Raw genomic sequence first — 89,447 nt, forward strand, 5'->3', positions numbered from 1 at the left:
CCAGCGCTGTTACTCTGTCCATGCGGAAACTCCGTTCTCCGAGGTGACGAGGTTGTAATTCAAGTCACTTTATGAACGGTTTTCCGCTTTTTTTATAGATCAATCCTTAACTTGATGCCTATGAGGTGGCGCTGCGCTGACCTACGGCTATTCTCTTCAACGCCTCCGGCGTAGGAACCCTTGCGGGGCTCAACAGTTCGTCACCTCGTCCACCACAGAAAAGCGTTCGCTAAATTCGCCACTTATCGATCACGCGTTGCTTACTCGCGACAGGCGGAGCCGTCGGTCGACTATGTAGCCAGACGACTCCGTTCGTCTGAGCGGAGCGGAGAGAGTGCGCTCGTTTCTCGCGACGGGCGGAGCCGTCGGTCGACTTTAATACTGGCGTGGGGTGACGCGGCCTTGGACTCGGCAGGGGAGTCCGTGGATTCGCAGGAAGCCTTCAGCGTCGTCTTGGTTGTAGGTACCGCCGCCTTCCATCGTGGCGATCTCTTCGTCGTAGAGGCTGTTGGGACTTTGACGGGAGGCGACCATGATGTTGCCCTTGTAGAGCTGCAACGTGACTTCGCCGGTGACGGGTTTCTGAGCTTCTTCGATGAACGCGAACAGCGCGTCCATTTTCGGGGTGTACCAGAATCCGTAGTAGACCATTTCGGCGACTTCGGGGGCGAGCCGATCGCGGAGGTGCATCAGGTCACGGTCCATCGTGAGCTGTTCCACATTCATCAATGCTTCGTACAGCACGGTCATGCCAGGTGATTCGTAGACGCCGCGGCTCTTCATGCCGACGAACCGGTTTTCGACCATGTCGATTCGGCCGACGCCGTTGCGGCCGGCGATCGTGTTGAGTTGTTCGACCATCTCGAGGGCTGAGACTTTGTTGCCATTAAGTGTCACGGGGGTACCGGATTCGAATCCGATCGTGACTTCTTCGGGTTTGTCGGGTGCTTCTTGCGGTGAGACGCCCATGCCGAACTCGACAATTTCGACGCCGTTGACGTCGAGCTCTTCGAGCTTGCCAGCTTCGTAGGAGATATGCAGGACGTTCTCGTCACTGCTGTAGGGCTTGGCTGTCGAGGCTTTGACGGGGATACGCTTGACGTCACAGTACTCGATCAGCTCGGTGCGGCCTGGAAAGGCGTCACGGAACGATTGGATGCGCCAGGGTGCGATCATCTCAATGTCGGGGTTGAGTGCTTCCGCGGCGAGTTGGAAGCGGCATTGGTCGTTGCCTTTCCCGGTGGCCCCGTGAGCGTAAGCGGTCGCGCCGACTTCGCGAGCGACTTCGAGGCAGACTTTGCTGATCAGCGGCCGGGCGATCGAAGTGCCCAGCAGGTAGATTTGTTCGTACTTGGCTTGCCATGCCAGAACGGGGAACGCGAAATCGCGGCAGAGTTCTTCGCGAACATCGACGAGCCGTGAGGATTTCGCACCGCAGTTGCGAGCCTTTTCCATGATCGCGTCGCGATCCTCACAAGGCTGGCCTAAGTCCACGTAAACACAGTGAACTTCGTAGCCTTGGTCTTGCAACCAACCGAGGATGACCGAGGTATCGAGTCCACCAGAATAGGCCAGCACGCAACTTTTCATATCGAATCAGCATCCATATGCGGGGTAAAATTGTCTATTGTAGGAGGAAGAGAGCATTTCACAACCGAATCGAAAAGGGGTCCTGCCCGAAAGGGACGCGATGCAAGCGGTGCAAGTCGATTGTGATGGCCCCCCCGCCCATTGACGACACGGTAGAGTACTACCGTTCGAGCTCGATTCCCCGCCTCCTTCTGCCCCATGTCAAATCGCCCATGAACTCCCCTGCCCCGCCGTCGCCAGCTCGCGAGAAAGAAGCCCCCTGCCCTACCCTGCTAGAAATGCTGGCGGCGGTCGCCGAAGGGACGATGGCGGTCGATCAAGCCGCCGATGAGTTGTCGGTCCAGATGGCTGCGACCGAAAACGTGGCTCCCCTGATCGATGGCATGGCGCCGATTCCGGGAGCCACTGTCGACATCGGACGGCGGGCTCGGTGTGGGTTTGGAGAAGTGATTTATGGCGAGGGCAAAAGCACGGAGTTGATGATCCGGATCGTCCAGACCCAGCTCGATGCGGGCGAGCATTGTTTGATCACGCGGATCGATTCGACGGCGGCAGCGCAGTTGCGACGGATCTTCCCCTGCACACACCACAACCCACTGGCTCGCACGCTACGGATCGCCGGAGAACCCAACCAGCTTACCTGCCCAGTCCGGGAGGCGGGCGTCGCCCACGTCGCCGTCGTTACCGCGGGCAGTACCGATGCCGCTGTGGCCGAAGAAGCGATCGAAACCCTTGCCTGGATGGGCGTCGCTGCGGATCGGATCGAAGACGTCGGCGTTGCTGGACCGCAGCGACTCTTGGCCGCCGTCCCCGAACTTCGCAAGGCCGCCGCGATCGTGGTGATCGCGGGCATGGAAGGAGCATTGCCACCGACCGTTGCCGGCCACGTGGCCGTGCCCGTCATCGCCGTGCCCACGAGCACAGGATACGGCGCCAACTTTGCCGGGTTAACGCCCTTGATGGGCATGCTGACTGCGTGCGCCCCCAATGTTGCCGTCGTGAACATTGATGCTGGTTTCAAAGGCGCCTATCTCGCAGGCTTGATCGCCGCAGGACTCAATGGACAAAGTAACCAGACGGCTGCGGCTGGCTGAAATGTAGCCAGACGGATACGGCTGGCTGAGCTGAGGGGAGAGTGCCGTTTCTAGGTAGGATGATAGAACGATATACCTCGCCTACCCGGCAAAACTCCATGCACGCTTAACAACAATCCACTCAAAGGCTGCACGGCGTTCTGGGTGGGAGAGAGTGCTCGTGCTCGCGACGGGCGGAGCCGTCGGTCGACTATGTAGCCAGACGGCTCCGCCCGTCTGAGCTGAGGGGAGAGTGCCGTTTCGGAGTAGGATGATTGAACGATATACCTCGCTTACCCGGCAAAACTCCGTGCACGCTTACCAACAATCCACTCAAAGGCTGTACGGCATTCGGGGTGGGAGAGAGTGCTCGTGCTCGCGACGGGCGGAGCCGTCGATCGACTATGTAGCCAGACGGCTCCGACCGTCTGAGCTGAGGGGAGAGTGCAGTTTCGGAGTAGGATGATTGAACGGTCATCCTCGCCTACCCGGCGAAGCTCCGTGCACGCTTACCAACAATCCACTCAAAGGCTGTACGGCATTCGGGGTGGGAGAGAGTGCTCGTGCTCGCGACGGGCGGAGCCGTCGATCGACTATGTAGCCAGACGGCTCCGACCGTCTGAGCTGAGGGGAGAGTGCCGTTTCGGAGTATGATGATTGAACGATATACCTCGCCTACCCGGCAAAGCTCCGTGGACGTTTACCAACAATCCACTCAAAAGCTGCACGGCATTCGGGGTGGGAGAGAATGCTCGTGCTCGCGACGGGCGGAGCCGTCGGTCGACTATGTAGCCAGACGGCTCCGACCGTCTGAGCTGAGGGGAGAGTGCCGTTTCTAAGTATGATGATTGAACGGTCATCCTCGCCTACCCGGCGAAGCTCCGTGCACGCTTAACAACAATCCACTCAAAGGCTGTACGGCATTCGGGGTGGGAGAGAGTGCTCGTGCTCGCGACGGGCGGAGCCGTCGGTCGACTATGTAGCCAGACGGCTCCGACCGTCTGAGCTGAGAGGAGAGTGCCGTTTCGGAGTATGATGATTGAACGATCTACCTCACCCACCCGGCGAAGCTCCATGCACGCTTACCAACAATCCACTCAAAGGCTGTGCGGCATTCTGGGTGGGAGAGAGTGCTCGTGCTCGCGACGGGCGGAGCCGTCGGTCGACTATGAAAAACACAACTGAATTCTCGCGGATCCAAGGCAGAAAAACCATGACAGTGTCCTCGCCCCCATTGCTATTGCCGTCACGTCAATCCGCTGACCACAAGGGCACCTTTGGTCGTGTGCTCCTGGTGGGTGGGTCGCGTGGGATGGCCGGTTCGATCGCGTTGTCCTCGATCGCGGCACTGCATGCTGGATCGGGATTGGTTGCCGCGGCGGTCCCCGATCGAGTTCTCGAAACGGTCGCTGGGTATCATCCCGCAATCATGACCACCGCCCTGCCCTGCCTCGACGGTCACTTTGCTGACGAGGCGTGGCCGGAACTTCGGGATTGGGTATCACGCCAGGATGCGATCGGTGTGGGCCCGGGAATGGGCACCGGTGAGGGCAGCACCACGATCGTCTCCGAGTTACTGAGACAACGAAAAACCCCGCTGGTCATCGACGCCGACGCCTTGAACATCATTGCTCGGCAGGAATTTTTTGACGATGAATCCTACGCGCGCGGCGACTCGGACGCGCCTGTGGTGCTGACGCCTCATCCAGGGGAACTGGGGCGATTGACGGGGGTATCGGCGAAGGATGAGCACGCGCAGTTGGACGCGGCCCAGCAGCTGGCGGCTCGATTGCGGATCACGATCGTGGTCAAAGGCGGTCCTACGCGTGTCGTCGATGGTTGTGCTGGCGAGCAGTCAGCGGGCGTCTACGTCAACGCAACTGGAAACCCTGGGATGGGGACGGCCGGTTGTGGCGACGTGCTGACTGGGGTGATCACCTCCCTGCTCGGCCAGGGATTGTCCGGCTGGGATGCCGCTCGGCTGGGCGTCTGGATACACGGCCGAGCTGGCGACGCCGCTGCGGCAGGCATTTCTCAAGCGGGCATGACGGCCTGGCATCTCGCCCAAACACTCGCCGGCGTGGCTGATGAAATGGTAGAGAGTAGCCAGACGGCTCCGTCCGTCTGAGCTGAGGCCCGAACCGAGCTAGGCAAGGTTCGGGGGATCAGGCTGGATTGGGATGTCCCGTTGCACGTTCGGCCCTCCCCGGCTATCTCGCTGAAGGCTCGATAACCGACCGTCCCATCTCCGCCGGGCGGGTGAAGTAAATCGTTTCTGCAGGCGAACTTGAAAGCAGCAGGAGCGTCTGAGCGGGAGTGCTCGTGCTCGCGACGGGCGGAGCCGTCGGTCGACTTTGTCCGCCAACAATCGGGTTTCCGCTGAGATTGACGATTCGCTAAGATGGCGGGGTTCCTCGTTCATCTATGCCAAAGCAGCATCCATTGATTTCCACCACGCCCCCCGCGATCTCCGTGACGGATCTGCGCAAGAGCTATCCGCTGCCGGGGGCGGGTTGGGGGTTTGGCAGCCAGACTGCCAAGCAGCATGTGGCGCTCGATGGGATTACCTTTGAACTTCGCCAGGGCGAGCGGTTAGCCTATCTCGGCCCCAATGGGGCGGGCAAAACCACGATGATCCGTTGTCTCTCGGGGCGGACCCAAGCGGACTCGGGCACGATCGAATTGATGGGCCAACGCGTTCAACGCAGCTCACCACGGCACATGCTCGGTCTCGTTCCCCAAGAGATTGCTTTGTATGTGGACCTCACGACGCGCGAGAATCTGTTTGCCTTTGGCCGCTTTTATGGGCTGCGCGGCTCGGAATTGCAGCGGCAAGTCGAGTGGGCTTTGCAATGGACGGGGCTGGCCGATCGCGGTGATGAATTGGTGGGAACCTTTTCAGGCGGCATGAAACGCCGCATCAATCTCGCCTGCGGTGTGCTGCACGAGCCCGAAGTGCTGTTGCTGGACGAGCCGAGTGTCGGCGTCGATCCGCAGAGCCGCGAGCGGATCTTTGTGATGCTCGACCAGCTCAGCGACCGAGGCACCTCAATCCTATTGACGACACACCATCTCGACGAAGCCGAATCGCAGTGCGACCGGATCGTGATCGCCGACCACGGACGCGTCGTTGCTGCGGGCACGTTCGAAGAACTGCTGCAACAAACGATTGGCATCGACCGTGTCGTCCGGATCCAGCTCGATCAACCGCTCCGCGGTGAGGGGAACGAGCCGTTTGCGACGACCGGTTTGGCGTTGACGGTGCGGCCGGGCGAATCGACAGTCACCGCGAAGGTGTCCGAGATCGCCGTCGGGCTGCCGCGGTTAATCGAAGCCGTCGGCGCAGCGGACTACTGCGTTGTGGATGTTGAGGTACAGAGCCCGACCTTGCATCACGTGTTTCTACACCTCACCGGTCGCGAACTACGGGACTGAACGATCTGTGATCTGGAAAGTAATCGAAATTCACGTCCGACGCCTCCGACACAACCGTGTCGAATGGTTGCTGACGTTCGTCGTGCCCATCGCGTTCTTCAGCGTTTTTGCTTGGATTTTCACGCACGGTGTGGGCACGACCCCCAAGGTCAAAGTGGCACTCGTCAACGCAGCGGACGTCCAGGCGGCGGACGTCCAGGCAGGCTCGGCCGACGATAGCGTACCGGCGAGCGAGGCTTTTCAACGGTGCCAGCAGGTTCTCGATCATCTCGCCGAGAGCGAGGGGCTGCGAGTCATGAAGGGGACTCCCCCAGCGACGGGCTTGGACCGAAAAGCAGCTGAGACGATGGTCCGACGTGGTGTAGCAACGATCGCCGTCGTCATCGACTGGGAGGGAAACCGATTCACCGCCGATTTACTCAATGACTCGTCCGACCAAGTCGCCAGCCAGGTGGTTTCGGCGTTGGTGACCCAGGCGATGATGGGTGATGCGATGCCAAGCGCAGCCGCCCCCATTTCGGCGAAAAATAACGAGCCGCCGACAGACACGCATACTCGCCAGGCCAATCCGGAATTCAGCCAATTTGTTCGCAAAGTCGCGGCGGAATCGGCTTCGCAGTCGCCCCCCGACGCATCCTTCACCGCGGCGCCAGCGTTTGCACCGCCCCAGATCGAGGTGGTGAACATTCTCGGGCAAGGGAAATCCAATCCCGTGATCAGTGTCTATGCGGCGGGAATCGCCGTGATGTTCTTGCTATTCAATGCGTCTACCGGCGGAGGTGTGTTGCTCGAAGAGCGGGAAAATCAAACGCTCGAACGGTTGTTGGCAACGCAGATGACGATGGACCAACTGTTGCTGGGAAAATGGTTTTACCTGACCCTGTTGGGCTGTGTTCAGGTCACCGTCATGTTTCTGTGGGCCCAGCTCGTGTTCGGGTTGGACCTGCTTGGGCATCTCGATGGGTTCGCCATCATGACGATGGCGACGGCCGCAGCGGCGGCATCTTTCGGACTCTTTTTAGCGACACTCTGCCGGACACGTGGGCAACTTGGCGGTCTATCGGTGATCGCCATCCTGACGATGAGCGCCCTGGGTGGCTCGATGGTGCCCCGCTACGTGATGAGCGAGTCCTTGCAGCGGGCGGGCTTGTGGACGTTCAATGCGTGGGCACTCGATGGCTACGACAAAGTCTTTTGGCGGGAGCTGCCCGTTGCCGAACTCGGTCCCCAACTCACCGTGTTGATGGCCGCCGCATTCGGGCTACTGGTGGCAGCACGGGTGCTGGCGATTCGCTGGGAAACCGCTTGACGGGAATCAACAGGGCGATGCCTGGGGGCGATCAGAGGACTGCTCCGTTGGGCGTCGTCATCAGCCCGTCGCCGTTCAGCCCGAGTATTTTTCGAGCAGTTTGGCGACGGCGGCTGGATCGTCGGCTTCCCGCAGCTCTTCGATTCTCTTTTCCGGGACCCCGATCTTCTCCAGATGGCTAGCCAGCCGTTTCCAGATCGTGGCCCGTTTCTTGCCTTCGCTGAGATACAGATCCGTGACCGCTTCGGAGGCCTTCTGCAGACCGATCACGTCGCGATTCTCGTAGTAATTGCGAATGATCTTTTCTTGATGCCGGGTGCGGTTCATTGTTGATTCAACTTCTCTTCAGCGCGGGCGGCGCGGAGTGCGGCGGCTTCACGTGGCAGCTTGAACTCCGGTCCCGCAGGGAAATACTGGACGTCGTCCTGTAAATAGTAGGGGCTCGGCAGCGTTTGACCATTCAGAGAAGTTTGGCAGCCTGTTGTGGCGGCCAGAATCGTCGTCAGGGTGGTCAGTGCCACAGCAGTGGTCACATTTCGTCGTAGATTCATGATATTTGTCATCGTGGTACGCCTTGTGCGCGATTCAGGTCCAGCCAATCGGTGGCACAATCGTTATCGGCGGCACAACCCGGCTAACTTCACATGATTCTCCGGAAATCGCATGTTTCTCGATCTGGCGCCGGCATGCTATCGTAGGTAAGTGTGGACGCCTCACAGACTCAACGTAGCTTGCTAACCAGGCTTTTGCCATGAACTACCCCACCATCGACCGACGCCGATTTCTGCACGCCCTGGCTGCGAGCGGCTGTGTTGCGGCCACTTCGGCCACCCCGGAGACGGCCCGAGCAGCGATCCCCAAGCCCAAATGGCGAGAGGCGATCAACAAGGGGCTGGAGTGGTTAGCCAGCAAGCAATCCTCGCGGGGACAGTGGAATACCACCGTTTACCCCACCGCCATGGCAGCGCTCTCGGGCACCGCATTGATCGCCAGTGGCAGCACGACAACGCAGGGCCCGTATGCTCGCCAGATCGCCAGAGCTGCGGACTTCATCATCAGCAAATCGCGGGGCAATGGTTTGATCGGTGACCCGCAAACCGATGCGAGGTACACCTACGGCCATGGGTTTGCGATGCTGTTTCTCTCGCAGGTGCTCGGTGAGGAGGGGTTGATCGATCGCCGGGAGGAGCTCGTCGATGTGCTCAGCCGGGCGGTCCAGTTCAGTGGCAATGCGCAAACCGCCGCTGGGGGGTGGGGCTACGTCTCTGCCAAAGAGGGAAACGATTTCGATGAAGGCAGCACGACGATCACGCAAGTCCAAGGACTGCGGGGATGCCGAAACGCTGGGATTCCGGTCAGTGGTGAAGTGATCGAGAAGGCAAAGGAATACATCTACCGCTGCCAAAACCCCGATGGTGGGATCAGCTACAGCAGCCGCCAGACCGGCAGCAGCCGGCCGGCAATCACCGCTGCCGCATTGGCCGCCCTCTACAACGCGGGCGATTACAGTAGCGAGCAGGTGCCCGAAATGCTCGCCTACAGCAAAGAGGCACTCCATGGGCTGGGGGACGCCGGAGCCGCGTTTGGCCATTGGCACTACACCTACCTGTATTATAGCCAGGTTGTCTACCGCCAAGGCGACGAAGAATGGTTCCCATTCCGCGACCGGCTGTACGATCGTATCTCCGTTGAGCAGCAGCCCGACGGGTCCTGGACGGGACCGATTCACCCGGTCTACATCACCGCATGCAACTTGACGATGTTGCAGCTCGATCGCGGTTTCCTGCCGATTTACCAGCGGTGATCCAGAGTTTTCTAAAAAATCATCTGACTTGACTTTTTTGACTCAAGTTTGCTAACCCCACAGTGAACGCCTTCTGTGCGTTAACAGATTGTCGAGAAATGGAGCCGGCACGCGTCCGCGTCCGGGGCTGTGATCCTCGGCAAGCTGTTTGAACTAATTCACTGTGGGAGCGTCTGTCGCGTTGCCACCCGTGTTCGGGTCTCAGGCCGTGATCATCACATGACGAAGCAAATCCTTGAGGGCGATCGCCCCGTCCACCACGACCATGCCACGCGAGGAAAACGCGCGCTCCCGCGACTCGCAAGACTTGTCTTGGCGATCGCTTGCGCCGCATCACCGGTCAGCGCCCAAGATGATTCGCAAACGACCGAGCGGCGGATACCAATCCGTCGCTATTCATCGCCTGCTGAGCCTGCCTCGCGAGTCCTGAAGGAAGACCCAGGAGTGCAACCGGGCCGTGTTACCAGTGTCGAGATCCGTGACGCGGACGGTGAGATCCGGGAATCGGAATTGGAGGATGGAGAGTATTTCATGGGGGCCGCCCCCATGCCCGTCCACGTGGGGCAATCCGTTTCTTCCAACATGGCATCATCGTCCACGCTGACGCTGAAATCCCCATTTGCCGATGCCCCTGAAGAGATCCAAGGACGCGAAATATACGAAGGCGCGGAAATCATCGAAGGCGAGGAGTACCCCGATCCCAATGTGATGTTTTACGAACCGGAACCTGGCTATGAAGGTGAACTGATGTTTGCCGAACCCATCGATGGTGGTTGCGCGGCCTGTGGCGAGAGCGTGACGGGCGTCTGTGATTCCTGCCGCTACGCCGACGACCATTACGGGCGCTATGACAAACGCGTCGAACACCTGGCGAGATTCCTGGCTCACCCCTTGGCCAATTTTTGGGCCCGCGCCGAGTACGCCAATATTTCACTCGACGGCCAAGGTGCCCCGCCCTTGCTGACGACGAGTGATCCGGGAACATCGATTGGAAACGCTGGGATCGTCGGGCTCGCAAGCACTCAAACACTCTATGGCGGAACCCAGATTGGAGACAGCACCCGTTCGGGAGGCCGTTTCGAGGTTGGACGCTACTTCGGGGCGTCAGGATTGGGTTTGTCTGGATCGATCCTGTTCGCAGACGACGAAAAGAACCACTACTCAGCCAATTCATCTACCTACGGTATTCTGGCACGTCCCTATGTCGATGTCTCTCCCGGTGGAATGGGCAGCGAAGCCGACCTGGTGGGTTACTCAGGCGAGTACTCAGGCAACGTCAATGTCCTGTCCACGACACAGTTCGCGGCAGGCGATGTGTTCCTGCGAGCCATGTTGGTCAGCCAAGCGGATCGGCAGCTCGAAAGCTTTGTGGGCTATACCTACCTGCAACTCGACGACGACCTGACGATTGGCGAATCCAAACGTATCACCGGCAGTAGCAGTGGGCTAGCGATTGGCACTTTGATCGATCGCAGCGACCATTTCGAGGCTAGCAACCGATTCAACGCAGCCGCATTCGGCGTCCGCAGCGAAACGAGGTGGGCACGCTGGTCGCTCGCGTCGATGCTGAAACTCGGCGTCGGTAGGACGAGCACTACCGTCACGGCACGGGGGCTGACCCGAACCACCGACGGATCGACCAGCATCCAGAATGGTGGATTGCTCGTCCAAGAGAGCAACTCGGGCTCCCGAGACTACAGCCAATTCGCCGTTTCACCTGAACTGCGGATTCTACTCAGTCGACAGCTACCATACGGTTGGAGCGCGTCGGTCGGCTACCACTTCCTCTATCTCAGCCGCGTGTTGCGGGCGGGCGAACAAATCGATCCGCTACTGAACCTAACTCAGCAGAACCCTGGCGTACTGCAAGGGTTGGCCGCTCCCCGCCGCCAAGTCTATTACAACGACCTGACGGCCAATGCGATTACGTTTGGCGTGATGCGGAATTTCTAGAAAGGTATTTGCCTCGACAAAGGCGGATGCCAAAAAAGGATCATCCGACGGAAGCGTGCGCGGAGCACAGCGGGAAGGTTTTTCTAGGCATGGATCTAGTATCCAATAATCTTACAAAAATGGGTGCCCGACGAACGAATGTCCGCCAGGGGCCGGCAACACCATTGGCGTACCATCGACCGAGATATCCCTTGCCAAGCCAGCACCTCTGCAGAGCTCGGCTCCGTTTCTCCCGGCAGCTCCAGTCTAACATCCACTATCACCTCCGACAAATCAATCATTGGATACTGGAGCCATGCCTCCAAAACCTCCAGCGCACGCTTCCGTCGGATGAGCCACAAAAAAGCGAAATTGCCTACTAAATTGGCTCACTCAATCGACAGCCAGTAGGGCCGGTTCTACCGGCCGTATCCACCGGGGGCCTCAACTCATTGGAGTGAAACAGGGCGATGAGTACCCGGACAATATTCGGTGCGTCGCCCGCACCAGGGATGGTCGGTGGGAACCGGTTGATTATTCACAAGTTTGCTCCCCCGTGTGCTTGTCACACGCCGAAGCGACGTTTTCAAATTAGAAAACCGCGGTATCGACGCACGTTCCCCTGTCAGCTTGTCTGACAGGAAACCAAGTCGATCAACTTTGCTGTCATGCGGGGCAAGCCCGCATGGGAGCGGGGTGAATGCTCCATGTTGATCTAATCACAAAACGGAGATTCCTGTCAGACAAGCTGACAGGGGATCCGGTTTTGTGGGGAATGGCCGGTGGGAACCGGCCCTACGTTCGCTGACTCGAACACGGTTCGGGTACACGCTACCAGATCTGGATCCGATTCTCCGGGGCAACGTAGAGTTCATCTCCTTCTTCAATCCCGAACGCTTCGTACCATTCGTCCATGTTACGCACGATGCCGTTGACCCGGTATTCACTCGGGCTATGAGGATCGGTGATCAAGCGTTTGCGAAGCTCTTGCTCGCGATACAGCCGTCGCCAAATCTGCGACCATCCCAAGAAGAAGCGTTGGTCGCCGGTCAGACCATCGATCACGGGTGCTTCTTTGCCATCGAGTGACAAGCGATAGGCAGCGTAGGAAACGGCGAGGCCGCCCAGGTCGCCGATGTTCTCACCCAGGGTGAGCTCCCCGTTAACGTTCATGTCTTCAAAAGGTTTGAACTCGTCGTATTGGGCACTCAATCCCGCGGCACGCTTTTCGAACGCTTCCCGGTCGGTCGGTGTCCACCAATTGCGCAGGTTGCCGTCGCCGTCGTACTTGCTGCCCTTGTCGTCGAAACCGTGGCTGAGCTCGTGACCGATAACCGCTCCGATGCCGCCATAGTTAACCGCATCGTCTGCGGCCATGTTGAAAAACGGTGGCTGCAGGATGGCCGCAGGGAAGACGATCTCGTTCATCGTGGGGTTGTAGTAGGCATTGATCGTCTGCGGCGTCATGTGCCATTCGTTGCGGTCGATTGGGCCTCCGAGCTTATCTAGATCACGATTGAATTCGAACTCGGCCGCCGCGATCATGTTGGTCGCCGGTGAGGCGTCGGTGATCGTCAGCTTGGAATAGTCCTTCCACTCATCGGGGTAGCCGATCTTGGTGGTGAACTTATCGAGTTTGACCTGGGCCTGTTTTTGCGTGCCCTTGCCCATCCACTCGCGGGTTTGGATTCGCTCCGCGAAAGCTGCCTTGAGGTTGTTGACCAATTCATTCATGCGGGCTTTCGCCTGCGGTTTAAAATGTTTCTCAACATAGAGCTGGCCCACGACTTCCCCGAGCACCGCACCGGTACCATCGACCGCTCGCTTCCACATCGGCTGCTGCTCGTCGGTGCCCGAGACCGCTTTGCCGTGGAATTCGAAGTGTCGCCTTTCCAGGTCCTCGGTGAGGGCCGAGGCGTAGGAGTCGATCACATGGAACGCGAGGTAGTTCTTCCACGCGTCCAGAGGAGTGTCGGTGATGACAGAATCGATCTCGGCAAAGAAGCTGGGCTGGCGCACAACGATCGCTGCTTGATCTTTGATCTCTGCCGCGGTAAGCATCCGGTCGACCGGGAACTGTTCAACCAACTCATCGAGTTCGGGCATCGTCTTGCGGTTGTAGGTCGCGTCAGGGTCGCGATTTTCCGTCTTGGTCCATTGCCGCTCGGCAATTTGTTTTTCGATTTCAAAGACCTGCTCGGCGGCCTCGGTGGCATTTTCGGTCCCCAGCGCCGTCAGCATATCTGCGATATAGGTTTTTAGCTCGCCGCGCAGTTCGTTGTAGCGAGGCTCGTCTTCGAGATAGTAGTCGCGATCGGGTAGCGTCAGGCCGGACTGGGTCAGGTAGACGATGTACTGGTCACTGTTCTTGGCGTCCACGCTGACGTAGGGGGCGAGGGGCCCGTAGACACCCTGCCGAACGAGACTGCCCATGGCGGCGGCGAGGTCTTCCTGGGATTCAATGCCTTGGGCGATCTCCAACAACGGCTTGATCGGTGCGACCCCAGCTTGATTGCGTTTCTGCACGTCAAGTACCGATTGGTACATGTCACCCACCTTTTGACTCGGTGTGCCCTTGTCGGCGTCTTCCTCGGCAGCCGCTTCGATCAGGCTGCGCACCTGTTCACGGGTCTCGTCATCGAGGACCGTGAAGATGCCGTAGTTGGATTTGTCCGCCGGAATCGGGGTCTCGGACAACCATTTCTCGTTGGCGTAAAGGTAAAAGTTTTCGCCCGGTTGGACGGATTCGCTGAACAGTGCCTGATCGATCCCGGAGACCTTTTCCGTCGCCGCAGCGTCTTTCGCGACGGTGTCCTCTGCGAACAATCGGTGCGTTGAGGTGAGACAATTCACACTCACGCCGACCAGCAGCGTACTGGCCGCGATCGTACGAATCGCACGAGGGGTGGATTGCAAGGTTCGTTTCATAGCTGCATCGCGATCGGGAAAGAGGTCGTGAAAACGGTTGAGAATTGATTTTGGGGCAATTCGGCTCCCCTGCCCAGAGGGCGATTGGCTTGTTACTCCGCGGCTTCCGGGGGCTGTCAATCGCGTGAGCCGAGACGTGTAAGCGGCCGGGTAGGCGGCGCTGCCCGGTGCCTCACGGCACTCGGCTCAAGACTGCGACGCCAACCTCGATTGAATCGTCAGCCCGTCATCGCACTCGGCTCCATGGGCGGGCGTCTACGAAATCAGGGGCAGGCAGGCAGACTCTTGCTCGGTACGATAGAAGGCTGGTTTCTGTTTCCTGTATCCATATTCAACGCTCGAACTCCCATGCCTCGCGCAGCCCTGAGAAAACCGAACCCCGATCTCGACCTGTCAAAATGGCTGAAAAAGCCGGAGGACTTGCCGCAGGAATTGTCCAGCCAAACGCTCTTTGGGAACGATCAACCTCTCGAGATCGAAGTAGGCAGCGGCAAGGGGTTATTCATTCAAACCGAGTCGCAGCGCCGGCCGGAGCACAACTTTTTTGGGATCGAGATCGCAGGCAAATACGCGGCCCACGCGGCAGCTCGCTTAGCACGACGGGATCGAGCCAACGCCATGATGCTCGCCGGCGACGCCGAGCCGCTCTTTGCCAGCCGCCCGCGTAGCTATGCTCAATCGCCAAGTGATGCAGGCGATCCTGCCAGTTCCGACGGGCGGGTGGTGCCTCGAATCGCAAGCGGCTCGCTCGAGGCCGTGCACGTCTATTTCCCCGACCCCTGGTGGAAAAAACGGCATCGCAAACGCCGAGTGCTCAGTGATGCCAACATCCGCGAGTTCAGCCGCACGCTCCGCACCGGGGGCCAGCTGCATTTCTGGACCGATGTGCTCGACTACTTTGAGCTCACCGTGGAACTGATCGCTGAGATCGCCCCCGAATTCGGTGTGCCCCTGCCAGAAGTGCAACGGGAATCGACTCATGACCTCGATTACCACACGCACTTTGAGCGACGGAGCCGGAAGTTTGGTATTCCGGTGTACCGAGTGTGTTACCGCAAACGCGACCGCTCGTAGAACAACACTCCATTTGCCTTTCGGCGTTAGCCGAATACCGCTTACTTCAGATGCCAAGCGATCTTGTTGACTCGACACGCGAGCGCGACGACGAACCCAGCGTCCCAAGAACTCGCCGCCTCCTGTCCACTACTAATTCGACGCTTGCTCGTCATGCGGCACGGCAAAACGCAGGAACGGCTAGCAAGAATGCTTCACAGCATTGGCAAACGCGGCCAAACGAGGTGGCATCCGGCCAATCGACTGAACAATGTTTTGCCTGCTTAATCGCTCGTCAGCTCGCCTGGATCGGGATCGCCTAGGTAGTCTTTGACGTAGAGCATCTGCACGATCACCATCACGGAGACCACCAGGGGCGCGGCCATCATGACTCCGAGGACGCCCACGAGCACGCCCATCGCGAGCTGCGCTGCGATGGTCAGGATCGGTGGCAGCGTGACCTCCCGTCGTTGGATCAGGGGGGTAATTAGGTAACTCTCAATGCCTTGTAGAATAACGTTGAAGATCGCCACATAGAGCGCTGTTTGTGGGCTCACGTTCCAGGCGAGCAAGATCTGTGGAATCGCCGCGAGCAGCGGCCCAAAATTAGGCAGAAACGTCAGCAAAGCTGCCAAGACGCCCAGTGTGAATGGCAGAGGTATATCAAGAAAGTAAAGTCCGATCGTTGTCAGCACACCGACGATCGACATCGACATCAGTCGACCGATGATCCAGTGCATGAGGGCTCGGTCGAGTTGGTTAAGGACTTCTCCAGCGCGATCGCGTGATCGCAGTGGCACGAGCTTCATCATCCCAGTCCGGTACAGTTGTGGCTCGTAGGCCGCGTAAAAACCAACGAACATCATCACGAACACGCCCGTGACTACAGCCCCGAGTGATTGCATCCCGCTGAGCACGCCCTGCCAGGCGGATGTCGCATGCTGAAACAAGGTGGATTGAAGATCAAATGATTCCGGGACGACTTTCTCCGCCAGCCCCGATTCGCTCGCGCGGTCCTGCGCATTCTCAATCGCACTCTGCAACTCAGACGCAAACTCATCTGCCCTTTCGGTTACAAGGGAGCCGAGGTAATAGATTCCCAGGCAAGTCAACAGCAAGAACGACACCACGGTGATCAGATAACTCGTTCGATAGGCCAGCGGAGATCGCTCCGTCAACCAGTTCGCAATGCCATGCAGGAACAGCCCAAAAAGCAACCCAGCAAAGATCAACAGCATCACATTTGCCGCTGGAATCAGCAGTCCCGCGACGGCCAGTATCAAGCCGAGAAGCAGGATTCCGAGTAGGAACAGTTGGAAATGATGAAGACGATGCGGCACGTGTGATTCAGTCAAAAGATGAAATAAAGTTCAATCGAGCAGGCTGTGCACGCGAGTGTTCGAAAACGCGCTATGGCCTGGAGGAAGCAGCGTTGGCAGCATTTTTCATGCCAGCTACGAGGCTGGCGTCGGTCCGCAAGCTACCGCGGCGGTTGAGGAGCGGCTTCGGGACGGTCCCCCCTGCCAATCGGCTCGACTCCAAACCACAACCGCTGAGCGTTGCGGAACGGGATACGAAGCTCAAAGTTTTCGAAGCACGCACCACCGGGGATGGGGGCGTCTGTTGCCCAGTAGGTCTGTCGTGCATTGACTGCGACCTCGGGCTGGACTCCAGCCTCCGTGCGCCAGAAATGCCTCGCCGCTTGGCCCTCGTAGCGCCAGTTCGCTGGCACCGCGGAAGAGTAATCCGCGTCTTCAGGATGGGCCAGGTCACTGGTTAGGCTGACGCGGTAGCCACCGCCGCCGGTCTGCTCTAGCTCCTTCGCTGGCCAGACACGCCAGGGCAAGAAATCCAATCGATCGAGTGGCTCGTCGGCCCAGAGTTCTGCTGCCTGCTCGACCTGGTGATCGGCGAGGTGCAGCTCACGCAGCAAACCGTAATTCCCCATCGTCGCCGAGAGAACACAGCTTGTCATCGTGGCGCTATCGGCAGCAGTAAAGATCACGATCTGGACTGCATGCGGTTGATCGCAGTGAAAGACAAGCTTCAAAATGGGGTGAGCGACATTTCGAAACGGCTCTGTATGCACGAACAAAGCCAGCGTCTCGGTGTCGGGATCGTGGACTCCCGTCGGAAGCATGGCTGCAGGCTCCCCGCTGCTCTCCGAGTTCGATGGAACGAACGTCAATCCACCCTGCCCCGGATGCAATCGGCTTTGCTCCAGTTCCGACTGCCCACGACCTGGCTGGCCGACCACGGAGGGCTCCACCGATAGAAAATTCACCATCCGCGGATACGCCTGACCGAGATACGGTGTGTAAATGCGAATCAATCCGTGCGGCCCGGGCGCCGGGGCCAATCCGATCCGCAGCCCGTCGCGATGCCCCCAGACGGGACGGTCGACCGGGACACCGTTACCGGGCCAGACAAAATCGTCGCTCCCAAACGCGGCTGGATTCGCCAATATCACCAGCAGAAAGCACCGGGCCATCGAGAGCATTAAGTTTCTCACCAAAGGTTGTACGTCGATTTGTGTTAGCCGGAATGTTTCGCGAATACGAGCCCTCACAGGCACCCCCAGGCGCGTCCATGGCCCCCGATTTTAGCACGAATCCCGACCGCGCGATTGCGAATCATGTTGCACGACGCCACACCTCGAAGAGCCGTGAACAACAAGTAGGGCCGGTTCCCACCGGCCACACCCTCCGCCCCCGCACCAAAAAAACCGTTGGCCGACGATTGACGCCCCTGCTGAACAAATCGACCATCCGACGCATGTGGCCGGTAGGAACCGGCCCTACGTGACCTAGCAGGAATCCTGACCGCGCGATCACGGAGCATGCTGCACGACGCCACACCTCGAAAAGCCGTGAACAATAAGTAGGGCCGGTTCCCACCGGCCACACCCTCCGCCCCCGCACCAAACAAACCGTCGGCCGACGATTGACGTCCCTGCTCTATGAATCGACCATCCGACGCATGTGGCCGGTAGGAACCGGCCCTACGTGACCTAGCAGGAATCCTGACCGCGCGATCGCGGAGCATGTTACACGACGCCACATCCCGAAAAGCCGTGAACATACAGTAGGGCCGGTTCCCACCGGCCGCACCCTCCGCCCCCGTACCAAACGAACCGTCGGCCGCCGATTGACGTCCCTGCTGAACACATCGACCATCCGACGCATGTGGCCGGTAGGAACCGGCCCTACGTGACCTAGCAGGAATCCTGACCGCGCGATCACGGAGTATGCTGCACGACGCCACACCTCGAAAAGCCGTGAACAAAAAGTAGGGCCGGTTCCCACCGGCCACACCCTCCGCCCCTGCACCAAACAAACCGTTGGCCGACGATTGAAGTCTCCGCTGAACACATCGACCATCCGACGCATGTGGCCGGTAAGAACCGGCCCTACGTGACTTAGCATGAATTCCGACCGCACGATCGCAGAGCATGCTGCACGACGCCACACCTCGAAAAGCTGTGAACATACAGTAGGGCCGGTTCCCACCGGCCACACCCTCCGCACCCGCACCAAACAAACCGTTGGCCGACGATTGACGTCCCTGCTGAACACATCGACCATCCGACGCATGTGGCCGGTAGGAACCGGCCCTACGTGACTACAATCCCCACCGCTTCACAAATGCTTTCCATGAATTGTATTCCACTTGTTCGAGTCCAACGCTGGGCAGGGGGATCGTGATGGCGCCCACGAAGGTCAACGACACACCGACGCTGTTTCCGATCGATTTTCCATCTGCAGAACCATTGCCGAATCCCATCCAAAGTTTAGAGTAAGGAGTCAAGCCCGGCCCAGCCGAAACGTTGACGTCAGCTAAGATCGCGTAGAATGGCGCCAGCGCCGCAGAACCAAGATCCTTGACCCACTGTGCACCAGGTACATCGACACTGATCGACCCTACTCCAAGTCCAACTTCGAACGGGGAGTAGCCAGCCCCTAAACCCGAGTAAGTGCCAATGTGAGCCAGAGCTGCTCCATAAGATTGCTGGTCTTCGCCGGTGCGTGTGTACGGAGACGAAGCCACAAGTGACGCACCGAAGTACACTCCTCCTGTCGCACCAATCGTGACAGAGTCAACGCCAGTTTTGGGGCCCCACGTCGCGCCGAAAGACAAGGATCCTGTCAGTCCCTGCCAGTTGACGGGATCGCCTCCGATCGCGTGTGCATGAATCTGCTGCAAACCGGCCAGTCCGATCATCGCCAGGGTGGAAACGATCGTTGTTTTGACCGTTTGTTCGGCGAGTGATGTTTGGCCGGTAGGATCGGTGAAACGTAGTGGATTGGAGTGGGAATAGACGTAGTCGTGACGTGACATGGGATCCAAGGACGAACCTTCCAACGGATCGATGCTCAAGAAACGCCCCGTTGATGAGTCGTAATCACGCGCTCGCAAATAAACCAAGTTGGTAACTGGATCGACAAATTCGCCAGCGAAGTGGACCGGCTGATCCACCGTCCGAGACGTTTGCGGATTTCCAAACGCGTCGTATCGGTACGCTTCGACCAGACCACCGTCGGGTCCGGTGATCATCGTCGTGCTATCAACCAAATCCTGGTGATAGAATCGAAGCTCAGACCCTTCACGATAGGCAACAGGGGCATCGCCATGAGCGTATTCGCGACGGCTCTCCCCCGCTGGGCTGTACTCCGCGATGATCTGCGGAATGCCTCCGACGACTTGCCACAGCATTCGCTGCTGATCGACCACCTGGCCAACTCCATCAGTCACGATACGTTCGGTTCGCAACCCATCTCCGCTGTATTGATAGCGAACCTGTTGTTGTTCGTTTCCATCGGAAAGCGTCACTTCCTGCAGGCGTCCACCCAAATCCCAATCGAACGTCGTTGACGCACCGGTTGCCTGTGATTGTTGCAGCAGTTGTCCATTGGCATCATACGAGTACGTGGTGATTTGGCTGCCCGCCAGCGATGTCGTCTCGGCAAGCAATCGATTGTTTTGGTCATACGAATAGCTGACCACCGAGTTGCCGGTTCGCTTTTCAATACGGTTTCCTGCCGCATCGTAGCGATAGGAGGTTACTTGAGTCTGACCGCCATCGATCGAAACGTGTTCTCGGGTCAGTCGATTCAGGCGGTCGTATTCGAACGAAGATTCGGTGGTTGTTCCAGACTGGGAGACGGTCTTGGAAAGAGTGTTTCCATCGGCATCATAGGCGTACTGGATAGCTAGCAGTTCCGAGCCGTCCGCGAGTGACGTCTGGGCTAACAATCGACCGACGGAGTCGTACGTTCGGTTCTCAATGATGCCGTTGTGGTAAGCGAGTTGAGTGATTCGCCCCAACGCATCATAGGAATAATCGATGAGCGTTTGGTCGCCGTCGACCACCGCGATTAACCGGTTCAGAGCATCGTATTGGTACGAGGTTGTCTGGAAAGCGGATGTCGTGGTGATCAAGTTACCGTTTTGATCGTAATCGTAAGCGACTGATTGCGAGTCGGCTTCCGTACGCTCAGTCAACAGACCACGCTCGTCATAGGTCCAGGTGGTTGTTCTTTCGTTTTGCTCGGAATCCTGGTCGATCACCCGAGTCATTCGCCCGAAGGAATCGTATTCGAAGCGAGTGTTTGATCCATCCGCGTAGGTCGTCATGATTCGTCTGCCGAGGGCATCGTAGTCATGGGTGGCCAGATTGTCCGCCAAGTCCGTCTGAGCAATCAGCAGCGAACTGGCGTCGTAGGTGAACTGTTGACGGTTGCCATCCGGGTAGATAGTCGCGACGCGTTGGGACAGCGCGTCATACTGGTGCTCAATTCGGTTCCCCAGAGCATCCTCTTCAATGACCAAGTTTCCGAACTCGTCGTATTCAAACTGGGTGACTCCGCCGTCGGCATCCACCACGGCAACGACCTGACCGACGGGGTTCAATTCAAATCGCGTCTCGTATCCGTTGGCGTCTGTTCGGGAAATCAGTTGGCCTTCGCTGTTATAGACATTTTGAACTTGCGTGCCATCGGCAAAAAGAGTCCTTGTCGGTTGGCTGGATATGTCGAACTCAAATTTCGTTTCGTTCCCCAGTGCATCCGCAATGACAGAAACATTTCCCAAGGAATCGTATTGGTAGCGAGTCTCGCCTCCCAGTGCGTCACGGACTAGAGTGCGTCGCCCCAGAACATCAAATTCGAATTCGGTCCGGTTGCCGTTAGGGTCGATCGAGGCAACTTGATTGCCAAGGGCGTCATACTCGTACCGCGTGGTCGGGTTGTCGGTATAGTCGTTGGGCGTGTCGTCTGGAGCGATCGTGGCAACCAGGTTGTTCACGGCATCGTACTGGTAGAGCGTTTCGGCACCATTCTGATCGACGGTTTTCACCACATTGTTGTTGGCATCGTATTCTTGACGCGTCGTCGATTGATCTGCGAATGTAAACGTCTCGGGAACGGGACGATCATGGTCGCTGATCTCGATTGTTCGGCCACTCTGGTTGGTCACGCTTTGGATGTTTCCGTTGGCATCGAGCGTTTGCGTGAAAGTTGATCCCAAGGCGTCTACCGAGCCGGTTACGCGGCCGTTGCGATCTCGAACGTCGGTGTGTACCAGAGTGACCGATTGTCCGTCGATCACCTGTTCGACGTGGCTTTCAACCCGCAGCCCATTGGCATCGTATTGAAAGATTCGCGTCAAACCATTGAGGTCCGTTTCACTGATTTGATTGCCCCGATCATCGAACGCATGATGGGTCTGATCTCCACGGGCGTTGGTCGTCAGAACGATGTTGCCATCGTCATCGACTTGCTGGGCGAGGACTTGGCCTTGTCCATCGGACGCACTGATCAGATTGCCACGATCGTCGTAGGTCGCGGTGACGGTCTGGCCGGTCGGCCCGGTCGATTGCAACTGGTTGCCCAATGAGTCATAGGTGTACGAGATGATTTGCCCCGTAGCATCACGTACCCGGGTTACATTGCCCGCTGAGTCATAGGTGTACTCGCTGCGGTTCCCCAACGCGTCGATTTCCGCAATGCGATTGCCGGTGGAATCGTATTCGTACTCCGTGCGGTGACCGAGTGCATTGGTTAGCGAGGTAACCGAGCCAAAGTTGTTGTACTCCAGGAACTCTGGGTTGCCGTTTCCATCGACAATGCGTTCTTGAGAGTTTTCGAGGTCGTGGACCAAACTGATTTGGATTCCGTTAACATTGACGAGACTCGTCAAACGACCGTCATCACCGTAGATGGCCTTGGCGCCCACGCGTCCAAGAGGATCCACGACTTCGTCGAGATAGTGCTCACGAGAGTTTTCGCTCAATATTTGCAGATAGCGATAGGTCGTCTGATTGCCTTCCCGATCGATCGATTGGGAAAGCTCTCCAGCTGAGTTGTACTCGTAGCGGGATTGATTTCCATCCAGATCGTTTATCGCGACCACTCTCTCTTGAGAGTCACGATGGATATCGATCTGAACACCTGCTTGACCAAGGATCCCTGTTTCAGTGAACCGGACTTGATTTCCGTTGCGATCTGTAGCCGATTGCAGCTTTCCACTGGAACCGTCGATCCGGTAAGCGATTCCATCCTGCGTCGTCAGCACATACGCTCCCCCAAAGTCAGGACTCACTGGGTTGTACGGGATGCCGCCGGGGGCGTGGAGTTCGCCTTGCTCGTTGACGAGGAGGTATTGGCTGACGCCGGTGGAGAGTTGTGATGTCACGCCCGGATCAGGTGTGAACCTTGGGCGAGCGAGAACCAGATTGTTGTCGCCGAATCCCGGTAAGACGCGGATCTCGGGGTTGAAGGTGAAGCCCTGGCGGCCTTCCCCCGGGACGTTCAGGTAAACCTTCACTCCAGGACGCAGCGCACTGTAGATGCCGATGTCTTCGAGACCGGATTCCGGCAAACCAACTCGTAGGTCGGTGTCGCGGTACTCGAGCCTCCAACCGTAACCGAAGTCGCCTTCTCGGTCGGCTTGCAGGGTGTCGTAGATCCGCGTGATCTCGATGGGGATGCCCGCGACAGGGATCACCATGTCGGTGAACGACAACTGGAAGTTGCCTAGTTTCAGTTCTCCCGCTAGGCCAACGCTGTGCTCAGCAATGTTGACCGCACCTGTCGTGGCGGCGACTTCGAGGCGGATGATGTACTGATCGTTCAGCAGCAGACTGGTGTCCCACACACCCAGTTCGCCATCGGTGACGGCGGTGTTACTGGAAGCAAATTCGGTGAATGTCAATTCATCGAATCGACGGTACAGTAGTTTGTAGGCTGCGAAATCTTCGTCGGCGGCGGTTCCTACGATCGAGACCATGCCGGTGACGGCGGAGTCTTGAGTGGGCGTGGTGATCTCGGCAGTCGGCAGGTCTTCGTTGGTGCCGCCAACCTCGCCGCTGAAGTTATAGCCGAACGAAATCGTCTTGGTCGTCACGTTGCCGCTCAAGTCGGTCGCCGTGGCGGTCGCGTTGATCGTCTCGTAGGTCCAGTCTTCAAACGTGAACGTGGCAATACCAGCGGCGCTAAGTGGGATGTCATGGCCGTTGGCTGACAATGTCAACGAGGCCACCGCAACGTCGTCGACCGCGCGAGCGTAGACTGTAAACGGCCCCTCCCAGTACCGGACGTTCTGGTTCGCGGCGATTGGGCGTTCGGACAGACTGATGCGTGGTGCAACGGTGTCCTCGACCACCGCCAATGTGAATGACTGGGTCGACTCGCCACCGCGTACATCAACGACTCGAACGCTGAAGTCGTGCGAGCCGATCAGCGCTACCGAAGTCGCCCAGCGGATGCGACCAAAGACATCAATTGCTGCGCCCTCGGGTGCTTCGGTCAGCTCGTATCGCAAGACATCCACGTCCGCATCGCTGGCGAGAACATCGTAGCTGAACACATTGCGAGCCGTGACTTCGATCGGTGCGGTGCTGTTGATGACCGGTGCTTGATTCGCCGCGATCACATCGAACTGGAACGATTCGATCGCACTGGCACCACCGGCATCGGTCGCGACCAGGGTGATCACGGTTTGACCGATGTCGCTGACCTCCGGTGTCCACGTCGCTACCCCGGTCGCGGCATCAATTGTCAGCCCGGCGGGCCCCTGCCCGACCGAATAGGTCAGCGGAGCGTCTTCGGGATCGGTTGCGTCGATTGCGTACGAATAGATTTCACCGACCGCGCCAAAGCGAGGTGAAGAACTGTTGATCGTAGGCGGCAAGTTGGGCACCCCGTCGCTGACCAGAACAACGAAGGCTTGCGTCGACGCGCCGCCGATGCCGTCACTGACTTGAATCACCACATCTTGTTCGCCCGTTTGATCGGCGGCAGGTGTCCAGGAAACCTCGCCGGTCGTTTCAACGATCGTCATGCCCGCCGGGGCCGCCAACAACGAATACGTCAGCGGGTCGTTTTCCCGGTCAATGGCATCAACCGAGTGCAAGAACGCAGCGCCAACACTGGCTTCCGTCGGAGGAACGCTGACAATTCGTGGCGGGCCGCCAAACCGGCTCACTTTCAACTGGAAGGCCTGTTCGTCTGTGGCTCCCGATGGATCACTGACTTGGATCAGAACATTCGACTCGCCCAGTTGATCGGCGGACGGCGTCCAGCGAATGGTCCCAAGAGACGGATGAACGCTCATCCCAACGGGAGCTTCCAACAGTGTGAAGGCAAAAATGTCGCGGTCCGCATCGGCGACCAACACGTCATACTCGAAGGTTTGCCCGAGTGAGACCGAAGTAACGGGAGTGGATTCGATGACTGGAACCGCGTTGACCGCAAAGCCCACCACTTCGATGTCCAGCGAAACGGTCTCCGTGGCATCGTCGGCTGTGGTGGCCGTCAGCTCAACAATCTGATCGCCGAGTTGACTTGCTGTGGGCGTCCAATGGATGGTGCCATCGGCGTCGATCGATAAACCCGTTGGCCCTGATGCGATTGACCACGTGACAGGGCGTCCAATTTGATCAACGGCTGAGATACGACTGAGGTAACCCGTTGCCACCGTCGCGGTCAATCGCGGAAGCGTCATATTGAGAGGCAGAATAGTGGGCGTCGTGTCGAGTACATCGACGGTCCACGTCGCCGTGGTGGTGGATCCGGAGCCGTCGCTGACTTCGACGGTGAAGTCCTTTTGGCCGACAGCGCTAGCCGCGGGTGTCCAATCGAGTCGCCCCGAATCGGTGTCGATGGTTGCCCCGGCGGGCGACTGCGTCAGTGCGTAAGTTAACTCCGTGGTTTCGGCGTCTTGAGCGATGATGTCATGAGCATAGGCGAAGCCGGCGTAGGCCTCGGTTGGCGCAGGGAACTGAGAGGCATCACCCAGCGGCTGATTGAGGATGACCGGCGGCGTATTGGGCGCGGTCACATTAAGATAAAAATCATGAAGCGAAATCGACCCGGATGCGTTTGTCGCACGGAGGATAACGAGGTGCTCGCCGACTTGGTTGATCGATGGCCGCCATGCGACCAGGCCTCTGCTCGGATCGACGGTCATGCCGTCGGGAGCAAGCGACAAATCGTAGGTGATCGCTTCGTCAGTAACTCCAGTCGCAACCGATGCGTAGCGGAACGTCTGCCGCGCCTCGATGTTCGTCGCTGGCATCGTGACGAAGTGGACACCGCCGGTCACCGACGTATTGGTCGGCTGGAGCACGAAATCGTTGTCGGCCAGGACTTCGTCGACGGCCAGCGTGACCGACAAACCATCGCGTCCAGCAGTATCGGTCCAACCCGCTGGCACATCAGGCCGAATCGTATAGGTGCCTGCATCAAGACCCGTCAACGCATAGTTTCCATTTTGGTCCGACATCGCCATCGGTTCGTGCTCATCTCGCGTGCCGTCTCCATCGATGTCTGCGTAGGCTTTCCAATACGCGATTGCCTCACCCGACTCGGTTTCCAATCGGCCACGGAGATGGCTGAGTGAAAGTCGCTCGATCGCCGAGTCAAACGTCGCTTCGGTGCTGGCGGTGACCGCAACGTTTGTGGCTGCCGTGGGGACGTCATATCCAGCCACCGGAGAAACTCGCACGGGGTATTCGCCCGGCAACAAACCATCAAACCAGTAATTGCCCTCGACATCGGTCAGCGTCTGAGGTTCGCTCGGATCGGGGTAGGCATTGCCGTTGGTGTCGATGAACAGTTGCCAGCCTGCGAGCGATGGTTCGGCGGGAACACCACTTTCGCTACCGTCGTCTTGATCGCCGTCACCGTTGAGATCTTCGAACAGATGACCCGCAATGCTTCCGCGTAATTCCGGCAGAACCTGAACATCGAACGTTTGCGTGTCGAAGCCTCCACGGCCGTCTTCCACCACGACGGTGAATGGATACGTATCGACGTCGGTCAGCCCTGGGCCGCGATAGGGAGCCATGAAATCCACTGCAATGGCTGTTGGAAAGTAACGCCCCTGATGCCCGTTGTCGGAAAAGTCTCGAATCGAAATGGTATCCAAGTCTTCAAATCGGTAGTCCAACAGCAAATTTGGATTTCCATCATAGTGCTGAGTCAGACCTTCCTGAATTTCTGCGGCGGAGCGAGCGACGTTCCAAACCCGGACATTCTCGACTCGCGAGCGAGTGCTCGCTCCGCCAATTTGTAAGGATCGCTCTTCGCCGTATTCCAAAGAACTCGGCAGCTCAACCGAACCAATCGCATTACCATCGACAAACAGAGTCGCCAGTTTGGTGGTGTCATCCACCGTCATGGCGATGTGATACCAGCGATCTACTTCGGGAATGAAATCGAATCGCGTCCTGATGGTGCCGCTGTCTTCAAAACGCGTCAACAACTGCAGCTCTCGATTGCCAAAGACTTGGACTAGAAAGGTGTAGTGCCCTGAATCAGAGAGATGTTCAAACAAAGCGGTGGCACCGTTTGAAGCAGTGAGTGCCGTCAGACTGTACCAACCCTCGACCGTGATGCTGGCTGGTCGCGGCGCCTCGGCAACCGGAGCCTCGATTCGGCCCGAAGTGGAACTGGACTCATAGGGTTTCAGCGAGACCGCCGCAGTACGGCCATCCCACGTCAACTCGCCGGAGACCGGATCGATGACCGCGCCTTCAGGACCATCGATCAGCCGATAACGCAAGGTATCGTTGTCGTCGTCGAGTGCGGTGACAGCGTGGGTGAGCGAGTCGCCAGCACCGATTTGTGTGGGTGGATCAGTAGCAATCAGGGGTGGGCTGTTGTCGCGAGCTGGTTGAACGTCGATCTTGAAGGACTGCGTCGCGACGCCGCCACGCCCATCGTCGGCGGATACTGTGACGTCGTGCTGTCCGACTTGATCTGGCGAAGCGGCCCAGAACACTTCGCCCGTTTGCGAATTGACAAACATCCCGCCGGGACCGTCAACGATTTCGTAAGTCAGCGGATCGTCGTCCGGATCGATGGCATCGGAGTCGTAGCGGTAGACTTCGTTGGGATCCAACCGGTTGTAAATCACACTGACCGTGTCGTCACCGGTGTTGCTAACCACCAAGTCCACGCGTCCATCTTCATCCGCGTCGGCCAACTCGATTGCACCAGGACGGTCGCCGACACGTATGTTCTGAACCTTGGCAAACTGATTTTGCCCACGACCATAGAAGACGCTCACCACGCCTTGATCGGGAATCGTAGCGATCAGATCTGGATTGCCGTCCTCGTTCAGATCCGTGACCGCAACATCGGCGGCTCCAGTGTTGGTATCCCCGTCACCGGTCGAAACATAAACCGGAGCAGCAAAATCCCCCGCCCCGTCACCGGCCAAGATCATGATTCGATTGGTCAGGGGAAGCGTAACGACTGCGTCGAGTCGTCCGTCGCCCGTCGCGTCAACGACCGAGATTTGACCAGGCTGATCGCCTAGCGGAACGGCGACTGGATCGGACAGGTCGCCGGTCGTCGTACCCGCGAGCACCCAGATCGAGTGGAGTGCTTCATCGATGACCAGCAAGTCAACGTTGCCATCAGCATCGATGTCACCGGAACTGATTTCAATGGGCGACTGGCCGACCGCGATTTCCGTCGAAGTGTAGCCATCCTCAAGACTGCCGGCAAAGACTGATATCGATCGTCCGGTGCGGTTGACGGTGATCAACTCTTGCTGTTCATCGTCATCCAGGTCAGCAACATGAATCGCAACCGGCCCGCGACCGGTGAACAGATCCTCTTGCCGCGTCAAGCCGCCCAGGTTGTCGCCAACGAACAGTTTGACGCGATCGTTTTGTTGATTGACCGCCAAGACCTCTTCATTGCCATCGCCGTCCAGGTCGACGGTGGTCAAGTCGACCAAGGTATCACGGTTGCCAAAGAAGATCCCCAGGCTCGCAGGATTGTTCCCGTTCATGAAAAGCATGTCGCTGTGCCCATCGTTATCAAGATCGCCAAACGCCATTTCTCCACCCGAGAAATTGTTGCGGAACTCCGACAGTTCGCCAAATGTGCCGTCCCCGTTTCCCGGTCGGAAGTACAGGATGAATCCACGAGGATCGTGATAGATAAGATCCAGATGGCCGTCATCGTCGAAATCCTTCAAGTGGGCATATTCAAGCCCTCGTTCGGTACCATGCATCGGATAGATCACAGGCATTCCAAATGTCAGGTCGCCGTTGCCCAACTGCACTCGCGCATCGTTTGAAGTGATCTGCACCAAATCGAGATGACCGTCTTCGTTGAGATCACCGGTCTGGTAGATATACGGTCTTATGGTTCGCCCGACAGCGGTTTGGTCCGGGTAGTCGAACTGCTCGTTGACAACCGCAAAGGTGCCATCACCGTTACCCCGCCACGCTTGCAGTTTGACCGTCGACTCCTCCGATGTTTGTTCGTTGATGACCAAATCGACGATGCCGTCCTCATCAAAATCGGCGACCGCCACCGTACTTCCAAAACCAAAAGCATTCTCTCCTCTAGCTTCCACATCGATTCGCTGCGACAGAGTGAAGTTCCTGCCCGGGTTCGCTGGATCATTCAGAATCACATCGACCACATTGGGATTGGTGTTGCTGCGCTGAACGTAATCGAGAAAGCCGTCGTTGTTGACATCCGCAACGTCAAGATCGGACGGCCCGTAGAACAGGTCTGAAACCCCATTGAACCCGATCTCGAACGTGCCATCGCCGATGCCCAGCAGCACTAACTGACTGGACCCACCGCCACCTCCGGACCCATTGAACGAGAGCAGATCCAGGATCCCATCACCATTGAAATCTGCGGCTCGTGCCAAACCGCCCGCATTGGGAATTGAATAGGCGGGAATCGGAGCCTCGAAAGTCCCGTCACCATGTCCCAGGTACGTTTCCGCGTATGCAGGCAGGACGTAATCGAGAATTCCATCACCGTCGAAATCGTCGACCACCACTCCTTCGTTGGTGGTAAACGCAATGGTGTTGACCTTCACGCCCCCAAATTCGCCTGGTCTGATGCCCGGCAGAATGCCGACGCCGTTCAACTCAGTGCTACTTCGGTCGGTTGTGTAGTGGGCTAGATCGTTGACTCCGTCGCCGTTGTAGTCGCCGACCAGCGCACCACCAGCGTGACCCAACGGCGTCGTTGAGTACTGATGAACCTCCAGCGTCCCATCGCCGAGGTTTTCTAGAAAATGGATCGAATAGTTGTTATCAAGGTCGCTGCCGGTTGCCAACAACAGGTCCAAATCGCCATCGCCATCGACATCGACCGGCTGATCCGAGCCGACCGGATTCGCGGGGTTGCTATCAAGAGGAATGACTTGCCCGCTGTCTGTGAAGCTGGTCATGGTCGAATCACCCACGAACAAGATGCCATCGCCCGACCGCAAACCGACAAAGACATCCAGCAGCTGATCGCCACTGAAATCAGCGATGGAAACCGTTTGGGGAGAAGCGCCAGCGAGCTCGCCCACTTTGCTGAAATTCTGGTCCCCGTCATTGAACAGGATATTGGTGTGTAGTAACTCTCCCGCCACGATGTCCAGATCGCCGTCCCGATCCATGTCAGCGATATCGTAGGGTCGCTCCAATGTCGGAAAGAACGACTCGTCGAACTCGTAAAGACCGACGAAGCTCTCAAACGTTCCGTCGCCATTTCCCGCACGCCATCCGATTTGCGTGTTGTTTGAATCACGACCGACCACGTCCAGGTTGCCGTCTTGATCCAGATCCACCAACTTCAAATCGTGCAGCGGGATTTCGCCTTCGACTCTTGCGTTTTTGATGTCTTCTGACGCATCTGAGAATGTGCCGTCACCGTTGCCCAACAGAGTGAACAGCGACGTTTCGTACACATTCAATCCGACTGCTCGTTGACGAATCAGCGTGATGTCCGGCTCGTCATCGTTATCGAGGTCGCCGAGAACCAAATGTTTGTAGGTCGGATTGTTGGAATCTTCAAAGTTCACCAACTCGTTTGGCTGGCCGAAGTTCCCGTTGCCATCGCCCAACATTGCGACCACCTGATAATGATCCGTGCGACCCGGTGTGCTTCCGTCGCCGTAATACGTGATCGCCACCAGATCAAGAATCCCATCACCGTTTAGATCCGCTTGATCCAACCCGTGGACATCAAATCGGTCTCCGGAAGTTTGCTGCGGCGGCAAGTTCACATCGACCATGTAGCCACCGGCGATCACATCACCGGTCGGTTGTGGCTCACCGGTCGAAACGAACGTCACCTCATCAAAGCGATCGTTGTTTTCGCCCGCATGCACACCGATGGTCTGGTCCCCTGCGTTGGCCGTCACGATTCGCGGACCTTGGAAACCACTGACGACGCCCACTCCCGCCGGATCGCTGCCAGTGGCGATCGTTGTGACTTCAAAACCGCTTGACGCGATCGCATCGGTCACCGGATCGGTGACAAAGCTCGGCGGACGGTTCTGTAGCGAATCAAGCACTTCGATTGCAAAACGCTGTTCGACGAATAAACCATACGGATCGGTCGCGCGCAGCGTCACCGAATGCCTGCCGATGTCGTCGCTCATAGCATCCCAGTTGAGGTGCCCGCGGTCTGGATCGATCGTCAGCGATGAGGGACCTGAGACAATGCTGTATGACAGTGACTGGTCATCTTCGTCGATCGCTGTTGCCACGTAGCGATAAGTGCGCCCCGCTTCGATTTTGTCGCCCGGAGTGGTACTAAACTCGCTCGGGGCGGCATTCAGATCACCTAGGGTCGTCAATCGATACTCGAAACGCTGCTCACCCGGGTTGGTAAACCGAATCTCTCTCGGGCGTGTCGACGCACCTGCTTCGAGAGCACCGTCCATGTAACCCGTCAAATCAAAATAGGGTCGTCCATCGGGAAGCAACCCGTCGGGGGACATCACAAATGTCTCGACGTCTGAAAACCGGTCCAGCACGACGATCATTTGCCCCGTTACCGCTTGATTGCCGTGATTGGTCACGATCAAGTCGCTGATCACCTGAGATCGGTCGGACGTATAGGACGTGCGGCCGTACTCAGCCTGTATGCTCGAGGAAACATCTGCGAGATCCTCTAGTACGAGGGGCTGTCGATCGGCGACCGCATCGATTGGTTCTCCTTCATAGGCGAGCGGCGGAAGCTCGAGCCCAGTAACGGGCTCGATGCCGTGGACCACGATCGATGAATTATCGTCTCCATCATTATTCACGAGTCGGGCCGTCACGATCACCTCCGTGCCGGCAGCAAGGTGCGCCAAATTGATCACCACGTCATGCGCCGCTCCTGCCGATGACGAGCCGCTGTCGAGAACCGACGCAGCCCCTGAAACGCCTTCCGAATCTTCAGACCAATTCAAGGCTGCCGTGCGGCCGAACGCATAGGGTTGTGTGACACGATTTCCATCCAGGTCCGTCACGGTGACTTCGAATGAATCCTGCATCGAGCCGGTCGATGAGGTATCAAACTCAGGCGTATCGAAGTGCAGACGTACACCGGAGTTTTCTGCAGGAAGAACCACGAGGCTGGTCAGTTCCGTACGCAGCGACGTGCCTTCGGTTAACTTGACGTGGCATCCGTGTGCCTCATAACTCCCCTCAAACCCCAGAGCAACGTCGTTGGAGGTCGAGTCAAACTCGAATCCTGGATAGAAATCGCTGTCGTTGAGCGTGTTGATTACCAACAATGCATCCAACGCGGTGACATGCCCGTCACAATTGACGTCGTAATACGGGGGACGTTCCTCATCAGGCAAATCCGTCACCAATTCCGAGGTGTCTGAGTCACTATAGACTCGACTATTCAGCTCATTGATCACCATTAACGCATCGAGCGCAGTGACACCAACGTCGGCATTGACGTTGGGTGAATGCAGCACGTTGTGCCAGATCACTGCCGCCAACATGCGGCGACTCTCAAGAGCCTCGTAGCGGCAAACACGATTCTTCCGCCGCTGACGCTTCGAACCCCTGCGAGCGTCCTTTTTAAATGGGCGGAAATGACTAAAACGATTTCGGTTCGTCATCGGATATATCATTGTGAATAACGAGTCACGACCCTAAGGAAGGTCAACCTCCGGCCGTTTGAGAATCCCACTTCGCCTCAGAAGTATACCGGAACTATCCTATGGAGGGGCAATCCTTCACCTGAAATTCTTGCTACCTTTCAGAAGCACACATGGATGTGCACATACATCCATCTCATGTGGCCGGTGGGAACCGGCCCTACTTGAACGCGGAAGACTTGCGAGGCTCAACAGTTCGCCGCCTCGTCCACCACAGAATAGCTTTCGCTGAATTCGCCATTTTTTGATGACGCGTTGCTAAATTGAGCGTGTGGCGCGTGCGGCCGGTGGGAACCGGCCCTACTTGAACGCGGAAGACTTGCGAGGCTCAACGGTTCGCCGCCTCGTCCACCACAGAATAGCTTTCGCTGAATTCGCCCCTTATTGACGACGCGTTGCTGAATTGAGCATGTGGCGCGTGCGGCCGGTGGGAACCGGCCCTACTTGAACGCGGAAGACTTGCGGGGCTCAACAGTTCGCCACCTCGTCCACCACAGAATAGCTTTCGCTGAATTCGCCATTTTTTGGTGACGCGTTGCTAAATTGAGCATGTGGCGCGTGTGGCCGGTGGGAACCGGCCCTACTTGAACGCGGAAGACTTGCGAGGCTCAACAGTTCGCCACCTCGTCCACCACAGAATAGCTTTCGCTGAATTCGCCATTTTTTGATGACGCGTTGCTAAATTGAGCGTGTGGCGCGTGCGGCCGGTGGGAACCGGCCCTACTTTAACGCTGCACTCGCGCCGAGCCGCCTTGGGCAAATGCCTCGACTTCGGGGAGCGAAGCGCGGCTGACGTCGCCGGGGAACGTTGTCAGCAAGGCTCCGTGGGCCCAGCCCAAACGCAGGGCTTCTTCGGGGCTGCGGCCATCGAGCAGCCCGTAGGTCAGGCCCGATGCGAACCCGTCACCGCCACCGATACGGTCGAGCACGTCGAGCTCGGCCGTCGGGGCGACGTACTCCTTGCCCTCGTGCCACAGCACGGCGCTCCACGAATGCCGGTTGGTCGAATGAACCTCCCGCAGCGTCGTCGCGACGGCTTTGACGTTGGGGAATTTCTCCACCGCATCGCCGATCATCTTGAAGAAGTTCTTCGGGTCGAGACCGCCCGAGGATTTCTCTTCCACGTCGGGGCCTTTGATGCCGCAGCCCTTTTGCAGGTCTTCCTCATTACCGACGAGCAGGTCCACGTTTTGAACGATCCGGGCCATCATCTCTTGCCCCTTGGACAAGCCGCCGATGGTGTCCCATAGCTTGGCACGATAGTTCAGATCGAAGGAGCGAATGGCACCGTGGCGACCGGCCGCTTCCATCATCTCGATCACGACTTCGGCGGTCGTTTCGGACAGAGCCGCGAAGATCCCGCCACTGTGGACCCAGCGTACGCCGCCTGCAAAAATCTTGTCCCAATCAAAATCACCCGGCTTGAGCATCCCGCCGGCTTCGTTGGCACGGTTGTAGAACACGACTGGGGCGCGAACGCCTTGACCACGATCGCTATACACGGTCGCCATGTTGGGGCCGCGGACACCATCATGCTGAAACTCTTTGTAGAACGGCCGCACACCCATCGCGCGGACTTGACGCTGGATCAACTCCCCGATGCCGTTGTCGACCATCGCTGTCGCCACGCCAGTGGACAAACCGAAACACGATGACAGGTTGGCGGCGCAGTTGTACTCGCCACCGGAAACATGCACGTCGAAGTTGCTGGCCGTGCGGAACGGGATCACGCCTGGATCAAGGCGATGCACCAGAGCACCGAGAGCGAGAAAATCGAGATCAGCACCGGCAGCAGGAATATTCAGAGACGCCATATGTTTACCATGTCAAACAAAAAGAGTTCATAAGCCGTCGAGGCAGCGCCCGTTGATAAGCGGTGACCGTGGCTAACGCCAACGCGGCTGATACGAAAATGAAGTTGCTATTAGCTAGAAGCTATATCGTCACCGAAGCGAACCCGCCATCGACGGCGATATTCTGACCGGTAACAAACGACGAAGCCCGGCGACTGGCGAGCCAGATCGCGGCGCCGGCGAGCTCTTCGGCTTTGCCAAATCGCTCCATCGGCGTGTGGCCGATGATCTGGCCGCCCCGTTCGGTGTAACTGCCATCTTCTTGGAAGAGCAATTTGCGGTTCTGTTCGGCGGGGAAGAAACCGGGGCTAATCGCATTGACGCGAACACCGGTGGTGGCCCATTCACGCGCCAGCCACAACGTCAGGTTGATCACGGCGGCTTTGGCAGCCGAATAGGCGACGACTCGCGAGAGCGGCGTGATGCCGGACATCGAGGCGATGTTGATAATGCTGCCGACCCCAGCGTCAATCATCGCGGGGGCGAACACTTGGCTGGGCAACAACGCACCGCCGACGAGATTCAAGTCGAACACCGTTTGCCAGGCGTCGAGTGGCAAGCCGCAGATATCACCGCCGGGAGGGATGGTGGCATCGGGATGATTTCCGCCTGCCGCGTTAACGAGCACGGTTGGCGTGCCAGCCCAAGCGACAATGCTTTCGCGAGCGGATTCGAGCGAATCACGCTGCAAACCGTCGGCGGCAAAAAACTTGGCTTCGCCACCCGCCGCCACGATCGCCTCGGCACGCGCGTTACCACGCTCAGCGTTCCGCCCGAGCACGGCTACTTTCGCACCCGCACTGCCGAGCGATTCGGCCATCTGTCCACCAAGTTCACCGGTCCCGCCGATCACCACGGCGACGTCATCACTGAGATTAAATAGATTGTTCATAGTGGCCGACAATCTAACCCTCCGGCGACACAATGGCTAGTCGTGGTTGAGCGTAGCGTGGAATCGTTTGTCGGCTCGGTTTCCTGTCAGACAAGCTGACAGGAGAACGCGTATTGATGCCGGGGCTGCGCGTATTCACGTTTCCTCATGACGGGCGGAGCCGTCGGTCGACAATGGACTAGAAGTCGAATGGATCGTCGGATCCACCGCTGCTGAATGGGTCTTCGGCATCTCCGCCGCCGGGGTTGGCAAACGGATCGCTCGAAGGGGCATCAAACGGGCTGCCCTCACCGGCTGGCTCCGCAGCCGCCGGAGCTTCGCCTTCGGCGGGGACGGCATTCTCGGCAACACCTTCGAGCACGTCGTTGGATTCAACCACTGGGTCTTGATCGAGATCATCGGCAAAGGGATCTTCGCCTGCGGGGACGGCGGGAGCCATCACACCACGCGGGCGTGCCGCAGCAGCCGGGTTATTGGCAGCAGCAGCGTCGGCCGCGGGGGCCATGTCATTGAGCGGAGCCATCCCATCGGCGGGCACACCGAGCTCACCGTAGCGAGCCTTGGATCGTGCCTGGCCGGTCGCCAGTGCGTTCAAGCGGGCGGTCTCGCGAATCTGCTCAAGCTGCAACCGCATCGGGCCTTGGATGCGGGAGATCGATCGACCCACTGAGTTACCGAAGGCTCCCGAGGCCTCCAATTGAGCACCTTGCTGGAAGCTACCTTCGGCTTCGACCTGCCGGCCGCTAGCAGCGGAGCTGAAGCCCAGGAAGTAGTAGGCACGCGGGTCACGGTATCCGTTGTCGATCGCCATGTTCAGCCACTCCGAGGCGCGGTCGTATTGACCGGCGTTGTAGGCGTGGACGCCGCGACCGTAAATCTCCGACAACACTGCCGACTGGGCATGGCAGGTGGTGGTGGATAGGCAGGCTGCCAGAGCAACCGCGCCAGCAAAAACACTAAAAATGGGGGTGGGGCGAGTTTTCATCGCAGACGAGATCCTTAGAGGAGACAGTGAACACGAGAGGCGTCTGTATCGGCAGCTTAACTTCCGAAATAACCAGTGGCAAACTTTTTGTTGGCGGCGCTGCCGGGATTTCAGGCGAAAAATTCGCATTTTGCCGGCGAGGCAAACTGCCTGGCCTCGTGATTTCCTGTCCGGCAGCGCCGCCAATGTCGTCGAAGCCGCAGGGCGGACGCAAAAAAACGGCGTTGTGAGCCCGAGGGGCAATGATTTGGTAAGGTGGAGCTGATGGTAACCAGACGGCTCCGCCCGTCTGAGCCGAACAGCTCGCACTTTTTTTGTGGATATTGCTGACGATGCCTTTCTGTCTGCCTCCTTCCAATGGGCTCTCCCGCCACCGCCTCTTGGTCGGCGTGATATTGATCGCCGTCAGTATCGGACCGGCCAGCGGAGCCGGAGCCTGCTTCGCTACACCGCCGAACGCGGGCAGCGTCAGCGAGGACGAGATCGCCCGCCTGATCGAGGGATTGGCGTCGGATAGCTACGCCGAGCGAATTCATTGCCGCGACCGTCTGATGCGGATCGGCTTGGCCGCGTTCGACCAATTGCGCGATGCTCGTAACCATCCTGATAGCGAAGTCGCGATTGTGACGCGGCGGCTGACGAGTGGTTCATGGGTCCAGTGGTCCACTCCATCCGATTCCACTGAGGTCCGGGGTCTGTTGTCCGAGTACAGTTCACGCAGCTTCACGCAGCGAAGGAAACGGATCGAGGCGATCGCGAAACTGCCGCGTGGGGACGCCTTTTCGCCGCTGTTGCGTTTGGCTCGATACCAACCCGAGCCCGTCCTCTCGAGGGCCTCCGCACTGGCCTTGATCGGGCTCGATGCACGCGCAGAAGCCTCTCTCGAGACGACCGAGGACGCCGAGCATCGGGCGAGTGACGCGGATTCGCCAATCCATCAAGAACTCGAAGCCACCCAGATCGAGGCGATCTCGCTGCCGCCCGATAGAACCAGCAGCCAGTGGCTGTTGCAGTACGCGGCCGACCTCCGCCGCGGAAGTTTGGACGTGCCGGCATGGGAAAAACTAATCGCTCAGAATCGTGAGCAACTCGCTCTCGATGAGAGCCATGCCGTGAACGAATCGAATGTTTCAGCTACCGAAATGCTCGAACTGATCCGCACGACTGCCGAGCGAGCGCTCGTCGACGGCAGGAAGGACGACGCGGTGCAACTGATCGTCGCCAACGCGGACCTAATCCCAGCGAGCACGCAGAGTCTGATCGAGATCGCGGGCTGGGCGTTGGACCATTCGCTCGACCGCGTTGTGGTGGCGTTGGAGGAGTCTCATCGCGACTTAGTTGCCAAGAGCCCGGTGCTACTCTATTCGGCCGCCGAAGCGCTCTCGCATCTGGATCGTGACGACGAGGCGACCGAACTCGCTGCCACCGCCCTGGCGATTAACCCATTGCCCGTTCCCGAAGAGTCGTCCGACGTCCACCCCCAAGTCGTCGAGTACAACGCATTGGCGCATATCGAAATCGCCACAGAGCTCGTCGAACGCGGGATGTTTCGATGGGCCGAACGTGAGTATCAACTCGTCATGGACCGGTTACCTGTCGATACGGCTGTCGCTTCATTCGCTCGTTTGCGACTGGCTGAACTCTTTGGCGAACTGCAGCGACATGCCGATGTCGTTGAAACGCTTCTCCCCCTCACCGAACGAATCGACCAAGATGATGAATTTCGTGACCGGCTGATCGAACGCCGGTTTTCCTATCCCGACGTGCAGAGCAACTTGGATTTTCACCGCGCCCTGCTGTTGATCGAGCAGGGAGAAGAGGATGCAGCCAAACCGGTGCTGCGGAAAGCCTTGGAATTGAACAAGAAGAATATTGATATCTTGATCGCGATGTATCAGCTCGATGGTGACGATGCGTGGAAGCAGTCGGTAGCGGAAACCCTCGAGGAACAGATTCGCTTTGCCCAGCTGGAAATTGATGATGCGCGAAACAGCATGCAGCGACGCGGACCAGCCCAAACCTCTGGGCTGGAGCTGGCAACACGACTCAATGCCTACGCGTGGTTAGTCAGTAACACCGAAGGCGATACCGCCAAGGCGCTGCGGTATAGCAAAGAATCGCTGCGACTGTCGCCAGGTCGCTCGGCCCTGATGGATACCTGTGCCCGCTGCTATTTCGCCGTCGGCGACCTCGAGGCGGCGGTGAAGATGCAAACCAAGGCGTGCAAGCTGACACCCCACTCACCGCCGCTGCAGCGTCAGCTCGAACAATTTCGCGACGCATTGCAAGCAGACCCCAAGCCTATAGACTAGGTTGGGATCTGCTCAGTCCCCGCTTCTTCCAGTCGCAATGCGTTGCTCGACGTGTGAGCATCGCCCGGGCAACGCCAGCGTGTGAGTGAGCCGAGACGGCGTGGGCCTGGGCCACGCCCTGCACATATTCACTCACCGACCTTCTATTCATTGCACATGACCCATCCCATCTCGCTCGGCCTCGATTTCGGTACTGAATCGGTGCGTGCCATCTTGGTCGACTCGACTGGCAAGCAGCATGCTGCGGTAGCAGTGCCCTATGCGGACGGCCAGATCACGTCGTCGTTACCCGGCGATACGAAACCGCTACCGCCGCACTATGCCTTGCAGTCGCCTCAGGACTGGATTGATTCAGCGTCCCAGGCGACCCGGGCGGCAATGGCGGAGGCGGGCATTGCTGCCAGTCGAGTGATTGGCGTGGGGGTGGACTTCACCAGCTGCACGATGTTGCCCACCACGCGTGACGGAACGCCACTCTGCGAACTGGAGTCGTTTCGCCGGACGCCGTTGGCGTGGCCCAAGTTGTGGAAGCATCACGGCGCAGTGACGCAAACGGAACGTCTCAATGAGGTGGCGATCGAGCGCAATGAATCGTTCTTGAATCGTTATGGTGGGACGATCGGACTCGAATGGTTCTTTCCCAAGCTGCTCGAGACGATCGAGGGGGCACCCGAGGTTGCAGCAGCAGCGGAGGTGTGGCTCGAAGCAGGCGATTGGTTTGTTTGGCAGCTCGTCGGCGGACCGGCGGAGTCGTTGACCCGTTCGACTTGCCAGGCCGGTTACAAGGCAATGTGGTCAGCGGATGACGGGTATCCGTCGCAACAGTATTTTAAGGCCGTTTCACCAGAACTCGCCGCCGCCGTCGAGAACTGTTTGCCCGGAGTGATGCGGTCACCGGGCGAACGGGCGGGAGCCTTGCGCGACACGATGGCCGAGCGTTTGGGTTTGAACCCGGGCACCGCGGTTTCCACCGCGATCATCGATGCCCATGCCGCCGTGCCAGGCGTCGGGGCGGGCGACCCTGGCACGCTCGTGATGGTGATGGGCACGAGCAGTTGTCACATGCTCAATTCGGAGACCCTCGCCGACATTCCCGGCGTGGCTGGGGTCGTCGAGGGAGGCATTTTGTCAGGCATGTATGGCTATGAAACCGGACAGGCAGCTGTCGGCGATGCGTTCGCTTGGCTACGAAACCTGCTCGGCTTGAAATCATTCGACTCGCTCGCAGACGCCGCCATGGGTCTGCCTCCGGGCGCCGAAGGCGTGACCTGCCTGGACTGGATGAATGGCTGCCGTACGCCCCTGATGGACGGCAACCTGCGAGGCGCGTTCACAGGCCTCGGCCTGCACCATAGCGGCGAACATCTGTATCTCGCGATGTTAGAAGCCTCCGCGTTCGGTCTGCGTTGGATCATCGAGTTACTGCGCGAAGGAGGAGTGGAGATCAACCGCTTGATCGCCACGGGCGGTCTACCCCACCACAATCGTGCGTTCATCGAAATTTACGCCGACGTGGTGGGTACCGAGATCGAAATCCACCCCTCGACACAAGCAACGGCCGTCGGCGCCGCAGTACTGGGGATGATCGCGGCCGGTTCCGACGCCAGTGGTTTCAGCGAGATTTCTGCTGCTGCCGCGGCGTTGGGAGCCGCACCTCCCGAGCAGTTTGACGTCGTGCATGCGAGACCGGACCGGACGAGCGAGTACAACGATCTGTACCGGAGATACCGATCCCTGGCCGCCGCCGTCGCCGGCGGGCTGTAAATGGCCGTTGGCGTCGTGGATCTTATGCGACATCCTATCGCAGCCTGCTAAAAAACGCGGACGACTGATTCGCTATCTACTTCACTTTTTTTCTACCTCACACCGCCCTGCCCTGCTCTGCCGCCCATGTCCACTGCATCACCAAACCCGAACACGCCGATCACACTTGTTGCTTCGGGCGACCTCCGCGATTCGGCAAACCAAGTCTGTTGGGAAGCCCAGCAAGCGATGGAAGCCCAGCTCACTGCTGCGGTCGAACGCTTTGGCCGCACGATCGTTCGCGGACACGATTTTGACGAGGCTCGCGGTCACGGCTTCATCCGTTCGCAGCGGCAAGGGATGGATATCTTTCGCGGTATCGATCCCGATGCGCCCGTGATTGTCGCCGAAGCGGTATGGCAGTATTCGCACCATGTGCTGGCAGGTTTGATTTCGCACCGCGGCCCCATCCTCACGGTCGCGAACTGGTCCGGGCAGTGGCCGGGGTTGGTGGGATTGCTGAACCTGAACGGATCGCTCGCCAAGGCTGGCGTGAAGTATTGCTCGCTGTGGAGCAAGAACTTTGATGACGATGTCTTTTTAGAGAAACTGCAGTCGTGGTTGGAAACCGGTACGCTCACGCATGACACATCCCATGTCCAGTCCTTCGACGCATCGGCGTGTGATGATCGGGCGCAGGCGGTCGGAAAAGAGGTAGCGCAGTCCTTCCAGCGTGACTACGCGATCATGGGCATCTTTGATGAGGGTTGCATGGGCATGTTCAATGCGATCATCCCCGATTCGCTGCTCAACCCGCTAGGCATTTTCAAAGAGCGGCTCAGCCAATCGGCGCTGTATCACGAAACCCGCAGTGTGTCGGACGACGAGGCACAAGGTGTCCGCGATTGGCTCGATCAAAAAGGAATGACGTTTCATACAGGGGGTGACCCAGCGACCGATCTCACCGATGCTCAAATTCTCGACCAATGCCGGATGTATATAGCTGCGCTGCGGATCGCAGACGATTTCGGTTGCGATTGCATCGGGATTCAGTATCAGCAAGGCCTCAAGGATCTCTTGCCGGCGAGCGATTTGGTCGAGGGCATGCTCAACGACTCGGTGCGGCCTGCGGTGAAGTCACGCGACGGGGCCCGCGAGCTTTTTGCAGGGCGCCCCCTGACTCACTTCAACGAAGTCGACGAGTGTGCGGGCGTCGATGGGATGCTGACCGACCGCGTCCACCGGGCCTTGGGTCAACCTGTTGAAAACACGCTGCATGATTTGCGCTGGTCCGACCGCGATCCAACCGGCACGGTCGATGACGAGGTCTGGGTGTTGGAGATCAGCGGCGCCGTGCCCGCGTCGCACTTTGCTGGTGGCTGGGCCGATGCGGAAGGCTTTCGGCAACCGCCGATGTATTTCCCCAGCGGCGGCAGCACGGTGCGTGGTGTCTCGAAGCCGGGGGCCGTCGTGTGGTCACGGATTTTCATAGCCGACGGACGATTGAAAATGGACATCGGCCGGGCCACGGCAGTGGAATTGCCGGCTGAGGAAACTCAGCGTCGCTGGGATAGCACGACCCCGGTGTGGCCGGTCATGCACGCGGTGCTGCACGGCGTGACCCGGGATCAGATGATGGCCCGCCACCACGCTAATCACCTCCAAGTCGCCTATGCCCAATCGGAAGCGGAAGCCGACCTCGCCCTGCAGGCCAAGGCAGTCGCCGCAGCGGAACTTGGAATCGAGGTATTCCAGTGTGGTGGCGTGAAGTAGGTTGGGACTGGTCGGCTCAAACGCAAAGCTATTGAGTGTTTGGGTTGTATTCCGTTTTGGTTCTTGACGCCAACGGCGTTCATCACCGTAGCCTATGGAATCGCCCTGCGGATTATCCCTGGAACCGGATCCCCCGGAGGCTTTGAAAACACATTTTTGATCATGGATGGTCAACCGGAAAACGGCGTTTTCAGGAATGTTGACGAGATTGCCACCGACAACGTCTACCGTTCGCCAAGCGATCTCCTCGATGCTCGGATTGTTCAGACGATGTGATTTCAATTCATAGACAGTCCCGAAGAGGGGTAGTCGATCCGATTGAGTTTCCTGCTGGTATTCTTGCATTACCCGCAAGACATCTGCCAATCGATTGCTCGACACATGCTTGTCGACGAAGGTTAGTTGATCGACCGGACGTTCCATAAAACGTGTCACATGTCGCCGGACGCCCAACAGCCAACTCGAGCAGCAACACCAGAATGTCCAGCCACAGACCGACAGGAACGCCATGCCGACTGCCGACTTGTCGCGATCGAATATCACCTGGCAGAGTGTGGCGGCACCTCCGAGGAAAATGATCACCAGCCAAATCGCTCCGTTGGCCGCTCACTGCCGTTTGATCGCCTTCATCGATCCCATGATTTCGATCTGTATCCGTGGTGGCGGCACTGAGGGTCGCAACCGAGGCGACCTGGATAGCCAGCAATTTCTCGACTGGCTCCTGCGAGACACCCCTCCCCGGTGCAGGCCGCGGTCAACCCAGGGGTCGGAAATTCTTGACGCGAGAACGATTTCTGCTTGAGCCTGGTTACCGAACGACTACGCTAAGGAAGCGTTGCAGGTGGAATAATACGCTCATCGCGTGTTCAGCTGTCTAAGGCAAGGACCGCTTGCCGATTCACGAGAGTGAGCAGACCTGCTGGTGCGTCGTTGCGGTGCTACCGTACCTTGGATAGAGATACCAACTGGAAGTTTGATCGTCATGAAGAAGTTATTCGTTTTGCCGCTCTCGTTGGCGCTGGTTTTGATTCAGGGCAACTTCGCGGGGGCCGCGGTGACCACTGAAATCGATTTTGAGTCGAGACCCCTCTCCATGGGTGGCGGTCTGCCGACCGATGATGAGGCGCTCACGGGCGCCTACGTTGATTCCAATGGCATAACGACCCGATTTGGACTCGATTTGAATGGTGATGGTTTGATCGATCCCGATCCCGGTGTCTTCTTTGAGGCCCATGGCTCCGAAATCGGAGGCACAAACGGGTTTGCATTTGATACCGGCGGGAATGATGTCTATGACGTCGGACGGGATGGCACCGCCGATGGGCAGATTGGCAATTTCCTGCTCCGCGCCAACACACTCGATGGTAGCGTGCAGAACGGGACGTTTCTTATCCAGTTCGGTGGTTCGCAGACGCATGTCGTCACGGGCACCTTCGGTGATATTTGGGATATCGACGGAAGTCTAACGCAAGGCCCAGCCGGCGGTCCGGGGTCGGAGCAGTATCTTGTCGAAGCCTTCGATTCTAATGGGAATCTGCTGGCGTCCGAGCTATCGCCTGAGGGAACGACCTTCGACGGGTCGAGTGACCCCAACTCTCCAGACTTCGGCAACGATGGATTGCCTTGGCGTTATTCCTTCAGTGGGTTTAGCCAGGGCATCGATCATCTGACGATTTCCTTCACCGGCACCAAGATAGAAGGCATCGGCTTGGCCTTTGACGGTGGAAGCATCACCACGGCGGTCGCCATCCCCGAACCCTCCGCAGTCGCCCTGACCGGCGCGGTTTCCTGCCTGTGTTTTGGGGTGAGTCTGGTTCGTCGACGCCGTCGGCGCTCTGCAGATCAAGTTGCCGGCTGATCGAGCAAAAGTTAGAATAAGGTTCGTATTTCTCGGTGTCCTTGATCCATTGGCTCCGTCATGAGCGAACCCACCACCCACCAACAGACCCGTTGGACGCAGGCGATCGATCGAGCGTTGGAAAACATGACCGACGTCGAAGCGTCCGTCCAATTTCACATTCGTCGCGCTGCCATTCGAAGACGTCGGCATGAGCTCGGTATCCTGCGGCCCACGTCAGAGGAACCCGCGTGGACTGCGAAGCACGAGTCGCTGCTGGGGACGATGCCGGATCGCGAAATTGCTGCGCAAACGGGTATCAAGTCCTATTGGGTTCGCAAGCGGCGAATCGACTTGCAGATTCCTCCGTATCAGGTTCCCGAGGCGATCGATGCGACGCAGCAACATCGCCCACCGCATCGCTGGACCGCGAGTGAGGAAGCACTGCTCGGAACCGAGCCTGATACAGTCATCGCGCACCAGCTCGACCTCACACCTTCCATCGTGACCAACCACCGCAACGCCTTGGAGATTGAGCCTTATCGCCGGGGCGGTGAAGTCGAATGGACGCCGGGGATGCTACGGATGCTCGGGGATGTGCCCGACGGGACCTTGGCCCGCGAGTACGGCGTGGCACACAGTGCCGTGAAGCTGCGGCGCATCGAGGAAGGGATCCCTCCCTTTGGCCGAGCCACGATGGATCCCGATCCGGAATTGCCGCTCGACGTGATCGAGCTGGTAGGGAAAGAAACCGATCAGCGGCTCTCGAAGACCTATGGCGTTGCCCGTTACAAGATCCGGATCTATCGAGCCCTGCATGGCATCGACCAGGCGCCTCCGATGGATCGTTTCGCGCACCACTGGACCGAGCAAGACGATCAGTTACTTGGCACCGCTTCGGACCGGCGTGTTGCGGCCAAGATCGGCGTCAGGCCGCAGCAGGTGATGTACCGGCGAGTTCAACTGGGGATCCCCTCACCGGGTAAGAAATCCAGTTTGCGATGGACAAAGAAACGGATCGACCAATTGGGGCGTGATCCAGATCACGTGCTGGGCAAGCAGTGGAACGTCTCCCCGAGCGTGGTCCGCAAGAAACGAGAGGAACTCGAAATCGAGCCATGCAAACGCCGCAGCCAAGAGCTATCCGTCGAAGCCCGCGAGCTGCTCGGGACGGTGCCCGATAATGTCTTGGCGAAACAGTTTGGCTTCTCACCGACATTTATTCGCAACGCCCGCAACGACGCGGGGATTGCTCCCTGCCGAAGCACAGCGCCCTTCATCTGGAAAAAGAAAAATCTTAAGCGACTCGGACGGGTACATGATGATGTGCTCGCACAGGAACTCAGCCTGTCCCCTGAATTCATCGCACAAAAACGTCGCGCACTCGGCATCGCCGCCTTTCGACGTGTGAACAAGGTCGATTGGAACGATCCTAAGATTCGCAAACAGCTCGGTGTCATCAGCGATGCTGAGCTGGCGAGAAAACTCGGGGTGACCTCCGGAGCGATTTTGTCCAAACGCAAGGCCCTCGGAATCCCAGCCTGGAAACCTCCCAAGAAGTGAACGGGACTGAGCAGTCCGATACAGGTTGGGGAGCGAACTTTCAGGGAACTGACACCAGCAGTTCCCGGCGGAACCCATCCGTTGGGTGGATAGGCCGCAGGCGAACCGCAATGGTTGAGTTTTGGAGGGTGTGATCGGTGATGTTGCTCCGATTGTGGGCGTCGAGCAGCGCTGTTTCGACTANTTGGAGCCAACAGGACGAGAAAANGATGGTCTTCGCGGCCCTCGGCGCGTACCCCGAGCATCGAATCCCGGTGGGATTGCTTTTCTGACGCCCAACGCTCGACTTCCCCATCACATGACTTTAGGGCGGCAAGAATCGATACCGACAGCGATCACTTAGCAAAGCCTCGAGTATCTCGCGGTAACTGCGAAAGATGAACGAGTCGACGGCACTGCGAAGTCGGAACCAAAGACTACGGCGCGAACCCAATTTAGAAAGCACTGCTTGAAACAACGGACAGCATGCTTGCTGAACTTGATCGATCAAGAACGCAAGCATCATCAAGAGCATCAGAACCGTTGATAAGTTCTGCGTGCCGTGGCCATAGTTGTGCTCGAAGTTGTAACCTTGGTTCTTGAGTGTGTTGAAAGTCTCATTCTCGATTCGCCAACGGCAACGTCCCCCAGCAGCGATCTGTAAAACCGTTGCGCGAGTGACGGCGTGATCGGTCACCCAGCTGAACATGGATTTGATGTTCCCATCGCTCGTCAAGTCAGCTTGCCCGACATAGTTCACGAGCACGTCAGGATTGCTCTTGTTCAGTGGCAGCTGCTTGGCCCACTGGGTCTCGCGGTAGGAACCCTTCTGATCAATCTTTGCAGTTCGAATACTGTGCAATTGCGAATCGTCTCCGGCATCGATCACTTGATCAAACAGATGCTTGTGATCGCCCGGTTTGGCACCCAGGATGTAGTGGTAGCCGAATTCTTCGAGGTCAGCGATATGCGGCGCATTGCTTGCCAAACCGTCTTCGGTGACTGTTAGCTTGAGTTTGGGGTGTTGCTTCTTGATTCGTTTGAGTAACCGCCGTGTGGCGTTTCGCTCACAGTCGTTCTTGGTTTCTCCATCTTGTTTAATGATCGGTTCGATCGCCAACGGAATCACTTCGCTACGCTCTGGATGGATCAAGACCGCCGCAACGCCTTGGTGGGCGTATTTCGTTTTTCCGTCTTTGGATTTCTTAACTAGGCAACTCGGGCAGCAGATCTTCGAGGAACTAAAAAAACCGGTGCCGTCGATCGCCAGCAAGTACCCTCCGTCAAGGTATCGAAACGACTTGAGCACCCCACCGCGTTGGAGTTCAGCAAAGATGTCAGCAAAGGCTTCGTTGAGGTGTTCGACATCGACGGGGTCGAGGATCTCTCGCATTTGCGAATCGCTTGGGATCTTCTTGATATTGAAGATGCTTTTGAGTGATGGATCGTCTTTTCGATCTTCGAACGCGAGCAGGGATGGATCCTTGAAGACGAACATGGCCAGAGCGCTCATCATCACATCGACCAGCGGGTAGGTGACGTTGGCGTCTTTCCGATCATCTTGGACAGCTTCGAATCGATTCCGCAGCAGCTTGAAGAGTGCATCGGCGGACAGGAACCGTCGAGTTCTCGGAGAAAGCGTACGATCTGCCATGACGAAAGTGCTCCATGCCTAGGGATTTTGGAGTTCCCATGATAGGAAATCCGCGAAATTTCGGCAGCCCACGTCCCATCGAAATCATGGCGAAGTGCTAGCAAATGCCGACCCCGCAAAACACGGTGTTTTTAACGCCGCCGGGAATCGCTGCCGTCGAATCGAGTAATTTCTGGCGTTGCTCATCATCATAATTCAGATTCTTCGCGATCCCATCGCGAAGAAGCAGGATGCCTACACCCCACTGAATCTCTGGACCCAGGTTCATATGTCGAGCTTTGGTCTTGGGCTTCGGCGGAGGCAAATGACCGAGTTTGCTTTGTCGCAAGCGGTTGCCAGTGGCACAGCTCTGCTTGCGATACTCACCCCACTTCTCTTGGCGTTCGAGAATCTTCTTGATCAAGCGTGATATCTTGTGGACGATATCGATACATCGAACAGGAGCATGTTCGCCCAGGCAAAGCACATTGAATCCACCGCTAATATCGGAGCCTTCATCGGATACGACGGCCATCGGATGACCGTATCGACTCGCCAGATCGGTAAAGTGACCTCCCATGATTTCCCCGTTGGATTTCTCCATCGGAAGCATTTCTAGCACCTGCATGTCGGTGCATTGCAGCGGACGACGAAGCTGTTGAAATTCTGAGAGTGGAATTCCCAACACAACCATGCAGAGTTGATGCCCAACCTGGATCGTATGATCGACAATCCACACCCAATCGGTCAGCTTCGCTTTGGCTCGATTAAGTTCATACAGCCCAATCCGGAGCAAATGATTGCGAACGGTATTATGGCACGGCCCAGCGAGAAGTCGGCCACGATAGATTTCTTCGCTAATCTCAATCGATTTCGCAGCTCCGCGTAGACTGGTTGCCGCCCGGAGCATCAATTGCAACCCCATCAGAACGATCAAAACCGGGAACGAACTGCCTCGCACACGTCTCTCCGAGAAGGAGACGATGGACAGTTGCTGTTCGCTGGGTTGAGGTGCTAGGCACAATTCATCCGCGATCGGCTGACGCCATAAAATCAATCCGCTGCCTGGTTGCGGTGAAGGCAGTTCGGGACACTGCTCAGGCGTTAGCTTTTTTTTAGATCTTGGCTGTCGCGAAACTTCTGTCGCCACTGATTGCGACTGGCTTCGACAGCTCGGACTTGGTTTTCGAGAACGCGACACCGCGTCATCAGCATCCGATACTTCGTCTTCCACAAATCGCGGCTTTCGGTGAGCCGGGAGATTTTACGAGAAATGGGCGTCGATGCGTCGGAGCGAGCGGCAGGCATTGAGCAATCCATTGCGAGGTTGGGACGACACGAATATCTTGACAAGAAATCGCTCGGGCGCAAACACCAATTTTCAATGTCAACCCCAAAGATTGAACAGCCCATGCTTAGCCTGGCAACTGCACTCCACCGGCAATCGGCTTCACGCAGGAACTGTCAGTCACGCCAGCACTGCGGGGAAATCCACATCTTTATGCATTGACAACGTTAAACGACCTTGCCATAATGCACTCGGGGCGGGGTAATCGGAACAATGGTGTCACCTTTCCCTGCTAAGTCGGCGTGTGTCGATTTACCTGTCTTATTTTGTCTTGATAGTTGAGGTTTCTTTACATGGCGATACAAATTCGTGGGCGTGCTAGGCGCGCATTCACCCTCGTGGAATTGCTGGTGGTGATTGCCATTATTGGTGTGCTGGTGGGACTGTTGCTGCCTGCGGTGCAAGCCGCTCGCGAAGCCGCTCGTCGCATGAGTTGTAGCAACAACATGAAACAACTGGGCTTAGCAATTCACAACTACCACAGTGCATTCAACGCGTTGCCAGTCAACGGTGGTGGAACGGACAATACGGCTGGCAGTCAAATCACATCCAACGGCAATGCGGGTAATGGCCGACGAATTAGTTGGCTGATTCCAATCCTGCCTTATATCGAGCAGCAGGCGATGTGGCAGCAGATTTCAAATCCGATGGATAGCGATGCCGATGGCACGGTCGACTATCCGGCAATGGGACCACGAGCCTGGGAGCAAAATTACACTCCATGGATGACTGACATCGGTGCCTATCGCTGCCCCAGCGATCCTGGTACGGGTGCTCCGGCTATGGGGCGGTCAAACTATGCCTGCAGTTATGGCGATAGCTTGCACTACAGCGACCAAGGACCACTTTCAGCAACGAACGGATTCTTCCACGAGAACGGCGGAAATGCGAGCCAGGTCCAACAGGGTAATCGGGGCTTTTTCGTTTTTCGCTGGACTTGCCAGGGCGTCCAGGGGCTTGGCAACGGTCGATCACGCCCCGCTATGCAATTCCGCGACATTACTGACGGGCTGAGCAATACGATTATGCTGGCGGAAATGGCGACGCATACCGATCCTAGGCGCATTACCACTGATGCTGCAGTCGGGCCTGGGAATAGGCCGCTAGGATCAGATCCAGGCTGGGCACAGACCGTCGGAGCAACTGATCCTCAACGCCCGCAGTTCTGGGCCGATGCGACCGATTCAATTGTAAGGCGAACTGCGTCTTACGGCCGGGGCTATCGATGGGCTGATGCCGCCCAGATTTATTCCGTCGTCAATACTATATTGCCACCGAACCGAGAGTGCGTCCTTCCCGGCACAGCAGATTCAGGATGGGCTGTCGTGCCGCCAAGCAGCAATCACCAAGGTGGTGTTCATCTCGTTATGGGCGATGGGGCCATCAAGTTTGTCACCGATAGCATTGAAGCCGGCAACTCACACGCTGAAGTGATCTGGTCTGAGAACTCTCCGGGGGCTGAATCGCCATACGGTGTCTGGGGAGCAATGGGGACCCGAAATGCAAAAGAGGTGTTTGAAGCCCCCTAGGATCCGCAACTTCCGCTGGCGGAGGCGTCCATTACCTTGGTGCGAGCCTCACTTTTTGTGGCAGCCGTCATCATGATCTACCACATTCTGCTCGGCAAAAATAAACTGCCTTGTGGCGCAGTTCAAACGCCCTTGCCTGACAAAATCTGATGCGGCAGTGGTAATTTCAATTTGCCGGGATTACCCCAACGGCACATTGATCTCCAACAGCCCCTTTCTTTAATTTCACCATACCCCCTTTTCTTGAATCGCTACGCAAAATGAATACACTCACCTTTTTCCGCATTTGCAGGCTGTCCTTGCTTGTGCTGCTTGTACCTGCCTATGCGATCTCCGTTTCAGGCTGCGGTGGCTCCGGCAACACGGTTGTTGAACCTGGTGATGGGTCGATGACCGAGCAGGACATGATTGATTATGAAGAACAAGTTCAGGCGGAGGCAGACAAATACAAGAAGGGTTATTAGCCAAATTGGCTCCTGGCTTTTTCGGTCGCGATTGCGGAACTCAGCATTGAAACTGGCCTCTGCAATTGATCTGGTCAGGAATTTTACTCCCACTATCGCCTGCGGAGCACGTAGACGACATCTTCGGTGGCGGCATCGACTTCGATGGGAGAGTCGATGTCGTAGCTGAAATCATGGGTGGCGACGCACTCCCATTTGCCACTGGCGTCGATCAGCCGCCGCATTTGCACGGGCGTGTAGCTGCGCAGTCTCAGGACGTCGTTGATACGAAAGCTATCGCTCGGTGTATGGACGTCGAACCGAATGCCGAATTGCTCCAGGCGTTTCTGTTTGTTGCGGTCGATTGTCCACATGTGCGTATTGATCGCCAGGTGCCCGCGACGCGCCGACCAGCTCTCGGTTTCGCTCGGCGGCACTGTGGTCGGGGTCAGGTGTACACCGAGCAAGTAGATTCCGCCCGGGCGAACGATCTCAGCCATGCACTCGAGATGTCCCCGCGCCTCGGCTTCGCTGCCGACATGGCGAAAGCTATTGATGGTGTTCAGCGCCACTCCGACCGGACCTGATTGACTGCGTGACTTGGGGAGCACCCCTCTGAAATCGCGGCGTGAAAAATCGCACATGTCCGCCACGATCGCGGCGGCAGGGAAGCCGTGCCGTTGCAGGCGTTGATTGCAAAAGGCAACCGCCTTTTCATTAAGGTCCAATCCGCAAACATCGAGTCCGCGCCGCGCCAGTGCAAAGAGCAGTCGCCCCGTCCCGCAGGCAGGCTCGAAATACCATCCCGGCTCGCCGCTGCCGTAGGCTTGCTCGCAGGCGAGGATGAACTTCGTTTCCGCAGCGACATCGGCGCCGAACACAAGGTCGTAATACTTCGGGTGGTCATAGATGGATTCGTCCACGGTCCGGATCGCCGCTGAGAATAGCTCGTCATCGAACTGGTCATCTTCGCTCATCGGATGGGATCCAGCCCGAGGGCACGGCGCGTCAAGCCGATCTGCCCTGCATGGAGGGTCTCGTGCATTGGACAGAACAGAATCGCACCTATTTTACAGGGATAGACTGCATAGGGCATATCGACGGGATCGAGCAGCGTCGAGCGATCAATCCGAGACACCTCCTGCACCGCGGATCGGTGCACCTGGTCAAGTTTCGCCATCAGCGCGTCGGCAGTGGGGCCCCCTTCGGCAGACGGAGGCGGCGTGCTGCCTCGGCCGAATGCTTTGCGAAAGCGTCCGGGAATCAATTCCAAATCGTCGGGGTGGCGGCCACGCATGCGGAACATCATCAAGCCGTATTGACTGACGGCGAGGTGACCGATCTGCCAAGCGATGTTCGTGACGCCGCCGGGAGGAATTTCGTACCAACGATCCTGAGGGGTGGCCTCGAGCAATTCCACGGTGTATCGACGGGCAAACTCTAACTGGCCCAGTGCCGAGCGCAGCATGATGGCAGCCTCGTCGATGCTCGGCAGCGGAACGGGGTCAGGATCGCCGGGAGATTGAGTGTTCATGGGCACCGTTGTAATGCCCCGGCCGAATGCTGTCACGTCGGGGAGGGACGGAGTCCTAACGCACTGCTTGCGTGCTCCTATCACCGCCGAGGGCTAGGCAAGAGCGAGTAGGCCAACAGCGACGGGCGGGGCCCGGGGCTGCGAATTGCGTGTCATATTGTCGCAGAGCGTTCAGAACACGCGGGAAAAGCGAATTATTGCTAAATTCAACGTCTTAGCCCCATCGACGCCCCCCCCTTATTCTCTTTATGATTTGCCTTCTTAATGAATCTCGGGCGGGGCTTCCATCTCACGCTGATCGAATGACCCTACAGTGTTATCGACGGCAGCGGAATGTTTTCCGATCGATTACCTGACCACTGACCCTACTTTTACCCGCTCAAAAATTTACGGAGCTCTTTGAAGATGTTGGAAATGGCAATGATTTTGGCCCAGTCTGTCGCGAATGACTTCGGACGCATGGGTCTCGGTATCGGTATCGGCTTGATCGTCATTGGTGCTGCAGTCGGCATCGGTCGCATCGGTGGAAACGCGGTAGACGCGATGTCCCGCCAGCCTGAAGCGGGCGGTCGGATTCAGACAGCGATGATTATCGCGGCGGCACTGATCGAAGGTGTTACCGTGATCGCGCTTGTGTTCATCCTGCTCTGCCGGTCCGCTTAGTCTCGGGTTGTTCCTTGACTTGGAGTCCTTGCCGCCGCAGTCGCCTGCGGTTGGCACGGTTCGTATCCCCTGCCCTGATTGTTTGTCACTGAGCTGATCGATGAAACGCTTTCTCGCCCTTTGTCTGATGACCTGCCTGAGCCTCCCGGCGTTGTCGGGAACGGCAATATTGACAGTAGGTCTGTCGGGTGCCGCCATGCTGGTCTCTCCAACGCCCGCTTTCGCTGACGTCGAGGAAGATGCCGGCCTGGTTGAAACAGAAGGCGATTCGCATGCAGCAGCGGACGATCACGAGGAGCGTGCAAAGCCCCCGATCCTTTCTTTCGATTTCGGCTCAGCGTTCTGGAACCTCGTCGTCTTCGTTTGCGTGCTCGCGGTCCTATCGATTTTCGTTTGGCCCAGTGTCCTGGGCGGCTTGCAGTCTCGCGAGGATAAGATCCGCGAAGACCTCGAGACTGCCGAGAAAGCCAATGCGGAAGCTCAGGCGATCTTGGCTGGCTATCAAACCAAACTCGATGAAGCGGCAACGCAGACCCACGCCATGCTTGCCGAGGCGCGAAGCGATGCCGAGGCCAACGGCCAGCGAATCGTTGAACAGGCAAAAGTAGAAGCTGCTGCTCAGCGAGAACGAGCGGTCGCTGATATCGAAAACGCGAAGAAGGTCGCGATGGCCGATATTGCTTCTCGCACCTCGGATATGGCGATGCAAGTCGCTCGGGGCGTGGTAGGCCGTGAGCTCAATGCACAAGATCACGCGGACCTTGTCGCCAAAGCGATGAAGCGATTGCCCAGCAATAACTAACGATCACTCGTCCAAGCGGCGGCCCGTTTGCCGGGCCGTGCATCCTTGGACCGCTCCCTTGGTACTTCTTGTCGCCTTTTTGCTGAGACCCTGACGTGTCCGAATCTGTTTCCCAACCCACGACGCTCGATGTCGGTGCCGAGCAACTCGGCAAGACCTATGCCCGGGCATTGCTGGGTGTGACACAGGCAGAAGGCTCAACGGATCAAGTCCTGAGCGAGTTCAATGCGTTGTGCGACGAGGGCCTCGCGTACCACGGTCAATTGCGGGCGGCATTCGCGTCGCCTCGGATTGACTCGGCAGAAAAATGCCGAGTGCTCGACCGATTGCTCGCCGACGCCCACCCGACGTTACTGAAGTTCCTCAAGGTGATGGCGGGGCGCCAGCGTCTCGCTTATGTCACTGCGGTTCGCGATGCGATGGTGAAGTTGCATGACGAGGCCAGCGGGCGATTGCTCGCCGAGGTCCGCACAGCGGTACCGATGGACGATGGCCTCCGGGAAGCAGTAAATCAACAATTGAATTCGTATTTTAGTAAAACGGTGCGGCTGCATGAGGTCGTTGACCCCGATATTATCGGCGGACTCGTCGTTCGTGTCGGAGACACCGTGTTTGATTCATCCGTCGCTAGCCAAATCAACAAGGTTGGTGATGCGGCAGCGGCTGGATTTGCCCGCCAATTACTTGATCGACCCAGCCAATTCGTGGGTGGTTGAGCGTCGTCAGCCACCGAAGAAATCGAAGAAACCGAAGAAACAAAAGCTTCACAGCAAGCCCAGGGCGTTCCCTTCCCAGCAATGTCCTTCCCACAAACATCCCCCTCAACGTCTCAATCATTGAAATAACGGTACGGTCCAGTGAAATTCAACAGCGATGAAATCGCATCGGTCTTGCAAGCCGAGATCGAACAGTTTGACAGCAAGATCGATGTCCGCGAAGTCGGCACGGTTTTGGAAGTCGGTGACGGGATCGCCCGTGTCTACGGTCTCTCCGGCGTCATGGCTGGCGAGATGGTCGAGTTCCCCAACGGTTCGATCGGACTGGCATTCAACCTGGAAGAGAACAGCGTCGGGGTGATCATTCTCGGCGATTACCTGACCATTGAGGAAGGCGACGAAGTCAAAGCCCTCGGCACACTTCTGTCGGTGCCCGCCGGCGAAGCAGTCGTCGGTCGCGTACTCGATCCGCTCGGCAATCCACTCGACGGAAAAGGCCCCGTGCAATCGGACGTCACCCGTCCGGTCGAGATCATTGCTACCGGTGTTGCGGAGCGGAAGCCCGTCACCGAGCCGCTACAGACCGGCATCAAGGCGATCGATTCGATGACGCCGATCGGTCGCGGTCAACGGGAACTGATCATCGGTGACCGCAAGACAGGCAAAACGGCGATTGCGATCGATGCGATCCTGAACCAAAAAGGTCAGGGCGTGAAGTGTTTCTATGTCGCCATTGGCCAGAAGGATTCGGCGGTCGCCAGCGTCGTCGATGTGCTTGAACGCTATGGTGCGATGGAATACACCACCGTCATCGCTGCCGGTGCCTCCTCGCCAGCCCCACTCCAGTACATCGCTCCGTATGCTGGAACCGCGATGGCAGAGCACTTCATGTTCAACGGCGGTCATGCATTGGTCGTTTATGACGATTTGTCCAAACAAGCGACGGCCTACCGGCAGATGAGTTTGCTGATGCGTCGTCCACCGGGCAGGGAAGCCTACCCGGGTGACGTGTTCTATTGCCACAGTCGTCTACTCGAACGCTCCTCTAAGCTGTCCGATGAGCTTGGCGGTGGTTCGATCACCAGCCTGCCCATCATCGAGACTCTCGAGGGCGAGGTTTCCGCTTATATTCCCACCAACGTGATTTCGATCACCGATGGTCAGATCTACGTCCAGCCCGACTTGTTCTTCTCGGGCGTGCGACCTGCTATGAACCCGGGAATCAGCGTATCTCGCGTTGGCGGGGCCGCTCAAACCAAAGCGATGAAGAAGGTTTCCGGCGGTTTGCGTCTGCAACTTGCAGCCTTCCGGGCCCTGGAGGCGTTCGCACAGTTGGGCACGGACCTCGACGCCACGACGCAGAAGGAACTGGACCGGGGATACCGGATGGTGGAACTGCTCAAACAACCTCAGTACCAACCGCTATCGGTCGCCGAACAAGTCGTCAGTATCTATGCCGGTACCAATGGTCTGCTCGATGACGTGCCTGTCAAAGAAGTGCAACAGTTCGAGCGTGAAATGCTCGATTTCATTCACGGCAAGCACGAATCTCTGTTCAGCGACCTGACGGCGAAGCCTGAACTGAGCGACGAAATTGTAGAGCGGATTGTTGCCGCAGTGAATGAATTCAAATCGATCTACCAAGTCGGCGAAAGGTAATCGGCCATGGCCAACGCACGTGCTCTCGATAAGCGACGCAAGTCAATCCGCAACATCCGCAAGATCACGCGGACAATGGAATTGATCGCAACGGCGCGCTACAAGAAAGCGATGGATCGGGCTGCGGCCGCGACGGCGTACACCGATCAAATCACGAAAATCGTCAAGCAGCTGGCCGATGCCGGTACGGACGTGCAGCACCCGCTGCTCGAACAGCGTGACAACATCAACTCATCACGCGTGTTGGTGCTGGCAAGCAACCGTGGGCTTTGCGGCGGTTACAACGCTTCGATCCTGCGAACGGCGATGCCTCACATACGCTCACTCAATGAAGAGATGGAGAGCGTCTCCATCGATGCTTCGGGCAAACGCGGCGTCAACGGTTTGAAATTTCGCGGCATCGACGCGGACCAGCAGTTCCTGCAGTTCGAAGATCAGCCGGCATACGCCGAAGTTGAAAAGATCGCAGAAGCCTATTTGAAGCAGTACATCACCGGCCAAATCGACCGGCTCGATGTGGTCTACACCAAGTTCATCAGCACTTCGAAACAAATTGCGGTAGTGGAAACACTGCTGCCAATCGGATCGCTCGCTGATGAGTCCGACGACGCTGTGGACGATTCCGTTGGTGCAGGCAACGCCCATTCGCAATACGAGTTCCTGCCCTCGGCAGAAAGTATTCTTGAGGAGGTCGTGCCGACGAGCTTCAAAGTCAAATTGTTCAAGTGCTTCCTCGACGCAGCCGTGTCGGAGCAAGTCGCTCGGATGATTGCCATGAAGGGAGCCACAGAGAGTGCTGGCGATATGATCAAGCAGCTTTCGATGACCTACAACCGTGCTCGTCAAAGCCAAATTACGGGCGAGATCATGGAAATCATCGGCGGCGTCGAAGCCCTGGAAGGCTAACGCTTTTCCGCTGCTAGCATTTCGCTGCTAGCTCAAAGAAACAACTTACAACGAAACGGTCCAACGGGCCGGTCCATTCCCTATTTTCCGAGCTAATAGCTAGTGGCTAGCGGCTAGTAGCTAATCACGAAGAGTTTTCCCATGTCCACTGCAACTGAAAATCAAGTCGCCGGTCGTGTCTCTCAGATCATCGGATCGACCTTTGATGCTGAATTCCCCGAAGGTCACCTGCCCAAGATCTACAACGCCTTGTCGATCCGCAGCGAGCACAAAGGCGTGACGATTGACCTTGTTGGCGAAGTCCAGCAGCACCTCGGTGGCAGCCGCGTGCGAGCAATCGCGCTGGGTAGCACCGAAGGCATGATGCGGGGCATGGACGTCATCGATACGGGCAAGCCCGTGACGGTTCCTGTGGGCAAAGAAACACTCGGCCGCGTTTTCAACGTTCTCGGCCAACCCATCGACAAACGCGGTGACGTTCAAGCGGAAGATCATTGGCCGATCCACCGTCAGGCTCCGCCGCTCAATGAACTTTCGACAAACACTGAATTGTTCGAGACGGGTATCAAGGTCGTCGATTTGCTCACGCCGTTTGTTCGCGGCGGGAAAGCAGGGCTGTTCGGTGGTGCTGGACTGGGCAAGACCGTTATTTTGACCGAGCTGATCGCTCGGATCGCTAGTAGTCACGGTGGTTATTCGGTGTTCGCCGGCGTGGGCGAACGGACCCGCGAAGGCACTGACCTTTGGTTAGAAATGCAAGACACTGAGATCGGCTCGACCGGTCGAAACGTGATTGAACAGACCTGCATGGTGTTCGGTCAGATGAACGAGCCACCAGGATCGCGACTTCGCGTCGCCCTCTCCGCTTTGACCATGGCGGAGTTTTTCCGCGACACCACGGGTGCGGACACACTGTTGTTTGTCGACAATATTTTCCGTTTCTCCCAGGCTGGGTCGGAAGTATCGGCCCTGCTCGGACGGATGCCATCCGCAGTGGGTTACCAACCGACTTTGGCGACGGAAATGGGTGCGTTGCAGGAACGGATCACGTCGACCAAACAGGGTGCGATCACGTCCGTGCAAGCTGTTTACGTGCCTGCGGATGATCCGACTGACCCGGCACCCGCGACGGCATTCGGTCAGCTCGACGCGTTCATTTACCTCGAACGTTCGATTTCTGAGAAAGGCATCTACCCCGCTATCGATCCCTTGGCGTCGAACTCGCGGATCCTCGACCCGCAATACGTCGGTGACCGGCACTACACGATCGCTCGCCGGGTGCAAACGATCCTGCAGCGGTACCGCGAACTGCAAGACATCATTGCGATTCTCGGTGTCGATGAACTCAGCGAAGAAGACAAGACCATCGTCCACCGCGCCCGTCGAATTGAGCGATTCCTATCGCAACCTTTCCTCGTCGCGGAAGTCTTCATTGGCAAGCCCGGTGAGATCACCTCGCTGGCTGATACGATTCGTAGTTTCGAAGAGATCTGCGACGGCAAGTGGGACCACCTGCCCGAGCAAGCCTTCATGTATGTCGGTGCGATCGAGCAAGCCGAAGCACAAGCCAAGAAGATGGAGTCGAAATAACCGATGTCTATTCGATGTGTCGTGGTCACGCCCGAGAGAACCGAGCTTGACCGGGAAGCGGAGTTCGTGGCCCTACCGATGTATGATGGTGAACTCGGCGTGCAACCGGGACGCGCACCGATTATCGGGCGGCTCGGCTATGGCGTGCTTCGATTGCAAACCAATGCCGGCCCGCAGCGGTACTTTGTTGATGGCGGTTTTGCGCAAGTCGAGTCGGACGTGGTCAACGTCTTGACCGCCCGCGCCATCGCCGTTGATTCACTGCAAGCAGACGAAGCGGCGCAGGCTCTTAGCGAAGCATTGGAATTGCCCAGCAACACGCCCGAGCTGGCGAAGATCAAGGAGACAGCGGTCCTCCGCGCCCGCGGCCAGCTGCGAGCTGCTCGTTAGGGTTGCTCTCGGCCCTCGCCAACCTTTCTGATCGCCAATCGCTATACTTGTTATCGACTCGCAGCCTAACAATCCCGTGGGCCGCATTTGGGTGAATAGCAGTGGTTGACCGGAATTCCGTTTCATCGCTTTACCGTGAAGTGACCCAGGCCGCATTGCTCGGTTTGGTCGTGAATCTCGTATTGGGTGTGGTCAAGCTTGTTGGCGGAATTTTAGGCAGCTCGTTCGCATTGATTGCCGACGCGGTCAATTCAATCGGGGATGTCGTCACCACTCTCGTCGTGCTGTTCGCGCTCCGGGTGGCGCAGCGCCCCGCCGATGCAGAGCACCCCTACGGTCACTCCCGCGCCGAGGGGATTGCCGCCTCGAACGTCGCTCTGCTGGTGATCATTTCGGCGGTATTGGTCGGTTGGGAAGCGATTCAGCGGATCTCGACCGAGCATACGGTGCCACCGGCTTGGACGTTGTGGATAGCCGGCGGCAACGTGATCATCAAAGAGGGTCTGTACCGTTACAAGGTCCAGGTGGGCAAGCGTACCGGGTCGGCTTCGATCATCGCCAATGCCTGGGATCATCGCAGCGATGCGTTATGCGCCTTGGCAGTACTGATTGGCTTGGCGGCCGTTCGGTTCGGTGGCCCACGGTTCGCTTGGGCTGACGAAGCGGCGTCACTGGTCGTCGTCGCGGCCATCGTCTGGACTGGGGTCCAGCTGTTTCGAGCCAGCGCCAGCGAACTGATGGATGTCCAAGCCAATCCAGACTTAGTCGACAGGATGCGAGCGGCAGCTGTGGAGGTCGACGGCGTCGAAAATGTGGAAACCCTCTGGGTGAGGAAGTCGGGACTGGAGTACTTCGCTGACATTCATATTGAGGTGGATCAGGCTCTAACTGTTGCGGAGGGGCATCGGATCGGGCACCGAGTCAAGGATCACTTGCTCGAACAATTCATCAGCTTGCGAGACGTGCTCGTGCATTTGGAGCCTTATCCGCACGAGCATCATCAGAATTCGCTCTGAAGGATGAAGTCGTGCGGCTGCTTGGCTTTGCGTGAATGGGTGCAGCAAACGTCGCATGCCCTCCGATTCGCAGAGGTGCCGGCCGTGGGGAATCGCAGGTCATGCTTGGCAAAATCCCACCGATGTTACATTTCCTCGCAATTCATTAGAGTAGAACGCTAATCCTCGTCCTCCACGAAAAAACTCTCATGAGCGAATTGATTATCAGTGTCAGCGGTCTGCGCGGCATCGTTGGTGAAACCTTGACCCCGGACGTGGCCTGCCGATATATCGCGAGCTTTGCAGCTTCGATTCCGCCGGGGCCGGTCGTCGTCGGGCGTGATGGACGCACAACTGGGCCTATGTTGAAGGCCGCGATTATCGCGGCGCTCAACGCCTGCGGCCGCGATGTGATTGACGCTGACGTGGCAGCGACCCCAACGATTGGGGTACTCGTCCGAGAGACGTCTGCAGCAGGCGGAGTTCAGATTTCTGCCAGTCACAACCCACCGCCGTACAACGGCATCAAGTTGTTTGGTAGTGACGGACGCGTGCTCGATGCAGAATCGGGCGGCCGAATCCGAGACGGCTTTCTCCAGGGCACCGCCGCCTGGTGTCGATACGATGCGATTGGATCGTCGCAATCAGCTGAGGATCCCCACGCCCCCCATCTCGAGAAAGTGCTCGCGACGATCGATGCGGAGCCGGTCCGCAAGGCCAAGTTCCAGGTCCTTTTAGACAGCAACCACGGCGCGGGCGGTTTGCTCGGCGTGCGATTGCTAGAATCCCTCGGATGCAAGGTTACCGCCGTTGGACAGGAGCCGACGGGGGTCTTCGCCCATGTCCCCGAACCGACCGCCTCCAATCTGACCGAGATCGCAGCACAGGTTGCCAGCAGCGGCTGCGCGATCGGGTTTTGCCAGGACCCGGATGCGGATCGATTGGCATTGATCGATGAGAATGGCCGCTATATCGGTGAAGAGGCGACCCTGGCACTGTGTGTCCAACGCGCGATGATGGTCGGTCGCACCGACGGGCCCATCGTGATCAATGGAGCCACCAGCTCGATGAGCGGACTCGTCGCGGAACAGTTCGGAGTCGAAACGCTTCGCAGTGCCGTCGGCGAAGCCAATGTCGCCGACATGATGATCGCCCACTCAGCAGCCTACGGCGGCGAAGGCAACGGTGGGCCAATTGATCCAACGGTCGGTTATGTCCGCGATAGCTTTGTCGGCATGGCGCAGATCCTCGATCTGCTCTGCCGTACCGGCAAACCGCTCAGCCAACTCGCTGACGAATTGCCTCAGCGGGCGATCCACAAAGATAAATCCGAAGTCTCGGCAAGCCAATTGCCCGAGATCCTCCGCCGCTTGCAAAATCATTTCCAGGATGCGCAAGCCGACACCAACGATGGTTTACGCCTCCAGTGGAGTGACTCCTGGCTGTTGGTCCGCGGCAGCAACACCGAGCCGATCGTCCGGATGATCGCCGAGGCGGAAACCACGGAACAAGCGAAGTCATTGTGCGATGCTGCGGCAGAGCTCATTGTTCATGAGTAGCAAGATCCCCCCGAGAGGCAGGTAGGCGACTCGGGGAACGACGCCTACTTTCAATCAAGGCAAACGGTATGCTCAACAGCGACACGTCACCTCGTTCGACCCGGCCACGAGTCTTTGTGGGGGAATATTTGTGCGGCGGCGGTATGCTCGACACCCCGCTCGACGCAATCCCTCCATCCTTGCTCCGTGAGGGAACCGCGATGTGGCGGGCGATCGTCGATGATGTGGCGCAGTGGGCGATTGTTCAAACGCCGGTAGATCCACGACTATCGCTACCAGAATCATCGCTTCAGCCATCTGACCAGACCGCGGTGCAGACCGTTGTCATGCAACCGTGTGCCGAGCCCTGGGTAGGATGGATTGATGCGGCACGGGACTGCGAGTTCGCTCTCGTCGTCATTCCGGAAAGCGATGATTTGTCGACGAAGGGAATCTCATTGATGCGGGCGGCAGGAATTCACGTGCTCGCCCCCACCGGCGGCGCGATTGGTTTGACCGTCGACAAATGGTCGACCGCGAAATGGCTGCATCAACATGACATTGCCCATCCCGATACCTGGTCACTGGAACCGCATCGTCGTGGCACCGCGGGCCGACATTACGTGCATTCTCGCCCCCACGCGGCAGGATTACTCGACACGCCGGTTCCCGGCAGCGACGTCCCGGGATTCCTCGTCAAACCGCGTGACGGCTGCGGCGCGATGGGAATTCGTTGGTTCAATGAGTTAGACGCGGCGCTAGCGTCGATGGGACAGCACGAGATCACGCAGCAGTACTTTCATGGCCGCTCTGCGTCGGTTTCCGTTGTCGCCAATGGCGAAAATGGCCGCGTGTGCATGTTGCCAGCCGTGTGGCAGAACATCGAGGAAGTGCCACACACAGCTTCACCGGAAAGCCACTTCGTCTATCTCGGCGGCAGTGGCCCGCTGCCGAGTGAACTGCAACTTCGCGCCCAGGCACTGACCTCACGCATCCTGCAAGCACTACCTGGAAAAATTTGCGGTTTCGTCGGCATCGACATGATCCTTGGCAACGACGCCAACCATGACTGCGTCATTGAGGTCAACCCGAGGCTGACGACCTCCTACATCGGCCAGCGGCAAATGACAGACGAGAACCTGACCCAGCGACTTGTAACTGAGCAGGACCATCCTCCTGCGTTCACGGTGTCACCGGAATCCGTCCACTGGGACCTCCAAAACTGAGCCGACGCCGTAACGGGCTGTCGATTCAATCGGCGTTGGCGCGGCAACGGTGAGCCGAGGGCAGCAAGACCACTCACCGCAGCAATCAATCATCCGCGATGGCATCGACCGTTGCTGCGGCGCGCCAACATGGACTCATTTCGCCAACTTCTTCTCCTGTCGTGCCACCAGCCGTTTCTGGTAGCGAGTTTGCACAACATCGACGATGATCATGGTCGCTAGCACGAAATAGAACGTGCTCTTGGGCATATGATGGACTTCGTGACCAAAAAGCGAAACATGAGCCAGCTCACCGCCCTCGCTTACCAGCATGACACCGACGATAAAGAGAATGAACAGACCGAGCACCTCGAACATCCGGTTTTTCTTAATGAACTCCGCGACTTTGTCAGCCATCACGATCATGAGAATGCCCGAGATAATGATTGCGGTGGACATGATCCACATGTTCTTGCTCAATGCCATCGCGCTCAGGATCGAATCGAATGAGAACACCAGGTTCATGACCACGATCAACGCGATTGCTTTGCCAACGCTCGACGTCGGCTTCTCTTCCCCGTGCCCCACTTCAGGGTCCGAAAGCAGGTGATGAATCTCCTTGATCGCCGTCCAGAGGATGAAGGCACCACCAAAGAAAACGATCAGGCTGTGACCGGAGACGGCCATATCCATATAGCCATTGTGAAGCTCGAAAAAAGAGTCTTCGAGCAGCGTGATCAAGTGCACGACTACAAAAAGCAATACGATCCGGAGCGCGATCGCCACTCCGATCCCGAGTTTGCGGACCATGGACTGCTTGTCATCGGCAACCCGCTTGCTCTCGAGGGAGATATACAGCAGGTTGTCGAACCCTAGCACAGCTTGCAGGAGGACAAGCATACCGAGTGTGAACAATCCGGAGATTGTAAAAAGTTCAGCCATGAGAAGATTCTATGTTTGCTGGCCAGCGTAACGCAGGCCGCGGATGATTGCATCGCGGACGTCGGAACTGGAAGCACGACGCGCGACTTCCATATTGGTTTGCCATTCCGGTCGCATGCGACGATCAAACAGCGTCATGCCGCGCGTCAGCGTACCGTTGACCTCCACATCACCCGCCATTTCTTCCCACTGAAACAGGTCCGGTTCGAGCAGGGACACGATCGTCACAGCATCCTGCAGTGGCATGACCTCGCGGCCGAGTTTCTGATGGCCGGCGCGGAATTTATAAGGCAGGATCTTATGCAACAACCATCCCGCACGCGAGGAGACATCGGGTAGCTTTTCGAGCAGATCGAGACCAAATGTGATCGAATCCGTCACGTCGAGCGGCACGAGACTCTTCGTCGTCGGCGATGCAAAGACTTCTTGGGCGCTGCCGGGATCGAAAAAGAAATTCATCTCGGCAACAGCCGTCGCGTTGCCGCTCTGAGCCACTGCCCCGCCGCTGATGATGACTTTGTCAATCAAAGGTGCGATCATTGGGTCGCGGCGCAGCAACCGAGCCATGTTCGACAGCGGCCCCAAACAAACGATCGTCACCTCACCGGGATAGCGCCGAATGAAGTCGGCCATTACCTTATCGCTGGGGTGATCGTTCTGCCGCGACGCCGAGGGAAAGTGACAGCCGGCTAAACCGTCGGGCCCGTTGAGATGCATGTCATCGAGCACAGGTGCATCGGCCGGCGTTACCGCCGAACCGACACGTGGATAGCGTGCCGGATCCAGTTTAGCAATGATCGCTGCGGTATTCGCATTGGCCACCTTCGCATCGACCGTGCCCGCAGTGGCCGTGACAGCCAGGACGTGCAAACGCGGATCAAATAACGCCATCGTAATGGCAACCGCGTCGTCGATTCCAGGATCGCAGTCGAGTATAATTTTTCGTGACATGCCTTTAGTCTAAGATCTCCGCCCCCGGTGGAGAAGAGGAGAAGACGAGCACGCGAAAATAACGCTACTGGCGTCGACGGGTGGCGATGGAAGCTTACAAGAGGCAAAATGCCGGCCCCCTCGACAGACCACTCATCACGGACTGATTCGTTTCTCCTGCGCACTCCCACTCTTGACCGCAATGCTTGATTTCCCTGCTGCCATTGAACTCGCCCGTTCCGGTACCGACCTGACGGCGGCGCAGACCGGGCACCTCATCGACGTCATGCTGCGTGGTGAGGCGGAGGAATCGAGTGTGGGCGCTTTCCTCTTGGCGCTGCGGGACAAGGGCGAGTCGGTCAGTGAACTCGTCGGTGCAGCCAGGGCGATGCGAACTCACATGACGCGAATCGAGCATGGCCACGAAGTCTTGCTCGATACCTGCGGAACGGGCGGCAGCGGTTCGGGGACGTTCAATATCTCCACTGCCGTTGCCATTCTCGCTGCTGCTTGCGGCGTGGCTGTCGCGAAACACGGCAATCGAGCCGCGACGAGCCGCTCGGGATCAGCCGACGTGCTCGAGCACCTCGGCGTGCGGATCGAATCCGATGCGGATGAAGTCGCGCGGAGCCTCCAAGAGATTGGCATCTGTTTTTGCTTTGCTGCAAAACTGCACCCCGCGATGAGACATGTTGTTGCCATTCGCCGTAGTCTCGGCGTGCCGACGCTGTTCAACTTGCTCGGCCCGCTCTGCAACCCCGCCGCCGCCACTCATCAACTGCTCGGCACGGTCTCGCCCACAACACAGGCCAAGATCGCCTCAGCATTGAGCGAACTCGATACTCAACGCAGTTTTGTGGTTTGTGCCGATGACGGCCAGGACGAGGTGTCGCTCGACGGAACGACACGATGCACCGAAGTTTGCTCGTCGCAGCAAACCCAACACAGCTGGACGGCAGCCGATTTTGGGCTGCCACCCACCCACGCCGAAACGCTCGTCGTCGCCGACCCCGCCGAGAGCGCTGAAGTCATTCGCGATCTCTTTGCCGGCAAGCCAGGGCCCCGGCGCGATACCGTCGTCGCCGGCTGCGCCGTCGCTCTCCTACTCGTGGGCAAGTGCGACGACCTGCGCCGAGCTACCGCCGTCGCTGCAGAAGCCATCGACAGCGGAGCTGGCCAAGAGAAACTGCAGCAACTCTGTCGCAAATAAGCAGCTGGAGTATTTAATCAACGGCCCCCGCCTGTCAGCGACCCACTCGTTTGCTCCCGCGTGTACTTGTCACAACGGTGAGCGACGTTTTCGAAATTAGCGGGCGGGGTTATCGATTGAATCGCAGAAAACTAAGACCGATCCTCCCTGCGTTGAATTTATTCAGATTCAGTTCACAACGCAGAGGTGAAATCGAGAACACACCCGCACAGGACTCTGCGTTCTATGCGCCTCTGCGATAGAGAACCCTCAGAGATCAGAGGGAAAGATCAGAGGGACGTAGCACTTTGTTCGCCGAGTCAATGCTTGCTTCATTGCATCGACGGCAGATGGCGGCCGAGTCGATAAACTGTCATCTCTTGGGCACAACAAGTACCCCGCTGATCAACTTGTCGAGCCGACTTCGGTGCGCACCTTCTCTATTTCCGGTTCCCTGCTGCCGATTGCTGCACGCGAAAATTCGTGAGAGCCGCGAATTAGTGGTCAGCAGCTCGCGGGCGCGGTCTGGCGGGCCGTCCAGTCCAGCAGATCGACGCCAAAATAGGATGCGAATCGCTGCGAATACTCCTCGATCCAGACCTTCGGGTAGTCGAAGGTCTTCCCGGATACCGGATCGCCCGCTAAGAGAAAACAACGGCGACATACGCGGGTGTAAACGTAGGCGATCGCCACTTCTTCGGGATCAAACTCCGTTTCCACTAACAAACTCGACAAGTTTCCCTTCGCTTGAAACGATCGCTGTGCTCTTGCAACCGGGGTCAGCGACAACTTGGCCCTGCTCGTCTTCGTGGACGTATTGAACCTCCACGCGATACGAATTGCGTCCGGGTTGCACGGTGTAGACGGCGGGTCGAAGTTCGCCGGCCTGTTGCTCGACATGATTGCGGACTCGTGCGATGACAGCTTCCTCGGTTTCGGGTTGCAATCCTGATTGGCTCCGCGAACGAGACTGCGTGCCGAGATTTTGCGAACGGGCAGACCGATTCTGGTCATCCCATCTTTTGGCAAAGTCACGCGAACGGCTTTGGCTTTGATCATTTCGGTTCGAGCGATCACCACGACGGCGCAATTGATCTCGATTGAGTCTGCGGATGGCTTCCGGCTGAGGGTTTTCTTCGGCCACAAATGCTTCCACTTGCTGCACTTCTTCAATCGTCGGCGGCGGTGGGTCAATGCGAGCGACGCGCTGCACGTTGACGTTTCGCATCACCGTCTGGCCGTTGCCGTTGTCAACGGGCTGAGCGACGGTCTCGACGATCGGTTCCCAACGAGGACCGAAGTGATAGACGGCGTAGTACATCAGTTTGGCTTGGTTGTCATCGACGCCGCCACAACGACATGCTTCGTAAAACATCATGTGAACATCTTCCCATGAAGCCAGCATCTCCTCGCAACCGACATCGTGAACGACCGATGCATTGCGATACTTGCCCTCAAAGGGGCCACCGATCACTGACCAGAACGCCGAAGGAATCGACGCACCGTTAACGACAGCGCCTGCCGGCGCAGTCCACTCGCGATTCGATCCGTCAACGTAACGAAACGAGTCCTTCAGAACCATGTCGCGACCATTCTCAGCCCAAGATGCGACAATGTCGCCCTCGAATCGTCCGAAGTCAGTGGTATCGGGCACTGAAGTCGGATTGCATCCAGTAAGCAGCACGAAAGTGCAGAGAGCGAAAGCCAGAGTTCGTCGCATTGCTTCATCCTTGAAAGTTGGCTTGAGGGAATACCAAAGCGATGGGGGTGGCTCGGCAGAATACCAAAGCAGTGAAAGTCGAGACAAGTCAAACCCGAATTTTTCGGCTCATCCGACGGAAGCGTGCGGCCGAGGTTTTCAAGGCATGGCTCCCGTACCCAAGGATTTATTTGTGGGATGTGATTATCAATGTTAGACTGGCACTGCCGGGAGAAACGGAGCCGAGCTCTGCAGAGGTGCGGGCTTGGCAAGGTATATCTCGGTCGCCAGCGTTTCCCTGCAAAAGCGGTACGCCAATGGTGTTGTCGGTCCCTGGGAAGCGTTTGTTCGTCAGGGACGCATTTTTGAACGATCATTGGATACGAGAGCCATGCCTCAAAAAAAACCTTCCGCTGTGCTCTGCGCACGCTTCCGTCGGATGTACCAATTTTTCGGGCTGATAGCGACTTGACGCGCTACGAATTCGGCGATCTGTGGATCGCTCTTCGCCATTCTCGGTAGATCTATTACGCTTTTGAATTGGTACGGGTTGCGCGTTGCAAGGCGATGCTCGGCAGCTATCTCTGCTGAGACACCTCTCTTTTCCATCGAGAGTCACCTGTACTTCCCATGCAGGACTGCCATGCAGGACGGAAACACGACGTTACACAACTAATTTGTTGTTCATCCATAGGACATTCGACTCTACCAATCGGGTGGAATGTGATGGTGATGGGGAAGACGGTCGATGGGCTCAAACAGAGGGGAGAATCTGGCTAAACATCGTACGATCAATTTCTGTCGTGGTGAACGAAGCGCCGAGTCCAAAGCCGCAGGACTCGTCGCCTTCTAAAGATTACCCACAAGTCTTCGTACGCCGAAGGCGTTTTAGAAAATAGCCGGTGGTCGAGCGCAGCGAACACCACCGGAAACGCTGAGAAACACGCGTGCCAACCCCGAATGGGGTTGAAGATCATGCACCACGAGGTCTGCGCCCCACTTCGGGGTCGACGCTCCATCTTCAACGATACACCGTGTGTGGCGCTGCGCTGACCTACGGCTATTCTCTTTGATCCCTAACGGGATACTTGTGGGTAACCGACAGCTCGTCGCCTCGTCCACTACAGAAAAGATCTCGCGAAATTCGCCACCTACTGTTCACGCGATGCTAAGCCGGACGCACTCGTACCGGGTAGCGCCGCCCACGTCTCGGCTCACTCACGCGACGACCGGCAGGCTGTTAACGGAGGCGACGTAGGTAGCCCTGAGGTGCCACGCTGATGAGCAGTTGATTATCGATCGAGGTGTCAACTTCGAAGTCGTCGCGAGCTTGTAGAAATTTCTTCACCGCTGACTTGGGACTGTTGCCTGGCCCCCAACTTCGGTCCGGATACATGTCGCTCGGCAGGTCCTCGACGATCGTGTCAAAGACGACGCAGTAACTGCCGACACTCGTTAGGTCCGCGTAGGCATTCAGTTCGGCCAAGACATGATCATGGGTGTGATTGCTGTCGAGGCAAACCATCACGCTGCGTTTGCCGGTCGCTTGCTGCCTGACCTGTTGGACGATCTCCGGTGCCACGCTGCTACCCTCGATCATGTTGATGCGTTTGGCCATGGGGTGATCGATGATCGCTTGGCGATTGTGCTGGCGAATATCAATGTCGATACCGAGCACCCGGGCGTCGGCTGGGCCGCCGCAAGCGGCGTTGAGCTCGAGCATGGAGGCCGAGAAGATCAACGAACCGCCATGGGCGATCCCGGTTTCAATGATAAGGTCCGGTTGAATGCGCCAAATCAACTGCTGCATGGCGATCATATCTTGCGGATACTGAATGATCGGCCGTCCCAACCAGCTGAAATTGTAGGAGTACTTTGGCTCGGTGCTCGCCCGCATGAATTCGCGGCCCGACTGCGCCATGGCACTGTCTGCATAACCTTCTACGCGATCGTGGCACTCCCGGCGAAACTCTTCGGTGGGGTCAATGGACGTCATCGTGGCTGCTCAAGCGATTGGAGGAGTGAAGGGTCGCCCCACATTGCCAGGGGCTCGTAATCGGGATAGGGATAGTGCCCAAGTTGCAGCGTCATCTCAGCGTTTCGTGCTGCGCAGTGCTGCTCGACGAGACGCCGAACAGAGATTGGCTCGCCACTGCAGATGTTGACAGTCCCGTCAAAATCCTGCTTCTCTGCGAGCATGGCCAGATGGCGGGCAACCACATTGACCGGGAGATAGTCACGTATCTGCTCTCCGCCCGACATCGCAAAACTGTCCTCACCGCGATCAATGGCCGCGTCAAGCTGTGCGATCAGGCTGCCTGGATTCTGGCCCGCACCGTAAGTGTAGAACAAACGTGCCCAGGTCAACTGAAACGGCAATGAGGTTTGCAAGATCCGCAAGAATCGGTGCAGACAATCCTTGCCGAGCGCATAGGAATTCGTAGGTTCGACGGGCATCCACTCGCTCAGCTTTCCCTCACGAGCGCCGTATTCGAAACAAGTTCCGGTGACCAGCACATTCCGACACCCCTCGTCAACGAACGCTTGGATCCAGCGGTAGGCTGCGGGCAGATTCCTCTCAAAGTGGAATCGATCTTGATAGTTGGGGAGCCCCGGCCAAGCCAGGTGCAGCAGACAATCCGTGGCGACGAGTCGCTGCAGCGTGGCTGGATCCGGCTCGTCGATGTCGATCTGCTCAAAGCACACCTTCGATGCCCAGTCCATGGTTAGAAACCGCTCCCGACTGCGTCCGACCGCGATGATTTCGTGCCCGCGCTCAAGCAGTTCGGACACGAGGTGCCGACCGATAAAACCCGTGGCTCCGGTAACAGCCATTTTCATCGTTCCAGCCACCCCAGTTCCGCGTCCTTCTGCGAAATGACCGAGACCGGCAATGGCCAATCAATCCCTAGCTCCGGATCGGCGTAATGAAACCCTCGCGCCGATGGAGCATCGAAGTAATCGCTCATCTGGTAGAAAACCTCGGTATCATCAACGAGTGTCTGGAAACCATGAGCGAAGCCTTTGGGTACGTACAGTGCCCGATGGTTTTCTGCGGTTAGCTCAAAGCCAACGTGTTGCGCGAAAGTGGCCGACTCGGGCCGGAGATCCACGATCACATCATAGACGCTACCGCGAGTACAACGCACAAGCTTGACCTCCTCCTTAGGCGTCGCCTGGTAATGCATGCCACGAAGCGTCCCCGCCTGTTTGTTGAACGAAACACTGCACTGAACCAATCTGCCGTCGAGACCATGGTCGGTGAACTCTCGATGGCACCACGTCCTCGCGAAAAAGCCTCGTACATCCACATGACGCTCCGGCTCGATCAGCCAAGCTCCCTCCAAACGGGTCGGATTCAACTGCACGACAATACTCGGTTGCAGGAAGGTATGCGATCAACTCGCTCACTGAACGACATGCTGGGAAAGCCCACCAAAAATCCTAGATAAACGAACCGAGGAACAGCCTCGATCGGGTTCTGGAGAAAAAAAAGCTACAAATTTTGTTGACTTGCCCAATGGGCCCTGCTAACACAGTGTCCTGCAACCACCCACTAATATGTCTTGTGGGCAGGGGGACGCCCCCTGTTTTTTCTTTGAAATCGTTTTGAGAGTGATTGTTATGCGTAAAAAGTTTTCAGGTAGAGGCGGCTTCACGCTCGTTGAATTGTTGGTGGTGATAGCCATCATCGGGGTGCTGGTTGGACTGTTGCTGCCCGCGGTTCAGGCGGCACGTGAGGCTGCCCGCCGAATGCAGTGCCAAAACAACATGAAGCAATTCGGGTTAGCCATGCACAACCACATGTCCGCTTTCAACGCGTTTCCGCCGGGCAATGTTAACTATGACGAGTCGGGAAACCGTTTCAAGACCGGTGGCTGGCAGCACGGCCAGAACGAACTGGGATGGCACTGGCTCGCAATGCTGTTTCCTTACATCGAACAACCCGGCATGTGGGAGCGGGTCAAAATCTGCGAAGAATCTCGCTCGGACAGCCACACTTCCAACCCCTGCGACGACTGCGAGTATCACGCCTTTACACAGCATTTGGGACGCGACCAGTTAGCGTCGTTTGATCAATGTCCCTCGGCTCCCTTGGTACGCACCCAGTTTTCAGACGGCAGCTATGGGCTGGAGGCACTTGCGAAAGGGAATAATTATGCTGCGTGCTGGGGATCGGGCGACATGCTTTCGTGGGAAGATCCGAAAACACGCGGCGCATTTGGAACCTACTACGCCCATCAAGATGAAATCTTGAATATTGAACCAAGCGGCACAACGGCAGGGGATCGTTTTCAGAACAAAAACGGTATGCAGAGTCGCGATTTTCTCGACGGTCTGAGCAACACAATGGCGATGAGTGAGATTCTCGCTGCCGACTCCAAGACGGATATTCGCGGCGTCTGGATGTCACCCGCGATGGGGGCGACGATTTTCTCTGCTTTCCGCAACCCGAACTCAATTGAGAAAGACGTCTTGGCCGCGTGTGGTGACGAGATCACCGACGCATCGACGACCACGAACATCAACACAGCCGAGCGTTTACCGTGTTTGGAGGAACGTGACACCTCAGAGATCTACGCGGCCGCTCGCAGCCATCACACCGGTGGCGTGAACGTTCTGATGGCCGATGGTGGCGTGCGGTTTGTCACTGATTCGGTTGACAACCTTAAAATCTGGCAGCCTATGAGCACTACCCAGAATAAAGAAGTGATTCAAGAATAACGGTGCGGGGCGATACGCCTGCACGTCCAACTACTGAACCAAACTCGAACTGAGAAAGAATGAAGATGAAGAGTATATTGGGATTCGCACTCGCCTTGTGTGCATGTGCAATTCTGGGCTGTGGCTCCTCGGAGGGAATCAAGCCAACCGACGAGCAGAACGTATTCGCGAGTGTCGAAGGCTTAGGTGATATCGCGGGCGATGAAGCAATGTTTGCTGACGCGTTCGTCCCCGGTTCAGTGCCTGAGAATCGACGCGAATATAGCGAACGAGGGTACCAAGTCACCGGAGAACCGACCTACGCTGGAGATCAGGTGACTGTGCCAGTGAAGATCTTCGGCGTCATGCATGCGACATCCTCCAGCGAGTCGCGGGCGAAGCGAGGGAATTCGGTAGCTGAAACACAGCAAACCTGGACGCTCGAGCAAGTTGACGGACAGTGGAAGCTTAAGGATGCTCCACTCGGCTAGACGTCGACATCGTGAGATGGAGCCTCAAAGCAGGCACCAGAACCTCGATCACGTCTGATTGCCAAACGCAGAAACCTCTCATGTCACTGGTACTCCAGCGACAGAAGTTTCTGCTGTTTGCGGCGAGTGTTGTTGCCATGGTGTTGCTGGTATCCGGCTGACGACGGGGTAGGCATTGCCGCGGGCCATGCCCTGCGGGCCATGAACGGTTTGATGGCATCTCCCCCCGATCAAAACCCAGCTCGGGCGGTATGTCGGGCAAGCAAAACACGAGCCAAGCACTCTGGTCCAAACGGAGACCATGACTTGCACCGATTTGGGATTCGATCCCGGGCTGACTCCCTGCGAACCTCGATCGCGTTTGCCTTGCTGAACGACACTATGCGGCGTTTGCATGCTGATTCGATGGGGTCTCGGATGCATAGTAGCGGATGGATGCATGACGGCTTCGCATTTCCTGGGCGACCCGGTGGGCGACGCTCCGGAGTTGCTCCAGAGAAGGGGAACCGAGGAGTTTGCGGCACGCGGGCACCGATCCCCAGAGTTGGTATTTCCACACGTATCGCAGGCAGCGTCCCATCAAGCGGCGTCGGAGCCCAGTGATCAATGTGGGGACGGGTTTGAGCTCCGTGGCGTTTTCGAGGATCGCTAGTCCACAGAGCAGCTTGTCGTGATGAAGTTGGGCCGAATTGCCTGAAAGGTGCTCCACGCAATCTCCGGTGTCGGCAAAGTGGGTGTAACAACTCAATCGCAGATAGTCGTTCATGACCAGAGAGAGCATCTCGGGAATCGCATGGTCTTGCACAGCGATGGGAGGAAACCGACCGCAGAGATCTGCAACCGCGTCGCGGGGGAACACCAACGAACTGCCACCCGTTTTGGGTTCCAGGGCGAGGTGCCATGCAGGAGTGAGGCAAACAGGATCCCCGACAGCGGGAATGAGGGTGCTCTTTCTCGGTCGATCGTGGCTCTGATCGATCCGGCCACGCATGAATCGATCCGGTCGCAGCAACGAGGAATCCACCAAGGTTTGCAGAAGATTCTCGGCGATGGTGTCGTCTCCATCGAGCGTCACGACATACGTGCCCCGGGATGCGTCGACCCCAGCCAGTGTCGCCCCCAACGCTCCTCGATTGACGGAATTGGTGATGACCCGAATATCCGGCTCGTAGCCCGATAGGATCTGGAGTGAATCGTCCGTCGAGCAATCGTCGACCACGACCACTTCAAACTGCGAACGATCAACGGTTTGCTGCAGGGCAGATCGCAGGCAGGCGTCGATCAAGCGAGCCTTATTGAAATTCGTGATTACGATCGAGAAGGGGAGTGGTTGCATTGCTTTGCTCTCTCGGAGACTAGGCCGCGGCGTGGTTGGCAGGAGTTCTCGAACGTTCGGTGGCGAGTTGTTCGGCGTTCATGCCGGCGGGAAAACGTCCGGTCATTTCGATCGCGCACCGCCAGGCATCCGATTGCAGGTACACGTGGCCGGGCCGCAGACGGCGTCTCGTCCAAACTTTCGTCGGGTGCCTGGATATACCATCTCGAATCTTCGCCACACTCTGCCGTAGTTTGCGAGCATACTTGCGAACGCCCGTTGGCCGATAGTTGCTTTTCACGGATTGACCGGTCCGCAAGTAGCCGTAGTGCTTTCGTACCGTGTGCTTAGCCGTCTCGGGCGACTCGCCGGCAGAGTCGGCAAGCTCTCCGGCCAAGCTGTTTTCAAACTGGTCGTAGAGGCGGTTGGCTTTCTCGCCGTTGGCGATTAACGGGAGCAGAGAACTGTCGTTGTCACCGTGAAGTTCAAAGAGATAGTGGGTGTGTGGCAGCACCGCGGTCTTGCCATAGATCACTCCGAGCTGGCAAAGCATCAATTCCAAAAAGATCCGGGCATCGTTGTAGTCAGTTGCCCCGTCAGCGACCTGCCAGGCGCGCCTCAGCGGCTCGGTTCGGTACACGGAATAGAAGTTTGAGAACCAGTTCCCAGCGAGCTTTTCAAAACGCCGTTTTGGACAGTCATCGTCAATCTGATCGCAGCGAAACTGAGAGCAACGGTTACTTCGCTTCGCCTCAACCTGCACCCAAATGCCGCTGGCACAGTGATAGGTTTCATTCTGCTCCAAAAACTCGACACACTTCTGAACCGATTCAGGCATCAGGAAATCGTCATCGGCGCAGAACACCGTGTAGGGGGTCGCTACCGAACCGAGCGCAGCAACGCATTTCGTCCCAAAGGATTGGTCGCTATGACGATAGCGGATCCTCAGACGATCACAGTACGAGTCGATCAAGACCTCATTCTCCGTAGCCGCCTCAGCATTGCTGGAGTCGACCACCAGGATCGGAAGATCGAAGCTACGTTGATCGAGATAGAGCAACAACCGTCGCAGAAAATGAGTGCGGTTGTGCGTGGGGACAACGAGAGTTACGGCATCGGGCATGATCGACTCTTGATCGTTTGCATGACGGAGAGGTGCTATGCGAATTGAACTTCGGGAATCGGAATGATGAATTTCCCGCCCCGATCTCGGTAGTCCTGTTGTTGCCGCATGATCTCGTCGGCAAAATTCCATGTCAGGAGAAGACAGTACTCAGGCTGGTCGACGACGAGTCGATCGGGAGAATGAATCGGCAGGTGCGTGCCCGGGGTATAGAGGCCTTGCTTGACGGTGCTACGGTCGACGACGTAATCGACCAAATCGCGTCCAATGCCGAAGAAGTTCAGCAGCGTACTGCCTTTTGCGGAGGCGCCATAAACCACGATCCGGTTGCCTTCGCGCTTCAGCTTGGTAAGGCACTCGACCAACGATTGCCGCAGTGATTCAACGCGTTCAGCAAACCGCGCGTAATGGTCTTCGTCGAACACCCACTCCGCTTCTTCATGCAGCAAGTTCTGGACTGAAGCGGACACCTCAACCGCGCCGGCGTGCGCCGCGATGATTCGCAATGAACCGCCATGGATCGCGAGTCGCTCAATCGCCACGACCTGCAATCCGTGTTTCGCGAACAGCTGTGTCAGAGCAGTGAGTGAGAAGTAGCAAAGATGCTCATGATAAATGGTGTCGAATTCCACTCGATCGATGAGGTCTCCGAGGTAGGGTGCCTCCACGACCACGCGACCGTTCTGATTCAGGAGTGTCGCCAATCCGGCAACGACCCCGTTGAGGTCAGCCACATGTGCGAGCACGTTGTTCGCATGAATCACGTCGGCGCGTTTTCCTTCGGAGGCCAGACGATTGGCCAGGTCACTACCGAAGAATTCACAAACGGTGTCGACGCCTCGGTCGCGGACCGCGACCTCAGCGATGTTCTTGGCCGGTTCGACACCGAGTACCGGAATACCTGCTTGGTGATACCACTGCAGTAGGTAACCATCATTGCTGGCAATCTCCATCGCGAGACTATCGCCACCGAGCGAATGCTCCTCAATCATTCGGCTGGCGATTTCTCGAGCGTGGGCGACCATCGTGTCTGAGAAGGATGAAAAGTATGCATACTCGCGAAACAGGCTCTCGGGCGGAATCGTTTCGGTAATCTGAACGAGCGAGCAATCCCTGCAGCGGACGAGATCCAGTGGCCACCGGCGTTCAGTTTTGCTTAGGTCGGAATCCGCGAGCAGCGCATTGGCCAGCGGAGTGCTGCCGAGCGAGAGAACCGAATTGAGATGCTCGTGACCGCAACCTCGGCAGCAGGTCGCCGCCGCGATGTTGTTGCCTACGACATCGTGTTGCGGCTTAAAAAGTTGGAGTACCATTGAATCGTTCTCTGTAGACCTTGTTCAAATGTGAATAGCGGTTCCCAGCCGAGCATGTCGCGTGCTTTGCCGGCGTCGAGGTATTGGTGCTTGATCTCGTTGGACGCCTGCCCCAATACGACGGGTTCCAAGTCACTGCCGAGTCCACCGAGCACCTTTCTGACGACGTCAAGCACCGAGACCTGCATCTCCGTCGAGAGGTTAAAAGCTTCCCCTGCCAGTTCTGGACGGACAGCCATCTGCTCGGCGAGATGCATGTACGCCGCAGCGCCGTCCTCAACGTAGAAATAGTCGCGAACAAATGAACCATCGGAGCGAATGACCGGCGCCTCTGCACGCAAAACGCTTCGGATCGTTCCTGGAATGATACGGTTCCAGTTCAAGTCTCCGCCGCCGTAGAAATTGCCGCAGCGTGTGATGCAGACAGGACTGCCGTAGGTATGAGCATAGGTCTGGGCGATGAGATCCCCACACGATTTACTGACATCGTAAGGGTGCTTCCCAGCCAGTGGCGTGGTTTCGGTGTATGGCAGCGTCTCCGCCTCGCCGTAAGCTTTGTCCGATGAGGCCATCACGATCTGTTTGACCAGCGGTGATCTCCGGCAGGCCTCTAACAGTTTCCATGTCCCACCAATATTGGCTTCGAACGTGGAGATTGGATTGCGATTGGCGATCCCGACAATCGTTTGCGCCGCCAGGTGCATGACCGTTTGGATCTCATACTCACCCAGGACGCGTTCGAGACATTCCTGGTCACAGATATCACCGCGGACGACCGTCACGCGATCCAATGAACCGTTTTGAACGATTTCCGCAGAGGGCATCCAATCTCGGATCAGGCAGATGATGTCGGCGCCGGCTTCCAAGAGACGCTTGACCAACCAACCTCCCACGAGACCGGTGGCACCGGTAACGAGAACACGACGGTCCTGCCAGAACACGGGGGCAATCGAGTCCCGGCTTTTAGGCTGCTGATCCATGGTGGAGCATTCCATTGAAGAGTGATGGATCCCGACAGGTTGGCTGACTTTTACAATGCCCATTGCAAAGAGTCCGCTTATCGAATCCCACTAGGATACCGACTGCCGAGCGGGCATCACACGCAGTCGTTTGGGTTGCTCGACTGCATTTCGCATCCAGGGTGCGTCCCCTGAATCCCAGAGTTTCTGTAGGTAATGCTTGTCGCGAAGCGTGTCCATGCACTGCCAGAAACCATCGTGCCGGTAGGCAGCAAGCTGCCCGGCGGCAGCGACCTGTTCGAGCGCGTTGGCCTCCAGGCTACATTGATCCGATTTCAGATATTTAAAAATCTCGGGTTCAAAGACCAAGAAACCACCGTTGATCCAGCCTTCGCCAGCTGTTGGTTTTTCTGTGAATTGCTCGACCGTATCTCCGTTAACGATAAGGCCGCCGAAGCGAGCGGGAGGACGAACCGCCGTCACGGTAGCGAGCAGTCCCTGTTGTCGATGGAAAGCCACCAAATCATCAATGTTGATGTCGCTGACACCGTCGCCGTAAGTGAGCATGAACGTTTCACGGCGGAGTTTGTCCTGCAAACGCAGAAGACGACCACCGGTCATGGTATCCAGCCCAGTATCGATAAGATTCACCGACCAAGACGCCACCTCTGATTCGGATCGCTGCGTCATATCCGAGCCAAAATCGATCTTCAGATCACCTGCGAGATGATACTGATCGAGAAAGTACCTTTTGATGAAGTTGCCCATATAGCCACAGGCAACGAGAAAATCGTCGTGCCCGTAGCGGGCAAAGCCCTTCATGATGTGCCACAAAATCGGCTGGCCACCTATTTCGACCATCGGTTTGGGGCGCGCAGTCGTCTCTTCTTGGAGTCGAGTCCCCAGTCCGCCTGCAAGGAGTACAACTTGCATGGATTCCATCCGTGTCAAAAGTGGCAAAGTGAGCCGTCTCGCTACGCGTCGAGAATCCAAGTTAGCGAAAACAGTTACACCGGGCAATACGATGGCCGCTCACCGCCCAATCTCGAGTGCGATATCCACTTGACACCCCACTCCCATTTTGCCTACCGGAACCACCGTGAGGTACGACGGGAGTAACGCCAAAACGCCATCTAGATAGATCTGCGGAACAGCCTCCTATTAGATAGATGTGCCAAGCAAGACCTCTCGATTGGCAAGGTACAGAAGGCACAATGGATGGACACGATCGAAACACTCAGTATGGAGGCCCGCAATCGGCAGACGCGGGGTCGCAGCGGAAACCATCGCCAGTTGGCGTACGTGGGAGATGTCTCCGTCGAAGGAACCTTTCACGGCTCGGCGGTGTTGTACCGGCTCTTCAGCAAGAATCCAGACCAGTGTCGCATCATCGAACTCGGAAGGCACTCGGATCCTGAGAATCGCGTTGAGCATGCGTTTTACGAAAATGTGAAGTACGCTTCCCAAAACCTCCGCCGCAGCGGGCTGGGTGATTTAGGAAGATTAGTCAACTACACACTCTTAGAGTCGACCATTCGACGAGTCCGGCGATCGTGCGAAGACGTGGACGCCATCGTGACCGTCGCACACGGGCTCGGATGGCTTGTCGCCGATGCAGTAGCGAGGCAGCTCCACAAGCCGCTGCACCTGATCGTGCATGATTACCCATCCCAAACTTTCCCGCGAACGCCTCTGAAAACACAGTCGATCGAGCGAGCTTTTCTTCAAGCTTACGTCGGAGCTGCATCGAGAATGTGTGTCTCACCGTACATGGAGTCGTACTATCGAGAGCGAACAGGCACCCCTGGCAGCGTGTTGTTGCCGGGGCGTTCTCAAGTCGTCTCGGATCAGCCCTATGCGGCGGCGCGAGTCCGCGGCCACGCGACATTCACGATTGGACTATTCGGCACCGTTTACTCAGAATCCTCGCTGCAGATCCTGCGGTCACTCGCTCAGTCGATCCAAGAAACGTTTGGAGCGGAATCTCGAATCAACATCTACGGTGTCCCGCCGGGTGTAACACTGCGTTCGCGGTTGAGCAAGGACTTGCCGATCCAGTTCCGCGGCTACATCCCCGCCTCCGAGTTTGTCGCGTTGTTGCGCGAGGAGCTGGATGCACTGTTCCTGCCTATTCCGTTTGAGGAAACCAGCCTCAACATGCGTATCCATTTCCCCAGCAAACTGACCGACTACACGGCTACGGGACTGCCGATCCTGGTATGCGGCCCGCGTTCATCGTCGGCCTTGAAATGGACGTCGCAGTTTCCAGATGCTTTCATTGCATGCGACGCGCCGGACGGGTTACCCGCTGCGGTTGCACGCATGCAACACTACGACGACTGCGTATCGTTGGGCGCAAACAGTTACGCTATTGGAAATGAGCACTTTGATTATTCGCTCATTGGCAATCAGTTTTGGGACACGATTCAAAGTTCAGTTTCGCCTCGCCAGGCGAGTGAGTTAGCCACCGACGCCGCCTGATCCTTCGGATTAACGTGCCGCCACCGCAACCCACGCCCGTGCAGCACGCCCGGGGTGAGTTCAACGGCTGGTTCAATTTCCAGCTACGCGGGTCTGCGTTGGGCAGGCGTCTGGACGACCTGACGGTAGGCGTCCATGGTCTGCTCGGCAGTTTTCTCCCATGTGTAAAACGCGACACGGCGATGCCCTGCGATCACTTTTTCCTCGCGATCGGCAAGCGATTGTTGGCTGATGCAGTACAACAGATCGGCGAGCGAATCCACATCTTCGGGATCGAAATAGTGTCCTGCATCAGCAGCGACTTCGCGGAATGCGGAGCAGGACGAAGCGAGAACGGGCGCGTTGTTTGACATCGCCTCCAGAATCGGCAGTCCGAATCCTTCCATCCGGGAAGGGAACACGAACGCTTCGCAATTCTGGTACAGAGCCTTCAAAAGGCTATCGGGAGCATTGGGAATCAGATGCAAGCGACTCGACTCGCAGTTCGCTCCCAGTCGTGCGCGTTCGGCACTGTCCATCGGCGGGCCCACGACGACAAGCTCCAGTTCGGGTGCTCGCTTTTGGATGTTGTTCCAGGCGTCCCATAAAACGGCAAAGTTCTTGTAATGATCGCGGCGTCCGACAAAGAGGAGAAACGGACGCTCCACGAGGCTGTTCGGTAGCGGCGCCGCCTCGCCAGCGGTAAGACTGCTGCCCAGCGGAGTGACCGAAGCACGATTCGCGGCCTCAGGAAATCGCTCGCATAACTCATGAAACGTCGTTTGGGAAATGCAGCATATGTGCGAGGCGAGTTCGATTGCTCGCTGTTTCATGGCACGCGTTACGCCACTGGGCTCCATCTCCGGAAACGCTTCGTGAATAAAATCGTAAATCGTTATCACCGATGGCACGCTCAATGAGCGAATCGGTTGCCGACAGAGTCCTTGATAATACGTCCAGTGGATCAGGCTGCCGTTCTCTTGTTGAAGTAGCCGGGCGGCATGCCGCCCCTGCGCCGCTCTCCAAAGCCCCTTGAATAGCTTGGCGGGAGGTCGCGCACGGATCTTGTGATGCACGAAATTGCGGTGCGTCATGTCGGCAAGTTGATCCTCCGAACCGATCAGAATCGGATGGACGGCAGCCGGCAAGCGATTGATGACTTCTGTGAAATATCTGGCAATGCCGCCACGTTGCGTGCTTTCGAAGATGGCACCGTCGTAGAGAACTCGCATTGGGATCGATTCTTTCAACACTGGCAGACGAGGGTTTCGAGTGAACGCAAAACTACGCCGTGATACCTCAAGGACGCAAGCGGAAAACAGGACGCCGAATCGATAGCTGAGCCCGAGTGTCTCAATCGCTCTTTACGCATTTTCCAAAGTCAGCTAATGATTCTCCACCCCGCCTTTTCAACGATGGAGATCCCCATGAAGGTCCTTACGCAGTTCGCGATCCTGTTCGCCTGCATCACGCCGATCCTGACCCAGTCCCTGACACTCGCCGAAGACTCCGGCGCCCACCTCTCGGTACAGGAGATTCGATCGGTTCTGAATTCCATTCCGCCCTACCTGCCCGAGGGCGAGGTCAGTACGGAGATCGACATCTTTGGCTCGACGAGCATGGATGCCCTCGCTCACGGTTGGACGCACGGATTCAAGAAGTTCCACCCCAAATCAACGGTCGTGATCTCCGCCGAGGGGTCTGAGACCGTCTTCGATCGCCTGAGCAGGAACCCCAGTAGCCTGGGGATGCTCTCCCGACCGGTGAGCGAAGCAGAACTCGAGAAATTGAAGCAAAGCGGCCTGAAACAACCGGTGGCCATCATGGTCGCTCGCGAAGGCCTCGGTGTTTTCGTCCACGAGAGCAATCCCATCGAGTCCATCTCGCCCGCGCAGTTCGCCGCATTGTTTTCTGTCGCCGACCCGACCCAAAAATCGGAACCCGTGACCTGGCAAGCGGCTGGGGTCACCAACGATTTAGCGGAGAGCCCTGTCGAAGTCATCGCGAGAAAAGCAAGCAGCGGCACGCAGACTTTCCTGAGAAATTACCTGCTTCCCAAGCGGACGATACGAACTCCAAAAGCGGCGTATGCTTCCAATGCCGAGGTCATCGAGAAACTCGAATCCGAAAAGAATGGTGTCGCGATCTGCTCGCTCAAGTGCGGCAGCCACTCCCTGCGTCTGGTTGAGCTCCGCAGCGGTCACGCAACGATCCCCTGTGATGACCATGCGGTCTTGATGGGGCGATATCCGTTAACGCGTCCGATGACCCTTGTTCTCGATATCGGGCAAGACAGCGAACAAGCCAAAGCTACCCGCGAGTTCGTGCGATACACGCTGCATCAAGCCGGCCAAAGCCAAGACATCCTCGCCGGTTTCTTTCCCTTCGACCCACCCACCCTGCTGGCGCAGTTGGCCAAGCTAAACCCCGCGACGACCGCGACAGAAAAATAGTTCGACGGTGTCGCCCGGTAATCCCTGCCCATCACGCGGCCCCGCACTCACCACCCCAATTCATTTGTTCGAGGATCCCCTATCATGCCCCTCTCCAATACCAATCACTGGTGGCGCATCGCCAGTTTCGCTGGGCTTCTTGCGGCGTCGCTATGGAGCACTCCCGCAATGGCACAAACCTACCCTGCCAACGGCTACGCAACCGCGAGCACCGGTTGGAATAGCGGTTGGAACAGCCCAACCTGGCCGGAGACAACGACCAGCAACAAGAGCTGGACGCTCGGTGTGACCGGAAAGAACACCGATGTCGGCCTGGCCCTTGACTCGGTCTCCCCGAACTCGGCCGCCGCGCGAGCTGGACTGAGTGCGGGCGACATTGTCGTTTGCGTCAATGGCGTTCAGGTGGGCATCGTCGGCTCAAAGATCTTCGATATCGCGCAAATCCTGAATCAACATGCCGATTCGCTGGGCAATGTTCGATTGTTGGTGATGTACCGACGCACCGGTCAGCTAGGAACGGTCCCCATTAAACTAGACGATCAACAGGCAGGCCTGACGGGAACCCTGACGGTGCAGGGCGGCTCGGTGCCAGCCAACGCGGTCATCACCGTTCAGATCGTCAATGTCACACGCCCTTATTTCGTAATTCATAACGGCCAACAAACCCTTCGCTCGACGGGATTCTCACAGGGATCAATCCCGTTCACGATCAACTATGACCCGAGCTACATCTCGGAATCAGATCGCTATAGCGTTCGCGCATTCATCACCTACAACAACACCACAATCTTCGAAACGGTTCAGCCAACCTATGTGTTGACCCAAGGCAATCCAAAGTCCGTGCAACTGGCACTGACTCCCAAATCCACCATTTCCACCATTTCCACCGCCCAACCCAACCCGAATGTGGTGGCAGCCAATTACGTCGGATACGACAATATCAGTACCCAGGTGACAGCCGCCTATCAAAAATATCTGGGACGAAACCCAACGTCGATGGAGCTCGCCGCCTGGAACTCGGTCCCCGATCCGGACTACCGCATGGGACGTCTACCGATTGAGCTGATGGCAACCCAGGAATACTTCGACCGCTGTGGCAACAACAATGTCGCGTGGCTCGAACGGGCCTTCACCGAGATGATCGGTCATGTCCCATCCACCTACGAACAGGAACAGTGGATGGCCCGCTACGCCGAAGTCCACTACTCGCGTACAGAGGTCCTGAACCAAATGGCGATCGTTGCCGGGCGAACCTAGAGGTCTGTCACAGTTAAAAGTTAGCGTTGATCGTAGTGGACGAGGCGACGAGTCCTTGGATTTGACGCCAGTTCAGGACTCGTCGCCTCGTCCACTACCCTAAGAAGAAGTCGTGACAGACCACTAGAGGGCTTGCTTTCGCGTGTGCTTGTCACACGCCGAAGCGACGTTTTGGCATTAGAAAACCGCGACAGCGATGTGCGTTCCCCTGTCAGCTTGTCTGACAGGAAACCAAGCCGACAAACTTTGCTTTCATGCGGGGCAAGCCCGCATGGGAGCGGGGTGAATGCTCCATCTTGATCTAATCACAAAACGGCGATTCCTGTCAGACAAGCTGACAGGGGATCCGGTTTTCCTGAGGAACCGGCGTCCGAGCGATGCGTCCATGACGAATGCAGCCCGGTTCACCTGGTTCTCCTAGCCGCGCCACTTCATTCCACTTGGGCCGCAGCAGCTTCTTGAGCGGCGTCGCGTCCCATCAGCATCATCAGCAAACCGGCACCTTGTTGGTTGCCGCCGTACGTGTAGCCAGCTTCGAGTGCTCGAGTGATACGCTCCTTGCTCTCGGTGAGGTGAGCAAGGGTGTAGGCATCCATTTTGCCTTCACATTTCTTCAGTGTCGATTCCATCGACGCCGCCAGAGCACGCAACTCCATGCGGGCGAGATTCGTGATCGGGCTGTAGGCCGCCGTGCTTGGCGAGTCCTCGAGGATCAAATCCACCAGCCGCTGCAGATGCTCTCGCTGCAAGTTGCGACGCAGTGATGAGATCATCGGCTTGCGATCGTTGCGTCCCTCAGGACAGGGCTGATCCAGCTCCGTCCAGACCGACGACGTGATGCTGCTGAGCAGCTCAGGCAGGGTCAACGCATCAGCATCCGAACGGAGACGCATTTCGTTGTCATAGACACGGCGGAGAGTCGTGGGATTCATCAAGAGGGTCAGCGCCGAAGCCTGCATGTCGAGCACGCGATCGTGAATTGGCCAGGTCGCTTCAGCAGAGATGCTTGCCGAGGAACCACCGTCGAGCCATTTGTCGACACCGAGTCGCTCAAGAATCTCAGGGGTCAACCCGTAGGCTTCGTCGCGGAATGTCGTTTCAATGACAAACTCGAGTGCATCGCGTTGATCTTCTGCGGCGACCACCTCGACAGGAACCCGGTTGCCCGGATCCCCTTTCTTGTCGCGGTTGACGAAGGCGCCGCCGATCCAATTCGCCATCATGCTGACCGATCGCATCTGCAAGCCCAAGGTTAGTTCGTAGCCGCGCCGCGCCTTCGCCCAGCTATCGCCGTCTTTGACAAACTTGTCGAGCAACCGGCCGCGGTACAGCTCAACAAGCTTCATTTGCTCGGAGGCGTGGGCCAGTGGATCCTTGGCGAAGTCGTAGCGGCGTGCGTAAGGATCTGGTCCGCTTGTGTCCTCGTCTGTGGCGTACTGCAGTTCCGGCTCGGAGCAGCGTTTGAGAATCTTTTCCAGGTCAGAATCCTTCATCGTGTAACCATACTCGATGGCCCAATAGTCGTAGGGACCGATGTCGATCATGGTGTAGTCGCCCTGCACGTCACCGATGTCATAGCGATAATTAATCGGGTTGTAATCCATCACCGACGAAGCAAAGGGGAGATTGCCCTTAACTTCTTTCGAGTTGATTTCCTCGAGTGTTCGCAACGACGAGGCTTTGAAATTGTGACGTAGACCGAGGGTGTGGCCGACTTCATGGGCAACCAAATCGGCGAGCAAGGGACCGACAAACCACTCGGGCATTCCGTCGAGCATTTCGTCTTCGTCCTTCTTAACAGTCTCTTCGACGCCCTTCTTATCGAGCGATTCCTCAGCATCCGATTCGGACTCGTCCTCATCTTTCTTAGCGCCATCAGACTTGTCGCCGCTTTCAGACTCATCGCCGCTTTCAGCTTTCGCTTTCTTATCGGCTTCGTCTTTTTCCTTTTGCTTCTTCTCCTCTTCCTTCTTCTTGTCCGCTTCGGCCTCGGTATCGGCGTGCAGCGACAATGCCCAATCCATGCGGGCGAGGGCCAGATCCATGCTACGTCCGCTCGCCGCCATGCAGAGGCCATTCTTTTGGCTGACGTGGCCGATCAACCCATCAAATTCCTCATCACCCAACAACGCCGGGTCGGCCTGGGCCATCTTGTACCCGGCCATCGGTGACGCGGCTTGGCGAGCGTACTTCGCTCGCAACGAATGAACGTCCTCGGGAGCCCCCATGCGGACCCGCGGATCCCAATTGGGCCGCGTTCCCAACCACGCGAGCGTTTCGGCACTGACACCTTCCATCGCCAGGTTCGGCATCAGATCAGCGTAGTTGAAATTGAAGTGCCGAATCCATCCATCGGTTAGGATGATGTCGGCATCCAAGATTTGTCCCGTTTCAGGGTGCACGCGACTCGGTCCGATCGCCGTGCCGACATCATTGTTGAGCCAGCGGACAAAGTTGTATCGCACGTCTTCGGGATCCTTCTCCATGTGGATCTTGCTGACGGCGTCCTGGTATTCCACCACGATCGCGTCGACAATTCCGACCTTCTCAAAGGCTTTGTTCCAATAGTCGATCCCCGCTTTGATCCAGCGGCGATAGCGGACCGGGGCAGTGTGTTCGACGTAGAACCGGATCGGCTCTTTGGGGGGGCTCAGTTTGAGTTTGGGGTCGCGTTTCTCCAAGTGCCAGCGGTTGATGAAACGCACTCGTGTGTCTTCATCCTCGTAGACACTCAGGTCCGAAAACGAGGTGGTGAAGAAGCCGACACGTTCGTCCGCCTTTCGCGACTTGTAGCCCGACGAACTGCCGGGCACTTCACTGAATGAATAGTGCAGCGTTTGCAGCAAACCGCCAGATCCCACGACTTCGAAGGCAAGCTCGACGTTTTTCGGGAAGACCTTGCAGGATTCGATCGAATACAAGCGTGAATTAGTGATCCGTACAGCTCGGCCGAAGAATTTGCTCGCGTTGCTAATCAATAGGCTGTCCATGTCGATGACCGGACCGCCGCTCGGTCCGATGGCCAAGATCGGCACGTCGAGTAACACGGTATCAGTGAACAAACGCTTCACCGATGCCTTGGATTCAGCATCTCCAGTGGCCCGAATGCTCAGATTAGGAACGACCAAAGCCATCCGATCATCGTAGCGCCGCCACTGCACCACCCAGTCGCCCGATTGCAATCCGGCGTAACGGTCACCACTGCTCAGCGTGAGGGCGACGAAGTAACTTTTTCCCTTGAAGTTCTTGGGCAGCTCGCCAATGACAGCCGAGTCTTTGTCACGCTTCCAAACATTAAAAAGCCCCTTGTCCGATTGTTGGTCAGACACATCCACCTTCTCGAAGCCCTCAGAAACCTTGGAGAATTCCGGCAAACTGGCGGCCAAAACCGAACTGGGCGAAGCGAGCGACACCCCCACAATGGGCAGTGCTGTCACCAAGGCGACTGCGGGAACAGAAAGTAAGCGAGTGATTCGCTGGCGAATTCGGGTCATACAAGAGTGTCCAAATGGTCCGAGACGGGGCCAGAAATGGCGAAGCGGAGAGCGACAATAAGCAAGTCTACGTCACAACGTGGCAATTTGGGTCGCCTCGATGAACGATTCCACCCGTTTTATCCGATAGAACCCGCCTCATGCAAACAGATTGCCAGACCCACGGGCGATTTCAAAACCGCCAAGTATGCCGCAGAATGCGGCTCAGAAGAGTTTGCGAGAAACGTCGCCGCAGGAAAACCGGCTCTCGGTTCCGCCCGTACGCATGCGGAACCCATCTCGTTGGGCGGCACGCAGCCCCGTCCAGGGATGGGATGCGATGCACTTGGAGCTCGCTACGAGGAACAGTCTGGGAGGGGCGTTGCCGTATTTCGCGAGATAACGCCGCCGCGCGGTTCTCGCCCGCAATCGACGCCCGCAACAGGGTTGAAACGCCATCGGCGTCTAGAAAATGGTGGGAATCAAACCGGCGGCAGCATGCTTGATTTTCCGGGGATCGAGCTATCGACCGAGCCACGGCATGGCGTCGGCGCCAATCCGGTTTCGAACCGGCTCAGGGAGCGGCTTCTGGTAGTTGGGAGGACGCGTGCTGTGGTCATCTGGCCCGATATCATCGAGCGGAAACGGATCATGGATGATCGCGTTGGACTTCTGTTGATTCAGCGTGCCAGCGGGCGGCAGGCAGGATCCGCTGCGGCACCCCGTGACGATAATTGCCAGGCCGAGGCACGAAGCGATCGCCAATGAGAAGGTGGTGCGCATGGGAGCTTCTATCCGTGAAGTTGGGGAGGTAGTAGACAAGGTACTCATTCGGAATCGTCGGGAGCGCCTCGACACTGCAAAGCTTGCGGCGGCCGCATGGAATTCCCAAACGGGTCCGGTCATCCCGGCCCTTCGGATTGAAACGGGGGTGAACGTCATTAGAACGAGAAATACCTCAGCCAATTGCGGCATCGTTGACCGGGGACATAGGCAACGGGCTGTCCCCACAATCCTTGCCCCACTTGAACCGGCAGCGATTCTTGCCCGAACGTCATCAGACTGCCGACCGGAGCGGAGGCCGGCGGGCTGACGGGCGGTACCGTCTGCGGCACTGTGATCGCTGTGGATGGCACCGTGATCGCCGTCGACGGCACCGTGATCGGAGGCGCCGCGGCAACGGGCGGCGCCGCCGTCAGAGGCGGCATCGCGGCCGGGGCGGCAATCTCCGCAGGCGGCGGTGTGTAGGGGCTGGTGTAATTCGTAGGAGCCACGCTGCTACAGAGATCGCCATAGGGACTCATCCCGGTATAGGTACTCGGTGGCGTGATCAAGCGACAATCCGCTGCGGTGGCGAACCCACCGTTGGACAGTTGCGGTGGCATCACGGGTTCGTAGTCGGCGATCGGTGGCGACGCATAAGTTGAACCGCTCGGCGGGGAACCGCCGGATGAGGAACTGGGTAGGGACCGAGGTGTCGAAGACGGCATCGATGTCGCTGGGGGCGGCGTATTGTCGAACTCGAGACTCGGAGGCGACAAAGGAGACGCGTCGCTCGGCGGTGTCGACGCAGCATTGGGTGACATCTGCGGAGGCGTGCTCAGCGGAGGCGGTGCGAACTGAGTCGGTACCTGAGGTGCGAAACCACTCGAGGGTGGCGGTGAACTGAACCCACCCGACTGCATGGCGACTTGACGGACAGGTGCCGACATCCCCTGTGCACGGACTGGTTGATCGACCATATCGCTCGTTCCCCAGCGATCGCCGGATTGAGCATGGTAGGCGGTCTCAGTGACCTGGCCGGGGTGCGAATACTGATCGACCGCGCTGGCACTTCCGATCGGACGAAACGGCAGCCTGGCATCCTCAGCGGCAACCGATTGGGTTTCCAACGGGTTCGACGCGACACCGTTGAGTAGGTAGAAAAATGTGGTGAACAGCAGGACTTGAAATAGCCCCAGTGCATTCATTTTCGATTTGGCTTTTGCCTTCTTCTTCCGTCGCATGACTTGCTCCTTCCTAGCAGTTCCATCTTCTGCCACTCATCGCATTGATGAGTTCCGTGTGCTCCAACAATCTCGCTGAGGCCCACAAAGTCAAGGCAAAAAGATTCGGTCAGGGGCCAATCGAAGGGGCCGCTCCACCGTGAAACTCTCCTGTGAAACCGCCGCTGCGATTCCCATCGACAACATGCGGTTCTTCATCCCGTAGCGTTATCAAGAAACGCCCGCGCAGTGCAAGACAGGTCAGAGATTTCGACCGCAAGCCTGGCAACGAAAGGGCTTGGCGGTCTCTTGACACGAAATCACGATCCACACGAACCACCACTGTCCTTTACCCACAAAACCAGATCCCCCGTCAGCTTGTCTGACAGGAATCGCCGTTTTGTGATTACCCGCATGTATCCCGAAGGAAGCGTTCTTGAGCCCCAACGGGGCGGCCCTCATGTTCGCCGCAATCCTGCCGTTCGGATGGCATGTGCAAATAGAGCCGCCCCGTTGGGGCTAACGCGAGGTGGTGGCGTCTGAAACCCCAGGCGTTGCCCTCTTTATCCTACACATCTTTTTTTAGCCCGTTCCGAATGCAATATAGGCTTCGCGGTACGCCTGCAGTCGCCGCAGTCCACGCCAGATTACGGTGGAACCGGGCGGTCCTTGCCCTGTTTTGTTCAAGTAGCCGCCCAACTGCGCCAACACCAGCATGAACTCG

The 89,447-nt window shown here is 57.6% G+C and carries 61 protein-coding genes; 30 read left to right on the top strand and 31 right to left on the bottom strand.

Annotated elements, in window-relative coordinates:
* Window positions 1-375: 375 nt before the first annotated feature.
* Window positions 376-1,590, bottom strand: a complete 1,215-nt coding sequence (locus tag CA85_RS20125) for an argininosuccinate synthase (RefSeq protein ID WP_146393155.1) — start codon at window positions 1,588-1,590, stop codon at window positions 376-378.
* A 212-nt stretch (window positions 1,591-1,802) separates the two neighbouring features.
* Between CA85_RS20125 and larB the strand changes: the two genes are divergently transcribed.
* The 4 genes from larB to CA85_RS20145 all read left to right on the top strand — a co-directional run bounded on the left by larB (window position 1,803) and on the right by CA85_RS20145 (window position 7,407).
* The gene (gene larB / locus CA85_RS20130; RefSeq protein WP_146393156.1) at window positions 1,803-2,684 is read left to right on the top strand and encodes a nickel pincer cofactor biosynthesis protein LarB; all 882 of its coding nucleotides are present in this window, start codon (window positions 1,803-1,805) and stop codon (window positions 2,682-2,684) included.
* 1,147 nt (window positions 2,685-3,831) lie between these two features.
* Entirely contained in the window at window positions 3,832-4,791 is a 960-nt protein-coding gene (locus CA85_RS20135) for an NAD(P)H-hydrate dehydratase (protein WP_246113009.1), read from the top strand.
* Window positions 4,792-5,087: 296 nt separating this feature from the next.
* Window positions 5,088-6,098 (top strand): ABC transporter ATP-binding protein, encoded by a 1,011-nt coding sequence (locus CA85_RS20140; protein WP_146393157.1) that lies wholly within the window; start codon window positions 5,088-5,090, stop codon window positions 6,096-6,098.
* A 7-nt stretch (window positions 6,099-6,105) separates the two neighbouring features.
* Entirely contained in the window at window positions 6,106-7,407 is a 1,302-nt protein-coding gene (locus CA85_RS20145; RefSeq protein WP_146393158.1) for an ABC transporter permease, read from the top strand.
* A gap of 75 nt (window positions 7,408-7,482) precedes the next feature.
* On the opposite strand, the gene CA85_RS20150 is transcribed toward CA85_RS20145, so the two are convergent.
* Entirely contained in the window at window positions 7,483-7,734 is a 252-nt protein-coding gene (locus tag CA85_RS20150; RefSeq protein WP_146393159.1) for a hypothetical protein, read from the bottom strand.
* Window positions 7,731-7,958, bottom strand: a complete 228-nt coding sequence (locus tag CA85_RS20155; RefSeq protein ID WP_246113010.1) for a hypothetical protein — start codon at window positions 7,956-7,958, stop codon at window positions 7,731-7,733. The genes CA85_RS20150 and CA85_RS20155 overlap by 4 nt, the downstream gene beginning before the upstream one ends.
* 200 nt (window positions 7,959-8,158) lie before the next feature.
* Between CA85_RS20155 and CA85_RS20160 the strand changes: the two genes are divergently transcribed.
* Both CA85_RS20160 and CA85_RS20165 read left to right on the top strand, forming a co-directional pair.
* Window positions 8,159-9,211: a prenyltransferase/squalene oxidase repeat-containing protein gene (locus tag CA85_RS20160; protein WP_146393161.1), complete on the top strand. Its 1,053-nt coding sequence runs from the start codon at window positions 8,159-8,161 to the stop codon at window positions 9,209-9,211.
* 219 nt (window positions 9,212-9,430) lie between these two features.
* Window positions 9,431-11,164, top strand: coding sequence for a BBP7 family outer membrane beta-barrel protein (locus CA85_RS20165; protein WP_246113011.1), 1,734 nt, complete (start codon window positions 9,431-9,433; stop codon window positions 11,162-11,164).
* Window positions 11,165-11,974: 810 nt separating this feature from the next.
* Here CA85_RS20165 and CA85_RS20170 read toward each other — a convergent pair.
* Entirely contained in the window at window positions 11,975-14,071 is a 2,097-nt protein-coding gene (locus tag CA85_RS20170) for a M13 family metallopeptidase (RefSeq protein WP_146393162.1), read from the bottom strand.
* 348 nt (window positions 14,072-14,419) lie between these two features.
* Between CA85_RS20170 and trmB the strand changes: the two genes are divergently transcribed.
* Entirely contained in the window at window positions 14,420-15,145 is a 726-nt protein-coding gene (gene trmB / locus CA85_RS20175) for a tRNA (guanine(46)-N(7))-methyltransferase TrmB (RefSeq protein ID WP_146393163.1), read from the top strand.
* 263 nt (window positions 15,146-15,408) lie between these two features.
* Here trmB and CA85_RS20180 read toward each other — a convergent pair whose 3' ends face one another.
* The 6 genes from CA85_RS20180 to CA85_RS20205 form a co-directional block, all read right to left on the bottom strand.
* Window positions 15,409-16,464 carry an AI-2E family transporter gene (locus CA85_RS20180; protein ID WP_246113012.1) on the bottom strand — a complete coding sequence of 352 codons (1,056 nt, stop codon included), beginning with the start codon at window positions 16,462-16,464 and terminating at the stop codon, window positions 15,409-15,411.
* Between the two features lie 140 nt (window positions 16,465-16,604).
* The gene (locus CA85_RS20185) at window positions 16,605-17,615 is read right to left on the bottom strand and encodes a hypothetical protein (protein WP_186775083.1); all 1,011 of its coding nucleotides are present in this window, start codon (window positions 17,613-17,615) and stop codon (window positions 16,605-16,607) included.
* 1,130 nt (window positions 17,616-18,745) lie between these two features.
* The gene (locus CA85_RS20190; protein ID WP_186775084.1) at window positions 18,746-32,503 is read right to left on the bottom strand and encodes an FG-GAP-like repeat-containing protein; all 13,758 of its coding nucleotides are present in this window, start codon (window positions 32,501-32,503) and stop codon (window positions 18,746-18,748) included.
* Window positions 32,504-33,267: 764 nt separating this feature from the next.
* Window positions 33,268-34,356: a sugar kinase gene (locus CA85_RS20195; protein WP_186775085.1), complete on the bottom strand. Its 1,089-nt coding sequence runs from the start codon at window positions 34,354-34,356 to the stop codon at window positions 33,268-33,270.
* A gap of 121 nt (window positions 34,357-34,477) precedes the next feature.
* Entirely contained in the window at window positions 34,478-35,287 is an 810-nt protein-coding gene (locus CA85_RS20200; protein WP_146393166.1) for an SDR family oxidoreductase, read from the bottom strand.
* A gap of 178 nt (window positions 35,288-35,465) precedes the next feature.
* Window positions 35,466-36,272 (bottom strand): tetratricopeptide repeat protein, encoded by an 807-nt coding sequence (locus CA85_RS20205; RefSeq protein WP_146393167.1) that lies wholly within the window; start codon window positions 36,270-36,272, stop codon window positions 35,466-35,468.
* 332 nt (window positions 36,273-36,604) lie between these two features.
* Between CA85_RS20205 and CA85_RS20210 the strand changes: the two genes are divergently transcribed.
* The 5 genes from CA85_RS20210 to CA85_RS20230 all read left to right on the top strand — a co-directional run bounded on the left by CA85_RS20210 (window position 36,605) and on the right by CA85_RS20230 (window position 45,500).
* Window positions 36,605-38,584, top strand: coding sequence for a tetratricopeptide repeat protein (locus CA85_RS20210; protein WP_146393168.1), 1,980 nt, complete (start codon window positions 36,605-36,607; stop codon window positions 38,582-38,584).
* Window positions 38,585-38,740: 156 nt separating this feature from the next.
* Window positions 38,741-40,348: a ribulokinase gene (locus CA85_RS20215; protein ID WP_146393169.1), complete on the top strand. Its 1,608-nt coding sequence runs from the start codon at window positions 38,741-38,743 to the stop codon at window positions 40,346-40,348.
* Between the two features lie 126 nt (window positions 40,349-40,474).
* A complete protein-coding gene (locus CA85_RS20220) occupies window positions 40,475-42,100 on the top strand; it encodes an L-fucose/L-arabinose isomerase family protein (protein WP_146393170.1) in 1,626 nt (541 codons plus the stop codon).
* A gap of 982 nt (window positions 42,101-43,082) precedes the next feature.
* A complete protein-coding gene (locus CA85_RS20225) occupies window positions 43,083-43,958 on the top strand; it encodes a PEP-CTERM sorting domain-containing protein (RefSeq protein ID WP_146393171.1) in 876 nt (291 codons plus the stop codon).
* A 60-nt stretch (window positions 43,959-44,018) separates the two neighbouring features.
* The gene (locus CA85_RS20230) at window positions 44,019-45,500 is read left to right on the top strand and encodes a hypothetical protein (protein WP_146393172.1); all 1,482 of its coding nucleotides are present in this window, start codon (window positions 44,019-44,021) and stop codon (window positions 45,498-45,500) included.
* Between the two features lie 304 nt (window positions 45,501-45,804).
* On the opposite strand, the gene CA85_RS20235 is transcribed toward CA85_RS20230, so the two are convergent.
* The 3 genes from CA85_RS20235 to CA85_RS20245 all read right to left on the bottom strand — a co-directional run bounded on the left by CA85_RS20235 (window position 45,805) and on the right by CA85_RS20245 (window position 48,420).
* Entirely contained in the window at window positions 45,805-47,133 is a 1,329-nt protein-coding gene (locus tag CA85_RS20235) for a transposase (protein WP_146393173.1), read from the bottom strand.
* Between the two features lie 97 nt (window positions 47,134-47,230).
* Entirely contained in the window at window positions 47,231-48,037 is an 807-nt protein-coding gene (locus tag CA85_RS20240; protein WP_146393174.1) for a hypothetical protein, read from the bottom strand.
* Between the two features lie 179 nt (window positions 48,038-48,216).
* Window positions 48,217-48,420: a hypothetical protein gene (locus CA85_RS20245; protein WP_146393175.1), complete on the bottom strand. Its 204-nt coding sequence runs from the start codon at window positions 48,418-48,420 to the stop codon at window positions 48,217-48,219.
* A 333-nt stretch (window positions 48,421-48,753) separates the two neighbouring features.
* On the opposite strand from CA85_RS20245, the gene CA85_RS20250 reads away from it, so the two are divergent.
* Window positions 48,754-49,989 carry a DUF1559 domain-containing protein gene (locus CA85_RS20250; RefSeq protein ID WP_146393176.1) on the top strand — a complete coding sequence of 412 codons (1,236 nt, stop codon included), beginning with the start codon at window positions 48,754-48,756 and terminating at the stop codon, window positions 49,987-49,989.
* Between the two features lie 260 nt (window positions 49,990-50,249).
* On the top strand, window positions 50,250-50,453 hold the full coding sequence (locus CA85_RS20255) for a peptidylprolyl isomerase (protein WP_146393177.1): 204 nt from the start codon (window positions 50,250-50,252) through the stop codon (window positions 50,451-50,453).
* A 92-nt stretch (window positions 50,454-50,545) separates the two neighbouring features.
* Here the strand turns inward: CA85_RS20255 and CA85_RS20260 are convergent, their stop codons facing one another.
* Window positions 50,546-51,409: a class I SAM-dependent methyltransferase gene (locus CA85_RS20260; RefSeq protein WP_246113013.1), complete on the bottom strand. Its 864-nt coding sequence runs from the start codon at window positions 51,407-51,409 to the stop codon at window positions 50,546-50,548.
* Window positions 51,406-51,966 (bottom strand): DinB family protein, encoded by a 561-nt coding sequence (locus tag CA85_RS20265; protein ID WP_186775086.1) that lies wholly within the window; start codon window positions 51,964-51,966, stop codon window positions 51,406-51,408. The genes CA85_RS20260 and CA85_RS20265 overlap by 4 nt, the downstream gene beginning before the upstream one ends.
* Before the next feature lie 405 nt (window positions 51,967-52,371).
* Here CA85_RS20265 and atpE point away from each other — a divergent pair, with 405 nt between their 5' ends.
* The 10 genes from atpE (at window position 52,372) to CA85_RS20315 (ending at window position 62,451) form a co-directional block, all read left to right on the top strand.
* Entirely contained in the window at window positions 52,372-52,629 is a 258-nt protein-coding gene (atpE, locus tag CA85_RS20270; protein ID WP_146393178.1) for an ATP synthase F0 subunit C, read from the top strand.
* Window positions 52,630-52,729: 100 nt separating this feature from the next.
* A complete protein-coding gene (locus tag CA85_RS20275) occupies window positions 52,730-53,431 on the top strand; it encodes a F0F1 ATP synthase subunit B family protein (RefSeq protein ID WP_146393179.1) in 702 nt (233 codons plus the stop codon).
* A 95-nt stretch (window positions 53,432-53,526) separates the two neighbouring features.
* Window positions 53,527-54,147: an ATP synthase F1 subunit delta gene (gene atpH, locus CA85_RS20280; RefSeq protein WP_146393180.1), complete on the top strand. Its 621-nt coding sequence runs from the start codon at window positions 53,527-53,529 to the stop codon at window positions 54,145-54,147.
* 141 nt (window positions 54,148-54,288) lie between these two features.
* Entirely contained in the window at window positions 54,289-55,806 is a 1,518-nt protein-coding gene (gene atpA / locus CA85_RS20285; RefSeq protein ID WP_146393181.1) for a F0F1 ATP synthase subunit alpha, read from the top strand.
* Window positions 55,807-55,812: 6 nt separating this feature from the next.
* On the top strand, window positions 55,813-56,712 hold the full coding sequence (atpG, locus tag CA85_RS20290) for an ATP synthase F1 subunit gamma (protein WP_146393182.1): 900 nt from the start codon (window positions 55,813-55,815) through the stop codon (window positions 56,710-56,712).
* 141 nt (window positions 56,713-56,853) lie between these two features.
* Window positions 56,854-58,302: a F0F1 ATP synthase subunit beta gene (gene atpD / locus CA85_RS20295; protein ID WP_146393183.1), complete on the top strand. Its 1,449-nt coding sequence runs from the start codon at window positions 56,854-56,856 to the stop codon at window positions 58,300-58,302.
* A gap of 3 nt (window positions 58,303-58,305) precedes the next feature.
* Window positions 58,306-58,692 (top strand): ATP synthase F1 subunit epsilon, encoded by a 387-nt coding sequence (gene atpC, locus CA85_RS20300; RefSeq protein WP_146393184.1) that lies wholly within the window; start codon window positions 58,306-58,308, stop codon window positions 58,690-58,692.
* A gap of 101 nt (window positions 58,693-58,793) precedes the next feature.
* Window positions 58,794-59,708, top strand: coding sequence for a cation diffusion facilitator family transporter (locus tag CA85_RS20305; RefSeq protein ID WP_146393185.1), 915 nt, complete (start codon window positions 58,794-58,796; stop codon window positions 59,706-59,708).
* A 188-nt stretch (window positions 59,709-59,896) separates the two neighbouring features.
* Window positions 59,897-61,246, top strand: a complete 1,350-nt coding sequence (gene glmM / locus CA85_RS20310; protein WP_146393186.1) for a phosphoglucosamine mutase — start codon at window positions 59,897-59,899, stop codon at window positions 61,244-61,246.
* Between the two features lie 68 nt (window positions 61,247-61,314).
* On the top strand, window positions 61,315-62,451 hold the full coding sequence (locus tag CA85_RS20315; protein WP_146393187.1) for an ATP-grasp domain-containing protein: 1,137 nt from the start codon (window positions 61,315-61,317) through the stop codon (window positions 62,449-62,451).
* A 135-nt stretch (window positions 62,452-62,586) separates the two neighbouring features.
* Here CA85_RS20315 and CA85_RS20320 read toward each other — a convergent pair whose 3' ends face one another.
* Both CA85_RS20320 and CA85_RS20325 read right to left on the bottom strand, forming a co-directional pair.
* Entirely contained in the window at window positions 62,587-63,372 is a 786-nt protein-coding gene (locus tag CA85_RS20320) for a TerC family protein (RefSeq protein ID WP_186775087.1), read from the bottom strand.
* 9 nt (window positions 63,373-63,381) lie between these two features.
* The gene (locus CA85_RS20325; protein WP_146393188.1) at window positions 63,382-64,323 is read right to left on the bottom strand and encodes a nucleoside hydrolase; all 942 of its coding nucleotides are present in this window, start codon (window positions 64,321-64,323) and stop codon (window positions 63,382-63,384) included.
* A 181-nt stretch (window positions 64,324-64,504) separates the two neighbouring features.
* On the opposite strand from CA85_RS20325, the gene trpD reads away from it, so the two are divergent.
* A complete protein-coding gene (gene trpD / locus CA85_RS20330; protein ID WP_146393189.1) occupies window positions 64,505-65,512 on the top strand; it encodes an anthranilate phosphoribosyltransferase in 1,008 nt (335 codons plus the stop codon).
* 483 nt (window positions 65,513-65,995) lie between these two features.
* Here the strand turns inward: trpD and CA85_RS20335 are convergent, their stop codons facing one another.
* From CA85_RS20335 to rfbC, 5 genes are all read right to left on the bottom strand, one after another.
* Window positions 65,996-66,226 carry a hypothetical protein gene (locus tag CA85_RS20335; protein ID WP_146393190.1) on the bottom strand — a complete coding sequence of 77 codons (231 nt, stop codon included), beginning with the start codon at window positions 66,224-66,226 and terminating at the stop codon, window positions 65,996-65,998.
* Window positions 66,195-67,211, bottom strand: a complete 1,017-nt coding sequence (locus CA85_RS20340) for a DUF1353 domain-containing protein (protein WP_146393191.1) — start codon at window positions 67,209-67,211, stop codon at window positions 66,195-66,197. The genes CA85_RS20335 and CA85_RS20340 overlap by 32 nt, the downstream gene beginning before the upstream one ends.
* A gap of 1,219 nt (window positions 67,212-68,430) precedes the next feature.
* Window positions 68,431-69,186 carry a cephalosporin hydroxylase family protein gene (locus CA85_RS20345; RefSeq protein WP_246113014.1) on the bottom strand — a complete coding sequence of 252 codons (756 nt, stop codon included), beginning with the start codon at window positions 69,184-69,186 and terminating at the stop codon, window positions 68,431-68,433.
* Window positions 69,183-70,025 carry an NAD-dependent epimerase/dehydratase family protein gene (locus CA85_RS20350; RefSeq protein WP_246113015.1) on the bottom strand — a complete coding sequence of 281 codons (843 nt, stop codon included), beginning with the start codon at window positions 70,023-70,025 and terminating at the stop codon, window positions 69,183-69,185. The genes CA85_RS20345 and CA85_RS20350 overlap by 4 nt, the downstream gene beginning before the upstream one ends.
* A gap of 2 nt (window positions 70,026-70,027) precedes the next feature.
* A complete protein-coding gene (gene rfbC, locus CA85_RS20355; RefSeq protein ID WP_146393193.1) occupies window positions 70,028-70,558 on the bottom strand; it encodes a dTDP-4-dehydrorhamnose 3,5-epimerase in 531 nt (176 codons plus the stop codon).
* A gap of 256 nt (window positions 70,559-70,814) precedes the next feature.
* Here rfbC and CA85_RS20360 point away from each other — a divergent pair, with 256 nt between their 5' ends.
* Window positions 70,815-71,915: a DUF1559 domain-containing protein gene (locus tag CA85_RS20360; RefSeq protein ID WP_146393194.1), complete on the top strand. Its 1,101-nt coding sequence runs from the start codon at window positions 70,815-70,817 to the stop codon at window positions 71,913-71,915.
* A gap of 65 nt (window positions 71,916-71,980) precedes the next feature.
* Window positions 71,981-72,385, top strand: a complete 405-nt coding sequence (locus tag CA85_RS20365; RefSeq protein WP_246113016.1) for a hypothetical protein — start codon at window positions 71,981-71,983, stop codon at window positions 72,383-72,385.
* 379 nt (window positions 72,386-72,764) lie between these two features.
* Here the strand turns inward: CA85_RS20365 and CA85_RS20370 are convergent, their stop codons facing one another.
* The 5 genes from CA85_RS20370 to rfbF form a co-directional block, all read right to left on the bottom strand.
* On the bottom strand, window positions 72,765-73,721 hold the full coding sequence (locus CA85_RS20370; protein WP_146393196.1) for a glycosyltransferase family 2 protein: 957 nt from the start codon (window positions 73,719-73,721) through the stop codon (window positions 72,765-72,767).
* Between the two features lie 19 nt (window positions 73,722-73,740).
* A complete protein-coding gene (locus tag CA85_RS20375; protein ID WP_186775088.1) occupies window positions 73,741-74,823 on the bottom strand; it encodes a TIGR00180 family glycosyltransferase in 1,083 nt (360 codons plus the stop codon).
* A 35-nt stretch (window positions 74,824-74,858) separates the two neighbouring features.
* Window positions 74,859-76,136, bottom strand: a complete 1,278-nt coding sequence (locus tag CA85_RS20380) for a class I SAM-dependent methyltransferase (RefSeq protein ID WP_146393198.1) — start codon at window positions 76,134-76,136, stop codon at window positions 74,859-74,861.
* Window positions 76,097-77,116, bottom strand: a complete 1,020-nt coding sequence (locus CA85_RS20385; protein ID WP_146393199.1) for a GDP-mannose 4,6-dehydratase — start codon at window positions 77,114-77,116, stop codon at window positions 76,097-76,099. Before CA85_RS20385 ends, CA85_RS20380 begins: the two co-directional genes overlap by 40 nt.
* A gap of 90 nt (window positions 77,117-77,206) precedes the next feature.
* Window positions 77,207-78,028 carry a glucose-1-phosphate cytidylyltransferase gene (rfbF, locus tag CA85_RS20390; protein ID WP_146393200.1) on the bottom strand — a complete coding sequence of 274 codons (822 nt, stop codon included), beginning with the start codon at window positions 78,026-78,028 and terminating at the stop codon, window positions 77,207-77,209.
* Between the two features lie 285 nt (window positions 78,029-78,313).
* On the opposite strand from rfbF, the gene CA85_RS20395 reads away from it, so the two are divergent.
* Complete coding sequence (locus CA85_RS20395; RefSeq protein ID WP_146393201.1) at window positions 78,314-79,576, top strand: glycosyltransferase family protein; 1,263 nt, start codon at window positions 78,314-78,316, stop codon at window positions 79,574-79,576.
* 83 nt (window positions 79,577-79,659) lie between these two features.
* On the opposite strand, the gene CA85_RS20400 is transcribed toward CA85_RS20395, so the two are convergent.
* Window positions 79,660-80,787 (bottom strand): glycosyltransferase family 4 protein, encoded by a 1,128-nt coding sequence (locus CA85_RS20400; protein WP_146393202.1) that lies wholly within the window; start codon window positions 80,785-80,787, stop codon window positions 79,660-79,662.
* A 195-nt stretch (window positions 80,788-80,982) separates the two neighbouring features.
* On the opposite strand from CA85_RS20400, the gene CA85_RS20405 reads away from it, so the two are divergent.
* Window positions 80,983-82,008, top strand: coding sequence for a PstS family phosphate ABC transporter substrate-binding protein (locus CA85_RS20405; RefSeq protein WP_186775089.1), 1,026 nt, complete (start codon window positions 80,983-80,985; stop codon window positions 82,006-82,008).
* An 84-nt stretch (window positions 82,009-82,092) separates the two neighbouring features.
* On the top strand, window positions 82,093-83,265 hold the full coding sequence (locus CA85_RS20410) for a YbaY family lipoprotein (protein WP_146393204.1): 1,173 nt from the start codon (window positions 82,093-82,095) through the stop codon (window positions 83,263-83,265).
* Between the two features lie 431 nt (window positions 83,266-83,696).
* Here the strand turns inward: CA85_RS20410 and CA85_RS20415 are convergent, their stop codons facing one another.
* From CA85_RS20415 to CA85_RS20425, 3 genes are all read right to left on the bottom strand, one after another.
* Window positions 83,697-86,759, bottom strand: coding sequence for a zinc-dependent metalloprotease (locus CA85_RS20415; protein WP_146393205.1), 3,063 nt, complete (start codon window positions 86,757-86,759; stop codon window positions 83,697-83,699).
* A 501-nt stretch (window positions 86,760-87,260) separates the two neighbouring features.
* Window positions 87,261-87,521 (bottom strand): membrane or secreted protein, encoded by a 261-nt coding sequence (locus CA85_RS20420; RefSeq protein ID WP_246113017.1) that lies wholly within the window; start codon window positions 87,519-87,521, stop codon window positions 87,261-87,263.
* Between the two features lie 158 nt (window positions 87,522-87,679).
* A complete protein-coding gene (locus CA85_RS20425; RefSeq protein ID WP_146393206.1) occupies window positions 87,680-88,744 on the bottom strand; it encodes a hypothetical protein in 1,065 nt (354 codons plus the stop codon).
* Window positions 88,745-89,447 lie beyond the last annotated feature (703 nt).

The sequence above is a fragment of the Allorhodopirellula solitaria genome, assembly GCF_007859855.1.
In the GTDB taxonomy this organism is placed as follows: Bacteria; Planctomycetota; Planctomycetia; order Pirellulales; family Pirellulaceae; genus Rhodopirellula; species Rhodopirellula solitaria.

Coding starts and splice junctions, on each gene's coding strand:
- CA85_RS20125 (WP_146393155.1), bottom strand. CDS start 1,590: ATGAAAAGTTGCGTGCTGGCCTATTCTGGTGGACTCGATACCTCGGTC.
- larB (WP_146393156.1), top strand. CDS start 1,803: ATGAACTCCCCTGCCCCGCCGTCGCCAGCTCGCGAGAAAGAAGCCCCC.
- CA85_RS20135 (WP_246113009.1), top strand. CDS start 3,832: ATGAAAAACACAACTGAATTCTCGCGGATCCAAGGCAGAAAAACCATG.
- CA85_RS20140 (WP_146393157.1), top strand. CDS start 5,088: ATGCCAAAGCAGCATCCATTGATTTCCACCACGCCCCCCGCGATCTCC.
- CA85_RS20150 (WP_146393159.1), bottom strand. CDS start 7,734: ATGAACCGCACCCGGCATCAAGAAAAGATCATTCGCAATTACTACGAG.
- CA85_RS20155 (WP_246113010.1), bottom strand. CDS start 7,958: ATGAATCTACGACGAAATGTGACCACTGCTGTGGCACTGACCACCCTG.
- CA85_RS20160 (WP_146393161.1), top strand. CDS start 8,159: ATGAACTACCCCACCATCGACCGACGCCGATTTCTGCACGCCCTGGCT.
- CA85_RS20165 (WP_246113011.1), top strand. CDS start 9,431: ATGACGAAGCAAATCCTTGAGGGCGATCGCCCCGTCCACCACGACCAT.
- CA85_RS20170 (WP_146393162.1), bottom strand. CDS start 14,071: ATGAAACGAACCTTGCAATCCACCCCTCGTGCGATTCGTACGATCGCG.
- trmB (WP_146393163.1), top strand. CDS start 14,420: ATGCCTCGCGCAGCCCTGAGAAAACCGAACCCCGATCTCGACCTGTCA.
- CA85_RS20185 (WP_186775083.1), bottom strand. CDS start 17,615: ATGGCCCGGTGCTTTCTGCTGGTGATATTGGCGAATCCAGCCGCGTTT.
- CA85_RS20190 (WP_186775084.1), bottom strand. CDS start 32,503: ATGACGAACCGAAATCGTTTTAGTCATTTCCGCCCATTTAAAAAGGAC.
- CA85_RS20195 (WP_186775085.1), bottom strand. CDS start 34,356: ATGGCGTCTCTGAATATTCCTGCTGCCGGTGCTGATCTCGATTTTCTC.
- CA85_RS20200 (WP_146393166.1), bottom strand. CDS start 35,287: ATGAACAATCTATTTAATCTCAGTGATGACGTCGCCGTGGTGATCGGC.
- CA85_RS20205 (WP_146393167.1), bottom strand. CDS start 36,272: ATGAAAACTCGCCCCACCCCCATTTTTAGTGTTTTTGCTGGCGCGGTT.
- CA85_RS20210 (WP_146393168.1), top strand. CDS start 36,605: ATGCCTTTCTGTCTGCCTCCTTCCAATGGGCTCTCCCGCCACCGCCTC.
- CA85_RS20215 (WP_146393169.1), top strand. CDS start 38,741: ATGACCCATCCCATCTCGCTCGGCCTCGATTTCGGTACTGAATCGGTG.
- CA85_RS20220 (WP_146393170.1), top strand. CDS start 40,475: ATGTCCACTGCATCACCAAACCCGAACACGCCGATCACACTTGTTGCT.
- CA85_RS20225 (WP_146393171.1), top strand. CDS start 43,083: ATGAAGAAGTTATTCGTTTTGCCGCTCTCGTTGGCGCTGGTTTTGATT.
- CA85_RS20230 (WP_146393172.1), top strand. CDS start 44,019: ATGAGCGAACCCACCACCCACCAACAGACCCGTTGGACGCAGGCGATC.
- CA85_RS20235 (WP_146393173.1), bottom strand. CDS start 47,133: ATGGCAGATCGTACGCTTTCTCCGAGAACTCGACGGTTCCTGTCCGCC.
- CA85_RS20240 (WP_146393174.1), bottom strand. CDS start 48,037: ATGGGGTTGCAATTGATGCTCCGGGCGGCAACCAGTCTACGCGGAGCT.
- CA85_RS20245 (WP_146393175.1), bottom strand. CDS start 48,420: ATGCCTGCCGCTCGCTCCGACGCATCGACGCCCATTTCTCGTAAAATC.
- CA85_RS20250 (WP_146393176.1), top strand. CDS start 48,754: ATGGCGATACAAATTCGTGGGCGTGCTAGGCGCGCATTCACCCTCGTG.
- CA85_RS20255 (WP_146393177.1), top strand. CDS start 50,250: ATGAATACACTCACCTTTTTCCGCATTTGCAGGCTGTCCTTGCTTGTG.
- CA85_RS20260 (WP_246113013.1), bottom strand. CDS start 51,409: ATGAGCGAAGATGACCAGTTCGATGACGAGCTATTCTCAGCGGCGATC.
- CA85_RS20265 (WP_186775086.1), bottom strand. CDS start 51,966: ATGAACACTCAATCTCCCGGCGATCCTGACCCCGTTCCGCTGCCGAGC.
- atpE (WP_146393178.1), top strand. CDS start 52,372: ATGTTGGAAATGGCAATGATTTTGGCCCAGTCTGTCGCGAATGACTTC.
- CA85_RS20275 (WP_146393179.1), top strand. CDS start 52,730: ATGAAACGCTTTCTCGCCCTTTGTCTGATGACCTGCCTGAGCCTCCCG.
- atpG (WP_146393182.1), top strand. CDS start 55,813: ATGGCCAACGCACGTGCTCTCGATAAGCGACGCAAGTCAATCCGCAAC.
- atpD (WP_146393183.1), top strand. CDS start 56,854: ATGTCCACTGCAACTGAAAATCAAGTCGCCGGTCGTGTCTCTCAGATC.
- atpC (WP_146393184.1), top strand. CDS start 58,306: ATGTCTATTCGATGTGTCGTGGTCACGCCCGAGAGAACCGAGCTTGAC.
- glmM (WP_146393186.1), top strand. CDS start 59,897: ATGAGCGAATTGATTATCAGTGTCAGCGGTCTGCGCGGCATCGTTGGT.
- CA85_RS20315 (WP_146393187.1), top strand. CDS start 61,315: ATGCTCAACAGCGACACGTCACCTCGTTCGACCCGGCCACGAGTCTTT.
- CA85_RS20320 (WP_186775087.1), bottom strand. CDS start 63,372: ATGGCTGAACTTTTTACAATCTCCGGATTGTTCACACTCGGTATGCTT.
- CA85_RS20325 (WP_146393188.1), bottom strand. CDS start 64,323: ATGTCACGAAAAATTATACTCGACTGCGATCCTGGAATCGACGACGCG.
- trpD (WP_146393189.1), top strand. CDS start 64,505: ATGCTTGATTTCCCTGCTGCCATTGAACTCGCCCGTTCCGGTACCGAC.
- CA85_RS20340 (WP_146393191.1), bottom strand. CDS start 67,211: ATGCGACGAACTCTGGCTTTCGCTCTCTGCACTTTCGTGCTGCTTACT.
- CA85_RS20345 (WP_246113014.1), bottom strand. CDS start 69,186: ATGACGTCCATTGACCCCACCGAAGAGTTTCGCCGGGAGTGCCACGAT.
- CA85_RS20350 (WP_246113015.1), bottom strand. CDS start 70,025: ATGGCTGTTACCGGAGCCACGGGTTTTATCGGTCGGCACCTCGTGTCC.
- CA85_RS20360 (WP_146393194.1), top strand. CDS start 70,815: ATGCGTAAAAAGTTTTCAGGTAGAGGCGGCTTCACGCTCGTTGAATTG.
- CA85_RS20365 (WP_246113016.1), top strand. CDS start 71,981: ATGAAGAGTATATTGGGATTCGCACTCGCCTTGTGTGCATGTGCAATT.
- CA85_RS20370 (WP_146393196.1), bottom strand. CDS start 73,721: ATGCAACCACTCCCCTTCTCGATCGTAATCACGAATTTCAATAAGGCT.
- CA85_RS20375 (WP_186775088.1), bottom strand. CDS start 74,823: ATGCCCGATGCCGTAACTCTCGTTGTCCCCACGCACAACCGCACTCAT.
- CA85_RS20380 (WP_146393198.1), bottom strand. CDS start 76,136: ATGGTACTCCAACTTTTTAAGCCGCAACACGATGTCGTAGGCAACAAC.
- CA85_RS20385 (WP_146393199.1), bottom strand. CDS start 77,116: ATGGATCAGCAGCCTAAAAGCCGGGACTCGATTGCCCCCGTGTTCTGG.
- rfbF (WP_146393200.1), bottom strand. CDS start 78,028: ATGCAAGTTGTACTCCTTGCAGGCGGACTGGGGACTCGACTCCAAGAA.
- CA85_RS20395 (WP_146393201.1), top strand. CDS start 78,314: ATGGACACGATCGAAACACTCAGTATGGAGGCCCGCAATCGGCAGACG.
- CA85_RS20400 (WP_146393202.1), bottom strand. CDS start 80,787: ATGCGAGTTCTCTACGACGGTGCCATCTTCGAAAGCACGCAACGTGGC.
- CA85_RS20405 (WP_186775089.1), top strand. CDS start 80,983: ATGAAGGTCCTTACGCAGTTCGCGATCCTGTTCGCCTGCATCACGCCG.
- CA85_RS20410 (WP_146393204.1), top strand. CDS start 82,093: ATGCCCCTCTCCAATACCAATCACTGGTGGCGCATCGCCAGTTTCGCT.
- CA85_RS20415 (WP_146393205.1), bottom strand. CDS start 86,759: ATGACCCGAATTCGCCAGCGAATCACTCGCTTACTTTCTGTTCCCGCA.
- CA85_RS20420 (WP_246113017.1), bottom strand. CDS start 87,521: ATGCGCACCACCTTCTCATTGGCGATCGCTTCGTGCCTCGGCCTGGCA.
- CA85_RS20425 (WP_146393206.1), bottom strand. CDS start 88,744: ATGCGACGGAAGAAGAAGGCAAAAGCCAAATCGAAAATGAATGCACTG.